This window comes from Rhizobium hidalgonense (assembly GCF_005862185.2).
Classification (GTDB): Bacteria; Pseudomonadota; Alphaproteobacteria; order Rhizobiales; family Rhizobiaceae; genus Rhizobium; species Rhizobium hidalgonense.
Genome location: NZ_CP054027.1, coordinates 3933219 through 4043654, shown reverse-complemented (window position 1 = coordinate 4043654; position 110436 = coordinate 3933219). Strand labels below are relative to the sequence as shown.

Sequence of the window (110436 nt, the reverse complement as noted above, 5' to 3'; positions counted from 1 at the left end):
CCCTGCGCCTTGATCTCTTCCTGGCTCAGCGTCGCGCCGTTCAGGAAGCACTTGGAATAGCACTGGCCGAGCGCGATATGGCAGGAGGCGTTTTCGTCGAACAGCGTGTTGTAGAACAGAATGCCGCTGGCCGAGATCGGCGAGGAATGTGGCACCAGCGCCACTTCGCCGAGCCGGCGCGCGCCCTCGTCGGTATCGAGCACCTTGTTCAACACCTCTTCGCCGCGCGACGCCTTCGCCTCGACGATACGCCCGCCCTCGAAATGCACCTGGATATCGTCGATCAGCGTGCCCTGATGCGAAAGCGGCTTGGTGCTCGACACATGGCCTTCGACGCGCAGCGCATGCGGCGTGGTGAACACTTCCTCGGTCGGGATGTTCGGATTGCAGGTCACGCCATTCTTGGCAGTGGACGCGCCGCCATGCCATTCATGCCCGTCGGCAAGGCCGACCGTCAGATCGGTGCCGGGTCCCCTGAAATGCAGTGCGGCGAAGCGCTCGCCGTTCAGCCAGGCGGAGCGCTTGGCAAGATTGGCATTGTGCTCGGCCCAGGCGGCGATCGGGTCGCTGACATCGACACGCGAGGCGGCAAAGATCGCCTTGGCGAGCTTGGCGATCGCGATCGGCTCGGGGTCGTCGGGGAAAACCACCTTGGCCCAGGACGGATTGGGATAGGAGACGATGTTCCAGTTGATGTCGAAATTCGAGATCTTTTCCAGCGCCGGCTTATAGGCGGCGGAGTTGGCGCGATTGGCACGGCCGACCTTGCCGGCATCCTGCCCGGACAGCAGCAGCGGATTGTCGCCGGCGACCGCCAGACGGGCCGCGCCGTTGGTATAGGCCTTGGCCATGCCCTCATAGAGCCACTCGGAGGCGCGGTCGAAGCTTTCGTCGCTGCCGTGTTGATAGCGCGCCAGCGTCGTTTCTTCGTCGGAATAAAAGGCGGTCACCAGCCCGGCGCCGGCCTGATAAGCGTGTTTGGTGATCAGGCGGACGAGCGGCAACGCCACGACAGGCGCGGTGACCACCAGATCCTGACCCTCCTGCAGTTGCAGCCCGACCTTGATGGCAACTTCGGCAAGCTTGTCCAGCTTGTCGGGATCAATGGTATTCTGGCTCTGGGGCATGAAAGTCATGGTTCAACCTGCCTTCTGTGATCGACGCTAGAGCAATTCCAGGAAAAGTGCGAAGCGGTTTTCTCAGGCAAAGCGCGAAGCGCTTTTGCCGGGAATTGCGTGAATCCAAAAGATTGGAGCGGTTCTGCGCTTCCGTGAAAGCTGAACCGCTCCAGAGGTTGGCAGACTTAGCCCCGTTTGCGGCGAAAATGAAGTGCGCCGCTGCCGAAATTGATGCGGCCGGAAGTCGGTCCGGCCGCGCGGCGGGCCTCAAGCGGCGGCAGACTGCCTGAGCAGGATCGAGCTATGTTTCTCGAGAAACTCCATCAGCCGCTGCGGGTAATCCGCGCCGACGGCGTCCTTGACGCTCGCCCGCTGAGACAGCGCCGTGCGCCAGCGTTTGACCCGCTCGAGCCCGTCGAAAATGCCGCTATCGCTGAGCGTGTCGAAGAGATCGAAATAACGGAAGACCGGCGCGAAGACGGCGTCGACAAGGCTGAAGCTGCTGCCGGCGAAATAGGGTCCATCGGTCAGCGCGCCCTCGATCGTCGTGAATTTGGAAATCAGCGCCTGGCGCTTGGTCTCCAGTTGCACCGCGTCCTGCGCCGTTTCATAACCCCAGAGGTCGGAGAGCACCGACGAGCCGAATTCCATCCAGCCGCGATGACGGGCGCGGGTCAGCGGATCGGCCGGATGCAGGGCGGCGCCCGCTTGCGTCTCTTCCAGATATTCGCAGATGACGCTGCTTTCGAACAGCACGGCCTCGCTGCCATCCGCCTCCTCGATCCGCAGCAGCGGCACCTTGCCGAGTGGCGAGATTTTCAGAAACCAGTCCGGCTTATTGGCAAGATCGATGTTGATGCGCTCGAAGGCCACGCCCTTTTCGAGAAGCGCGATGGCGGCGCGCTGCACATAGGGGCAGAGGTGATGGCTGATGAGGGTAAGCTTGCTCATAGGAAATCTCCCAACATTATATATGCAAATGCATCTAATGTCGCTTGCTGCGGATTTCAAGGTAGATGTAATTGCATTGATGTCGCATAAAACAGTAGAGCCGAGCGAAGCCTCCACCCGCGCCTGGACGAGCATCATCCGCGCCCGCGAGCGTCTGCTCGGGGCGATCGAAGCCGATCTGAAAGCGGCCGGCATGCCGCCGCTTGCCTGGTACGACGTGCTGTGGGAATTGGCGCGCGCGCAAGATGGCAGGCTGCGTCCCTATGAGATCGAAGAGCAGACATTGCTTGCGCAATATAATCTTTCCCGCCTGATCGACCGGCTGGAAAGAGAGGGGCTCGTCCGGCGCGAAGTCTTCGCCAGGGATGGGCGAGGCCGCTGGGTTGTCATCACCGAGCATGGCCGGCAGCTGCGCGAGCGCATGTGGGGCGTCTATGGCAAATCGATCGAGACACATATCGGCTGCAGGCTTGCCGAAAGCGAAGCGAAGATGCTCGCGTGCCTGCTCGACCGTTTTCTCTGATATCAGGCGATCAATGGCGCAGCGATGGCCTTCAGCGTCTTCAACGCATCCTTCGGATCGAGCCGCACCTGCAGCCCGCGCTGTCCGCCATTGATATAGACGAGCGGCTCGGCAAGGGCTGATGCCTCGATCGCCGTCGGCACGCTCTTCTTCTGGCCGAAGGGGCTGATGCCGCCGACATGGTAGCCCGTCAGCCGCTCGGCATCTGCGGGTTTCATCATATTGGCCGACTTGCCGCCAAAGGCGCTCGCAAGCTTCTTCATGCTGACTTCGCGATCCGACGGCACAACGACGCAGACCGGCCCGCCGTCGACTTCGGCCATCAGCGTCTTCAGCACCCGATGCGGGGCCTCGCCAAGCGCTTCCGCCGCCTGCAGCCCGACACGCTCGGCGCCGGGGTCGTATTCATAGGCATGAACGGAGAAGGTGACACCTGACTGCGAAAGAAGCTGTGTGGCGCGGGTGGTTTTGGACATTGCTCAGCCCTTGAACATATCCGCATAAACTTCTGGCCTGAAGCCGATCAGCAGCCTGCCCTTCGTCTCCAGCACCGGCCGCTTGATCATCGACGGCTGGTCGAGCATCAGCGCGATCGCCTTCTCCCGGGTCAGGTTCTCGCGCTCGGCATCGGGCAGTTTGCGGAAGGTCGTGCCGGCACGGTTGAGCACGGTGTCGAGGCCGGCCTGATCGATCCAGCTCTCGAGATGGGCGCGGTCGATGCCCAGAGCCTTGTAATCGTGAAATTCATGGGCGACGCCGTGGTCTTCCAGCCAGTTGCGGGCCTTCTTCATCGTGTCGCAATTCTTGATGCCATAGATGGTGACGGCCATGCCCGATCGATCTCCCTGTGATGGCAGCGAGATAGCATGGGCGAAGGCCGGCGCAAACGCCGTGCAGCCTTTTATCCCCTAGCGCATCGGTACTGGCGCGGCTCAATTCTCCAGCGTGCCGGCCTTGCGCAAGGCGCTACTGGGGCCGTCGCAGGCGATCTTCATCAGGTCACCGCGTCGCCGTACCAGCCGGTCGGACGTTCGGGTCAGGACCAGCCCGTCCTGCGGGGCATGCAAGTCGATGCTACCGCCCGGCTGCCCCGGCCGGCTGACGATCGTCGCCAGAAGTTCCCCTTCGGCGATTCTTTGGCCGATGTTGCGATGGAAGAGCACGGCACCGCCTTCGGGAGCACGAAGAATCTCGACATTGTCGAGCGGCACGGCGGGGCCGGAAAACGCGGCCGGCAGCACCTTCTCCTCGCCGACGATTCCTCGTGCGGCCAGGAAACGCCAGAGCCCATCCGCATCCCGCTTCGCCAGCATCGGATCGACATCGCGCTTGCCACGCAGCTCGACAGTGACGGAAAGCCTGCCCGGCAGCCAGGATCGGCGCTCGCCGGGAACCTCATATTTCCATGCAAAACCGACGGCTTCCTCGAAGGCCGAGCTTTCGCCATCCGAAAGCAGCACGGCCTCCATCTCGAGCGCGGTGGCGAGATCGGCTGCCTCCGGCCAGAAGGCCTCGTCGATATAGGCATATTGCAGGGACTCATCGTCGCAATGCAGGTCGAGGACAAGATCGGCGCCGAGTGCCATATGCAGCAACTGCCGCTTCAGCCTATCGGTAGCCGGGTAATCATCGAGATCGTCCAGCAGCGTGGCGCGATCGGCGACGGAGATCAGCGGAAAATCCCGGTTGAAATTGGTGCGCGAGCCAAGGTCGAAGCGGCCCTGCAGGTCGCCGAAATGCGATTGCGCCGCACCGATCGGATTGGCCTGCGGCACAATGGTGATGTCGCTGGCAATTCCGCCTTCGCTTTCCGCTTGCCGCAGCCTCTCACAGAGGAAATGCAAGGCCACGGTTCCCGGCAACTCGCCGGCATGCAGTGCCGCCTGGATATAGACCTTCGGCGCCTTCGGATCGCGGCCCTGGAAGCGCAGTACCGGCAGCCGCCATTCCGTTCCCGGCGTATCGCCCGGGATGGTGATCTCTGAAACGTCCATGATTTGGTCCCGCTTGCAATCGGATAGATTATCCGAGTTTTATGGACATAAATCCGGCCAGCACAAGGCCGTGATCGGAACAAAAAAAGAACTTGCGCGCAAGAAACGGGTTGAATCAGCGGCCACTCGGTACGATTTTGGTTTCAATCGAAAACGCGGAGGCTATGTCATGGACGAGTCGACAAGGCACCACTATCTCATTTTCGAAACCGCAGGCGGTTTCTGCGGCATCGCCTGGAGCGACGTCGGCATCACCCGTTTCCAGCTGCCGACGAAAACTGCGGAAGCGACCGAACGGCTGCTGTTGCGCCGCCTGCCGGATGCCGAACCCAGTACCCCGACCCCTGATGTGCTGGAGACGGTCGCCGCCGTGAAGCGTTATTTCCTGGGCGAGGAAATCGATTTTTCCGGCGTCGAACTCGATCTTGCCGGCCAGGATGACTTCTTCCGAAATATTTACGCGGCGGCACGACGTGTCGGCTGGGGCCGAACGACCACTTACGGCGCGCTGGCGAAGGAGCTCGGCGCCGGGCCGGAAGCGGCCCGCGACGTCGGCCAGGCGATGGCAAAAAATCCCGTCGCGCTGATCATTCCCTGCCACCGGGTGCTGGCCGCCGGTGGCAAGATCGGCGGCTTCTCCGCGCCCGGCGGCTCGTCATCGAAGACCCGCATGCTGGAGCTCGAAGGTGTCCAACTCGGACCACCGCCGCCAGCCCAGCAATCGCTGGGTTTTTAGGCGGCGAGCCGAACGTCAGCGGCTCAATGAGGGCTGGCTGTCGGGCGGATGATGATCTCGCTGACATCGACGTCATCGGGCTGGCTGATGGCATAGAGGATCGAATTGGCGATGGCCTCCGGGCTGATCGTGACCGCCCTGAACGCCTTCATGGCGTCGCGCGCGGTCGGATCGGTGATCGTCTCGGCCAGTTCCGAGGTCGTGGTGCCAGGAGAAATGACGGTGACGCGGATGCGATCGGTTTCCTGCCGCAGCCCGTCCGAGATCGCCCGGACCGCGTATTTGGTTGCGCAATAGACGGCCGCCGTCGGTGAGACACTGTGGCCGCCGATCGAAGACAGGTTGATGATTTGCCCCGATCCCTGCGCCTTCATGATCGGAAGGGCCGCCGCGATGCCGTAGAGAACGCCCTTGATATTGACGTCGACCATCCGGTCCCACTCCTCGACTTTGAGGGCCTCGAGCGGCGAGAGCGGCATGACGCCGGCATTGTTGACGATGACATCGAGCCGGCCGAATTCGGATCTGGCAAAGCTTGTAAAAGCCTCCACCTCGGAACGATCGGTGACGTCGAGCTTGCGCGGGCGCACCACGCCACCCTTCGCGGCGATTTCATCGGCGAGTTTTCGAGGCGCTCGGTGCGGCGCGCGCCGATGACGATATGGGCGCCTGCGGCAGCAAGGACCTTTGCCGTGGCCTCTCCGATGCCGCTGCTGGCCCCGGTAATGGCAACTACCTTTGCTTTGATATCGGACATTTTAAACTCCATTTGCAGGTTTGAGGATTTCTGGGCGTCCGCTCAGCTCGGGAAGTCGGCGCTGAGCGTCGTTTCCGCCCAGGCATCGAAATTTGCCCGCAGCGCATCGAGCCGGTCGCGGGCGATTTTCAATGCGGGGGCGCCGAGCAGCAGGCGCAGCGGCGGCTCCTCCGCCTCGAACGCCGATATAATTGCCGTTGCGGCGCGCGCCGGGTCACCCGGCTGCTTGCCGGAGGCCGAACGGGTGGTCTGGCGCCGCTTGCCCGATGTGTCGGCATAGTCGTCGATAACAGTCTTGGATTCGACCATCGACCGGCCGGCCCAATCTGTGCGGAAAGCACCGGGTTCGAGGATCGTCACCTCAATGCCGAGCGGCTTGACCTCATGGGACAGCGATTCCGACAGGGCTTCGACCGCGAACTTGGTGGCGTGGTAATAGCCGGTCGCGGCGAAGGCGACGAGCCCGCCAAGCGAAGAGAGGTTGAAGATATGCCCCCGCCGGCGTGAGCGCATGCCGGGCAGAACCCGTTTGGTGACATCGATCAAGCCGAAGACATTGGTCTCGAACTGGGCGCGTATATCGGCATCCTCGCCCTCTTCGATCGCCGAGAGGTAGCCATAGCCGGCATTGTTGACCAGCACGTCGATCGCGCCGAAATGGGTTTCAGCGTCATGCACCGCGCTGGCGACGGAGCGGCTGTCCGTCACATCGAGGGCAAGCGCCAGCGCGCGGTCGCCGTGTTCTGCCGTGAGATCGCTCAAGGCCTCGGGTCTGCGCGCCGTAATGGCGGCGCGCCAGCCGCGGGCGAGAACCGCTTCGGCAAGGGCCCGGCCGAGGCCGGACGATGCGCCTGTTATCAGCCAGATGGGGGTCGTGGAAGACATGATCGTCATCCTTTCCGGCCGCGCGACGCGGCCTCATCCTGTGTGAGTTTGCCTTTGAGACGGCATCACTTGCGGCGAAACACCATGCCGCCGTGATGGAGGGTGTTGCCGTCGACGAAATCGCCGTCGGCGGTGAAGCCGGTGTCGTCCCAATATTCGATGTGGTTTCCGGTGACTTCGTAACGGCCTCGATAGGCGCTTTCCCGGCTGCCGCGGGCTTCGTCGTAACGGCCATTGGGCAGAAGTTCGTGGCGGATCCGGCCGTCATCCGTTACCCACATGCCGATATAAGGATGTTGCTGCATTGTGTTCTCACCTGGCTGTTGACGCATGCGGTTTCGGTCGTTCGAGCCATCTGCTGATGAGGCCGGGATCGCCGCGCCGACCAAGGTGGCCGCGGCGAGAAAATGCAGAACGCCGTTGCTTGAGAAGTTACGCATCGCTTTTCCTTTCGCTTGACCGCGACAGCAAGATAGCGTTTCTAAACGGGGCGATTAAGTTGCCAATCAGCGACGCCTTGGTTAGAATTGCTAACCAATGGTCGATGATCTCGAAGGTATCTCTGTCTTTCTTGCGGTGGCGGAGGCGCGCAATTTCCGCCTTGCCGGCGAGCGGCTCGGTGTCACCCGCTCAGCCGTCAGCCAGGCGCTGCAGCGCCTGGAGGATCGAGTGGGTGTCGCCCTGGTCCAGCGCACAACGCGCAGCGTCAGGCTGACCGAAGCCGGTGAAGTGTTCTTCGAGGCGGTTCGTCCATCGCTACGGCAGGTGAGGGATGCGGTGCAGACGGTGCGGGAGATGCAGGCGCGCCCGAGTGGCTTGCTGAGGATCACCGTTTCCTCGATCGCCGAGAGCTTCCTGTCCGGCACTTTGCTGGCCGGCTTCATGCAGGCCTGCCCTGAAATCAAACTCGATATCACCATCGGCGATGACGAATTCGATATCGTCGAGGCCGGCTTCGATGCGGGCGTCCGACTCGGCGAGCTGATCGAACAGGATATGATCGCGATCTCGGTCTCCGGCCAGCAGCGGCAATGCGCGGCCGCGTCGCCCGGCTACCTCGAGCGCCGTGGCCAACCCCGCCATCCCCGCGACCTTCAGAACCATGCCTGCATCGGCTGGCGGCCGCGCCCCGATACCGCGCCCTATCGCTGGGAATTCACCGAAAACGATCGCGACTTCGACGTCGCGGTTGATCCCGTCGTCACGACCAACGACATGGGAATGATGATCCGCATGGCCTGCGCCGGCGCTGGTATCACCTTCGGGATGGTGGAAACCTTTGAGCCCTATATCGAACGCGGTGAACTCCTGCCGCTGCTGGAAGACTTCTGCCCACCCTTCCCGGGCTTCCATCTCTATTATCCCCGGCGTCAGCGGCAGCCGCTGAAGCTGCGGGCCCTGGTCGATTATATTAGGAGGTCCGGCAGGCTGTAGAGATCGTCCATCTCCGATGCGCAGATTCATAGTGTTAGAGCGCCGCGCGTCCGGAAGAACGCACGGCGCCGTCATTTTTCAGCTGACCTCTTCGCGAGGCGCCGCCCGGTCGAGATTGCCCCTAGCACGGGCATTTGCTATTTCCGGCGCTCATGGCCGCCTGGGTCCATGATCATCCATCCGTTGCGGGAGAACCTATGCTGGACAATGTTTTTCCCGTTCCGACCAGGGCTCTGATCCGCCAGGGTGTGCGCGCCTGTTTTTATCGTCTCGTCAATACCAGCCCCTTGTTGTTCCGGGTGCAATCGGGAACGAAGATCATCATGGCGGATGAGAGGCCTTTGCGCCTCGAAGCCGGCGCGTATGGCCTGCTGCCCGACTATCAGCCATTGACGATGGAGAACATTCCGAAAGCCCCGCGAAACTATCAGACCGTAGCACTCCCTGTTCCCAGACAGTTGTTCGAGGATGCCTATGTCAGCATGGGGTCGATTGCCGTTCCCTCGCGGCCGCTCCCGGCAAGCGCCTCGAGCCTGCCGCAGGAAGCAGCGGAATTGTTTGACTATTGCTGCCAGCCCGGCAATTTGGCGAGGCTTCCCGGCGCCATTGCCAAGGCTCGTTTGGTGGAACTCGTCACCTGGTTTGCGCTCTGCGGTGCGGTGCTGGGTGAGAGCCAGAGTCCTCGGCTTGAGGATCGGCTGAGGCAGTTGATCGAAGGTAATCCGGCCTTTGCTTGGACATTGGCGCACGCGGCGCGTTCCTTCAACATGAGCGAAGCGACGCTGAGGCGCAGGCTCGCCGCGGAAAATACCGGCTTCAGCGAGATCCTGAGCGACACAAGGATGAACAGGGCCTTGGGGCTCATTCATACGACGACGCTTCCGATGGCGCAGGTCGCATTGGAGGTTGGTTACGATTCGCCGTCTCAATTTTCGGCGCGGTTCAAGGAGCGGTTCGGCGTCAATCCACGCCATGTGCGCAACGGCCCCGAGCCTTTTGAGCGGATCGGGGCAGAAGTTGAGCATAGCGGGGCAGATGCGCTCCTTCGATGACGATAGTTTTCCGGCGTCATCAACCGCAGGAAAACCAAATGCGTTTTATCACAACAGCACTTCTCGCCGCGTCCGTCGTCGGCGCCACGGCCGCACAGGCCGAAATGAAACTCACCTCTAAAGATCTGACGTCAGGCAAGGCCATGGCCGACGCGCAGGTCTTCAACGGCTTCGGCTGCTCGGGCAAGAACATCTCGCCGGAACTGGTCTGGTCCGGCGCTCCTGAGGGCACCAAGAGCTTTGCTGTCATGGCTTACGATCCCGATGCCCCGACCGGCTCCGGCTGGTGGCACTGGTCGGTGTTCAATATTCCCGCAGATGCTTCGAAGATCGCCACCGGCGCAAGCGGCGACAAGAAGCTGCCGGCTGGCGCCGTGCAAGGTCACACCGACTTTGGTGCGTCGGGATATGGCGGCGCATGCCCGCCGGCCGGCGATGCGCCGCACCACTACCAGTTCACCGTCTATGCACTTAAGGTCGACAGCCTGCCGCTTCCCGATACCGCGCCGGCCGCCATGGTCGGTTTCTATGTCCGGGCAAATATGCTCGACAAGGCATCCGTCGAGGTCACCTACGGCCGCTGAAGCCGGCTCTGGATCCGCAACACCCTTGCATCACGAAGGCCGGTCGTGGCGACCGAATCTCGGCCGGCCTGCGCGCTGAGACAAGCTCAGGCATTCAAGAGAGCTTCATCCGCCACAGGCGCTGTTTGCGGGGCGGATCCTGTCGTTCGACGACAAGGCGGGCCTGATCTGGGCGCGACTGATGGCGGAAGGGAAAGCGGCGGGCAGGCCGCGCAGCGGGCTCGACATGATCGTCGCCGCCGTCGCTGTTGCGAACGGCTGCGTCGTGGTGTCGGACAACGAGAAGGACTTTGCCGGTCTCCAGATCGTCAACCCGATCGGCGGAGCCGGCTGACGCGGCTGCTGATGTTCGGATGTCGGAACAGGCAGAGCGGCCGGGAAGTGGCGCCGCGCTGCTCGGAGGGCCTTCACAGGTCCTCCGGATCAGGTCGGGATCGGCAGTCTCAGCCCCACTTCATTTCGCCTTTGGCGACCTTCGAGCCGATATCGAGGGCGACGCCCATGCCGAGGCCGGGGAAGCGGGCTTCCATGGCGGCCTTCAGCGCGGCGGCGTCCGGGGCCTTGGCCAGCTCTTCCTCGAAGGCGAGGAGGTAGGCCTTGGTGTGGGCGACGCCGGAAAGGTCGGTCGCCGCTTCGGGCACGAGGTGTCCCGGCACGACGACGGCCGGCTTGCGGGCCGCAATCTTGTCGAGCGTGGCGATCCAGGCGGTGCGCTGCTCTTTGCTCTGCGTGTCGGCTGTCCAGACATGGACGCCGGAGAAGATCATCACACCGCCGAACACGGCCGGCAGCGACGGCACCCAGAGATAGCGGCGGTTGGCGAGGCCGGCTTCGGCTGCGACGATCTCCACCGTCTCACCGTCGACGATCAGGCCCGGGCCGTCGAAGGCTTCCGGAAGGACGATATCGGCGAGCGTCTGCGGGCCGTTTTCCTTGAGTTGCGGTCCCCAGACCGCCAACTTCTTCTCGACATTGCCCTTGATGGCATCAAGCGTATCGGATGCGGCAAGCACCTTGGTGCCTGGGAAGGCTTCGAGAACGGGCTTCAGGCTGAAATAATAATCCGGGTCCGACTGGCTGACATAGATTGCGGTGAGCTTCTTGCCGGTCGCCTTGATGGCGTCCGCGAGCGCCCGCCCGTCGGGATAGCTGAAGCCGCCGTCGATCAGCAAGGCCTCCGACGGACCGCTGACGAGGACCGGCGCGCGGAAGAAACCGTTTGGACCGGCCGGGAAGTGCTTCCAGGACAGCTTGGATCCGGCGGCGTGGCCGAGATCGGCGGGCGCAAAAACGGCGCCGGCGCCAATGGCAAGAGTGGTCTTCATGATCTGTCTCCTCGAAAACATGTGGGACTCCAGGGAATGTGATGTGAGGGATGGTATCCTCGACGCAGCGGCAACCGTCAGGCTGCCCGCATCTCGGCAAGCAGAAGGTCGAAATGGCCGAAAAGGGCATTGCCGCGCAGCAGGCGCCGCCCGGCGCCATCGTCGAGCACGAGGGCCGGCACGCCGTCGACGCCGAAGCGCCGCATATCGGCACGGGCAGCGTCGATCCGCCGATGATAGGCCGCGAGAAGCTCCTCGTCGGGTGAACGGACACGCTGGGCTTGGTATGTGAGGGCGGCTTCGGCAAGCAAGTCGGCGACGATGGCGCGATCAGCGATATCGCGGCCCTCTTCGTAACGGGCGCGCTGCAGCCGCTTCAGGATCTCGATTTCGCGGCCCGGTGCCTCGATGCCGGTCGCGACGATTCCGAGGGTGGCCGGCGCCGAATCGAACAGGGAGCCGGTCGCGCCGAGAACCTGGCTGCGATAGACCTCCGTGAACGGCTGTCCGGTCAGCCGGGCGATGCGCTGGTCGTTTTGCCAGGCATAGGCCGCAAAGCCCGCATCCATCGATCGTGCCCCCGCCCCGGCGAAAAGCCCGGTGGGGGCAAGCTCTACCGTCACGTCCTCGAGCGCCGCCAGGCGCTCGATGGCAGGGCCGGCACCGTAGCACCAACCGCAAAGGGCGTCGAAAAGATAGGTGATCCGCATGTGCGCCTCCGAACTGTCTGGAGGAAGAATAGCCCCATGCCTGATATGGATTAACAGCACTCAGTCTGACATACTGTAAGCTAGAAGCTAACAATGAGACGGTCAGCGCGACCATGGAAGCGATCAATCTCAACCGGCTCGCCTATTTCGCGGCGGTCGTCGGCACCGGGTCCTTCACCAGGGCGGCGGACCGCCTGGGGATCACCAAGACGGTGGTCAGCCAGCAGGTCGCCCGGCTGGAAGCCGAACTCGAAACCAGCCTGCTGATCAGGACGACACGCCGGGTGGAGCCGACGGAGGCGGGCCGCATGCTCTACGCACGCTGCGTCATGATCCTTCGCGAAGCGGAGGATGCCGTCGACGAACTTTCCGAGGCCCGGGCCGAGCCGATGGGCGTGCTGCGCATTGCCGCGCCCAATGACTATGGCGCCTCGATGATCGCGCCGTTGGCGGTGGGTTTTGCCCGGCGCTTTCCCGCCTGCACTGTCGACCTCGTTCTCTCCGACGCGAGGGCCGATCTCGTCGCCGATCATATCGACGTATCGATCCGGGTCGGGTGGCTCGACGATTCCACTCTCCAGGCCAGGCGGATCGGCACGTTCCGCCAGCTTCTCGTCGCCTCGGCAAACCAGTTGGGGACGATCGCCGCCCGGGAACCGGAAGATCTCGCAGCCTTGCCCTTCATCGCCAACGGCGCGCTGCGTGAGCCGCTGCTCTGGCATTTCGCCAGGGGAGATTTCGACCGCCGCGCCGTCCGCATGCGTCAGGCGCTCAGCATCAACACCACGACGGCGGTGCTGGCGGCCACGCTTGCCGGCGGCGGCCTGTCGGTGCTGCCGGATTTCCAAGTCGCTGACCATCTCGGCAGCGGCCGGCTCGTCGAGGTCCTGCCCGAATGGTCTCTGCCATCCGGTGGCATTCACGCCGTCTATCCCGCCGCCCGCTTCCGCCCACCAAAGGTGACGGCCTTCGTTGCGATGCTGGTCGATGAGATTCGGCGTTCGGAAAGGAACCGGTAAGACCGGCAACCGAAGCTTCGCGGCCAAAAGCGCAAGATCGGTCGAGCGCCGCCTTGCCTGAGCGATCTAGTTTGAGCTGCCACGGAGACTAAAGGAATGAGCGCAGCGCTTCGGAACTATCATGAGCGGATGCAGCGGGTGCTGGATCATATCGACCGGCACATCGATGACGATCTCGAACTTGATGGTCTGAGCGGTATCGCGGCTTTCTCGAAGTTTCATTTCCACCGGCAGTTCACGGCGACCTTCGGTCTATCCGTGCATCGCTATGTCAGGCTTGCCCGTTTGAAGCGGGCTTCATACCGGCTGGCCTACAGGGACAACGACCGCGTCACCGATATAGCGATGGATTCCGGCTACACCGCACCGGATGCTTTCGCCCGGGCCTTTCGGCAGAGGTTCGGGCAATCGCCTTCGTCGTTCCGGAAATCTCCCGACTGGGAGCCGTGGCTTGCGGCCTTCGGGCCTCTCGACAACGCCAGGAGCAAGCTGATGCAGAAGATTCTTACCCCCAACGACGTGACGATCCGCAACGTGCCGCCGACGCCGGTGGCGATCATGCAGCATCGGGGCGACCCGGCTATGCTCGGCGCCACCATCCAGCGGTTCATCGCCTGGCGCAAGGCCGCCGGCCTGCACCCCAGGACAAATCCAACCTTCAACGTCTGGCGTTCCGAGCGGCGTCCGGCGTCGCCTGCCGATTATAGCGTCGATCTTTGTGTCGGGACCGACCGGCCGATCGAGGCGAAGGGCGAGGCGATCAAAGCCGGCGAGATTCCCGGCGGGCGCTGCGCGGTGCTGCGCGTCGTCGGCAATACCGACAATCTGGAACCCGCCGCGCTCTATCTCTATCGCGACTGGCTTCCGGCGAGCGGCGAGGAAGCACGCGACTTTCCGATCTATTGCCAGCGGCTGAGCTTCTTCCCGGAAGTGGCGGAGCATGAGGCGGTGGCGGAGCTGTTTCTGCCGCTGAAGTAGCGCTCTCTGACGGCGGCTTGTCCATTCTGATCGCCTAAGCGGACAGGCCGTTGTCTACTCCAGACCGGCCGGGGGCTTGGGTCGTGAAACCATCTCCTCCCAAGGAAGAAGAAAAGCGGCTCTAGCTTTCCAGCGCTTCGATCATCTCCACCCGCGTCGCATGCCGGCCGCCCTCGAACTGGGCGCTCAGAAACGCATGGACGATATCGAGCGCCAGCCCTTGGCCCACCACGCGCACGCCAATCGACAGCATATTGGCGTCGTTGTGCTGGCGGATCATGCGGGCTGAGAAGGTGTCGCTGCAGACCCCGCAGCGGATGCCCTTGACCTTGTTCGCTGCCATCATGATGCCCTGGCCGGTGCCGCACAGGATGATGCCGAACCGGCAATCGCCGGAGGCGACGAGCCGCGCTGCCGCTTCGCCGTGCTTGGGATAGGGTGTGCTCTCCGCCGTCGTCGGCCCGATGTCGACGACGATCCAGCCACGCGCCGCGATATGAGCGGCAATGGCCTGCCGGAGCTCAATGGCGGCGTGGTCGCTGGAGAGGACGATGCGGTCGCTGGCAGTCATGAAGAAGTCGTCCCGTTTCCCGAAGCAATTTTCCGGCTTGGAGGAGGCGGATCAAACTTATCCCTCACTCCCACTCGATCGTGCCGGGCGGCTTGCTCGTCACATCATAAACGACGCGATTGATGCCGCGCACCTCGTTGATGATGCGGGTGGCGGCGCGGCCGAGGAATTCCATGTCGTAGTGATAGAAATCCGCCGTCATACCGTCGACGGATGTGACGGCGCGCAGCGCGCAGACGAATTCATAGGTGCGCCCGTCGCCCATGACGCCGACCGTCTGGACGGGCAGCAGCACGGCGAAGGCCTGCCAGATGGCGTCGTAGAGGCCGGCCTTGCGGATTTCGTCGAGATAGATCGCATCCGCCTCGCGCAGGATCTCCAGCTTTTCGCGGCTGATGCCGCCGGGGCAGCGGATCGCGAGGCCGGGACCGGGGAAGGGATGGCGGCCGATGAAGCTGTCGGGTAGCCCGAGCTCGCGGCCGAGCGCGCGCACCTCGTCCTTGAAGAGTTCGCGCAGCGGCTCGACGAGCTGCATCTTCATGCGCTCCGGCAGGCCGCCGACATTGTGGTGCGACTTGATGGTCACCGACGGGCCGCCGGTGAAGGAAACGCTCTCGATCACGTCGGGATAAAGCGTGCCCTGGCCGAGGAAATCGGCGCCGCCGAGCTTCTTGGCCTCGTCCTCGAAGGTCTCGATGAACAGCCGGCCGATGATCTTACGCTTGGTTTCCGGGTCGGAAACGCCTTCGAGTTCGCCGATGAAACGGTCGGAGGCGTCGACATGCAGCAGATGCAGATTGTAGTGCTCGCGGAACATGGCGACGACGTTGGCCGCCTCGTCCTTGCGCATCAGCCCGTGGTCGACGAGGATGCAGGTCAGCTGGTCGCCGACCGCCTCGTGGATCAAGAGGGCTGCGACCGAACTGTCGACGCCGCCCGAAAGCGCGCAGATGACGCGCTTGTCGCCCACCTGCTTGCGGATCTCATCGACCGCCTTCTGGCGGTAGGCCGACATTGACCAGTCGCCCTTGAGGCCGGCGACGTTGTGAATGAAGTTGCCGATCAGCTTGGCGCCGTCAGGCGTATGCACGACTTCCGGGTGAAACTGCACGCCGTAATATTTGCGCTTCTCGTCGGCGATGAAGGCGTAGGGCGCGTTGGAGGAGGTGGCGACCACCTCGAAACCTTCGGGCAGCGCCGTGACGCGGTCGCCATGGCTCATCCAGACCTGGTGGCGCGAGCCGGAGGACCAGAGGCCCTCGAACAGCTGGCAGTCCTTGTTAACCTCCAGGAAGGCGCGGCCAAATTCGCGGTGATGGCCGCTTTCGACCTTGCCGCCGAGCTGCATGCACATCGTCTGCTGGCCGTAGCAGATGCCGAAGACCGGCAGGCCGCTGTCGAAGATGATATCAGGCGCCCGCGGCGATCCCTCGTCCACCGTCGAAGCCGGGCTGCCGGACAGGATCACGGCTTTCGGCTGCAGGCGCTTGAAGCCCTCTTCGGCCGATTGGAAGGGAACGATTTCGCAATAGACACCGGCCTCGCGCACGCGCCGTGCGATGAGCTGGGTCACCTGGCTGCCGAAATCGACGATGAGAACGGAGTCGGGATGTGCTGTCTGGGTCATGGCGAGGCTTTAATGAAAAGCGCTTCGCCTGGCAATCCGGGAAATCGGCGGCGTCGGTTTTTATTGTTCCGATTGTCCCCGCTTTTGCGGGGTTCAGAACCAGAATACGCCGTCCTCCAGCGCTGTGAACAGGCTGTCGACGCCGTAGGAGAGCTTGCGATCGACGATGTGTAGATATTCGGTCCAGCCGGAAATATGCTGCAGCTCGACTGCGCCGTCGGAAATGCCGCGCAGGCCGATCAGCGGCAGCTTGTAGCCTTGGCATGCGCGCAGCACCGCAAAGGTTTCCATATCGACCATGTCGGCGTCGATGCCGCTATAGGCCGCGCCCGAGATGACGTTGCCGCCTGTCGAAAGGCTGGCTTCCGCAATGCCAGGAATGCGCAGCGGCAGCTCGAGGGTCGCCGGCAGGTCGAGGAAAGGTGTCCTGCCCTTTTCGAAGCCGAGCGGCGAGGCGTCCATATCGCGATAGGAAACCGAGGTCACCTGATAGATCTCGGTCTGCTCGAGTTTCGCCGAGCCGGCCGAGCCGAGGGAAACGACGAGATCGGGCAGATCGTCGGCCGCATCCAGCCGCGCCAGCGTCTTCGTCAGCGCCACCGCTGCCTCGACCGGGCCGACGCCGGTCATCAAGGGCTCGATACGCGAGCGCAGGAAGGGACCATATTCGGCCTCGGCCGCCATGACAAACAGCATGGACTTTCCCGCGACCGATTTCAGTTCGAACTTCATCCCGTAATTCCTTCTCTGCCGCGGATCACCATCATCGTTCCGGTCATGGAGGCAATGAGTTTCGCCGGCCCGTCGCTGATCGCGTAGCCTCGTCCGTCGGCGACGATGATGGTGGAGCCGGGCTTGGTGATTTCGCCGCGAAACAGGAAACGCTCGCCACGCCCCGGCGACATGAGATTGACCTTGAACTCGATCGTCAGGATCGAGGCTTCGGGGTCGATGACGCTGTAGGCGGCAAAGCCGCAGGCCGAATCGAGCGCGGCGGAAATGATGCCCGCATGCAGGATGCCGTGCTGTTGCGTCAGTTTGACGTCGAAGGGAAGCTCGATTTCGACGACCCCGTGCTCGACGCGCGTCAGTTCCGCGCCGATCGTCTCCATCGCCGCCTGCCGCGCAAAGTTGCGGCGGATTCGCGCGCGGAAATCGCCCCTGTCAGTCTCGCTCATGTCTGCCCCTCTTGCAGCGGCGAAAGTGGCATGACGGGCCGCATTCGACAAGCTGCACATTGCCGAAATCGGTCTGGACGGCGATGGAAACATCAAGCCGTGTCGCCAGCGCAACCTTTCGCCGTTTTTGTCATTGCGCATGCCGCCGGCCTTGTGCGAAGGCGATTGCAGCTTCGCGCTCAGCGGATATTCTCTGCGTCAGGTCTCGAAACGACGGAGCGCCGACGCATGACGACGATATCGCAATCGGTGCGAAATTTCGAGAGCTGGCTGGCTGGCGAACTCGGGGCCGATCTCGTCAAAGACGATCTACGCGAGAAGCACGAGAAGATGTGCAGTGACGATTTCGTCTTCCTGCGCGCCACCTATTGGCGCTGGTGCGAAATCATCTTCGATATCTGCCCGGAGCTTGCAACGGCACCCGAGGTCCTGGCGATCGGCGATACGCATCTGGAGAATTTCGGCACTTGGCGCGATGCCGAGGGCAGGCTCGTCTGGGGCGTCAATGATTTCGACGATGCAGCTGTTATGCCCTATGCGCTGGATCTCGTTCGTCTTGCGGCAAGTGCCATCCTGGCGCGGGGCGGCGACGGGCCCTCGGTTCGGATGATCGGCGAGCTGATCCTCGGCGGCTATCGCCGGGGCCTTGAAAATCCGCTGCCCGTCATCCTCGAACGCGATCACAAATGGCTGCGCAAGGCGCTGATGCTGCCGAATTCCGAACGTCGGGAATTCTGGGAGAAATACGAGACGTTGACGCCGGGCAAAAACGAGGCGCCCGCCACCTATACAAAGGCGCTCGCCGATGCACTGCCGCCCAGCTCCGGCCCCTTCGTGGTCAAGCCACGCAGCGGCGGAACCGGCAGCCTCGGCCGGCCGCGTTTCGTCGCCTATGCCGAATGGCAGGGCGGGCCGGTGCTGCGCGAGGCGAAGGCGCTGCTGCCGTCGGCCTGGTCGCTTCGCCACAGGCCGCAGGATGAGGTGATCCACGCGGGCGAGATTGCCGCCGGGCGGATACGCTCGGCCGATCCCCATTATCGTGTCTCCGGCCGTATTCTCGTGCGCCGGCTTTCGCCCAACAGCCGCAAGATCGAGATCGACAAACATCCGGAGGTCCTGCTTTCGCCGACGATGCTCGAGCTGATGGGCTTCGAGATCGCCAATTGCCATTCCGACGATGCGGCGGTCGCAGCAGCGATCCTGCGGGACTTGCAGGCCAAGGGACCGGAATGGCTGCATGAGGCGGCACGGACCGCCGCATTGACCATCAGTGCCGAGCAGAAGGACTACGCGCCCGCCCGCTAGAGCATCGCGGATGCGGCAAACCAACGACTTAAAGCGTGGCAAGCGAATCTGAAAGACCGCGACACGCTTTAAGAGATCCGCACGATGTGCTGATCCCAGGCGACGTCGCTGCGGGTCGACAGGAAATCGCCATCATAGGAGGAGACAGCAAAGCCACTTTTTGCCGGCGCGATGCCGGCCGCGTCCTGAATGGCCGTCTCGGCCAGCACCTTGCCCGTCCTAGCGTCGATGGTCACCGAGGCGCCGCCCTTCGGCGAGGTCACGCCGACGAGACCCTCGCTGCGATTGACGGCGATCGCGCCGACATAATTGGCAAGCCTGCGCGTCGTCTGCTCCGGCAGGTCGATGAAGGAAAGCTCTTCGCCCTTGGCGAAATGGCCGATAAGCGGCGGCAGATCCTTGCGGTGGCCCTCGTACTGGCAGGCGAACCAGATACGGCCCTTGTCGTCGAGATCGACGTGGCGGGTGGAAAGTTCCGCCCATTGCGCCGGCAGTAGATGTTTTTCGATCAGCGCCCCGGACGTTGCGTCGATCAGCACCAGCGACGGCTGCATCTCCCCGAGATTGAGCTTGGTGCGGCCGAAATCCGGATGCGTCTCGATGCCGCCATTGGCGACGATCAGAAGGCGTCCGTCATCGGAAACCGTCATGTCGTGCGGACCGATGCCGTAAGTCTCGAATTCGCCGATGCGGCTGAATCGGTTAGTGGCGTCGTAGAGGCCGATCATGCCGCGATTGCCGTCGAAGTCGTTCTCACTGGCATAGAGCAGCCGGCCATCGGGCGAGAAGGCGCCATGGCCGTAGAAATGCCGGCCCTCGATAGAATTGATGACGATCGGCTCGCGCTTATTGCGGGCATCGAAAATCATCGCATAGGTGCCGGGCCGGCGGGCGAAGGCGACGGTCATGCCGGTGGCGGCGCTGAAGGCCATGCCGTGGGCGCGCGCGGGAAGCGCCACCTGATCGACGACCTCGCCGCGCTCCGTCACGGTCGCGACGGCAAAGGAGCCGTCGGCAGCCCGAATGCCCGATGCATAGACCGCATCGGTCCGCTCCAGCGCCATCAGCGACTTTGGCGTCAAGGCCGCAAGGAAGCCGATCCCGGCCGCCTTGACGAAACTGCGTCGGTCGATTGCGGCACTTCGCATCATCGCTTCAATCTCCATCCGAAAAGGAAAAGCCGGCCGAAAGGCCGATGGCCGCGCCATATTCGTCGCTGATCCTGGTGATCAGGTCGCGGCTCTCGGCAAGCAGCGTATCGAGCTTGGCCTTCTCCGCATCGCTTACGGCAACGTCGATATCGGGATTGAGCTTCGGCACGCTGTCGAGCAGCGATTTGAAGTCCTCGTCGATCGAGGCGGCGACGGCCTGTTTGTCCGGCGGCAGAAGCTCGGCCATGCCGGCCTTCTGCCAGAGCGTGCGCAAGCCGTCGATATTGGCGGCCATCGATTTCCAGGTATTCTTGGAGCGCCAGTAGATCGCCATGCGCGGGCGCGGCGCCGTGTCCTTGCCCTTGTAGAATTGCTCCAGCCGCTGGTCGCGGACATTTTCGGCACCGTGGACGAGAATGCCGAGCAGCGCGGTCACGGCTTCCTTGTTGTCCATGAAATCATTGCTTTGCGGGCCGGGATGTTTCCAGCTCGCCTGCACCCCGTCGGGCTTTTCCCAAGCGGCGACGACTTCGCCGGCCTCGCGCTGGATATTGCCGGCGACGGCGGCGCCGTAAAGGCATCGGAAGCCGCCCTTCTGCCCGACGAGATTTTCGGAGCCATTGCCGTAAAGCACGTATTCCAACGCCGTCAGGCCCTGCAGCGCCACGCTCTTGCCGGCGATCGCATCGACCGCCGCATCCTTCGGATCGGCCTTGGCGATCAGCGCCTGCACCTGCTTCAAGCCGACGCCCTTGCGGTCGGGATAGAACAGGATGTGCTCGAAGAGATTGTCCTGGATGACCGGTCCGGTCTGGACGATCTCGATGATCGACCAGTAGCGGATCGTATCGTCGAAGGCCGATTTCGCCTTTTCGAGCGTCTGCTGGGTGCCGCCGTCGCAGAGATCCTTCATCGCCGTCGTCAGCCGGGCGGCCGATTGCTGCATGTTGCGATAGCCCGGGCGGATCACCTCGTCGACGGCGCGCTGCATGACGGCGGGAACGGCATCCTCGTTCAGCCCTGCCGGAGGAGCGGCGGTCTGGGCGGCCGCTGATGTGGCGAGGCCGATCAGAGTGAGGCAGAGCAGGGGGTGCCAAAGGCGCATCAAAGTGACTCCAGGAATGTAATCAGGGCCGCCCTGTCGTCTTTCGACAGGGAGGAGAAAGCGTTGCGGGCCTTTTCAGCTTCGCCGCCGTGCCAGAGAATCGCCTCGGTGAGATTCCGCGCACGGCCGTCATGCAGGAAAAAGCTGTGTCCGCTGACAGTCCGGGTCAGTCCTATACCCCATAGCGGTGGCGTGCGCCATTCACGTCCGCTTGCAAGGCCGACCTGCTGTCCGTCGGCAAGTCCGTCGCCCATATCGTGCAGAAGAAAGTCGGAATAGGGCCAGATCAGCTGGAAGGATTGGGCCTTGTCGGGCGTATCCCGACGGGTGACGAATTTCGGCAGATGGCAGGAAATGCAGCCGGTTTCGTAGAAAATCCGCTTGCCCTTCAGCGTCTCGGGGAAACTCGCCTTACGACGCGCCGGCACGGCAAGATTTTCGGAGTAAAAGGTCACGAGGTCGAGAATGGGACCCGGCGCTTCTTCCGCGCCCAGCCGTTTCTGGACGCCGGTCGGCATATCGAGGCATTTCTTTTCCGCCTCGGTGCAATCGCCATGTGCATCCGGGTGGTCGGGGGTCGAGATGCCGATATCATTGGCGAAGGCGTCGGCATTCTGGTCGCGCACCGTGGCGTTTTGCGCCTTCCAGCCGAAGCGGCCGAGCGCGATCTTGCCGCTGCGGTGGTCGCTCACGATCGCCGCCTTGGCCGAAATGCCGTCGCCATCGGCATCGTCAGGGTCGGCATGGGCAAGTATATCGGCGTCGGGGATCGCCTCGATCAGTCCGAGGCCGATCATCGCAGGAGCAACACGCGCCGAGATCGTCGTGGCCGGATCGAGCGGCCCATAGGCAAGTTTGGTCGCCGCATAATGCGGGCGGCGCAGCGACACGGCCTCGCCGTCGCCAAGTGTCACCGTCTCCTCGTCATAGCGGATCGTCATACGGCCTTCGGCGGCAAGGCCGGGAACGGCAAGATCCTGCAGCTGATGGCCATAGACTGGATCGGGGAAATTGAGGATATCGGCGCTTGCGATCGCCCTTTCTTCCGCGGCTGTTTTGGCCGCGCGGGAAAGCCGCAGGAACATCGAGACGGCGCTTGGGCCGCCCTCCGGCGGTTTGCCGCGACCGTCATTGACATGACAGCTCATGCAGGAGCGCGCGTTGAACAGCGGCCCGAGCCCATCGGAGGCCTGTGTCGAGGAGGGCGAGGAAACCCAGAGCTTGCGGAACAGTGCGTTGCCGAGCTTGAAATTCTGCTCTTCCTCGAAGGGAATATTGGCCGAAATATGCGAGAAGCTGTCTTCGGTGATCGGATCGATCGAGGTCGTGCCACCGGCCTGCATCGCTTCATATTGTTCGGCCCTGGAAAAATCCGTAGTCGGCCGGGTCACGTCGGCAACGCGTTTGAGATCGGCCTCGGAAAGGTCGGTGCGTTTCGCCGGCAGATCGAAACCGGCGGCGATCGTTGCGGAAAAACCGGCAAGCGTGGCGCAGAACGCTGCGCTGGCGATCAATCGGCGGGCCGGGGCATGCGACATTTCAGGGTCCGGGCCGCTCCACTGAGAGCGGCCCGCCTTTTGCTTATTTGAAGACGGCGTTAGGATTATCCAAGCTGTCGGAACCTTCAAGCTGAACCGTGCCGAAATCGAGTGCGGCAATAACGCGCTGTATCGATTTCGTCTGGTCGATCAGCCCATCGATGGCAGCCTGGACCACGGCGTTGCCTTCTTTGTTGCCCTCGCCGATCATCTGGTCGTACTTCTCGACCGTCTCGCCGCGCTTAGCCATGGCGTTCATCGCATCGAGCGTCTTGTTGAGCTTGCCTTCCATCTCGGCATCGACCGCCTTGTCCTTGGCGGCGACGAGATCGTGCAGCGACGGACCGCTGAGCTTGGTGCCGTCGACGCGGGTATAGTTGCCGGTATAGGCGGCGGCGATGCCGATCGCGTCGTTGAGGTGCGAGTTGTAGGTATTGTCGGAGAAGCAATCATGCTCTTCTTCCGGATCGTGCAGCAGCAGGCCGAGCTTCATGCGCTCGCCGGCAAGCTCGCCGTAGGAAAGCGAACCCATGCCCGTCAGGATCGCGACGAGGCCGGCCCTCGGATCGGCTTCGACGTTCTTCGTCGCAGCCCCGTCAGCCTTCCAGTTGTCGGTCATTTCCTGCAGGTCGGACACCAAGAGGGTCGAGGCGGATTTCAGGTATTCGGCGCGGCGGTCGCAATTGCCGTGCGTGCAGTTCTTCAGGTCGTAGTCGGTGGCCGGACGGTCGCCGGCGCCGGGTCCCGTGCCGTTCAGATCCTGGCCCCAGAGCAGGAATTCGATGGCGTGGTATCCTGTCGCGACATTGGCTTCGATGCCGCCGGCCTCGGCGAGCGTGCCGGAGAGGAATTCCGGCGTCAGCTTGGAGGCATCGACATCCTTGCCGTCGATCTTGATCGTCTTGTTGGCGATGACATTGGCCACATAGAGAGAATTTTCGTCGCTCTCGGTGCCATAGGAGGTATCGACATAGTCGATCAGGCCTTCATCGAGCGGCCATGCGTTGACCTTGCCTTCCCAGTCGTCGACGATCGGATTGCCGAAACGATAGACTTCCGTCTGCTGATAGGGGACGCGCGCCTTGACCCATGCGTCCCGGGCGGCTTTCAGCGTCGCATCGGTCGGCGCCTTGAGAAAGGCGTCGATGGCAGCATCGAGCGCCTTGGCCGTCGTCAGCGAGTCCTCGTATTTCGCATGCGCCACGTCGGCATAGTGTTTCACCACGGCGCTAGCATCGGTCTCGGCCTGCGCGGGAAGGGCGAGCAGAGCGGCGGGGGCAATCGCCAGCACGGCTGCGCGGAATGTGTTGAGCTTCATGATCCTCTCCTGTGACGGATCTTCCGTCTAATCGGGCTCCGTCTCTTCGCGCAAAAGCAAACTTGTGTCAAACACTCTAGTTTGGAATGATTTTAAGATGAGCGCTTGCTGGAAGATCGTCATTTTTGCCGGGCATTTGCTCGAAAAATCGGCTTATCCGCGGCCCTCTTCCTGCATCGGAGTGCGGCTCGGCGGCGCTCAGCCCTTGCGCTGCATACGGCAGAAGAAAAAGCCGTCCGTATCGGTCGAGGCTGGCGTCAGCGTGACCGTCAGACCGTCGGAAGAACGCGGACGCGGCGCGTCCTTTCCGAAGAGGCCGTCCCAGGCGGGCAGGGCGCTGACGATCTGGAAATCAGGATTGTCGGCCGTGAAGCGGCGCACTTGTTCCTCGTTCTCCTGGGGCAATACCGAGCAGGTGACGTAGATCAGTTCGCCGCCTGGCTTGACGAAACTGCTCGCCTGGGCGAGCGCGTCCTGCTGCTGGGTCGTGCGTTCGTCGAGGTTCTTCGCCGTGAGCCGCCATTTTGTATCGGGGCGGCGGCGCCATGTGCCGGTGCCGGTGCAGGGCGCGTCGACCAGCACTTTGTCGCAGCGCCCAGTAAGGCCGGAAAGCCCCCTAGCGTCGTCATGCACCTGGACATTGCGCGTGCCCGCCCGCTTCAGCCGCTCGATGATCGGGGCCAGCCGCTTACGGTCGGCGTCATAGGCGTGAACCTGTCCCTTGTTCTGCATGGCCGCCGCCATGGCGAGCGTCTTGCCGCCGCCACCGGCGCAATAGTCGAGCACCTGTTCGCCGTCTTTGGCGAGCACGAGGTCGGCGACGATCTGCGATCCCTCGTCCTGAACTTCGAACCAGCCCTTCTGGAACGAAAGCTCGGCTGTCACGTTGGGAAGACGCGAGGCGCCTTCGCCGGCGGCAATCCGGATGCCGTAGCGAGCGATCTTCGCAGCCTGCGCGCCCGATCTTTCGAGCGCCTTGACGGCCTTGTCGCGGGAGGATTTCAGGATGTTGGCGCGCAGATCGAGTGTCGGGCGGGCAGCGAGCGCCTGGGCCTCGGCAAGCCAGCCGGCGCTGAAAGCCTGTTCGAAGGAGGATTGGACCCATTCGGGAATATCGCCGCGGATATGCGGCGGCGCATCGTCGAGCGAGCGGCTTTCGAAGGCCGCGACGGCATCGGCCGAAAGCCGTGGCGGCGCGAACTTGTCATCGGCCAGGGCCGCGGCAAGACTATCGGGCGTGAAACCCCATTGGCGGAACATGACGGCATGGGCAATCGCTATGGCACTGTCGTCATCCATCAGCCAGGCATGGGAAAGCCGCATGCGCAGGGCGTCATAGACGATGTTGCCGATGGCGGCGCGATCGCCGGAGCCGGCGAAACGATGCGCAAGGCCCCAGTCCTTTAGCGCGTCGGCGACAGGCCGCTTGCGGGCATCGATGTCCGCGAGCACAGAAATCGCCCCTTCGAGGCGGCCGCCCAGACGCATTCACAAGTCTCCTGTTGCCATGCCTGCTAAGGATCCGTCAGCCGCGACAGTCGCGGAAGGGATTGTTCACAAGTCTCAACCGCGTGGTAACCGCGATTGGCGGCAAGAGCAAGCGCCGCTGACGGTGCAGCCGGTCGCAAGCTATTCGGCTTAGCTGATCACCTGGTAGCAGACCTTCGCCGTGCCGGAGCTCACCATGCCGATATTCTGTGCAGCGGCGCGCGACAGATCCAGCACCCGGCCGCGGATGAACGGACCGCGATCGTTGATGCGAACGACGACGGTGCGGCCATTGTTGCGATTGGTGACCTTGACCTTGGTGCCGAAAGCCAGCGAACGATGTGCAGCAGTCAAGACGGCAGGGTTCATACGTTCCCCGGAAGCAGTTTTGGAGTGGAGTGCGTACCATGAAGCACCGCCACAGCCATTTCCAGCAAAACTCTCCGCCGGAAGCAAGCAAGAGCAGGCTGCAATAGTTGCGGCAGCGATAATAGAACGGCTTATTTTCTTCAAAACAGAGTATCCCTCAACTATTGAACTCAACGCCCTTGCAGGCGGCGGGGCTTAAATCCGCCGAAAAATGGCGAAAAAGTGCCGTATGCGATCACGGAATATTACAGTCTGTAATATTTGCGAGGTCATTGATAAAAGATGAGAATTTGCCGCGTATGGCAGGATGTGGAAAAACCGCAATGAAATCAGCTAAAATTCAAATGATTTTTCCGAGGAAGCCTTAAGCGTCGCGGCCTTCACAAAAATCACGAAATATTTTTTCTGACTTCGCCATATTTCACGCCACATTTGCGCAAATTCAAAGGCCGTTAACCATGATATGCGGCGAGAATTGTTCTGCCAACTGCAGAAAGTAGGAATTTCCTACTCAATTTGGGTGATAACCCGTCACCAGCAGCGGCGGCGGATTTAACCGTGCCAGCGTCCGTCCTGCCACAATTGCGCAAGGGACATCGGGTAGTCAGGGAAGGCGAATTTGAAGCCGGCGGCCCTGAGTTTTGCATTCGAAACCCGCTTGTTCTCGCCGTAAAAGGAGCGCGCCATCGGCGTCAGTTCGGCGGTTTCGAAAGCCTGTTCCGGCGGCGGTTCGACCCCCATCAGCCGTGCCGCCTCGACGATGACATCCTGCGGCGGGCCGGGCCTGTTGTCGGTGACATTATAGATGCCGCAGAGGCCATGCTCCGACAGAAAGCGGGTCGCAGCCCCGATATCCTCGACTCGGATGCGGTTGAACACCTGGTCCTTCTTGATCAGGCGCCGCGCGGTCCCTTTTTGCAGATTGCAGAAGGCGTTGCGCCCTGGCCCGTAGATGCCGGAAAGGCGAAGCACTGCCGCCGGCACTCCACGCTGCCTGCCTATTGCCAGCCAGCCCTCTTCCGCTTCGAGCCGCTCCTTCGAGCGCCCGGAGACGGGCACGCAAGGTGTTTCCTCATCGATCCAGGCGCCCTTGTGATCGCCATAGACGCCGACGGTGGAGAGATAACCGATCCATTCTAGGCTGGATGGCAGGCTTGCGCGGTCTTCGTGCAGCCGCCGCAGCAGCGGGTCGCCTTTTCCAGGCGCGATCGACTGAACGAGGTGGGTGACGCTTCCCAAAGCCCGGCGCAAGTCGTCGCCCAAGGTCTCGCCGTCGAAAAGGAAGGCTTCAACGCCGCTTTGCCGGAGCGCCCCCATCTTGTCGGCCGAGCGCGTGGTGCCGGAAACGCGCACGCCTTCGCCGGCGAAGGCCTTGGCGATCGCCAGGCCGGAAAAACCGCAGCCAAAAATCATCACATGCATCAACCCACTCCCGCCAGCCGCCATTCGTTCAGGACGTCGCCATCGCTCTCACCGGCTCTTTGTGCGGCAAGGGCGGAGAATTCGCCAGCCGCCATGAGCCGCGAAAGCGCCCACACCGCCATCCCCCGCACCACCGGCGAGGTATCGTCCGCGAGAATGCGACATTGGGCGATGAGAGCCGTCTCGCCGGAATTGCCGGCAGCGATCAGCGCATTGCGGACGAAGCGATCGCGCCCGATCCGCTTCACCGGCGAGCCGCTGAAAAAGGCTCGGAAGGCGGCATCGTCAAGCGTCAGCAGAAAGGCGATGGACGGCTCCTTCAGATCGTCCCGCGCCTGCAGCTTCATCTCGGAGGCCGCACTTGCGAATTTGTTCCAGGGACAGGCGGCAAGACAGTCGTCGCAGCCATAGATGCGATTGCCGATCAGTGGCCGTAGCTCAGGGTCGATCGGCCCCTTGTGTTCGATGGTGAGATAGGAGATGCAGCGCCGCGCATCGATCTGATAAGGCGCCGGGAAGGCGGCCGTCGGGCAGGCGTCGAGGCAGGCGCGGCAGGAGCCGCAATGATCGGTCTCCTCAGCGTCGACGGCAAGATCGGCGGTGGTGAAAATCGTACCGAGAAACAGCCAGGAACCGTGGGCGCGGCTGACGAGGTTGGTGTGTTTGCCCTGCCAGCCTAAGCCGGCGGCCGCCGCGAGCGGTTTCTCCATCACTGGCGCCGTATCGACAAAGACTTTCACATCGGCGCCGGCCCGCGCCGCAAAACGCGTGGCGATCTCCTTCAGCCGGCCCTTGATGACGTCGTGATAATCGCGATTGCGGGCATAGACGGAGATCGCCGCTTTCTCCGGCTTGTCGAGGATGCCGCGTGGATCTTCCTCCGGGGTGTAGTTGAGACCGAAGACGACGACGGATTTCACATCGCTCCAGAGGGTGCGCGGATCACCACGCCGGTCGCGCGTCTCCGCCATCCATTCCATCGTCCCGTGGCGTCCGGCATCGATGAACTCGCCGAGACGCTGCTTCGCCTCCGGGATCGCATCCGGACGCGTGATGCGGCAGAGATCGAAGCCCTTGGCGGCAGATTCCGCCCGCACGAACTCGGTCAAATTGTCGCGGCGGCGGCGCTCTTTGTCATCTCTATCGGCTTCGGGCATGGAGAGCCCTCGTCAGAAATCCAGATCGGCATAATGGGACACCGGTGTCAGGCCACGCACCCGCTCGGTCAGCATCGGCCGGAAGGAGGGGCGCGATTTCAGCCGCTGATACCAGTCCTTGACCACGGGCGCATCCGCCCACTCGATCTCGCCGAGATAATCGAGGATCGAAATCGAGGCGGCGGCGGCAAGGTCGGCATAGCTCATCCGCTCGCCCGCCAGCCATTGGCGCGAGCCGGCAAGCCAGGTGAGATAGCGCATATGCTGGCGGATATTCGCGCGGGCCGTGCGCAAAATCTTCGAATCCGGCGCTCCGCCGCCCTGATCGGCGGTCATCTGCAACTTGTAGACACGCTCGCGGGCGAGCGGCTTGGTTACGTCGTTTTCCATCTTCTGCATGAACCATTCACTCAGCCGGCGAATTTCCGCCCGCTGGAAAGGGTCCTCGGCGAGCAGCCGCCGGTCGCGCTTCAACACGCCATGCGTCTCGTCCAGATATTCGGAAATCACGGTGGCGCCGCAGAGCGCCCGCATGCTGTCGTCGACATAGACCGGCAGCGTACCGGCCGGGTTGAGCGCCAGGAAATCCCGGCGCTTTTCCCATGTCTGCTCCTCGATCAGATCCGCCTGATAGCCGTATTCCGCCAGGATCAGCCGGACGAAGCGAGATGCGGATGACATGGGATGATGATAAAGCGTGGGCATCGATACTCGGGCTTTGTGATTGCTGTTACAGGACTGTGTGGCGGCTCGATTATAGCGCCCTAGTCATGACTCATTGGTTGAAGCTATAGGAGCTTGGCCCCGCCAATACAAGCGAATCGGATTTTACGCCATCCGACGATGGCGAACACGGTCTAACGAACGAATGGAAGCGGCGGCCCGATCGGCCCAAGCGCTCAGGCCCGCCCGCATTTTAAACCGGAGACAATGTATGGATTATATCAATGCCGCACTTCTCGGTGTCATCGAGGGGATCACCGAATTTCTGCCGATCTCGAGCACCGGCCACCTGATCATTGCCGAGCAATGGCTCGGCCACCGGTCGGACATGTTCAATATCGTCATCCAGGCCGGCGCCATCCTCGCCGTCACAATCATCTACTGGCGCCGATTGCTGGATCTGGTGCTTGGCTGGCACGAGCCTGCAAATCGCGATTATGCCGCCAAGCTGATCGTCGCCTTTCTCATCACCGCAATCCTCGGGCTCGTCGTCAAGAAGCTCGGCTTTGAGCTGCCGGAGACGGCAACGCCGATCGCCTGGGCGCTGATCATCGGCGGTATCTGGATGATCTTTGCCGAATGGGCTGCGGCGCGCAAAGCCCCCCATAAAGAGATCACCTGGCTCGTCGCCATCCTGGTCGGCATCGCCCAGATCGTTGCCGGCATCTTCCCGGGAACCTCGCGCTCCGGCGCCACGATCTTTGTCGCCATGCTGGCCGGCACCGGCAACCGCGCCGCCGCGACCGAATTCGCCTTTCTCGTCGGCATACCGACAATGTATGCGGCGAGCGGCTATGAATTGCTGAAGACGTTTAAGGATGGCGGAGCGGCAAACGAGGATTGGACCGCACTCGGCATCGCCTTCGTCGTGTCTACGATCGTCGCCTTCATCGCCGTCAAATGGCTGCTCGCCTATATCAGAAGCAACCGCTTTACGCTGTTTGCCGTCTACCGCATCATTCTCGGCGTCCTGCTGCTCGGCATGGCCGCAACCGGCCTGATCGCCTGAGGCATTCCCACTGCATTGCATTCGCGCAGCTCGCGCGGATGCAAATGCTCTGTCGGACTTGGCGAGCAAACGCCCGATTCCCGGCAGCCGCCGATTTTTCAGATAGGCAATATTGAGAAATTAAGCGCCCGCTGTTTTTAAAGCCGGCAAGACCAAGCGTTCATTTGGCCACGTCCTGCTTCAGACGCTCCGCCCGCCGCTTGTCTTTTAAGGCCGGCACTGAAGCCGGCCGCTCGTCAATGGCTGATCGAGGCCGTCGAGCAAGGATCGACGCCGTAGGCCGGCGAGCATCCGCCCTTGACCGCTGCGACCGAACCGGACGCAACGAAGGAGCCTGCAAGGATAACCAGCGCCGCACACGCAAACAGGAGCGCGATTGACTTGCCCATCGAGAAATGCCTTTCACAGTGATTGCCGCACGTGATCCCAAGCGTTGAGTCCGTTGGAAGACGCGCGGGTTTGGTAGTCAGTGGAATGGCAAATAGCAATAAATGTTCCTGCTAAATTTGGCGTTAATTTCACAAATTTTCCGATGCGTCTTTTATGCAACTGCACTTCATGACCGGCACAACAACATTTCAAACTTGCGCCAGCTTTGCTTGAGGCGACAAAGGAAAACGCCGCCCGCGTTATGCGCGAACGGCGTTGTTTCAAAAGTTCAAATTGTTCAGGCGGCCTTGCCGGTGCCCGTGTACTGGCCGTGCGGGCGATAGTGGACGAGATAGGAGCCGAGCACCGATGCCGGCATGGTGGGCGCAATCCCGAGGCCCTTCAGCGTGCGGCCTTCCGCTTCGGCTTCTGCGGAGACGACGTTGTCGCGCTTTAGCAAACGCACCTGGTCGGGGGTGATCGGCGGCGTGATGAAGGGGATCAGCGAGGCGATGCTGCCGATCATCGACGCAATGCCGAAGGGCAGGGAGACCAGCGGGTTCTTGCGGCTCGTCACTTTCAGCATCATCTCGAGACATTCGCGGAAGCTCAGCACCTCGGGCCCGCCAAGCTCGTAGATCTTACCGCCGGCGACCGTACCGTCGACGGCGCGGGCGACGGCCTCGGCGACATCCTCGACATAGACGGGCTGGAATTTCGTCTTGCCGCCGCCGACCAAAGGCAGGACCGGTGACATGCGGGCCATGTCGGCAAACTTGTTGAAGAAGCTATCCTCCGGGCCGAAGACGATCGACGGGCGGAAGATCACCGCATCGGGCTTGACGGAGAGGATTGCTGTTTCGGCACGGCCCTTGGTGCGGCCATAGCCGGAGTCGGAATTGGCATTGGCGCCAATCGCCGAAATATGGGCGAGCGTGGCGCCTGCGCCGCGTGCCGCTTCAGCGACCGCACGTGCGCCGAATTCCTGCACGGCGTCAAAAGTGTTGCGGCCGGTCTCGTGCAGAATGCCGACGCAGTTGACGACGTGGTCGGCACCGTCGACGGCGCGGTCGATCGAGTTGCGATAACGCAGGTTCGCCTGGACGAAAGAGATCTGGCCGACATTGCCGAGCGGCTGCAGAAAGCCGGCGAGATCGGGGCGGCGCACGGCGACGCGGATGCGGTAACCGCGCTTGGCCAGTGCCCGGACCACGTGCCTGCCCACGAAGCCGGATCCTCCGAATACGGTGACGAGCGGCGGCAGGTTGGCAAGGGTCATGGCAGGTTCCTCGAAAGGCTTGGCGGGATGCTGTAACGGTCCCCGTCTTAGCCCAATCGCGGCGCGACGGGAAGGCCTATCGCGCCGTCAGTTTTTTGGCGATGCGAGCAGCTTAGACGCCTTCGACGACGACCATTTCCGCATCCGCCACTTCCTGGCGTATTTTGGCGGCGATCTGGTATTCCGGCGAATTGTAGCAGTCGACCGCATGCTGAATCGAGGGGAACTCGATCACCACGTTGCGGGCTCGCGCCGTGCCCTCGAGTTCGGTGAAAGCGCCGCCGCGTGCAAGGAAATTCGCCCCGTATTTTTCGAAGGCCGGTTTGGCCGCCGCCACATAATCCTTGTAGCGCTCGGCATCGCGAACGTCGACGCGGGCGATCCAGTATCCCTTGGCCATGATCTTCTCCCTTTTGCGTTGGTTTCCGTCAGCGGTTTGCCGGCCAAAGCGCGCCGACCATCTCGTTGAGCACGGCGCGGGCGGCCGCTCGCGGATCGGGCGCCTTGACGATCGGCCGGGCAACGACCAGATGCGTCGCTCCCGCCTTCAGCGCGTCGAAAGGCGTCATCACCCGCTTCTGGTCGCCATGGTCGCTGCCGGTCGGGCGAATGCCGGGGGTGACGATCGCCATATCAGGCCCGACGATTTCGCGCACCTCGGCGGCTTCGGCCGCCGAACAGACGATACCGCCCATGCCGGCGGCGCGCGCCTGTCCGGCGCGGCGCAGCACCAGGCTGTGCGGATCCTGGCTGTAGCCGGCGTCAGCCAGGTCTTCGGCATCCATCGAGGTCAGCACGGTGACGCCGAGCAGGCAGAGGCCGGAGCCGGCCGCCGCCTCGACCGCCGCCTTCATCGCCTTGGGATAGGCATGCAGCGTCAGCATCGACATGCCCATTTTGGCAATGTTTTCGACACCCGAGGCAACGGTGTTGTCGATGTCGAGCAGCTTCATGTCGAGAAAGATCTTCTTGCCGCTGGCGGCAAGGTCACGGGCGAATTCGAGGCCGCCGGCAAAGACCAGCTGATAGCCGATCTTGTAAAAGAGAATGTCGTCACCGAGCGTGGAAACCAGTCTTTCCGCCTCGCCGATCGTTGAAACATCCAGGCCGACGATCAGCCGCTCGCGTGCGTCCATTTCAACTCACCCCCGCCAGTCTTCGATGGGTGTCCAGTCGCATGTCAGGGCCAGATCCGCAAGGCCGAAAGCATAGAGATTGCCGCCGCCGGGCGGCTGGTCACGGTCGCGGCCGATCGGCCTGCCGGCCAGATGGCATTTGAGCAGCGTGCCGACGCCGCCATGGCCGACGAAGGCGATCGGGGCTGTCGCATCATGTGTGGCAAGAACGGTCCTCACCGCGTCGACGATGCGGGCCTGCGCGTCGACGGCGCGCTCCCAGCCTTTGAAGCTCTCTTCCGGGTGGGCGAAGAACCAGTCGGCCGCTTCTTCGAATTGCGGCGGCGGCAGGAAGCCGGTGGCCGAACGGTCGTTCTCGTGCATGCCGTGGACGACCTCGATCGTCACGCCGGACGCTGCCGCCAGAATTTCGGCCGTCTCGATCGCCTTCGTCTCGTCGCTGGAGATGATGCGCCGCAATTGCCTGGCCCAGCCGCTCTCGACCGCCTTGTGCGCCCGCGCCGCGCCAAGATCGGAAAGCCCCCATTTCGGCACGGGCACGTTGGCATCGATCTTGACTTGCGGATGGGTGATGTAGATCCCGAACATCTTAGCCGCGCCGGTAGATCCAGAGCTGCGCCGGTGGAATGTTGCGCATGACGAAATCGAAATGCTGGATGTGGTAGCGGTCGGGATTGGCGGCGATCGGCGAGATCGCGCCGTAGGAGATCTGCACCACCGGCCGGCCGGCCGGCAGGCGGTCGAGCAGGCTTTCGAGCAGCGAGACGCGCATCGCCATCGGGAAATTCAGAAGCGGAATACAGGAGATGACGCAATCGAACGTCCGGTCGCCGAATTCACCCAGCGTGGTCTTCAGATCGAAGGCATCGCCGTTGATAAAGTGGACACCGGGATAGGCGCGAAGCAGATGCTGGTGGAAATCCGTCGAATATTCGATCGCGACCAGATTGTCGGGCTTCACGCCGCGGCCGAGGATCGCCTTGGTGATGGCCCCGGTGCCCGGCCCGAGTTCGAGCACCGGCAGCCCCGAATGCATGTCGATGACGCTTGCCATGCGCTTGGCGGTGATCGAGGAGGTCGGCACAATCGAGCCCACCGTCTTCGGCCCCTGCATCATGCCCCGGAAGAAACGGATTTCCTCATCGAATCTCTTCCCTAGCTGTTCCTTCACCTTGACCCTTAAGCGCATTCTCCACCCATCCGCATGTTGATCGACTGTCTTAATATGCTGCTTGTCGCTGTCGGGACAAGGATTTTCGCAACAAGGACATCGGCGTCAACAACTCATGCGGCTTTCGGCGCGGAACGCGGCATGAGGTCGGCAAGCCTTTGGCTGAGGTGATCGGCGTCGACCGGGGCGCGCAGCTTCTTGTCGGTATTGTCGAAATAGAGATAGACGTCGCGGCCCCTGTCGGCCGCGGCGAGCGGCGCCAGCACCCGCGTCGCATTCTTCGGCTCCCCGCCGGTTGCCCAGGCGCGGATGCGCTCGGCCCATAGGTCGAGTGCCTCGTCCTCATAGCCGCTGACATAGAGTTGTTCGGAACCATGCAGGCGGCAATAGATGAAATCGGCAGTGATATCCATCAGCAATGGCCATTCCACTGTGTCGGCGCAGACGAGAGCGACATTATGTCGCCGGAGCATCTCGACGAAGGCGGGTGAGCCGAAGCTGTCGTGGCGGATTTCGAACGCGTGGCGGATCGGCTGATCGCCGTCGCTTCGAAGCCAGGCCCGGCCTTTGACATGACCGTCATGCCGCTTGGCGAGGGCGGTCGCCGCGTCGCGGTCCTGCGGCAGCAGCGCCAGGAAATTCTCGAAAAGATCGGCATCGAAGGCCATGTTCGGCGGGAATTGCCAGAGGATCGGCCCAAGCTTGGGGCCAAGCCGCAGCAGGCCGGAGGCGAGAAAATTGGCGAGCGCTGTCTCGATCCCGCGCAGCCGCAGCATATGAGTGATGAAGCGCGGTCCCTTGACCGCGAAGACGAAATCGTCGGGCGTTTCGTCGCGCCAGCGGCCGAAGCTTTCGGAACGCTGCAGACTGTAGAAGGTGCCGTTGATCTCGATCGACGGGAAGTGCCGGGCGGCGTAGGAAAGCTCCTGCTTCTGCGGCAGGTCTTCCGGATAGAATTGGCCGCGCCAGGGCGCATAGGTCCAGCCGGATACGCCGATGCGCACCGTTCCCGCCTTTTTCATCATCGGATCCTCCGCTTTTGACAGGAGGAAAAACGGAGGCGGGCGGCCTTCGTTCCCGTCAGACGCGCATCGGCATCAGCACGTAAAGCGCGTCGTCGCCGGCCGTGTCGCGGATCAGCGTCGGCGAGCCGGCATCGGCAAGCAGGAAGATCGCTTCCTCGCCGGAAAGCTGCGCGGTGATATCGAGCAGATATTTGGCATTGAAGCCGATTTCCATCGCATCCGTATCGTAGCCGACGGCGACTTCTTCCGTAGCGCTGCCGGAATCGGGATTGTTGACGGTCAGCATCAGCTGTCCCTCGGACAGCGCCAGCTTCACGGCGCGGCCGCGTTCGGAGGAAATGGTCGAGACGCGGTCGACGGCCTGGGCGAAGCTCGTGCAGTCGACGCGCATTTCCTTGTCGTTGCCGGTGGGGATGACACGCTGGTAATCCGGGAAGGTGCCGTCGATCAGTTTCGAGGTCATGACGATCGAGCCGATGGTCAGGCGGATCTTGGCATCGGAGACCTCGACGGTCACCGTCACCTCCGGATTGTCGACCAGCTTCTGCAACTCGCCGACCGTCTTGCGCGGGATGATGATGCCGGGCATGCCTTCGGAGCCGGAGGGCGCATCGACATCGGCGCGCGCCAGCCGGTGGCCGTCGGTGGCGACCGCCCTCAGCTTCAGGTCGCCCTTGCTCTCGATCGTATGGAAGAAGATGCCGTTGAGATAATACCGCGTCTCCTCAGTCGAGATCGCAAACTGGGTGCGGTCGATCAGCATCTTCAGATCGGTCGCCTTCAGCTTGAAGGAGTGCGTGAAGGTACCGGCTGTCAGATCAGGGAAGTCCGATTCCGGCAGGCACTGCAGCGAGAATTTCGAGCGGCCGGATTGCACGGTCATCGAGCCTCCATCGCTGCTGGTGGCCAGCAGAACTTCCGAGCCGTCGGGAAGCTTGCGCACGATATCGTAGAGAAGGTGGGCCGGAACAGTGGTGGCGCCTGCTTGTTCGACACTTGCCGGCGTTGCCTCGGTGATTTCGAGGTCGAGGTCGGTCGCCTTCATGTCGAGGTTCTGACCGTCGGCCTTGAGCAATACGTTGGACAGGATCGGGATCGTGTTACGACGTTCGACCACGCGGTGCACGTGGTTCAGCGATTTCAACAGGTTTGACCGCTCAATAGTAATACGCATGGAATGCTACCGCTTTCGACCGTGACTGTCCGGGCGCATCGAGCACCCGAGGAATGCTTTCCCGGCCTGAGACCGGGGGAGTGGACGGGCAAAATGGCAGACTTCAGCATCGGATTGCAAGAGGCATGCAGGGCCGATCGCCTGCATTTGCGGTTTTCCAGAGCAATTCTCACAGAAATCCGAACCCTTGCCGAACCCTTGCCGCTCGCCCATAAAGGCGCAATGACGGCGGGACGGAAAGCAAATGGCATGAATGAGGAAACGACAGCGGAGGCTGCCACCCGGCGAAGTTTCCGCCTGCACAATATGGCGGTGCCGGCGCGGCCGCTGGAGCCGGCGCTGTATCTGGTTGCCACGCCGATCGGCAATCTTGGCGATATCACGCTGCGCGCGCTGGAAACCTTGGCCGGCGCCGATGTGCTCGCCTGCGAGGATACGCGCGTCACCCGTGTGCTGCTCGATCGCTACGGCATCCAGAACCGCCCCTTCGCCTATCATGAATATAATGCCGACGAGGCCGGCCCGCGGCTCCTCCAGGCGCTGGAGGCCGGTCGCTCGGTGGCGCTGGTGTCCGATGCCGGCACGCCGCTGGTCTCCGATCCCGGCTATCGGCTGGCGCAGCAGGCGATCGCGGCAGGTTACCGCGTCATTCCCATTCCCGGCGCCTCCGCGCCGCTCGCAGCCCTTGTCGGCTCCGGCCTGCCGAACGATGCCTTTCTTTTCGCCGGCTTTCTGCCGGTCAAGGACAAGGCCCGCCGCGATCGTCTGGGTGAACTTGCCGCAGCTCCCGCGACGCTGATCTTCTTTGAATCGCCGCATCGCATCGGCGGCACGCTTCTGGCTGCCGCCGATGTGCTGGGCAGCGCGCGGCCCGCCTCCGTCTGCCGCGAGCTGACCAAGACCTATGAGGAGTTCCGCCGCGGCACGCTTGGTGAGCTTGCCGCGCATTACGAGCAAGTGAACAACGTCAAGGGCGAGATCGTCCTCGTCGTTGGCCCGCCGGAACCTGTGGAAACGCCTGAAGCCGATGTCGAAGCCGTCCTGGCCGATCTCTCGAAGACCATGCCGACGGCCAAGGCCGCGACCGAAGCCGCCCGCCTCACCGGCCTGCCGCGCAAGGTGCTCTACCAGCGGCTGCTGGAGTTGAAGGGCGCCGATGGCCGATAGCGACCTCACTGCTATGAGAAGGAAGGCGCTGCGCCGCGGCCTGATGTCGGAATATGTCGCTGCCGTCTTTCTGCTGCTGAAGGGGTACCGCATCCTGGCGCTGCGCCACCGCACCCGGCTGGGCGAGATCGATATCATTGCCCGCAAAGGCGATCTCGCCGTCTTCGTCGAGGTCAAAGCCCGCCATGGCGAGGCCGCGGCTGTCGACGCCGTCTCAGCCGCCGCTCAGAAGCGGATAAGGGCGGCAAGCGATCTCTGGCTTGCCCGGCAAGTGGATCAGGCCCGGCTTTCCCAGCGCTACGATATCGTCGCGGTTATGCCCGGCCGGCTGCCGCGGCACTTTCCCGACGCTTTCTGATCCTCTTTCAACCGATCGCCTTCCCAATCGTTAAACTTTTAGTTCCCGTGTGAACCAGCTTCTTACGCCTCTCTGCTACGCCCTCGGTGGGGATAACAATTGGGGATTGTTTCATGGCCTGGAAGATGATGCTTGCAAGTGCGGTCGCCATGGCCGCGCGCACGGTGCCTTATGCCGTGGTGAAGCCGGCCGGGAAATCCTTCGTCGCCCATGCGAGCGATCTCTTGCCGATGAAATCGACGCCGATCAATCCGGACTGGATCGTCAGCGGCAATCCGCAGGCCCGCACCGGCGAACATTCGCGCGGTCATGACGAGGCCTCGCTGACGGCGATCTGGGACTGCACATCAGGTGAATTCCGCTGGTATTTCGGCTGGGACGAGACCGTGATGATCCTCGAAGGCGAGGTCCATATCACCGCTGACGACGGCACTGAACGCACGCTCTGCACCGGCGACGTCGCCTTTTTTGCGGGCGGGACCTGGGCGAGCTGGCGGGTCGACACCTATGTCCGCAAGGTCGCCTTCCTGCGCAAGCCTTTCCCCAAGCCCTTGGCGATCGCCTATCGCCTCCGCAACATGCTGCGCAACGGCGGCAACCAGGGCATCGCCGCCTGAACGGCGCTGCCGGTTATGCGCTAATCCGGCTGGGGCGGGGCGGTCGTCTCCCCCTCTAACACCTCGCAGGCAAACAGGATCGGATTGTCGAGCTCGGGCGCGGTCTGCTTGTTCAACAGAACGGCGACCGCGGCGGCGGCGACGTCTTGGATCGGCTGCTTCACCGTCGTCAGACGCGGCGTCGTCATGCTGGCGAGCGGAATGCCGTCGAAGCCGACGATGGAAAGGGCTGCAGGGATCGGAATTCCCAGATCATGCGCCGCCCGCATGCAGCCGATCGCCTGCTGGTCCGAGCTGGCAAAGATCGCCGTCGGCCGCTCGTTGCGCGCCCGGGCCAGAAGATAATTTCCCGCGGAGCGGCCGCTTTCATAGTCGAAAGCCGCCTCGGCAATCAGCGGCGGTCCGGCCATTTTCGTGCCGCCATCCGCCTGCTCCATGGCGTCGAGATAACCCCTGAGGCGGTCATTGGCGGGGACGGAGTGCCCGGGCCCGGAAATGAAGCCGATGCGGCGATGGCCGAGCTTGAGAAGATGCTCGACACCCAGACGAACGCCAGAGCGGTGATCGGCGGCAATGCCGGAATATCCGGGCATCAGACGGTCGACGACGACGATCGGCAATCCCTTGGGCAGCTTGATCGTGTGGAAATCATTGCTCGGAACGAGAATGATGCCGTCGACCTTCCTGCTCGTCAGCTGCTTGATCCGATCGGCTTCCTTGGCCGCATGATCAAGCGAGGTCATGACGATGATATTATAGCCGTGATTGGCCGCCGCCTGCTCCGCCGATTGCACAAGTTCGGAGAAGAATGGGTTGGTCAGATCCGGAATGACGATGCCGATCAGGCGGCTGACCTTGCTGCGCATGCTTCTTGCCGACGGGTCGGGCAGATAACCCAGGTCCTTGATGATCTCTCCGACCCGCGCCCGCACGTCCTTGGTCACCGAGGGATGATCGTTCAAAACCCTGGAAACGGTGCCGGTGGAAACACCTGCAAGCTTGGCAACGTCCCTGATCCCGACCTTTGACATGACAGAAATAGTTGCCCTTCATCGTTGCTTGCGCAAGACGCCCGCGAGCGTCTGATCCAGTTTCCAGCTAATGGTCTTCAGCTCCCCAGTCAAAGGGTTGCGTCTCGATTTCGACGGTCCAAGCTGCTGAGCGGAACCTATAGAACGAACATGGAAACGGTTCATCACACATATGTCAATATGAATCGAACCAGCCCATAAAGGTGGCTTCTCCGCCTTCCTTCGGCCGCTTGACAATTCCTGAAGGCGTGTTACCCATTTGTCGTTGGAAACGGTTCATTGCCGCGGGCAACTCAGATGGAGCTGAGCCCAGAGCCGTTCGGGAGGAAAAAATGTCCAATTTTAAGCGTGAATCCGTCATGATCAGTGCGCCGCGTCGTGCGGCCTTGAAGCTCGGGCTTGCCGGCACCCTGGTGCTGGCGCTGTCCGGCAGCGTGTCAACAGCCTTTGCTGCCGAAAAGCCGAAAGTCGGCCTGATCATGAAGTCTCTGTCCAATGAGTTCTTCAAGCAGATGAAGGCCGGCGCCGACAAATATGCGGCCGAAAACAAGGACAAGTTCGAGTTCAAGGCCGTCGGCATGAAGGACGAGCGCGATTTTGCCTCGCAGGTCGACGCCGTCGAAAACTTCGTCACTCAGAAATACGATATCATCGTCGTGGCTCCGGCCGATTCCAAGGCGATGGCCACCCCGCTGGCAAAGGCCGTCAAGGCTGGCGTCAAGGTGATCAACATCGACGTGCCGCTCGATGCCGATGCCAAGAAGAAGGCCGGGATCGATCTCGCCTTCTTCGGGCCTGACAACAAGGAAGGGGCAAAGCTTGCGGGCGATGCGCTTGCCAAGGATCTCGGCCCCGGCGCCAAGGTCGTCATCCTCGAGGGCAACCCCGAGGCCGACAATGCCAAGGAGCGCAAGGAAGGCTTCGTGGATTCCGTCAAGACGGGCAAGCTCGAGCTTCTCGACAGCAAGACCGCCCATTGGGAGACTGAAGAAGCCAACACCGTCATGACGAATTTCCTGACGAAATATAAGGATATTCAAGGTGTCATGGCTGCCAACGACTCCATGGCCCTCGGCGTCGTCAAGGCCCTCGATGCCGCCGGCCAGGCCGGTAAGATCAAGGTCGTCGGCTTCGACAATATTCCGCCCGTCCAGCCGCTGATCAAGGACGGCAAGATGCTTGCCACCGTCGAGCAGTATGGTGCGCAAATGGCGGTCATGGGCATCGACTATGGCATGCGCGAACTGGCCGGCGAAAAATTCACTGGCTGGGTCAAGACCGACGTCAAGCTCGTCACCGCGGCCGATCTGAAATAATCGACAGCAAGCAAGGGAGGCGTCGGCCGCGGCCGGCGCCAACCGCTGCAGCATCGATCCTTCCGGGTGAGGCTTAATCTCAAGCCTCCGGGATGCGCGTCGCGCTTTTCCGGCACGTGGAGGACGCTGTAACATTTCGAATTGAAAAGACCATGCATGAGGTCGCCGTGTCAGACACTGCAGATGACGACATCCTGAGGCTGGAGGGGATCGGCAAGCGCTTTCCCGGCGTCGTGGCGCTCAAGGATGTCTCCATACGGATCGGCCGCGGCAAGGGGCACGTTCTCCTTGGTGAAAACGGCGCCGGAAAGTCGACCCTGATCAATCTGCTCGGCGGTGTCTTCAGGCCCGACGACGGCCACGTCCTGTTTGACGGCAAGCCTTATCATCCGTCTTCGCCGCTGGAGGCGTTCAAGGCGGGCATCCGGGTCATTCACCAGGAACTGCACCCGCTTTCCAACCTGACGGTGGCTGAAAACCTGCTGTTTGAGCATCTGCCGCGCCGATACGGCCTGGTGAACTACAAGGCGATGAACGCCAGGGCGGCTGAACTCCTCGAAGAGGTCGGCCTCGACGTGGCGCCGACGACACCGGCAAGCCGCCTCAGCGTCGCGCAGCTGCAGCTGGTCGAGATCGCCAAGGCGCTCTGCTACGAAAGCAAGCTTCTCGTTCTCGACGAACCGACGGCGACCCTGACCTCCAAGGAGGTCGATCGCCTCTTCGAAATTCTGAAGCGCCTGAAGAGCCGCGGCGTCACAACCCTCTACATCTCGCACCGGCTGGAAGAGATCTTCGAGGTCGGCGACGATGTGACGGTGCTGCGCGACGGCCAGCACGTCATCACCCGGCCGCTGGCCGGACTTGGCATCCCCGAGATCGTCGAGCTGATGGTCGGGCGCAAGCTTTCCGATCACGGCATTTTCAAAGGCGACAGCACGCTATCCGGCGAGGCGCTCGGCGTTTCCGGCCTCAAGGTGACACGGCATAGCCCGGAACTCTCCTTCTCCGTAGCAAAGGGCGAAATCGTCGGCATTGCCGGCCTCGTCGGCAGCGGCCGCACCGAGGCGGTTCGCGCCCTGTTCGGCGCCGACCTCAAGGCGGCAGGCGAGATCCGCCTGAACGGCCAGCCGGTCGAGATCAATTCGCCCAAGGATGCGGTTGCGGCCGGGCTGTGCCTGGCAACCGAAGACCGCAAGATGCAGGGCCTGATGCTCGATATGAGCTGTGCCGAAAACGCCACCATCACCGCTCTCGACAAGATCTCCCGCAACGGCTTGATCCTGGGCAAGGTCGAGGATGAGCACGCCCAGCGCCTGGTGCGCGAGCTCAGGATCAAGACCCCGTCCATCCATCAGGCCGTCCGCACGTTTTCCGGCGGCAATCAGCAGAAGGTCGTCATTGCCAAATGGCTGTTCCGCGGCCCCAAGGTGCTGATTTTCGATGAGCCGACCCGCGGGATCGATGTCGGCGCCAAGGCCGAAATCTATGAGCTTCTGTGGAAGTTCGCTGCCGAAGGCAAAGGTGTGCTGGTCGTCTCTTCTGATCTGCCGGAGCTGATGGGTATCTGCCATCGCATCATCGTTTTCTCCGACGGCAAGATATCAGGTGAAATAGCCCGGGAACAATTTGACGAAAGCAGGATCCTTTCGCTCGCCTACAAGGAGTACAGCCGTGTCCGCCAACATTGAAAAACAGACTGAGGCGAAAGAGGTAAGCGTCTGGGACAAGCTTCTCCGGATCTCGATGAAGGAAGCCGGCGTTGCCATTGCCCTCATCCTGATCCTGGCGTTTTTCTCGGCGACGGCGCCCTATTTCGCCACACCGGAAAACTTCCTGAAGATCTTCGTGCAGATCGCCATCAACACCGTGCTGGCCGCCGGCATGACCTTCGTCATCCTCGTCGGCGGCATCGATCTTTCCGTCGGCTCGCTGCTTGCCCTTTGCACGGTCATCGGTGCGACGATCATGATCAATCCGGCGTTTTCGCCATGGCAGGCGATCGTTCTCGCCTGCCTGGCCTCGATGGGCACCGGTGCCGTGCTCGGCGCCGTCAACGGCTGGATCTGCGAGAAGTGGAAGCTGCCGTCCTTCATCGTCACCCTCGGCATGCTGAACGTCGCGAGCGGCCTGGCGCGTGTCGTCAGCGACAATTCGACGATCACAGGCCTGCCGCAGCCCTTCGTCGATTTCGGCAACCTGATCTTCTGGGGCGTCTTTCCGTCGATCTTTCTGATCGCGATCGTCGTCGTGCTGGTCGGCTGGTTCGTGCTGCGCTACACCGTCTTCGGCCGCTTCGTCTTCGCGATCGGCACCAATGAAGAGGCCGTCCGCCTGTCGGGACATCAGCCGAAGCGATACAAGATCGCCGTCTTCACGATTTCCGGGTTGACCGCCGGTATTGCCGCCATGGTCTATCTGCTCCGCCTCAATGTCGGCAGCCCGGTTGCCGGCATCGGCTACGAGCTGAACGCCATCGCCGCCGTCATCATCGGCGGCACCAGCCTCTCGGGCGGCAAGGGCTCGATCATCGGTACGCTGGTCGGTGCATGCATTCTGCAGGTGCTGTCGACCGGATTGCAGCTCCTCGGCGCCGACGACAATATCAAGCCGATCGTTATCGGCGCCGTCATCGTGCTTGCCGTCATTCTCGATAGCTATCGCGGCCGGCTGATGCGCATTCTCGAAACGCGCTGATCAGCCGATGCGAGCATAAACAACGGCCGATCGGAAGCCCCGATTGGCCGTTGCGTTTGATATCCCGCCGACCTACATCTGTCCGGCATTCAGCGAGGGACGGAAATGGCCAAGATCACCAATGTAGCGGTCCAGATGGACCATGTCGCCAGCATCAATATTGCAGGTGATTCCACCTTCGCCATGAGCCTGGAGGCGCAGGCGCGCGGCTACAAGCTGTTCCATTACACGCCCGAGCGCCTGAGCTTCCGTGACGGCAAACTCTTTGCCAGCGTCGAGCCGATGCTGCTGCGCGACGTCAAGGACGATCACTTCGAGCTTGGCGCGCCCGAGCGCGTCGACCTCTCGACCATGGATGTCGTGCTGCTGCGCCAAGATCCGCCCTTCGATATGGCCTATATCACCTCGACGCATTTGCTCGAGCGCATCCATCCGAAGACGCTTGTCGTCAACGATCCGGCCTGGGTGCGCAATTCGCCGGAAAAAATCTTCGTCACCGAATTTGCCGACCTGATGCCGAAGACGCTGATCACCAAGGATGCTGCCGAGATCCGCCGCTTCCGCGACGAGATGGGCGACATCATTCTGAAGCCACTCTACGGCAATGGCGGCGCCGGCGTCTTCCATTCGACCCGCGACGACCGCAACCTCTCCTCGTTGCTGGAAATGTTCGGCCAGCTTTTCCGCGAGCCCTTCATCGCCCAGCAATATCTGCCCGACGTGCGCAAGGGCGACAAACGGATCATCCTGGTCGATGGCGAATTCGCCGGCGCCATCAACCGCGTTCCGGCCGAGCACGACAGCCGCTCCAACATGCATGTCGGCGGCCGCGCCGAGGCGACCGAACTGACGGCGCGCGAACAGGAAATCTGCGCCCGCATCGGCCCGGCGCTGCGGGAGCGTGGCTTCCTGCTCGTCGGCATCGATGTGATCGGCGATTACATGACCGAGATCAACGTCACCTCGCCGACAGGCATCCGCGAGGTCAAAAAGTTCGGCGGCGCTGACATTGCCAGCCTGCTCTGGGATGCGATCGAGCGCAAGCGCGGCTGATCCTGCCGCGTGACCCTACGCGCTGTGACCGGGTACAACCTCGGTCACAGGCGATACGACTACGTTCCTTGATTGTTCTTGTTTTATTCTTGCTTTATTCTTGCTTCCATGCCAGATTGCAACCGCTGGCCCTGACGGGTTGTGGGCGATATAAGAATTCGTGGGCAAGGGGATGGGTCTATGGTCGCGCGTGTCAGTACGGTGGCGTTTCAGGGCATCGAAGGTGTGCCGGTCGAGGTCCAGGTCATGGTCGCTCCCGGCAAGGTCGGCATGCAGATCGTCGGCCTGCCCGATAAGGCGGTGGCCGAAAGCCGCGAGCGCGTGCAGGCGGCCCTTCATGCCTCCGGCTTGGCGCTGCCGGCCAAGCGGGTGACGGTCAACCTGGCGCCCGCCGATCTGCCAAAAGAGGGTTCACATTTCGATCTCCCGATTGCGCTCGCGCTGATGGCCGCCCTTGGCGCCATCCCCGCCGATGCGCTGTCGGATTATGTCGTCGTCGGCGAACTCAACCTCGACGGCACGATCGCTGCCATATCGGGCGCGCTGCCGGCTGCCATCGGCGCCAATGCGCTCGGCAAGGGGTTGATCTGCCCGGCTGAAAGCGGCGCCGAAGCCGCCTGGGCCGGCGCCGAGGTCAATATTCTCGCACCGCGCAGCCTGATTGCCCTTGCCAATCACTTCCGTGGCACCCAGGTGCTCACGCGGCCGGAAGCGTCGATCCGCGCCAATGCCGCCAACCTGCCGGATCTGGCCGAGATCAAGGGCCAGGAAAGCGCCAAGCGGGCGCTCGAAGTGGCGGCCGCCGGCGGCCATAATCTCCTGATGGTCGGGCCTCCCGGCTCCGGCAAGTCGATGCTGGCGTCCCGGCTGCCGTCGATCCTGCCGCCGCTCTCGGCCGCCGAACTGCTTGAGGTGTCGATGGTCCATTCGATCGCCGGTCAGCTCACCGGCGGCAAGCTCTCCGACCGCCGGCCCTTCCGCACTCCGCATCATTCCGCCACCATGGCAGCCCTTGTTGGCGGCGGACTGCGTGCCCGACCGGGCGAGGCCTCGCTTGCCCATCACGGCGTGCTCTTCCTCGACGAGTTTCCCGAGTTCACGCCGCAGGCGCTCGATGCGCTGCGCCAGCCGCTCGAAGGCGGCGAATGCGTCATTGCCCGCGCCAATCACCGCGTCTCCTATCCCGCTAAATTCCAGTTGATCGCGGCGATGAACCCCTGCCGCTGCGGCATGGCCGGTGAACCCGGCCACACCTGCGCCCGCGGTCCGCGCTGCATGAGCGATTACCAGGCCCGCATCTCCGGCCCGCTGATGGACCGCATCGATATCCGCATCGACGTGCCCGCCGTCTCCGCCGCCGATCTGATCCGGCCGATGGCAGCCGAGACCAGCGCCGACGTCGCCCGGCGCGTCGCCCGCGCCCGCGAGATCCAGCAGCAACGCTTCGAGGCCGCCGGCGCCAAGGGCATCGGCACCAACGCCCGCTGCTCCACATCAATGATCGAAAAACTCGCCGAACCCGACGCCGGCGGCCTGCAGCTTCTGCGCGACGCCGCCGAAAAAATGAAATTCTCCGCCCGCGGCTACCACCGCGTCCTCAAGGTCGCCCGCACCTTGGCCGATCTCGACGGCAAGCCGACGGTGGGTCGTCTTCACCTCGCTGAGGCGATTTCTTACAGGATCGCCGGCGAAAGGCTGACGGCAGCGGCATAACGGCAAGGGCAAGCGCCGACTTGAATCTGATTGCGCCCCTTGGAAATCCCTCCGATTCAAGACAAAATCATCCGGCTCTAGCTTTTTCGGGGGACTCTGATGGAAAACCACGAGCCGTTCTTGCGCGAGGCGATTGCGCTCTCGAAATCCGCCATGGAACGCGGCGACGAACCGTTTGGCTCGGTGCTGGTGAGGGAAGACGAAGTCATCCTGCGCGCTGAAAACAGCGTTTTCACCGGCCACGATATGACCAACCACGCCGAGATGAATCTGGTTAAACTGGCGGCGCAGCACTACGACACTGCTTTTCTCGCCGACTGTACGCTCTACACCAGCACGGAGCCGTGCGCGATGTGCTCCGGGGCGATTTACTGGTCGGGCATCGGGCGTATGGTGTTTGCCTGCTCCGAAACGCGGCTTGGCGAGATCGCCGGGATCGGGTTGAACGTGCCGAGCCGGGCGGTTTTGCAAACCGGTGCACGCGTCGTCACAGTGGTTGGCCCGACGAACCTCGAAGACGAAGCCGCCGAAATACATCAGGAATTCTGGCCGAAGCATCTGGGCAAGGCTTGAGCCTCGCCTCAGGACCTTATTGATTAAGGAAGGGCAGGTGTGATGCGTGCGCCCGGACAGTGTGCCGGGCAACTCGCTCTTCGCTTGCCGTCATCCTCGGCTTGTGCCGAGGATCTGCTGCGTATGATCGTGACCGGCGCAGATGCTCTGGACAAGCTCGAGCATGACGAAAGAGGAGTTGGCCAAAGCTTGAGGCGAGCGCCGAAGCGCCCCGACACTTCCCCAAATATGAATGACCGGGAACGCCTCGGCCAGCTTTACCTCAGCTCCCCAACCCCTCAAACAGCGCCGTCGACAGATAACGCTCCGCAAAGGACGGGATGATGATGACGATGTTCTTGCCGGCATTCTCCGGACGGCTGCCGACCTTGATGGCGGCGGTCAGCGCAGCACCCGAGGAGATACCGACCGGCACGCCTTCGAGCCTGGCGACCAGGCGCGCCTGTTCGAAAGCCTCGTCATTGGTGACGGTGACGACCTCGTCGTAGATTCCGGTGTCGAGGATTTTGGGCGCGAAGCCGGCGCCGATGCCCTGGATTTTGTGCGGGCCGGGATTGCCGCCGGAGAGGATCGGTGAATCGGCCGGTTCGACGGCGATGATCTGGATCTCGGGTTTGCGGCTTTTCAGCACCTGGCCGACGCCGGTGATCGTGCCGCCGGTGCCGATGCCGGAGACGACGATATCGACGGTGCCGTCGGTATCGTTCCAGATTTCCTCGGCCGTCGTCTTGCGGTGGATTTCGGGATTGGCCGGGTTTTCGAACTGCTGCGGAATGATGGCGTCGGGAAGCGATTCTGCCAGTTCCTCGGCCTTGGCGATGGCGCCCTTCATGCCTTTCGGCCCCTCGGTCAGCACCAGTTCGGCGCCGAGCAGCGCCAGCATCTTGCGGCGCTCGACCGACATGGTTTCCGGCATGGTGAGGATCAGCCGATAGCCCTTGGCGGCGGCGGCAAAGGCGAGCGCGATGCCGGTGTTGCCGGAAGTCGGCTCGATCAGCACGGTTTTCCCGGGGGTGATTTTGCCCTGGGCTTCCAGGCTTTCGATCATCGCCACGCCGATGCGGTCTTTGACCGAGGCGATCGGGTTGAAGAATTCGAGCTTGCCGATCAGGTTGGCGACGACGCCCTTTTCCCGCGCCAGCTTGTCAAAGCGCACGAGCGGCGTGTTGCCGATGGTCTCGGTGATCGAGGAATAGATTCGGCCGCGGCCGGGCTTGTGCGACATGAGTGCCTCCCTTTGAAATCCTGTTCGTAAAATCGAGGAGGAGAATAGGGTCAAAGGCCTGAAGAGGCTAGACCGCGTTCACGCCGGCGGGGCGGGGTGCGGAGAAAAAAACCTTTGGAAACCGGTTCTTGCCGGATGTTTATTTCAGGCCGCCCGCGTGGCGATGAAGGCGGCCGTGCCGGCGAGAATGCCGGCCGCCAACCGGTTCAGCACCTGTAAGGCGCGGGGCTTTTTCAGCATTGTCCGGGCCCGCGAGGCAAGCAGCATATAGGGCACCAGTACCACGATCAGCACCACGAAGGTAACGGCGAGCAGCATCGCATAGTCGCCGAGGCCGATATTGCCGATATCGATCAGCGTCGGCGCCAGCGCGACATAAAACAGCATCGTCTTTGGATTGCCGAGCGTCACCAGCAGGCCGGAGAGGAAGGATAGGCCGATATTGCTGGATTTCTTCGCCGCAATATCCTGCGGCAGCAGGCCCGCCGTCCAGAGTTTCCAGGCGATATAGCCGAGATAAAGCGCGCCCGCGATCTTGATGACGATGAAGACTTCGGTGAAGGTCTGCGCCACGAAGGCAAGGCCGAGGATGACAGCGGTGAGATAGGTCATGTCGCCGAGCACCAGGCCGAGACCCATGAAGAAGGTCTCGCGGAAATTCGAGCCGAGCGCGCGTGCGACGATCGCGGTAATCCCGGGTCCTGGAATGGCGGCTGCGATGAATAGCGCTCCGGCATAGGCGATCAGGGCTGTAAGGCTCATCTGTCATATCCACTGGATTGCGTGACCTCTCTATAGGTCCGGGTTGCGGCCTCATCAATGCACGGCACTGATCGGTCCATCACCAGAAGGAATAGGTCTGCGGCACCATGATCCACTTGGAAAGCGATCCACCCTTGCTAGTTTTCCCTCTGCACGTGCGCCATCAGCATTCATTGCATGTTTGAGGACACGAGGCGCTGGCAAGATTTTCATCACCAAGGAGAGAATGGATGTCCCCCACCTCAGCCGAAACCCGCAGGCTCTCGCCGCTCAAGACGCCTTCCAGCCTGCCGAGCAACGCCGTCACCGATATTTCGGCCGCACTCACCGCCCTGCTTGCCGATGTCTTCACGCTTTATCTGAAAACCAAGAACTTCCATTGGCACATGTCCGGCCCGCATTTCCGCGATTACCACCTGCTGCTCGACGAGCAGGCAGAGCAGATCTTCGCCATGACCGACGATATTGCCGAGCGCGCCCGCAAGATCGGCGGCGTGACCTTGCGCTCCATCGGCCAGATCGCCCGCCAGCAGCGCATCGCCGACAATGATGCGGATTTCGTCACCGCCGAGGACATGCTGTCGGAACTTCGCGAGGATAATGGTCAACTCGTTTCGCTGCTGCGCGAAGTGCACGATCTCTGCGACGAGCACAATGATGTCGCCACCGCCAGCCTGATCGAGAACTGGATCGACGAGTCCGAGCGCCGCACCTGGTTCCTGTTCGAAACGACCCGGTCCCAGAAATAATACTGGCAGCCGGGCGTAGCGTCATATGTAGGGCACGCCCGGCTCTCAACTCTCCAGCGCTCTCGGCCGCAGCCATCTCGGGTTCCAGCCAAGGTTCATGCCGGCGGCGGCAATGAGGATGATGGCCGCGCCCGCGATCTGCATCGGCTGCAGCGCGTGGCCGAAGGCGAGCCGGTCGACGAGGATCGCGGCGATCGGATAGAGGAAGGAGAGGGCGCCTGTCAGATGTGTCGGCAGCCTCTGGATGGCACCGTAGAGAAGCACATACATCAGCCCGGTATGGACGACGCCGACGGTAACGAGGATCGCCCATGTTCCCACATCCGCGGGCGGATGGGAAAGATCGGTCATCGGCGCCAGCATCAGCATGCCGGTTGCGACCTGGATCAGTGCGATCAGATGCGGCGGCGTGCCTTTCAGCCATTTTGCGGCAAGCGCTGCCAGCGCATAGAAGAAGGCCGCGCCCAGCGCCATCAGGATGCCGAGGCCGTAGTCACCGGTTGCCCCACCGGTCTGGGGTTTCGCCTGGACGATCGCCATCATGCCGGCGAAAGAGAGCGCCAGCCAGAACAGCTTGGTGGCGGTGATCTTTTCGCCGAGAAACAGTGCGCCGAGCATCAGCAGCATGAAGGGTTGGGTGTTATAAACAGTCGTGGCGATCGAGATCGTCGCATGCGAATAGGAGGCAAACAGCAGCAGCCAGTTCAATACGATGGCGACGCCGCCGAAGACGGCAATGCCGAAGGCGCGCAGCGTGAGGATGCCGGGCCGCAGCAGCCCGAGAGCGCCGCAGATGACCAGCAGAGTCAGCGCGCCGAACAGGCAGCGCCAGAAGACGACACCGCTGACCGGCTGGCCCGACATGACCACGAACCAGCCGATCGTCCCCGAGATCAGCATCGCTGCCGTCATTTCCGCCGTGCCTCTTTTGATGTCGCCGCTCATGATCGCCTCCGTTTTCAATTGGATCAGAATATTGCGGCGGTGAACGATTTTATATAATCATAAGAAGGAATATGATCTAAATAGCCTATTCATATTAGGGGAGAATGCCGATTATGCCTAATGATGCGCAATCGCTCGACGAAACAGATCAGGCCATTCTGGAAGCACTGGCCGGCAACGCCCGCATCTCGCTGAAGGAGCTGGCGCAGCAGGTGGGGCTTTCCTCGCCAAGTGCCGCCGAGCGCCTGCGGCGGCTCGAGGAGCGCGGCGTCATCAAGGCTTTCACCATCGATCTCGACCCTGCCGCTGTCGGTTATCCCCTGCAGGCGATCGTCCGTGTGCGACCATTGCCGGGACAGCTGCACATCGTCGAGCGGCTGATCCAGGAAATCCCCGAAATCGTCGAATGCGACAAGGTGACCGGCGAGGATTGTTTTATCGCCCGCCTGGTCATCCGCTCGATGGCGGAACTCGACGGTCTCCTCGACAGGGTTGCAGAACGGGCGGAAACCAACACCGCGATGATCAAAGCCTCGCCCGTCAAACGCCGCCTGCCGCCGCTGACACGTAAAAAGTAGAATCGGCGAAAGTGCCCTTAGAGCATTTTCGGTTTTCTTCGAATCCCTAAAATGCTCCGTCTCTTGTTTTCACGCCATTCCGAACGCAAAACCGCTATGCACTTTTGCTGGAATTGCTCTAGAAATCCGCCATAGGCGACAGCATCGCCGGAAATTGCGGAGCCTCACTGCCGAGCCCGCGCAGCATCAGCACCGTGCCGCTCTCCATCGGCTGCGGCGCGCCCACCCAGTCGAGCTTGTCGGGACGGAAAAGCACTTCGACAGTGCCGGGCGCGATCTTCAGCCCGCCGAGGATCGCTGCAAGCGAGGGCATCTCGGCCGCCACGACATCGAGAAGACTGAAGCGACCCGCCTCATCCATCTTCCAGGCGATCACCGCTCGCATGTCTTCCATGAAGCTGACGCGGACATCGGGATCGAGCCGCGTGTTGATGAGAAACATCGCTGCGTTCGCCGCGACCGAGAGCGACGTCGAAACCGGGCTTCGTGCCTTCAGCAGCAATTGCAACAGGGCAAGATCATCCGCATTGGTCGGCGCAAGCAACCGGGCAGGTCCGGCGAAAGCCGACAGCTCGGGTGCCGCTCCCTCATATCGATGCTGCGCTATCGCGCGAAAACCGTAGGCTTCGTAGAGCGACGGCTTGTCGGTATAGAGGATGACGGCTTCAAAACCCTGCCGCTCGCACCAGTCGAGCGCCTTCACCGTCAGGTTGCGGTAGAGCCCGCGCCGCCGCCATGGCGGCCGCACCGCGCCCGATTGCAGCCCGGCGGCGTGGACGATCCTGCCGTTGAGGACGAAGGGCAGCGCAAAGGCCGTGATATTGGCGGCCAACTCGCCTTCGACATCAAACCAACCGAAGGGCATGCTGGTGGCATCCGGTCCGCCAAGCTGCTGCAGCGGGCCGATATCGATGCCGAAAATATCCTTGAGCAGACAGACCAATGCCGCCCAGCCAGCGGGGTCGTCGAAGTAATCCTGCCGAAAGGTCAGGTCGGCGCTGTTGACGCCCTTCGGCATCATACCCCGGTGGAGCCGAAGCCGCCGGCGCCGCGTGTCGTCTCGCTTGCGGCGGCACTTTCGGCCACCCGCACTTGGGTTACCGGCGCGATCACCATCTGGGCGATGCGCATGCCGCGCTCGATGACGAAGGGTTCGTCGCCGAGATTGACGAGCAGCACCTTCACCTCGCCGCGATAATCGCTGTCGACGGTGCCTGGTGTATTCAGGCAGGTAATGCCGTTTTTGAAGGCCAGGCCGGAGCGCGGCCGCACCTGGCCTTCGAAACCCTCGGGGATTTCGAAGATGAAGCCGGTCGGCACCAGCGCCCGTCGGCCGGGCGAAAGCATCAGCGGCGTGGCCCCGTCGACGGCGGCGCGCAGGTCCATGCCGGCCGCCCCCTTGCTTTCATAGGCAGGCAGGTCAAGGCCCTCGCCATTGGTCAGGCGGATGAGGTTCAGCGTCGGACGCGTGTCGTGATGAATGGTCATGGGTCATTACTTTGCGCGCGGGAGAGCAAGGTCAATTGCAAAGCCGGGCTTTAGTCGCTAGTTAAGCGGCAATTCCACAGGATTCATAGTATGGCCGAAAGTCTCGCCGAGGCGGTCTCCCGCCGCCGCACATTCGCTATTATCGCCCACCCGGACGCGGGCAAGACGACGCTCACGGAAAAGCTGCTGCTGTTCGGCGGTGCCATTCAGCTTGCCGGCGAAGTCAAGGCGAAGAAGGATCGCATGCAGACGCGCTCCGACTGGATGAAGATCGAGCGCGAGCGCGGCATCTCCGTCGTCACCTCGGTGATGACCTTCGAATATAACGACAATGTCTTCAACATCCTCGACACACCAGGTCACGAGGATTTCGCCGACGACACCTATCGCACGCTGACGGCCGTCGACGCCGCCGTCATGGTCATCGATGCCGCCAAGGGCATCGAGCCGCGCACGCTGAAACTCTTCGAAGTCTGCCGCATGCGCGATATCCCGATCATCACCTTCATCAACAAGATGGATAGGGAAAGCCGCGATCCCTTCGAGATCCTCGATGAGGTGGAAGAGAAGCTGGCGCTGGACACCGCGCCGATTACCTGGCCGATCGGCCGCTCGAAGACCTTCTGCGGTTCCTATAATATCGCCGCCAACACGGTGCGTGGCTCGGATACCGAAATCGAGGGAACGCCTGTCAACGGCCCGCAGAGCGTTGCCGGCCGGCTGCCGGAAAACGAACGCCAGGTCTTCGTCGAGGAGACCGAGCTGGCGATCGAGGCCTGCCGCCCCTTCGACCGCCAGGCCTTCCTGGAAGGCCATATGACGCCTGTCTTCTTCGGTTCGGCGCTGCGCAATTTCGGCGTTCGCGACCTCATCAACGCACTCGGCGATTTTGCCCCGCCGCCGCGTGACCAGGTTGCCGATACCAGGACCGTGCACGCGACCGACGACAAGATGACGGCCTTCGTCTTCAAGATCCAGGCCAACATGGATCCCAACCACCGCGACCGCATCGCCTTTGCCCGCATCTGCTCCGGCAAGCTCGAGCGCGGCATGAAGGCAAGACTTGCCCGCACCGGCAAACAGCTCGGTCTGACGGCGCCGCAATTTTTCTTCGCCTCGCAGCGCCAGCTCGCCGACACCGCCTATGCCGGCGACGTCGTCGGCATTCCCAATCACGGGACGCTCCGCATCGGCGATACGCTGACAGAGGGCGAATCGCTGGTCTTCCAAGGTGTGCCGAACTTCTCGCCGGAGATCCTGCGCCGCGTGCGTCTGGAAGATGCGATGAAGGCGAAGAAGCTCAAGGAAGCGCTGCAGCAGATGGCCGAGGAAGGCGTCGTCCAGCTGTTTTCGCCGGAAGACGGCTCACCGGCGATCGTCGGCGTCGTCGGCGCCCTGCAGCTCGACGTCCTGAAGGAGCGGCTGATGGCCGAATACGGCCTGCCGGTCTCCTTCGAAATGTCGCGCTTCTCCGTCTGCCGCTGGATCTCGGCCGATCAGCCGGCCGACCTGGAAAAATTCCTCACCGTCAAACGGGGCGACATCGCCCGCGATCTCGACGGCGATCCGGTCTTCCTCGCTCAGGACGGGTTCTCGCTGCGTTACGAGTCCGAGCGCCATCCGGCAATCAAGATGGTCGCCGTCAAGGAATATCACGCCGCCAAGGCGGCGTGATCGCCAAAGCAATCCCGGGAAAAGTGTGAAGCGGCGCTAGCCGCCGAGCCGTTCCGCCAGGAAATCGACGACGGCGCGCACTGCCGGCAGCTGGCCGCGCCGGTGCGGCATCAGGATCGTCGTGTCGATGCCGCCTGCCGTCCATTCCGGCAGCACCCGCACCAGTCGCCCCTCTGCCAGCGCCTTGTGGCAGACGGATGTTGGCAGGCAGGTGATGCCGAGCCCCGACATGGCCATTTCCATCAAGACATAAGGCTCATCCGCGGCCATGACGGAATGCAGGGTGACGAGAACCTCGTCGCCACCCGAATGGAGCTGCCACTGGTCTTCCGTCAGGCTGGTCATGATCGTCGCATGCTGTGCCAGCTCCTCCGGCCGGCGCGGTTCGCCATGGGCACTCACATAATCCGGAGAGGCGAGGATGAAGAAGGGATGGCTGGCGAGCTTCCGCTGCACCAGCGCCGAATCCGGCAGCGGCGTCCGGTGGCTGCGCAGTGCGATATCGAAACCTTCCTGCACGATATCGACGAAACGGTCGGTCACGTGCACGCAGAGCCGGAGCTTCGGATAGCGCACAGCCAGCGCCGGCAGATGTTCCGTCAGGGTAAACTGCGCCGTCGGCACCGAGGCGGTGAGGCGAACGCTGCCGGCGGGTTCAGCCAGATGCCGCCGCACGATGCCTTCGGCCATTTCTGCCTCGATGATCGAGGCCTGGGCATGCTGAAAGAATTCCCGGCCGAGCTCGGTCAGCGCGAAGCTTCGCGACGTGCGCTGGATCAGCCGGACGCCGAGCCGTGCCTCCAGCTCGGCAACCCGCTTGCTCACCGTCGATTTCGGCATGCCGAGATGTCTGGCGGCGGCGGTAAAACTGCCGCTGTCGACGGCCTGCACGAAAAGATGGAGGTCGTTGAGGTTGAAAAGCGCCATCGCCAGCTTCCAGATTTGTGGACATTGCGACGCATTTATAGCGTCTACCGCAGGATCGTCCACATCCTCACATTGATCACGTCCAAACGGGTTCAATTCTGAAAGGAACGATTGATGTCACCCATATTGTTTTACGGCGTGCCGGAGGGTTGCTCCTTCGGCTCGATCGTCGCGCTGGAATGGTCCGGTCTGCCGTATCGGCTTTGCCGTGTCGAGATGCCGGAAATGGTCTCCAGCGATGACTACCTCAGGATCAACCCGGTCGGCGAAACACCATCGCTGCTGCTTGACGATGGCAGGGTCATCAGCGAAAGCATGGCGATCCTCCAGCATATCGGCGCCCGCACGATCGGCAGCGGCCGGGGTTTTGTGCAAGGATCGGAGGATTTCGATCGTCTGAACCAGATGCTCGCCTTTCTCAACACGACTTTCTTCAAGGCCTTCGGGCCGCTCTGGTATGCGTTCGAACATGCGCTGGAGCCGCATAAAAAGCAGGCCCTCACGGCCTATGGCATCGCGGCAGTCGAAAAGGCGCATCATACGCTGGAACGTCTGCTCGATAGCCGCGAATGGCTTGTCGGCAACGGCCCGAGCCTGGCCGAGGCCTATTTCGTCGGGATTGCTCGCTGGAACGATTTTCACAAGGTCGTCGACCGAAGCCAATTTCCCAGTCTGCACCGCCTCTATGAGCGGATGCAGCAGCAGCCGGCCGTGCGTTTTGCGTATGCGATCGAGCACCGGCAGGAGGCAAAAAGCAGCGGCGGTTTCCGCGGCGAGGTCGATCTGGCCGAGGCAATCGGCCTGTTGAAACAAGCGGCCTGATCGCCGCAGCCGTCGCACCTTCGCGGTGCGGCGGCGGACCTGCCGTCCGCCGGCGGCGATGATTTCGATCTCGACGAGCCAGTCGCGAGGAGATGCACTCGGTTGCCGGTGATGCCAGCCCGTCCTAGTCCTAGCCATCGAACCGCGGCAGCGGCTCGATATTATCCACCCAGGGCAAAGCCGACCGGCACCATATCTGTTTCTTCGGTGCCAGGTCCCGCCGCTGGTCGATGCCGCCGAGACGGATGCCGATCGCGCCGCCGTCGCCGTTGGTGCGGTAGAGCGGCGACCCGCAATTCGCACAGAAGAATTGCCGGCTGAGGCCGCCACTATCGCCATATTTCGTGTAGCCGCGTGGCTCGCCTGATAGGAGTGTGAAGCTTCCGGGCTGCGACGGTGCGGTGATGCGGTAAGCCGCGCCCGTCAGCCGCTGGCAATCGGTGCAATGGCAGATCGACACCCGCTCGGGATCGATTTCGGCCTGGTAGCGGATCGCTCCGCAATGGCATCCCCCGGTGATATGCATCGGCAATCCTCAATCCGCCGGCGGAGCGGCCGGGCGTGTGGCATAGAAGGCCTTGGCATCCGCCGTGAAGGCGGTCCGCTGATCGGCATTCGTATAGAACATATGGCCGCCGCGATAAAGTTTCAGCCCGACCCGGCCGCGGGCGAGCGACGGCGGCAGGTGGTCCACCACGTAGCGGCTGACCCCGTACGGCGTCACCAGGTCGCTGTAGCCATGGGCGATCAGCAGATGGAAGGCCGTGTTCGAGGCAAGCAACTGCCTGACGTCGTCGGTGGCGCTGGCTTGCAAGCGCGATCCGCCGCCGCGTCCGCCGCCCCATTCCCAGCGCCGGCTGATATCGCTGTCGAGCAGCGAATAGGTCATCTCGGTCTTGAAGCCCAGTTCGTTGCGGGCATAGTCGGCAAAGGCGCCGCCATAGGCGCGGACGAAGCCGTCGAGGATGGCGTCGTCGCCGCGATCGTAATCCGATTCCGGATAGGGGTCGGGAGTGGCAAAGGCGGCGTCGTAGGGGCTCGTCACCGCGCCGCTTCCGGCGTCGGAATGTTTGACGAAGGAATTGCCGAGGAAGCCGCGATTGCGCGTGACGATATCCTCGGGAATTCCGGTAAGTTTCGCGATCCTGCCATAGAAAGCGGCGGCATCGGCACCCGTCGGCGGCGGTCCGGCGAGCGTCGTCAGATAGTTCCCGAGCGCGAAGGCTTCGGCTTCGCGCTGCTTGCCTTCGTCAAAGGCATTGTGCCGGTCGAGTTCGGCCGCAGCCAGCGACGGCAGCTCCAGCGCGGCGCCGAATGGGAACTGATCGGCGTTGAACATCAGCTGGCCCTCGAGCAGGGGCGAAAGCATCACCGCGCCGGCAACGATGATGCCCTGGCTTTCCTGCAGCGCTGAGGCGACCTTGGCGGCGCGGAAGCCGCCATAACTCTCGCCGAGCAGATATTTCGGCGAATTCGAGCGGTTGGCATGCGCGACATAAAGGGCGATCGCCTTGGCGATGCTCTGCGCGTCCGAGTTGACGTTGTAATAGTTCGAGGCGTCGTCGGCCTTCACCGTCCGGCTCCAGCCGGTGCCGATCGGATCGATCAGTACCAGATCGGTGAGATCCAGCCAGCTTTGCGGGTTGTCGACCAGTTTCGCATGGGCGCCGTCGCGTGCCTGAGGGCCGAAATCGAGCACCTTAGGCCCGACCAGCCCGAGATGCAGGAAGGCGGAAGCCGCACCTGGCCCGCCGTTGAAGGCGAAGGTCAAAGGCCGGTCCGGCCCTGAGTCCTTCGCAACGTAAGCGGTGTAGAAGATCGCGCCGGTCTGCGCTCCGTCCTGGCCGAAGAGATCGAGCGTGCCGGCGGTGGCGGTATAGGCGATTTTCCGGCCGCCGATCGTCAACTCGTGCTCGGTGATGGAATCGGCCGGCAGCAGCTTCAGCACGCCGTCGCGCGCACTGCTCTCGACATTTGCCTTGGAGTGAGCGTTTTCCTGCGCAGGGGAGAGGGCAGGGACCAGGGACGCCGCGAGCGCTGCAAGCAGAAACAGTGGATGTAAACGCAAGATTTCTCCTCCGGCGGTGCGGGATATCAGCTTGAAATAGCGTAGCATCCGCGATCGGCGACGGGCATCAAGAGATGGTGATGGGCCAGTGAAGGAAATAAGCGAGCGGATTGAAGGGGCGACTCATGGCGCCTTCTCAGCATACACATTGATCTCCACCGCCCGGCCGGCCTTCCAGCCGTTGATTGCGGCGCCGAGCCCGAGCGCGACGAAGAGGAGCGCGCACCAGGAAAAGCTTCCCGTCCAGCCGCGAATGAGGCCGACGATCAGCGGCCCGATGGCGGCAAGCAGGTAACCGACGCATTGCGCCATGCCGGACAGATGGGCGGCGACATCGGGATCGCGTGAGCGCAGCACGATCGTCGTCATCGCCGCGGCGATCAAGCCGCCCTGGCCGATGCCCTGCAGTAGGGCCCACAGCCAGACCGTCGACAGCGGCGCAAACAGCAGGCCGAGCAGCGCGATGACGGCGACGCCGCAGAGGCTGGCATTGATCAGCCGCTGATCTTTCCCGCGTACGGCGATATGCGGCACGATGAGGCAGGATGCCGCCTGCACCATCACCGAGAGCGAAACGATCGCCCCGGCGGTGACGCCATCGAGGCCGCGTTCGCGCAGGATCGGAACCAGCCAGCCGAAGACGCAATAGGCAAGCGCCGATTGAAGTCCCATGAACAGCGTCACCTGCCAGGCAAGCCGGTCGCGCCACAGGCCTTTGACGTGAAAGCCGTTTCGCCTGGCCTGACCGCCGGTCCGCAGAACCTGCGGCAGCCAGATCAGACCGACGACGAGCGCCGGCAGCGCCCAGACGGCGAGCGCGCCTTCGAGAGAGCCGCCGAGCGCGTGCTCGATCGGCAGCGTCAGACCGGCGGCACTTGCCGCACCGGCGCAGAGCGCCATCGTGTAGAAGCCGGTCATCAACGCCGCGCGCCCGGCGAAATCACGCTTCACCAACCCCGGCAGCAGCACGTTGCCGACGGCGATGCAGGCGCCGGCAAGCGCCGTGCCGATGAAGAGCAGCGGCACGGAGGAAAAGCCGCGCAACGCGGTGCCGAGCGCCAGCAGCAGGACAACGCCGAGCAGCGTGCGTTCGGTGCCGATGCGCTGGGCAAGGCGCGGCGCAAGCGGCGAAAAGGCCCCGAGGCAGACGACCGGCAGCGTCGTCAGCAAGCTGGCGCCGAGCGTGGTGAGGCCGAGTTCGGCGCGGATCTCCGGCAGCAGCGCCGAGGCGCTTGAAAAGACCGGTCGAAGGTTGAAGGCGATCAGCACCAGGCTGGCGCCGAGCAGAAAACGATCTGCGGCACCCCGCACCGGTGTTGCCTGCAGCGGCGGCAGGCTGCCGGCCTCGGCGTCTACAAGCAGGTCGTCGGCGGCGTCGAGCGCATTGATATCGGTGGAGGGCATGGTCATGACAGGATCATCCGGTCGAGGGCGGCGAGAACCGGCGCCATGAAGCGCCGCACCGCCGCATCCGCCTGGTCGGGATCACCGGTCTCGATGGCGTCGACGATATCGGCATGCGCCTGCATATCCGGTTCGGGAATATCCTTGCCGAGCGTCGCCGCGATGGTATCGGCGATCGAAGCGGAGAAGAAATCGTAGATCTCGATCATCGCCCGGTTGCCGGAAGCGGCGATGATGGCCTTGTGGAAGGCGAGGTCGCGTTCGATGAAGGCGGCCTGGTTGCCGCCGTCGTAACTGCCGCGTTCGCCAAGCAGCCGGCGAAGCCCGGCGACCGTCGCTGGCGTCTTGCGGGCTGCCGTCAGCCGGGCCGCCTCGACGTCGAGCGCCAGGCGCGCTTCGAACTGGTCGCGCAGGCTGGCCCGTCGCGCCATGGTCAAAGGCCGGCCGGCATCGCGAGTCGAACGCACATAGGTTCCAGACCCCTGGCGTGTTTCGAGATAACCTTGGGATACCAGAACCCGCACTGCCTCGCGCACCGTGCCGCGGCTGACGGCGAGCATCGCCGACAGCGAGGCTTCGTTCGGCAATTTCTCGCCGACAGCCCAGCGTTTGCCGAGAATGTCGCTGCGGATTGCCTCGATCGCCTCATCGGCGAGATTGGTCTTGCTGAGGGCGCGCATCCATTACTCATAAAGTCATCAGATGACTTTATGAGTAATGGGATTTTGCTCTTCCGTCAACGCGTTCACATCAAGGCAATAAAAAAGGGCCGCCTCGGCGACCCTTTCCATGAGTTTGGCCTCAAACTGGCCTGGACTGTCTATGCAGCCCTAGGGAAGGCGGGGATTACAGCGAGGGCTGCCTCGCTTTCTTCACCTCTCCCATGCCCGTTACGAGGTCCGAAATCTCATTAGACATTGGATCACCTTCCTTTCGTTCTGTTGCTGATAGCCCAAAGGTAGGCCGATTCGTTCGAGATGCAAGAAGAAATCCTCGCAGAGCCTCGCCTCGGCCCAGATCAACTGTTCACAAGAGAAGACAGGCTTTCGCCGAATTTGAACATAGCAAGGGTCATGAAACCGTCATCTTGCGCTTGCAAACCGGCGGCGCGTTAAGCTGTTATTAGCCTCAGCGTTCGACAATTTAGAGCATGCCCGCCGATGCGGCGGCGGGTTCCGGAGCAAGAAAGCCATGTGTCGCTGGGCAGCCTATCGCGGAGACCCTCTCTATCTCGAGGAGCTGGTATCCTCGCCCGCCCATTCGCTGATCGAGCAATCCCACTGCGCCACCCGCGCCAAGACGGCGACCAACGGCGATGGCTTCGGCATCGCCTGGTATGGCGACAGGCCCGAGCCCGGCCGCTACCGCGATATTCTGCCGGCATGGTCGGATTGCAATCTGAAGAGCCTGGCGCGGCAGATCCGCTCGCCGCTCTTCCTCGCCCACGTCCGCGCTGCCACCGGCGGCGGCACGCGCCGCGACAATTGCCATCCCTTCACCCACGGCATCTGGTCCTTCATGCATAACGGCCAGGTCTCCGGCTTCGAGCGTCTGCGCCGGCCGATGGAGGCGATGCTTGACGACGAGCTGTTCAATGCCCGCGGCGGCACCACCGATTCCGAGCTGATGTTCCTGCTGGCGCTGCAATTCGGCCTGCGTGAGGCGCCGATCGCCGCCATGGCCGAAATGGTCGGTGTCGTCGAGGACCTCGCCGAAAACCTCATTGGATCCATCCTGCTGCGCTTTACCGCCGCCTTCTCCGACGGCAACGCGCTTTATGCGATCCGCTATGCCACGGATCGCAAGGCCCCGACGCTCTATGCCTCTCCGGTGGGTGCGGGCTATTGCCTCGTCTCCGAGCCGTTGAACGATGATGGCGATGCCTGGGCGGAAATTCCGAATGGCAGCGCCGTCACCATCGGCAAAAATGGTTTCGACGTCGCCGACTTCCGGCCCGAAAAGCGAAGCGGCGCCAAGCCGCAGCGCGTGGCGATCTCGGCCTGAAACGCTCTGACGTCAGCGCAGCCGTTCGGCGATCAGCGCCGCCAGCCTTTCGGCAACCTCTTCCTTGGCGAGGTCAGGCCATTGCTCAACGCCGTCGCGGCGAATGAGTTTGACGCTGTTGCGGCCGCCGCCCATGATGCCGGTCGCAGGCGAAACGTCGTTGGCGACGATCAGGTCGGCGCCTTTTCTTTCAAGCTTCGCCTTCGCATTGCTTTCCACATCCTGCGTCTCGGCGGCAAAGCCGATCACCAGCTTCGGCCGCATCGTGTGATGTCCCAGAGTTTTCAGAATGTCCGGGTTCTCGGTCAGCGCCAGCGTCGGAATGGATTCGCCCGGATGTTTCTTCAGCTTCTGGTCGGCGGCCGAGGCGACGCGCCAGTCCGCCACCGCCGCGACCATCACGGCGACATCGACCGGCAGCGCCGAAAGCACGGCATCACGCATTTCCTCCGCCCGCTCGACATGCACGACGTTGACGCCGACCGGATCGGCGATCGTCACCGGCCCCGACACCAGCGTCACCTCGGCCCCGAGCTTGGCAAGCGCTGCGGCGATCGCATGGCCCTGGCGGCCGGAGGAGCGGTTGGCAATGTAGCGCACCGGATCGATCGGCTCATGGGTCGGCCCCGAGGTGACGATCGCCTTGCGTCCCTTCAGTGGTTTAATTCCGTCGTCGAGCAGGATTTCGGCGGCCGCGACGATCTCCAGCGGCTCCGCCATCCGGCCGAGCCCGGCCTCTTGGCTCTCTGCCATCTCGCCGGCCATCGGCCCAACGAAACGCACGCCGTCGGCTCTCAGCGTCGCCGCATTGCGCCGCGTCGCCGGGTGCGCCCACATTCTGGGGTTCATCGCCGGGGCGGCCAGCACCGGCCTCTCCGTCGCCAGCAGCACCGTCGAGGCGAGATCGTCGGCAAGCCCGTTCGCCATCTTCGCCATCAGGTCGGCCGTGGCAGGGGCGATGATCACGAGGTCGCAGTCGCGCGCCAGCCTGATATGGCCGACATCCTGTTCGTCGTGGCGCGAAAACAGATCGACGAAGACATGGTCTGCCGCCAGCGCACCGACGGCAAGCGACGTGACGAACTCCTGCGCGCCTTTGGTCATCACGGGGCGCACGCTGGCGCCACGCTCGCGCAGCCGGCGGATCAGATCCAGGCTCTTATAGGCGGCGATGCCGCCGGAGATGATGAGGAGGATGCGTTTTCCGCTGAGAGCCATGGCTTTCTTCCCGTCGCCTTGGTGACCGGCCCCGACCCTAAGCCTTTGGCGGAGAACATGCAATCGCCGAGAGAAAGGCATCGGATCTGCTCGGACCGGCGTCCGCTTGCGTCGAAAGAAAGATGCCGCGCCGCCCATATCCCTTTCATCGTCTCATCCGCAGAAAGGCTGATGTCTGTCTCAGTTGGTGCAACGTGTTACCCTCCCCCTTGGGGGAGGGGTTGGGTAGGGGCTTTTTCGGGGTCGATGGCGGTCCTCGCCGTCTCAACTGCGGGTGATCGAAACGCCGCCGTCGACCAGCGAAGCCGTGCCGGTGACGAAACTTGCATCGTCGGAGGCGAGGTAGAGAACTGAGCGGGCGATTTCTTCCGGTGTCGCGACGCGCTTCAAGGCATGCATAGCGGTGACGGCGGCCTGTTTCTCCGTCGTATCGTTCACATCGCGGTACATGTCGGTATCGACGGCGCCCGGCAGGATCGCATTGACGCGCACGCCCTGTGGCCCGAATTCGGCGGCCAGCGCCTGCGTCAGGCCGATCAGGCCGGATTTGCTGGCGGCATAGGCGGCAATACCGGGAAAGGCGAAGCTGTAGCCGACGAAGGTCGAGGTGAAGATCACCGAGCCGCCGCCCTTTTCCGCCATCGCGCCGATCTGATGTTTGGCAGCCAGGAAGGATGCGGTGAGATTGACGGCCAGCGCCTCGCTGAAGCCTGCTTCCGAGACGCCTGTGCTCGGACCGGCTTCGCCGATGATACCGGCATTGTTGAAGGCGATATCGAGCTTGCCGTAGTTGGTGACGGCGGCCGCCACCAGCGCCTTGTGATAGTCTTCCGAGCGGACGTCGCCGGCAACCGCAATGGCGTCGCCGCCTTCTGCCTTGATCTCGGCGACGAGGCTGTCGAGTTCGCGCTCGCGGCGAGCGCCGACGACGACCTTCGCACCTTCGGCGGCAAAGAGTTTTGCCGTGACGCGGCCGATGCCGGAGCTTGCGCCGGTGACGATCGCGACCTTGTTGTTCAAGCGGTTCATGCTTCCATCTCCTGTGTTTGCGATAAGGCGGCCCTTGCCGTCCCTTTCGTTGAATGGAAGATGGCATTTTCCCTTCGTTCGGATTAGTCTCCAGATGATGGAACTCGAATTCGGAAAATCCGAACGATGATCAAGGTCGAAGGCATTGCGGCTTTCGTCGCCGTGGTCGAGGCAGGCTCGATCAGCGAGGCCGCCCGGCGGCTGCGGCTCTCCAAATCCGTCGTCAGCGAAAGGCTGGCGGAACTGGAGAAGTCACTCGGCGGCATCCTGCTGCACCGGACGACGCGCAAGCTCACCTTGACGGAGGATGGTGGGGCCTTTCTGGAGCGCGCCGGGCGCATCGTCCGGGAGATCGACGAGGCCACGGCCGCGATGGCCGAGCGGCGCGGCACGCTGTCGGGACCGATCCGTATCGCCGCGCCCGTCACCTTCGGCCGCATGCATCTTGGACCGGCGCTCTATCCCTTCCTAGCCGAACATCCCGATATCGAACTGACGCTCGATATCGACGACCGGCGTGTCGATGCCGCCTCGGACGGCTATGACGCCGTCATTCGCAATGGACCGATCGCCGACAGCCGGCTGGTCGCCTGGAAGCTTGCGCCGAGTCGCCGTCTTCTCTGTGCGTCGCCGGATTATCTCGCGCGCTGGGGGATTCCGTCGTCGCTTGCCGACCTGAACAGCCATCGCGGTATCTTCTACACCAATCGCGGCGTCGCCGACTGGCGCTTCCAGACGCCGGAGGGCGCGGTCGTCGTCCGCGCGAAACTGGCGCTCGGCATGAACAACGGCGATATGCTGCGCGACGCTGCGATTGCCGGCCTCGGCATCGCGCTGCTGCCGGCCTTCATTGCCGGCCCGGCCATCCGCGAGGGCCGGCTTGCCGAAATCGACGTCGGTCGCCGGCCGGAAGCCGAATTCATCTACATGGCCCATCCCGAGGGGCGAAATCCCTCCGCCAAGCTGCGAGCCATCGCCGATCACCTGAAGAAGAGTTTTGGCGATCCGCCCTATTGGGATCCGGCGGGCTGACCCATGACCTCAGAAGACAGGGATGAAGTGCTACCGGCAGCACATGCCGTGAAGACTTCCGTGCAGGCCGCGATGCCAGGACAAAAATACTACTTGACGCGCGGCACCGGCGCCTATCGCCGCGCCAGCCTGGCGCTATTTCTCTCCGGTTTCTCCACCTTCTCGCTGCTCTATTGCGTCCAGCCGCTGCTGCCGATCTTCGCGCAGGAATTCTCCGTCAGCCCGGCCGAAAGCTCGTTGTCCCTGTCGCTCTCCACCGGCTTCCTCGCGCTTGCCATTGTCTGCGCCGCCGCCGTCTCGGAAGGTCTCGGCCGGCGCAGCCTGATGTCGATCTCGCTGGTCGGCGCGGCGCTCCTGACGATCGCCACGGCTTTTGCCCCGAACTGGCACCTGCTGCTTTTCATCCGTGCCCTGCAGGGCCTCGTTCTCGGCGGCGTGCCGGCCGTAGCCATGGCCTATCTAGCCGAGGAAATCGATCCGCGCGGCCTCGGCGCCAGCATGGGCCTCTATGTCGGCGGCACGGCCTTCGGCGGCATGTCCGGCCGGGTGCTCACCGGCATCTTCGCCGAGTATTTCGGCTGGCGGCCAGCGCTCTACCTCATCGGCGCCATCGGCCTAGCCGCCGCGATCGGCTTCATCGCCCTGCTGCCGCCGTCAAAGAATTTCGTCCGCCGGCCGGGCTTCGATCCCAGCTTTCATGCAAAAGCCTGGCTCAGCCATCTCGCCAATCCGGCGTTGCCTTTGCTTTTCGCCATCGCCTTCCTGGCCATGGGCTCCTTCGTGACAATCTACAATTATGCCGGTTTCCGCCTGGTGGCGCCACCCTATGGCCTCAACCAGACCCAACTCGGCCTGATCTTCACCGTCTATCTCTTCGGCATCGGCGCCTCCTCGATCGGCGGTTTCATCGGAGACCGCATCGGGCATTTTCGCGTGCTTCTCTTCGGCCTGGCGCTGACCGCCGGCGGCAGCGCGCTGACACTCTCTACCTCGCTGCCATCCATCATCCTAGGCATTATCGTGCTGACGACCGGCTTCTTCATGAGCCATTCCATCGCCAGCGGCCTTGTCGGCAGACTGGCGCTCGGCACCAAGGGGCACGCCTCGTCGCTCTATATGCTGGCCTATTATGTCGGCTCCAGCCTCATGGGCTCGGCCGGCGGCTGGTTCTTTGCCGCCGAAGGCTGGGCCGCCGTCGTCATTTTCACGATTGCCATGCTGGCGCTGGCCCTTATCTCAGCCTGTGTCGCTCAACAGCTGACCAGGAGATAGGCATGATCCGCATCGACCGTCTCGACCACCTCGTGCTCAGAAGATCTTTGCTGTTTCCATGTCATGGCCCCGATGAGATATGACAATGATTGCAGCAATTCGCGATCCAGTTCAACCGAGCCTTATATAGGGCACGTCCTTCTTCGCGACCTCGTCCAGCGCCTCCTCGTAGCCCGCATCGGCGTAGCGCATGACGCCAAGCGCCGTGTCGTTGGTTAGCGCGCGATCCAGCCGCTCGTCGGCGGCATCGGTGCCGTCAGCGATGACGGTGACGCCGCAGCTGGTCATGTAGCCGGCATAGCCGCCGCCGCCGGAATGGATGACGACGAGGTCGGCCATCGACGAGCAGAGCATCATCGCGTCGATCAGCGGCCAGTCGGCGATCGCATCCGAGCCGTCCTTCATACGCTCGGTCATGATGTTGGGATGCGCCATGGCGCCGGCATCGAGATGGTCGCGGGAGAAGGCGACCGGGCCTTTAAGTTCGCCGCCTGCGACCAGCGCGTTGACGCGCCGGGCGAGCATCGTGCGTTCGCCGTGGCCGAGCCAGGCAATGCGGGCCGGCAGCCCCTCAAAGGGCACATGCTGGCGCGCCAGCCGGATCCAGTTGGTGATGATCTTGTTGTCGGGGAATAGTTCCAGCAGCAGATCGTCGATCCGGGCGATATCGCTCTCCTCGCCCGACAGCGCCATCCAGCGGAACGGGCCGATCGCCCGGGCAAACAGCGGCCTGAGATAGGCTTCGGTGAAGATCGGAATATCGAAGGCATTGGCGACACCGCCCTCTTTCGCCTGGGTGCGAATGAGGTTGCCGTTGTCGAAGACTTCAGACCCCTTCTTCTGGAAGGCGAGCATCGCGCTGACATGCTCGACGATGGAGGCGCGGCTGGCCGCCATCAATTGCCCCTGGCCATCGTCGCGCAGCCCCTTGACCTGATCGAGGCTCATGCCCTTCGGCACGTAACCGTAGACGAGGTCGTGCGCCGAGGTCTGGTCGGTGACGATGTCGGGCACGATGCCGCGCCGGGCGATTTCCGGATAGACCTCGGCCGCATTGCCGACGAGCCCGACGGAGAGCGCCCGCTTGTCCTTCACCGCCGCATCGATCATCTGAAGGGCGGTATCGAGATCGGGTGCGATCTTCTGGAGATAGCCGATCTGCTGGCGCTTGCGGGCACGCTCCGGGTCGATGTCGACGCAGAGGATCGCCGCACCGGCCATGCGGCCGGCGAGCGGCTGCGCCCCGCCCATGCCGCCGAGGCCGGCAGTCAGCACGAAGCGGCCGGCGAGATCGCCGCCAAAGCGACGCTCGGCAATGCGCATGAAGATCTCGTAAGTTCCCTGGATGACGCCTTGGCTGCCGATATATTGCCAGGCGCCGGCCGTCAGCCCACCCCAGCAGATCAGTCCCTTGCGCTGCAGTTCGTAGAACACCTCGGCCTTTGCCCATTGCCCGACGATGTTGCAGTTCGCCATGATGACCCGCGGCGCCTTGGCATGCGTCCGCACCAGCCCGATCGGCTTGCCGGACTGGATGAGCAGCGTCTGATCCTCGTCCATCTCGGTCAGCGCCTTGACGATGCCTTTATGCGCCGCCCAATTGCGGGCAGCCTTGCCGAGTGCGGCATAAACGACCAGGTTTTCCGGATCCTCGCCGACAGCAAGCACGTTTTCAAGCAGCCGCAGCAGCGCCTCCTGCCGCCAGCCCTTGGCGCGCAGCTCCGGCCCGCCGGGAATCGGAAATTTCGGATGACGTGGATTGGCCTTCGGCATCGTTGGTTCCTCGCTTGGTTCTCTGCTTTTTCCCTTCTCCCCGCTGGGGTAGAGAGAATGGCGTCACTTGTCCGGCAGCGATTCCACATAGGCAAGCGCAGCATCGAGCAGACGCCGTCTCAGCGCATCGTCACCGTAAACCTCGGCATTGGCGCGCACCCAGCCGTGCATGACCCGCTCGCCCATCAGCATCTGGATTACGCCGGGCAGCGCCAGTGCCCAGCCGTCATTGCCCTTGCCGAGACGGACCAGCAGGCTGTCACTGCGGGCGCCGCAGAGAAGGTTGCCGTTCAGCAGGAAGGCCCAGCCACCGAACATGGATTTTTCGGCTAGGCCCGGCCGATCGCCGAGTTCCTCGCGCAGCAGTTCTTCCAGTCCCCGATCGCGCGCCACGGCTCAGGCCCTCGCCGCCAACGCATAGCGGGCGATCTCGATCCCCATCGCCTTCTCGACGACGGGATAGACGCTCGGATCGAGCACGCTTGCCGAGAGCGGAATGATCTCCATCGGCACGTGCAGGATGAAGACCGGCATGCCCTCGCGCAGCTGGCCGACGCTGAGCGGCTCGCCCTCCGTCGACAGCGTGGTGATGACGGCGGGGAAGGTGGCAAGCCGCCCGCCATCGGCATCGTCGACCGCCATATATTCGTTCATCACATGCAGCGTCACCGATTTCTCGCCCGTGCCAACGCGGATCGTGCCGATGTCGAAGGCCTCCTTGGTGTAGACGACCTCTTTGCGGGTGATGGCGCCCTCGGCGAGGATATGTCCGCCGGTCGTCTTGCAGATCGCGTCGATAACGGCAGATCCGCCGCGTTTCTCCGCCGCGATGATCGCTTCGCCGAGCGCAAGCGCCATCGAGATGCCGCCGAGCGCCGCATGGCTGCGAACGTAGGACGCCCGAAGCGGATTGCGGCAGCTGGCGATGAAGCCGCCGGATTGATCGGCGGCGGCGCGCAGCACCGGCGAGATCTTCGCCGTCGCCCCTTTCACCACCAGCTCGATATAGCGGTTCTCCGCCCGGTTGCCGCCGACTGCGGTCTGGATCATCGGCTCGGGCGATCCGGCCATGCCGATCGAGCCCATATCGCCTGTTGGATGGGCGCGGATATCGCCGACCGCGTCGACCACCTTGGTGCCGAGGATAGCCGACGGCAGCCAGCCGTTCAGCGTCGAGGATTTGCCGTTCTGGCCGATGATCAGCCCGGAGAGTTTCTCGCCCAGCGCCTCCTGTAAGAGCTGCACTGCCTTCACATAATCGATGCCCTGCATTTCCCAGGGGGTGGTCGAGGCTGGCGCGCCGATCGCCGCTGCCGTGGCGATCCAGTCCTCGTCCTGCAGCTCGTCGATCGAGACCAGCTCCGGCTTGCCGACATTGACGGCGGCATAACCGAGCATGCGGCCATGATCGGCCCAGCCGCCGCCGCCGGCGGCATAGACGGAGCCGCCCTTGACGGCGGCTTCCACATCCTTCTCAACCAGTATGCGCCCCATTGGCCGTCTCCTCGTTCAAAGCCTTATCCATCTCGCGCACTGCTTGGAAAAGCACGGCGGCGCCGAGCGCAATATCGTCATTCTCGGCCCATTCGTCGGCGGAATGGCTGCGGCCTTCCCGGCAGGGCACGAAGATCATCGCCGCCGGCGCCACCTTGGCGATCCAGGCCGTATCGTGTCCTGCACCGGAGGCCATGCGCCGATGTTTTGCGCCGGCGCGTTCGCAGGCAGCCTCCAGCGTCGAGAGCAGGCCGGCATCGCCGGGTGTCGGCTGATTGTCGGAAACCCGGTTCGGTGTCCCGATGGTCACGCCGTAGGCTGTTGCCAGCTTTTCGACATGGCCGTCGAGCCAGCGGCAGAAGGCGTCCATGTCGGCGCGGATTTCGGCGCGGCCGTCGATCAGCAGCACCACTTTCGACGGCACGACATTGGCGGCATTCGGCTCGATCCGGAATTCGCCGACCGTCGCGGCGAAATGGCCTGGCGTCCTGGCAAGCTCGGCGGCGGCATTGCGGATGTCGAGCACCAGCTGCGAGGCCGCCACCAGGGCATCCGCCCGCCGGTCCATCGGCGTCGTGCCGGCGTGGTCGGCGCGCCCCTCGACGGTGATCTCGATCCGGGTGATGCCCGAGATCGCGGTGACGATGCCGATATCCTCCCTTCCGGCTTCGAGCACCGGGCCCTGCTCGATATGCAGCTCGAGAAAGCCTGCTATATCCGGCCGCTTCTGCTGCACCAGCACTCCTGGCCTGCCACCCACCTCGGCGATGCCTTCGGCAAGGTCGCGCCCATCGCTGACCCGGGAAAGCCAGGCCTCCGGCAATTGCCCGGTCATGCCGCGGCTGCCGATGCAGGAGACGCCGAAAATGCTGACCTCCTCGGCAAGGAAATCGACGATTTCGAGATCGTGGTCAAGTTCGATAGCCTGGTCGGCGAGCGCGCGCGCCACCTCCAGCGCCGAGATCACCCCGGCAATGCCGTCGAAGCGGCCGCCGTCCGGGACCGTGTCGGAATGCGAGCCGAGCATGATCGTGCCGAGCCAGGGTTTGCGACCGGTGCGCCGGCCGATCAGATTGCCGGCGGCATCGATCCGGGTTTCCAGCCCCGCCGCCTTCATCCGCGCCTCGATATAGGCCCGGCCGTCGAGGAAGAGCGGCGAAAAAGCCCGCCGCGTCCAGGGATGCCCCGGCTCGGTGATTGCGGCGAGCGCCTCGATATCCCCGGCGATCCGTTCGGCATTGACGGGCAGATTACGGTTCATGCACCGCCTCCCGCGATGACCTGGCGTGGCAGCGGCCGGATGAATTGCCCGGTGCCAGGCTCGGCCAGCACCTTTCCGCCTTCGGCGATCTTTTCGCCGCGAAGATAGGCGGCGGCAACGGTCCAGGGCAGGCGAATGCCGTTGTAAGGGCTCCAGCCGACGATGTTGTTGCCGCTTGCCGACGCGTCATAGACGCTCTCCGTCGGTTCGAGCACGGTGATATCGGCATCCTTGCCCGGCGTCAGCGCCCCCTTGATATGGTCGAGCCGGAAATGCCTGGCCGGATTTTCCGCCATCAGCCGGACTGCCCAGGTCAAGGGAATGCCACGTTCGATCGCGCCTTTGACGAAGAGCGGCACCAGCACCTCGAGGCCGGGAACGCCGGAGGCGTTGGCAAGCATATCAGGGTTGGTCTTGCGGTTTTCCGACCAGCTGACGTGATCGGTCGAGACCAGCCAGACATCGCCGTCGGCCACCTTCCGCCAGAGCTTCTCCACCTCGGCGCGCGGCCGCAGCGGCGGATTGATCTTCGCCTTGCCGCCGAGGCGCTTCACGTCGTTTTCCTCGTCAAGCGTCAGGTAGTGGATGCAGCATTCGACGGTCGCCGCAAAGCCGTCGCGGCGATAGGCGCGGGCGATGTCATAACCGCGCCCGAGCGAGCAGTGCACCACATGGGCCGGGCAGCCGGTGTTCGCACCCGCTTCGAAGATCGTGTGCATCGCCAGCAGTTCGGTAATCGCAGGCCGCGACAGGCCATGCGCCCGCCAGTCGGTGATACCGCTCGCCTTCACCTGCTCCATATAGCTGCGCACCGCCTCGTCATCTTCATTGTGCACACCGGCCGTCAGCCCGGTCGGAGCGATTGCCGCAAAGCAGGCGTCGAGCAGGGCGGGCGGAATGCGCGGAAAACGCTTGGGGTCGGTGCCGAAGGTCGAGAATTTGAAGGCCGCAACACCGGCCTCGACCATCTCGGCTATTCGCGCCGGGCCTTCTTCCGGATCGATGGTGCCGTAAAGTGCGAAATCGACGCGCGCCTGCCTGCCGGCATGCTCGATCTTGCGTTTGACCGCCGCCGCCGAACAGACGAGATCGCCCTCGTCATAAGGCATGTCGACGATTGTTGTCACGCCGCCGGCGGCTGCCGATCGCGTCGACCAGATGAAGTCCTCCTGGTTCTTCTGGGACAGCGAATGCACCTGCGCGTCGATCGCGCCGGGCATGATCAACGCTTTGCCGAGCAGATGGCGTTCAAGCGCCGCAGGCGGCACGCCGAGGCCGACCTCGGCAATCTTACCGTCGTGCACGGCGACATAACCCGCTTCGAGAATGCGGTCCGGCAGCACCACCGTGCCCTGCAGAACGAGATCGAAATCCATGCTGATTCCCTTCCTAAGCTGAAATCAGAGGCTCCTGGCGGGTCAGCCGTTCCTCGATGCGATCCAGCGAGCCGAGCGCGAAGAAATCGTCGAAGGACGCGATCGGAACCTGCTCGGTCAGCTTCGAGAGGAAGTCGTCCGAGCCGAGCTCTTCCTCGATCGCCTCCACCTCCGCCGAAAGCGGCCGGTCAACGATATAGAAATCTGCATGTTTGCGCACCACCTCGTAGAGCATGGCGGCCACACCCTTCGGTTCGTCACCGAGGATGTCGATCGCCTGGGCCGACAGCAGCGCTTCGAGCGCTGCCAGGCGCTTCAGCGCCTGCATCTGCCGCTCGAAGCGCTCGATCACCAGCGGCAGGAAGGCCGCCTCATCCTCCAGCCCGGCCGCCACCACCAGCGACTGCGCCGAAACCGGGTTGGACATCGACAGCACGCGCGAAAAAATCTCGCCGGCAAGCTTGATGATCGGCCCGAAGCCAGTGGCGATCCGTCCCGGCGGCACGAGATTGACCGGCAGGTCGCGCCGTTGGCCGTTGCCGAGGATGACGCAGCGGTTGAAAGCGTTGCGCGCCGCATGCGCCATGCAGAGTGCTGCCGATTCGAGCAGGATCGTCACATCGAGCGGCAGCGAGCCACCCGAGGTCATCACCCGGCCCTCGACCACGACGGGATTGTCGTCCGAGCGCCCGGTGGCGGCAAGGATTTTATGGCCTGTCGACAGCAGGTTTTCGATCACCGCGCCGAACACCTGGGCGATCATCCGCAGGCTGAGCGGATCCTGCACATGGGTCGCGACCGGCCAGTTCCAGTCGTCAGAGGCGTTGCAGAGCCAGGCGCCGATCAGCGCCTCGCGCGCCGTGCCGACATGGCGCACGGCCTTCCAGGGATCGCGGGAGGCGCCGAGCGCGCCGGCAGCCATCATCGCCGTCGCCAGCAGGATGCGGATCGAGGCCGCCGCATTGCGCGTCGTCTCCGCCGCCGCCGCAAAGCTCACCGCATTGATGCTGAGCGAGGCGAGGCTGTCGCGCGGCGCCATCCGCACCGGCTGCAGGCCCGCCGCCCGGAAAGCCTCTGCCGCCTGCATCCGCTGGCCGCGATAGACCGCTTCGCCGACGCCGGTCAGCACCGCGCCGATCTGCCCCATCAGCCCGATATCGGCGCAGCCGATCGAGCCGGTGCGGCGCACGACCGGGATGAGATCGGCTTCGAGCATGGTGATATAGGCCTGGATCAGCTCCGGCGTGCAGCCGACCTGGCCGGTCAGCGCCGTGTTGACGCGGATCGCCATGGCATTGCGCACGACGTTGCAGGAAAACGGCGTGCCGGTGCCGAAATGATGGGCGCGCACCAAGCCGAGATTGAACGTGTCGAGCTCGTCGGCCGACCACTCGACATCCTTCATCGCGCCGACGCCCGTCGTCGAGCCATAGACCGGCATGCCGGAGGCAATCGCATCCTCGACGATCTCGCGGGCGATCGCGATGCGGGCCATGCCGGTCGCCGAAGCCGAAATCGTCGCCTTGCCTGCACCGATCGCCGCCATCTCGGCAAAACCGAGCGGTCGTCCGGAAAGTTCGATGCCAGGGCGTTCGTGCTGCATGTGCCGTATCTCCTAAACTGCGAGACTAAGCGAGCCCTCCCTAAGATGGGATATCCTAAATGCCGAACACAGCATGTTATCGAAAGGCAGTCAGCTCAGCATCCAGGCAATATAGAGAAGCGTCAATGCGATGATCCACAGCGCAATCCTGGCCGAACGGTTATGCCGCGCCTCGGCCTTGCCGATCGCTTCGGCGGTCTCAGCGTCGAAACGTAAGCCGTGTTCGCTCATATGCAGGAGCTGATGGTGGAATTTTTCGGTCTTTGCTGCAATTTCCGGCACGGCTTCGGCGAGCTTTACCGCCGCCTTCAGCCCGTCCTTGAGATCGGTGGCGATCCGCTTCGGGCCGAGATTGGTTCGGATCCAGTCCCCGACGACGGGCTCGGAGGCCTTCCACATGTTGAAGCGCGGATTGAGCATGCGCGACACGCCCTCGACCACGACCATGGTCTTCTGCAGCATCACCAGTTCCGGCCGCGTCGCCATGTCGAAGAGTTCGGTCACTTCGAACAGCAGCGTCAAGAGCTTGCCCATCGAGATCGTCTCGGCCGGCTGTCCGTGGATCGGCTCGCCGATCGCCCGGATCGCCTGGGCAAAACTCTCGACATTGTGGTGTCCCGGCACATAACCCGCCTCGAAATGCACCTCGGCAACGCGGATATAATCGCGGGTGATGAAGCCATAGAGAATTTCGGCGAGGAACCGCCGTTCCTTTTTGCCGAGCCGCCCGACAATGCCCATGTCGACGGCGACGATCATGCCGTCCGCATCCACGAAGAGGTTGCCGGGATGCATGTCGGCATGGAAGAAACCGTCGCGCAGCGTATGGCGCAGGAACGACTGGATCAGTGTATCGGCAAGCAGGTTGAGATCGTGGCCGGCTGCCCGCAGGCCCTCGACATCGGACATCCTCGTGCCGTCGATCCACTCCATGGTGATGACGTCGCGGCCGGTGCGCTCCCAGTCGACCTTCGGCACGCGGAAACCGGGATCCCTCTCGGTATTTTCGGCGATTTCGGAAAGTGCTGCCGCCTCCAGGCGAAGATCCATCTCCACTTTCGTCGTCTGTTCCAGCGTCTTCGTCACCTCGACCGGCCGCAGCCGCCGGCTGGAGGCCAGGAAACGCTCCTGCATATAGGCGACGAGATACATCGCTTCGATGTCATGGGCAAAGCGCTGGCGCACGCCCGGCCGCACGATCTTGACGGCGACCTTCTTGCGGCCTGCTGATGTCTCGACCTCGGCCGGATGCACTTGGGCGATCGATGCGGCGGCGATCGGATCGCCGAAGCTCGCATAGAGCTCGCCGATCGGCCGTCCGAGCGAGCCTTCGATATTGGCCTTGGCGGCAGCCGAGGGAAAGAAGGCCATCCGGTCCTGAAGCTGCGACAGGTCGTTGGCGAATTCGACGCCGACGACATCCGGCCTCGTCGCCAGGAACTGCCCGATCTTCACATAAGAAGGGCCGAGCCGCTCGACGGCCTGCGCCAATCGGTCGCTGCGCTTCTGATGCCGCGCCTTGCTCCGCTCGAATATCGTAATGAAGGATTTGGCAAGCGCGATCGGCGCCGGCAGGCCTTCGGAAGGAAGCGCCGACACGACGCCCTCACGCACGAGCACCCAGCCGACGCGCCAGAGGCGGAAATAGGCTCCGAAAGTGCTCATGCGGCAGTGCCCCGCCGAGGGAGGTCCGTGTTTCTTTTCTTCATTCCCTCAGAGCTTCCAGCCGGAATGCAGCGCGGCAATGCCGCCGGTATAATTGGTGTAGGTGACGCGGGAAAAGCCGGCCTGGCGGATCATCGCCGCGAAATTCTCCTGGTTGGGGAATTTGCGGATCGATTCGACCAGATACTGGTAGGGTTCGGCATCGCCGGTGATTGCCTTGCCGAATTGCGGAATGGCATTGAACGACCAGGCGTCATAGATCTTGTCGAGAAGCGGCATGTCGACTTCGGAAAATTCCAGGACCAGCAGCCGACCGCCGCGCTTCAGCACGCGATAAGCCTCCGACAGCGCCGCATCGATCCGGGGCACGTTGCGTATGCCGAAGGCGATCGTATAGGCGTCGAAGCTGGCCGCCTCGAAAGGCAGTTCCTCGGCATTCGCCTCGACGAAGGTGAGATTGCCGGAAAGCTTCTTCTTTTCGGCCCGTTCGGCGCCGACGCCGAGCATCGAGCCGTTGATATCGAGCACGGTCGCATGCGCCTGCCGGCCGGAAGCCTCGACGATGCGGAAGGCGATGTCGCCAGTGCCGCCGGCAACGTCGAGCACCTTGTAACCCGGCTCCTTGCGCGGGTTGAGCGCCGAGATCATCGCATCCTTCCAGGCGCGGTGCATGCCCATCGACATGACGTCGTTCATGATGTCGTAGCGCTCGGCGACCTTGTGGAACACCTGGTTCACCAGGCCCTGTTTGTCGCCGCCCGGCACCTCGCGGAAGCCGTAGGAGGTCTCCATGCCGCCATCGGCGGAGGTGCGGCTTTCTGACATCAGGCTGCTCCATTCCTTGAAGATCGCTGCGGCGGCCATAGCGAAAGACCGCGCGCGACGTTATCACTGGGCCGCGCTCTCCGCGGCACTCTGGCGCTATAGCGCACATCGTCGTCGGTTGAAACACGTTAGATATAGATGGGTTAAGATGCCGGAATTGCCAGAAGTCGAAACGGTCAAACGCGGCCTGGCGCCGGCGATGGAGGGGGCTCGCATCGCAAGGCTGGAGCTGCGCCGCGGCGATCTGCGCTTCCCCTTTCCCGACGCTTTCGCCGACAGGGTTTCCGGCCGCACCATCGTCGGGCTCGGTCGTCGCGCCAAATATCTGCTGGTCGATCTCGACGACGGCAATACGCTGATTTCCCACCTCGGCATGTCCGGTTCTTTCCGTGTCGAGGAGGGTGGCGCCTCGGCCACGCCTGGCGAATTCCACCATGCCCGCGCAAAGGACGAGAAGCACGATCACGTCGTCTTTCATCTCGAAGGTTCAGGCGGCCCGCGCCGCGTCGTCTATAATGATCCGCGCCGTTTCGGCTTCATGGATATGGTGGGGCGTGCCGAGCTCGCTGGCCATCCCTTCTTCCGCGATCTCGGCCCGGAGCCGACCGGAAACGAGCTTGGCGCCGCCTATCTGGCCGAACGCTTCCGCGACAAGGCGCAGCCGCTGAAAAGCGCGCTGCTCGACCAGAAGAACATTGCCGGTCTCGGCAATATCTATGTCTGCGAGGCGCTGTGGCGCTCGCATCTTTCGCCGATCCGGGCCGCCGGCACGCTGGTGACACCAGGCGGGCGGCCGAAGGCACAGCTTAGCCTGCTCGTCGCCGCAATCCGCAACGTCATCGCCGATGCAATCGCCGCCGGCGGGTCGTCGCTGCGCGACCATATCCAGACCGACGGATCGCTCGGCTATTTCCAGCATTCCTTCTCCGTCTATGATCGCGAAGGTCAGGCTTGCCGCACGCCCGGCTGCAGCGGTACGGTCGCCCGTATCGTCCAGGCGGGCCGCTCCACTTTTTACTGCGCCACCTGCCAGAAATGAGAGAGAACCGGGAGAACAGCATGGCCTATGAGACCGTGATCGTCGAAACCCGAGGCAATGTCGGCCTCATCACGCTGAACCGCCCGCAGGCGCTGAACGCGCTGAATTCTACCGTCCTCAAGGAATTGAAGCAGGCCTATGCCGCCTTTCACACCGACGAGGCGGTCGGCGCCATCGTGCTGACCGGGTCCGAACGCGCCTTTGCCGCCGGTGCCGATATCAAGGAGATGCAGCCGCTTGCATTCGCCGATATCTATAAGAGTGATTTCATCAGCGGCTGGGACGAGGTTGCCAAGGCCCGCAAGCCGGTGATCGCCGCCGTCAGCGGCTTTGCGCTCGGCGGTGGCTGCGAACTCGCGATGATGTGCGATTTCATCATCGCCTCGGAGACGGCGAAGTTCGGCCAGCCGGAAATCACCCTCGGCGTCATTCCCGGCATGGGCGGCTCGCAGCGGCTGACGCGCGCCGTCGGCAAGGCAAAGGCGATGGATCTGATCCTGACCGGCCGGATGATGGATGCGGCGGAGGCCGAACGCTCGGGACTCGTTTCGCGTGTTGTGGCGCCCGATCGTCTGCTCGACGAGGCTTTTGCCGCGGCCGAAAAGATTGCCTCGCTGTCTCAGCCCTCGGTCCTGATGGCCAAGGAGGCGGTCAACCGCGCCTTCGAGACGACGCTGGAGGAGGGCTTGCGTTTCGAACGCCGGCTGTTTCACAGCCTCTTTGCCACGGACGACCAGAAAGAAGGCATGGCGGCCTTTGTCGAGAAGCGCAAACCGGCTTTTAGGCACCGCTGAATGCTTTTCGGCGGTTCCCGCGGCAAAGCTTGAAAATCCGCGTTGACGTGGGCCGGCTTTAGAGTTATATGCCCGCCCACGGTTCGGAAAGCCGGTTTGGTTTTCCGCGATTGCTCCCGCATTGCTGGATTTTGTGGCCGCAGGGCCCGCGGTAATGGCGGAGTTTGTTCGAATTCTTGAGAGAGGCATCCATGGCCAATACAACTTCGGCGAAAAAAGCGACCCGCAAGATCGCCCGCCGTACCGACGTCAATAAGGCTCGTCGCTCGCGCGTTCGTACTTTCGTTCGCCAGGTCGAAGAGGCTATCGCATCCGGCGACGCCGCCAAGGCGAAGGAAGCTTTCCTGGCGGCTCAGCCCGAGCTTGCCCGCGCCGCCAGCAAGGGCGTGCTGCACGCCAACACGGCATCGCGCAAGGTCTCGCGTCTCGCCGCTCGTGTGAAGGCTCTTTCGGTCACCGCGACCGCGTAATCTTCCGTTAACGCCTTCATCTTTATGATTAGCCCGGTAATTTTACCGGGCTTTTTCGATTCCGCCGATCAGCTCCTGTATGGTTAATCTCACGACTGTTTCGTGTCAGCACCATGACAGGAAAAAACTTTTAAAAACAAAGACTTGCGCAAGGATGCTTCGACGCTACGCGACTCTGCCCCACGCTTGCGGAACCAGGGGGGAGTCAAGCAGATTTTTATTTTTTTTCTTTCCATGCGTGTCAAAATAGCCCGAACGGGGAATCTCCTTGATTCAAAAGCGATTCTTTTTTGACGCTGGTGTGACGCCCGAAAAGGGCCGGCGGAGTCAATGCCCGCTTCTTAATTTTGCGTAAAATTCATCGTTGATATTGCCTTTTGATCCTGCCTAAATGGCCTCCAACAAAGGGCGCGGACATCACCTGCAGAGGCTCGGTCTTAACTGCCACGTCGGCAGGGCGATAAGTTTGTGCCATTTGTTACGGGGCCTTGCGCTTCCGTTTTTTCAAGCACTCGACGGATTTGGGCCGTAACGTGGCTGTTACGGGCAGGGATGTTTTGTGCCTTCAGCGGCCACACGTTTAAGGCGAGGTCGTCGGAGAAGGTTAAAGTGATATTGCGTTCGGGCTGTCGGCCGAAAACGAGGATCGACCGCCAGCCTGGCACGGAAAGCCGATGAAGGTTGCCGCATGACTGCGGTCCCTGCAACGGAATTCTGTGCCGGTCCCTTCGGGGGCAGTGTTTGAGTGAACCGGCAGGCAAGCGGCTTCATGAGGATGCCGTCAGCTCGCCAAAGCGGGGAATAATCGGGCGGCTATTTTAGCGGAAGCCGCCCGGTGGAATTGAAAGGCGGCATTATGCAGATGAATACGATGACGGCGGGCGGGCTCGACAATGGGGAAGTGGCGCCGCAGACGTTTGGCTCCATTCGCCTTGAAGTGGGAGAAGCAAAGGCGGAAATGCAGCACAGCATCTTGTTTGAGCGCGTCAGCGCGCGCTTGAAGGCGCAGGTCGGCCCTGACGTCTATGCCAGCTGGTTCGCCAGGCTGAAGCTTCATTCGGTATCGAAGAGCGTGGTTCGCCTGTCGGTTCCCACCACCTTTCTGAAATCCTGGATCAATAATCGTTATCTCGATCTCATTACCGGTCTGTTCCAGGCCGAGGATCCGGAAATTCTAAAGATCGAAGTCCTGGTGCGCACGGCGACACGCAGCGGCACGAAGACGCTCGATGAGGCGGTCCAGCCCGAGCCGGTCGTTGCCCCCCAGTCGCGCCGCCCCGCAAGCGCCCAGCCGGCCGGCCAGGCCGTCCAGCAGGCGGTTTCCTCCGTTGCTGCGGCAAGGCCCGCAAGCTTTGGCTCGCCGCTCTTCGGCTCGCCGCTCGATAGCCGCTTCACCTTCGACACCTTCGTCGAAGGCAGCTCGAACCGCGTCGCGCTTGCAGCGGCGAAGACGATCGCCGAAGCCGGTTCCGGCGCCGTGCGCTTCAATCCGCTGTTCATCCATTCGACGGTCGGCCTCGGCAAGACCCATCTGCTGCAGGCAATCGCCAATGCGGCGGTGCAGAATCCGCGGGCACTGCGCGTCGTCTATTTGACGGCCGAATATTTCATGTGGCGCTTCGCCACCGCGATCCGCGACAATGACGCGCTAACGCTGAAGGATTCGCTGCGCAACATCGATCTCCTGATCATCGATGACATGCAGTTCCTCCAGGGCAAGATGATCCAGCATGAATTCTGCCATCTGCTCAACATGCTGCTCGACAGCGCCAAGCAGGTCGTCGTCGCCGCCGACCGCGCCCCTTGGGAGCTGGAATCGCTCGATCCCCGTGTGCGTTCGCGCCTGCAGGGCGGTGTCGCGATCGAATTCGACGCGCCGGATTACGAGATGCGCCTGGAGATCCTCAGGCGTCGCCTTGCGGCAGCCCGGCTCGAAGATCCGTCGCTGGAAATTCCGGCCGAGCTGCTCCAGCATGTCGCCCGCAACGTCACGGCCAGCGGCCGCGAACTCGAAGGCGCTTTCAACCAGCTGGTCTTCCGGCGCTCCTTCGAGCCGAACCTGTCGATCGAGCGCGTCGATGAACTGCTTGCTCATCTCGTCGGCTCCGGCGAACCCCGCCGCGTGCGCATCGAGGACATCCAGCGCATCGTCGCCAGGCACTACAACGTCTCGCGCCAGGAACTGGTTTCGAACCGCCGCACCCGCGTCATCGTCAAGCCGCGCCAGATCGCCATGTATCTGTCGAAGACGCTGACGCCGCGCTCCTTCCCCGAGATCGGCCGCCGTTTCGGCGGGCGCGATCACACGACCGTGCTGCATGCCGTGCGCAAGATCGAAGAGCTGATTTCCGGCGACACCAAGCTGTCGCACGAAGTCGAGCTGCTGAAGCGGCTGATCAACGAATAGAATTCAAAGTGTTCCAGTGTCGTTTGCGCGTCTGGAAAGACGCGTGGCGTTGCAGACATTCGATGGCCGGAAGCGATTCCGGCCGTTTTCTTTTATAAGCTTTTTATTCTATACCTCCGGCCATCCAATGCCGGTCGCCCGGAAGGGCGCAGCGGTTTTGGAATGTGACATAAGACGAAGAAGCGCCGAAAAGGGCGCAATGGGAGGAATGATGAGTTTCAGAAAGATCGCCGTTCTCGGCCTCGGCAAGGTTGGACGGCTGGCGGCAACGCTATTGCATGAAGGTGGCTTCGAGGTCATCGGCGTCGATGCGCAACTGCCGCTGGGCGACGTTCCGTTCAAGTGCCGCACCGGCGATATCTCCGATCCTGCGGTGATCCGCGAGTTGCTCTCCAATGTCGAGGCAGTGCTCTCCTGCCTGCCTTATCATCTGAACATCGAATTGGCGCGCGCCGCCCATCTCGCCGGCATTCATTATTTCGATCTGACCGAAGACGTTCCCACAACGAATTTCATTATCGAATTGTCGAAGACTGCCCGCGGCCTGATGGCGCCGCAATGCGGCCTGGCCCCGGGTTTCGTCGGCATCGTCGGCGCCAGCCTAGCCGACGGCTTCGAGCGCTGCCGTTCGATCCGCATGCGCGTCGGTGCCCTGCCGCAGCATCCGACGGGATTGCTCGGTTATGCCTTCAACTGGTCGCCCGAAGGCGTCGTCAACGAATATCTGAACGATTGCGAGGTCATCGAGGGCGGGATGCGCAAGCTCGTCTCGCCGATGGAATGGCACGAAACCGTCTATGTCGGCGGCGTCAAGCTCGAAGCCTTCACGACCTCGGGCGGCCTTGGCACCATGTGCGACACCATGCTCGGCAAGATCGACAATCTCGACTACAAGACCATGCGTTATCCCGGCCACATGGAGCTGATGAACTTCTTCTTCCATGAGCTTCTGATGCGCGACAAGCGCAAGCTGGCCGGCGAAATCCTGACCAACGCCAAGCCGCCGGTTGAAGACGACGTCGTCTATGTGCATGTCGCAGCCGAAGGCACGGAGAACGGCAGCCTGCGCCGCAAGGAGTTCGTGCGCGCCTATTATCCGATCGAGATTGCCGGCGCGCGCCGCACGGCAATCGCCTGGACGACGTCGGCCTCCGTCGTTGCCGTGATCGAAATGGTCCGCGACGGCCTGCTGCCGGCGACCGGCTTCCTGCACCAGGAGCATATTCCGCTGGAGATGTTCCTGAAGACGCCGACCGGCAGCCTGTTCAAGGCGGGCGCCACCAGCCACGGCTGAAAACGCCTGTCGATGCGGCGGCGATGTCGATGCCGCCGCACTCGAAACCAATGGTCCCATGGACCTCAGCAGGCGAGATCGGCGACAACGGAATCGAGGATCAGCATGCCCGAGGGTGTGCAGCGCAGGCGTGAATTGCCGATCCGCTCGATGAATTTGTGTTCGAGCAGAAACTCTTCGCGTTTCGGGTCGAGGTCGCGGCCGGAAAGCTGCTGCCAGCGGGCAAGATCGACGCCTTCCCGCAGCCGCAGTCCCATCAGCAGCAATTCGTCGGACTGTTCCTCGTAGCCGAGCCGTTCCTCGTCGAGAATGCCATGGCCGTCGCGCTCGACCATCTCGAGCCAGGCTTCCGGCTTGCGCTCGGTCGCCGTCGCGATTTTTTCGGGGCCGCGCGTCAGCCTTCCATGCGCGCCCGGGCCGATACCGGCATAATCGCCGTAACGCCAGTAGGTCAGGTTATGCCGGCTTTCGGCGCCCGGCCGGGCGTGGTTGGAGACCTCGTAGGCCGGCATGCCCTCGCGTGCGGTGATCTCCTGCGTCGCCTCGTAGAGCACGGCCGATTGCTCGCCATCCGGCACCACCAGCTTGCCCGATTTATGCAGGCCGTAAAAGGGCGTGCCTTCCTCGATGGTCAGCTGGTAGAGGGAGAGGTGGTCGACCGCATAGGAGATCGCCTCCTTGAGTTCCTTTTCCCACTGTTCGACCGTCTGCTCCGGTCGGGCATAGATCAGGTCGAAGGACATGCGCGGAAAAATGTCACGCGCCAGCCGGATCGCCTTCAGCGCATCGGCGACGTCATGCAGCCGGCCGAGGAATTTCAGATCCCGATCGTTCAACGCCTGCACGCCGAGCGAGACGCGGTTGACGCCGGCCGCCCGGTAGCCGCGGAAGCGGTCGGCCTCGACGCTCGAAGGGTTCGCCTCCATGGTGATCTCGATGCCGGCAGGCACATGCCAGTGCCGGGCAATGCCGTCGAGAATGGCCGAGACCGTTTCCGGTTTCATCAGCGAGGGCGTGCCGCCGCCGAGGAAGACGCTGGTGACCGTCTTCGGGCCGCTGATGGCCCGGACCGCCGCCATCTCCTTCAGGAAAGCGGCCGCAAAGCGCTCCTGATCGACCGGCTGATGACGCACATGGCTGTTGAAATCGCAATAGGGACACTTCGCCGCGCAGAAGGGCCAATGCACATAGACGCCGAAGCCGGGCTCGCCGGTATCGGGCAGAAGTGCGGCGTCGCGCGAAAGGCTTGGCGTGTCGAAATTGTCCACGAACCGACCTTATGCCTCCAGGCAGGTTTCGACAAAGAGTTTGAAGGCACGGGCCCGGTGCGACAGCGCCTGCGGCTTGCCGATCGCCCAGCCGTGTTTTTCCTCGCCGCTCATCTCGCCGAAGGTGACGCCATATCCCTCGGGCTGGAAGACCGGATCGTAGCCGAAGCCCTGCGTGCCGCGCGGCGGCCAGACGACATTGCCCTCTACCTCCCCGCGGAAGAGCTCCGTGTGACCGTCCGGCCAGGCAAGGCAGAGCACGCTGACGAAACGCGCGGTGCGCTGTTCCGGCTTGGTCGCGCCGGCATCCTGCAGCGCCTTTTCCACCTTCGCCATCGCCATGTCGAAATCGCGCGTGCCGTTGGATGTCTCCGCCCAATTGGCGGTATAGACGCCGGGATCACCGCCGAGCGCGTCGACCACCAGGCCGGAATCGTCCGAAAGCGCCGGCATGCCGGCAGCATTGGCCGAGGCGACCGCCTTGATCGTCGCATTCTCCTCGAAGCTCGTGCCGGTTTCGTCAGGTTCGACGAAATTCAGCTCGGCCGCCGATTTGGCGGTGAAGCCGAGCGGGCCGATCAGTTCCTGGATCTCGCGGATCTTGCCGGCATTGTGGCTGGCGACGACGATGGTCTTCGTTTCGAGCTTGCGCATTCAGATATCCTGTTCGATGCCCCAGATTTTAGCCTCCGCGCATTCCAGGCTGTTGCCGGCGGGATCGCGGAAATAGATCGAGCGGCCGCCATTCGGCCAATGCACTTCCGATTCGATCGCAACGGCCGCCGCCCTCAGCCGCTCGGCCATGGCATCGATATTGCGGCCTGAGACCCTGAAGCAGGCATGGCCATTTCCGCTCGTGCCGTGCGGCGGCACCTGCAGCGCGTCGGGCGCGGGCGGCTTCACCGTTTCCTCGGGATTGAAAATCAGGAGAACGCCGGGGCCGCAGCGGAAGAAGACATGCCGGTTGGCAGCGCGGGTAATCTTTTCAAGCCCGAGAACGTTCTCGTAGAACGCCTCGGCCTCATCGAGATCCCGCGCATAGAGCGCCGTTTCCAGCATGCCTTCCAGCATGGAGTTCATCCCGCAATCGCCTGTTTCTGCAGGGCGACGAGCTCGCCGATGCCGTTCTTGGCAAGACCCATCAGCGAGGTGAATTCCTCTTCGGAAAACGGCGTACCTTCGGCCGTCCCCTGGATTTCGACGATCCCGCCGGCGCCGGTCATCACGAAGTTGGCGTCGGTCTCGGCCGAAGAATCCTCGAGGTAATCGAGGTCGATCACCGGCTGGCTGGCGAAAACGCCGCAGGAGATGGCGGCGACATGATCCTTCAGGACCCGGTCGACCTTGATCATGTTGCGGCTTTCCATCCATTTCAGGCAGTCGTAAAGCGCGATCCAGCCGCCGGTGATCGAGGCTGTCCGGGTGCCGCCATCCGCCTGGATGACGTCACAATCGAGAGTGATCTGCCGCTCGCCGAGCGCCTGCAGATCGACGACGGCGCGCAGCGACCGGCCGATCAGCCGCTGGATTTCCTGGGTGCGGCCACCCTGCCTGCCGGCGGCCGCCTCGCGTTTCATGCGCTCGCCGGTCGCCCGCGGCAGCATGCCGTATTCGGCCGTGACCCAGCCCTTGCCGGTATTGCGCAGCCATGGCGGCGTTTTTTCTTCGAGACTCGCAGTGCAAAGCACATGCGTATCGCCAAACTTCACCAGGCAGGAGCCTTCCGCATGCTTGGAAAAATTGCGCTCGAACGAAACCTTGCGCATCTGGTCGATTTTTCTGCCTGAAGGCCGCATTCTTATCTCCTGGGGTTTGTTGACCGCTTCTACGATTGGCGGCGCTCATTTGCAAATTCCCTTTTGCCACGGGTGCAAGTTTGACTTAACTTTGGGCAGTATCATCAGCGCGGGTTCGAGAGGTTCATGGGCATCAGGTCGACATCGGTTTCGGATGCCGTTGCTGCGCTCGACGAGCGCTCCAGGGAAATTTTTCGCCGCATCGTCGAAGGCTATCTGGAGAGCGGCGAGCCGCTCGGTTCGCGCAATCTGTCCCGCCTGCTGCCGATGTCGCTGTCGCCGGCCTCGGTGCGCAACGTCATGAGCGATCTCGAAGATCTCGGCCTGATCTATTCGCCGCATATTAGCGCCGGCCGGCTGCCCACCCAGATCGGCCTGCGATTCTTCGTCGATGCCTTCATGCAGGTCGGCGACCTCTCGGCCGAGGACCGCGCCAGCATCGACCGTCAGGTGCGGGCCGAAAGCGGCGGCAATCCGGTGGAATCGATGATGAACGAGGCGAGCCGCATGCTGTCGGGCATTTCGCGCGGCGCCGGCCTGGTCATCACCTCGAAAAGCGATCCGGTGCTCAAACATGTCGAGTTCATCCGGCTGGAACCGACAAAGGCGCTGGCCGTGCTCGTCGGGGATCACGATCAGGTGGAGAACCGCATCATCGAGCTGCCGGCGGGCGTCACCTCCTCGCAGCTGGCGGAGGCGGCGAATTTTCTCAATGCCCACATGTCCGGCCAGACCCTGCCGGAGCTGCGCAAACAATTAAGCCAGCTGAAGGATAACGTCCGGCACGAACTCGATGCCCTGTCGCGGGATCTCGTCGAGCGCGGCATCGCCGTCTGGGCCGGCAGCCCGGACGAGGGCAAGCCGGCGCAGCTGATCATCCGCGGCCGCGCCAACCTGCTCGAAGGTCTCGCCGGCGCCGAGGATCTCGACCGGCTCCGCCTGCTGTTCGACGATCTCGAAAAGAAGGACAGCCTGATCGAGATCCTCAATCTCGCCGAAACCGGTTCGGGCGTGCGCATCTTCATCGGCTCGGAAAACAAGCTGTTCTCGCTCTCCGGCTCGTCGCTCATCGTCGCGCCCTATCGTGACGATGACGATCGCATCGTCGGCGCCGTCGGCGTCATTGGCCCGACGCGGCTCAATTATTCCCGCATCGTGCCGATGGTGGACTATACCGCCCAGCTCGTTTCCCGGCTTTCGCGCAATCCGCTTTGACAGTTTGACGAAGACGGCGGAATTTTCGCTTCTTTGTCACGCAGACTTGATTTTTTTCGGTCAAACCTCGATATCGGGCGCATCTGAAGACACCAACCGGAGACCGTCATGACCGATGACACGACGAAAAACGGACCTGACGCAACTGCGGCCGATGCCGCAGCCGACGCTGCCGCCTACGTCGAGAACGATATTGCGCAGGAAGAGGCCTCGCAGCCGGACCCGCTCGAGCTTCTGAAAGCCGAAAACGGCGAGCTGCGCGACCGCTATCTGCGCCTAGCCGCCGAGATGGACAATCTGCGCCGGCGCACCGAGCGCGAGGTGAAGGATGCCAAGTCCTATTCCGTCGCCGGTTTTGCGCGTGACATGCTCGCCGTCTCGGACAATCTGCGCCGGGCGCTGGATGCGATCCCTCCGGAGGCCAAGGATGCGGCCGATGCCGGCCTGACCACCCTGATCGAGGGTGTCGAGATGACCGAGCGCGCCATGCTGTCGGCGCTCGAGCGCCACGGCGTTCGCAAGCTTGAGCCGATCGGCCAGAAGTTCGACCCGAATTTCCATCAGGCGATGTTCGAGGTGCCGAACCCCGAGGTGCCGAACAACACGGTCGTCCAGGTCGTACAGGCAGGTTTTTCCATCGGCGAGCGCGTGCTGCGCCCGGCCATGGTCGGCGTCGCCAAGGGCGGCCCGAAGGCGGCCGAAGCCGAAACCAATTCCGTCTTTGACGAGAAGGACGCCTGAGACCATTTCCCTTTGTTGAAGGACGCCGAAATCAGATGCGGGCGAAACGTTCGATCAAAAGATCGAAGAAGCCGTCCGCATCGACATGGCGCATGACTTTTGCATTGCGCTTGCGCTCGGTGACGTACCACCAGTCGACGACCGTCATGCCGGCGGTGAGTTCGGAGCCGACCTCGATCTCGACATTGCAGTCCCGGCCATTGAAAAGCTCCGGCTTCAGCAGGTAGGCGATCACGGTCGGGTCATGCAACGGCCCGCCGTCCGAGCCGTATTTCTCGATATCGAAGCGCTCGAAGAATTCCAGCATCTCGACCATCGCCTTAACAGGCGCCGTACCGATCTCGGCCATGCGCTTTACCCGGTCTTTGCGGGTCAGCAATTGGTGCGTCACATCAAGCGGCATCATCACGATCGGCACGCCTGAGCGGAAGACGATATCGGCGGCCTCGGGATCGACATAAATATTGAATTCGGCCGCTGGCGTGATGTTGCCGCCCTCGAAGAAGCCACCGCCCATCATCACCAATTCGCGGATGCGCGGGGCAATGTCGGGGGCCTTTTGCAAGGCCATGCCGATATTGGTGAGCGGTCCGAGCGTGCAGAGCGTCACCGTGCCCTCAGGCTCGCGGCGCAGCGTCTCGATGATGAAGTCGACGGAATGGCCGGGCTGCAGCGCCATCGTCGGTTCGGCGAGGTCAGGACCGTCGAGACCGGTCTTGCCGTGCACATGTTCGGCGGTCACCAGCTTGCGGGCGATCGGCCTGTCTGCGCCGGCGAAAACCTTGGTCTCGGGCCGGCCGCAGAGCTCGCAGACGATGCGCGCATTGCGACTGGTAAGCGAAAGCGGCACGTTGCCGGCAACCGTGGTGATCCCCAGCACCTCAAGCTCGTCGGGGCTGCCGAACGCCAGCATGATGGCGGCCGCGTCGTCCTGGCCGGGATCCGTGTCGATGATGATCTTTCTCACGCTTGTCATTCGATCGTCCCATCCCTCGCTATGCCGGTTGTCTCGGCATGCAGCATTTATTCATTTCCCGTCACAAATCAGCACATTTCGCGCCGGCACGTTTTGATGCGAGGCAGCCAGCTCTTTGTCAAGCAAGGACGCCAGCGGCCATCTTAAAATCGAGAAGGCTGAAATCGATCAGGCGGCGCCAACCGGCCGCCTGTGCCTTGCAGCGCCGGGTTGCTGTCCCCATATTAGCGGCATCCGGATGCTGCGCTTAAGGTCCGGGATGGTCGCTTGCATCAAGGACTTGAAAAAAGATGAGCCGCATTACCCCTTTCGCCAGCCCGCTGCTTCTGGGCTTCGATGCCATGGAAAAGACACTGGAGCGCATTTCCAAGGCGAGCGACGGATATCCCCCCTATAATATCGAACGCATCGGCGCCGATAGCGGCGCGCCGGAACGTCTGCGCATCACGCTGGCTGTGGCCGGTTTCGGCGAGGAGGAACTCGATGTTTCCATCGAGGAGAACCAGCTTCTGATTCGCGGCCGTCAGGTGGAACAGGGGGAACGGGACTATCTCTATCGCGGCATCGCCGCCCGCCAGTTCCAGCGCACCTTCGTTCTTGCCGACGGCATGCAGGTGTTGGGAGCCGGTCTGAAGAACGGTCTGCTCTCCGTCGATCTAATTCGTCCGGAACCCGCGCGCATGGTCAAGAAAATTAACATTTCGGTTTCACAGTAGCACAACGGTTTGTCGAACCGTTGGTCCCTTCTTCCGGAGGAACAGGAATGTTGATGAAAGAAGCCACGTCTCACTTGACCAAATCCGAGCTTGCCCACATCGGCAGCGGCGAGGTCGCCTATATCAGAAAGATGCGCACCGAAGAGGTCGCCAAGTGTTTTCCAGAGGCGCCGGATATCGATCCGAACGTCGATCTCTGGGCACTCTTCGGCGCCGACGGCACGCCGATCCTCTTGACGGACAACCGCTCCAGCACCTTCTTCAAGGCTGCCGAGGACGAACTGAAGACGGTCAGTCTGCACTGACCGTTCAATAGTGCCTGTCGCGTTTCACCGCTCTTGCGGTGCGTGGTCGTTGTAGCCGATTAGCGGTGCTCGCGACGGATGTCGCGACATATCGCCTTACAGGACTATGAAAAACGAAATGCCATCAGGCATTTGCAGCGATGCTGCTTCGGGATAAACTGATCGTCGTTAGTGCCGCACGGCACGGCTTCACGATCGTCCTTCAACAGCTTCCAGCGCCGGATTCAGATCTTCCGGAACGTCAGGTAGGCTGACGACCGGCCCTCACGCCGGGCCTTGGCCTCGTAACGCGTGCTCGGCCAGCCCTCGTAAGGCGTCAGCCAGTCCGCTGCATTATCGGCCATCCAGTCGAAGCCGCTATGGTCGCCGCATTTGAGCAGCGTCCAGTTGACATAGGTGTCGATGTCGGAGGCGAAGCAGAACAGGCCGCCGGGCTTCAGCACGCGATGAAAGCGGTCGAGATTGGTCTTCGAAACGAAGCGGCGTTTCCAGTGCTTCCGCTTCGGCCAGGGGTCGGGATAGAGCAGGTCGATCTGATCGAGCGAAGCGTCCGGCAGCCAGTCGAGCAGTTGCGTCGCGTCGTCGTTATAGACGCGGATATTGCGTGCTCCGGTCTCACCGATGCGAGACAGCAGTTTCTGCATGGAATTGACGAAGGGCTCGACGCCGATGAAGCCGATGGAGGGTTTCTCCAGGGCGCGGTGGATCAGGTGTTCGCCGCCGCCGAAACCGATTTCCAGCCGCAATTTTTCGACCGGAGCCGGGAAGAGGGATGTCAGCGGCTCCGGTGGAGCCGCCGAGAGATCGATAAGGAATCCCGGCAGCAGGCTGTTCAGCGTTTCGGCTTGCTGTTCGCGCAGGGCCTTGCCCTTGCGGCGACCGAAGAAGGCTTCCGTCGCCCGGCCGCGGCGTTCCATATCAGTCATGCTTTATCTCAGGCCTTCACGCTTTCCTTGAGCGCCTTCACCAGATCGGTGCGCTCCCAGGAGAACGAGCCGTCGCGGCCGGCTTTGCGGCCGAAATGGCCATAAGCGGAGGTCTTCGCATAGATCGGCTTGTTGAGGTCGAGATGGCGGCGGATGCCGGTCGGCGACAGGTCCATGTTCTTGCGGATCGCCGCCTCGATCTGATCTTCGCTGACCTTGCCGGTGCCGTGCAGGTCGACATAGATCGACAGCGGCTGGGCAACGCCGATCGCGTAAGAAATCTGGATCGTGCAGCGGTCGGCAAGGCCGGCAGCAACGACATTCTTGGCGAGGTAGCGGGCGGCATAGGCGGCCGAACGGTCGACCTTCGTCGTGTCCTTGCCGGAGAATGCGCCGCCGCCATGCGGAGCGGCACCGCCGTAGGTGTCGACGATGATCTTGCGGCCGGTGAGGCCTGCATCGCCGTCCGGTCCGCCGATGACGAACTTGCCGGTCGGGTTGATGTACCACTTGCAATCGTCAGCGATCTTCAGTTCGCCGAGCGCTTCTCTTATATAGGGCTCGACGACGGCGCGGACCTTCGTCGAATCCCAGCTCTCGTCGAGATGCTGGGTCGAAAGCACGATCGAAGTTGCTTCCGACGGCTTGCCGTCGACGTAACGCACCGTCACCTGGCTCTTGGCGTCGGGACCGAGCTTGGCGACTTCGCCGTCGCCCTTCTTGCGGGCAACCGCGAGCAGCTGCAGGATCTTGTGGGAATAATAGATCGGAGCCGGCATCAGGTCTGGCGTTTCCTTGCAAGCGTAACCGAACATGATGCCCTGGTCGCCGGCGCCTTCGTCACCCTGCTGGTCGGCGGCGCTGTCGACGCCCTGGGCGATGTCGGCCGACTGCGAGTGCAGGAGCACGTCGATCTTGGCCTTCTTCCAGTGGAAGCCGTCCTGCTCGTAGCCGATATCCTTGATGGCGCGGCGGGCGGCGGCCTTGAACTTCGACGGATTGATGACGTCCTTGCCGTCCTTGTCCTTCTTCATCAGGCTCGGCGGCAGGCGGACTTCGCCGGCGATGACGACGCGGTTGGTGGTCGCCAGTGTTTCGCAGGCAATGCGCACGCCCCACGGATTGACGCCGGTCTTGGCCGCTTCGCGGTAGACCAGATCGACGATCTCGTCGGAGATGCGGTCACAGACTTTGTCCGGATGACCTTCGGCAACAGATTCGCTGGTAAAGAGATAATTCGCGCGCATTCCGGGATTCCCCTCAAAGAACAAAAGCTAGCTAGTAGGTACTCAGTTCGCGGCTCGATGACAAGCGCAGAAGGACATAAATATATCTTTATATCTGCGTCAAAGTGACAAATTTTGCCCCAAAAACGCAAAAAAGCGGCCTTTCGACCGCCTTTCGGATTTTGCGAGGGAGGTGGTTCAGTCGGCGTCGGCTTCAGCAGCCAAAGCCTTGACCAACTCCACGACCTTGCGGCGAACCTTCGGATCGGAAATCTTCACGAAGGCGCGGTTGAGCTGCAGGCCTTCGGAAGAGGAGAGGAAATCGACGACGTAATTTGAGCTCGAAGCTTCGGCCATGCCGCCGCCGGCACCGGAATGTTCGCCGGGCGCGTCCTCGAAGAAAAAGGAAACCGGAACATTGAGGATGTTCGAGATATTCTGCAGACGGCTTGCGCCGACGCGGTTGGTGCCCTTTTCGTATTTCTGGATCTGCTGGAAGGTGATGCCGAGGCTTTCGCCGAGTTTTTCCTGGCTCATGCCCAGCATTGTTCGGCGAAGGCGAATGCGGCTGCCAACGTGAATGTCGATCGGGTTAGGCTTCTTTTTGTTTTCAATCATGGTCGTGCCCTAGCTAAGAATTTCAACCTGTTTAACCGGCATGCCCTGATCCATCCCAAACGCCACGTTGCAAGCGATGTGAACCCACCTTTGAACAGACATTCGAAACGCCGATTGTCATCACTATGCAATTTTAGGGGTTTTTGGTCAATTCAACCCAGAAATAAAACCTCTACGAGAAACCAGCGCAATCAAAATGAGCAGCGCCTCGGTCAACCAGAAGTATGTTTGCCGGGGGAATGTTGTTCCACCCTTTACGCCGAGCCTATCAAGAGTTGCATCAATAAAGCCGGTTTGTTCGAGATCAAGGCCGGCAATAATTTCCCCCTGTGTATTCACAATTGCTGAAATACCGCTATTGGCGTCGCGAATCAGCGGCAGGCCGGTCTCGACGGCCCGCACCCGCGCCTGCTGGAAGTGCTGATAGGGGCCGGGGGTCGCACCGAACCAGGCATCGTTGGTGATATTGAGGATCGCATTGGCGTCTTTGATGTCGCCGGTCATTTCATCGGGGAAAATGATCTCGTAGCAGATCAGCGGATAGAGATTGAGCCCGCCTGGCAGCGCCAGCAGGTGCCGGCTCGCCGCTGCCGAAAACCCTCCCGGCATCTCGACGACGTTCTGGATGCCGAATTCGGTAAGCAGGTCTTCGAAGGGCAGGTACTCGCCGAACGGCACCAGATGCACCTTGTCGGAGGCGGCGATGATCTGGCCGCGGCCGTCGATCACGTAGATGGAATTATAGTAGCGCGTCGGCGTGCCCGGTCCCATCTCCTCGGCGCGCACCGCACCGGCGATCAGGATCTGGTTGTCGTCGAGCGTATCGGCGATCCGTGTCAGCGCATCCTGGTTGTCGGTCAGGATGAAGGGGATCGCGGTTTCCGGCCAGACGATGATGTCTGGCTTGCGCCCGCCATTTTTCGGTGCTTCGGCCGACAGCTTCAGATGCGTCTCGAAGATCGCATTGCGGTCGGCGTCGTTGTCCATCTTCGCCGCCTGATCGATATCAGGCTGCACCAGCCGCACGACCGGCTGCTTGTCCTGCGGCAAGGCTTCCGGCCGCGGCGCGAGATGGAGGACATAGGCGCCATAACTGAGATGGGCGGCAAACAGCAGAACGGCAAGCGCGATGCCCGCCAGCGCGCCTTGCCGTGTGCCGAGAAGGGCCGGCGCAGAAAAGACGAAGACGGCAAGCGCCGTCACTCCCATCGCCCCGATCACATGCGCCGACTGCATCATCAGCGGAACCGGCATCATGCCGTAACCGATGGCGTTCCAGGGAAAGCCGGTCAGGATCACGCTTCGAAGCCATTCCATCAGCCCGAAGCCGGCCGCCAGTGCGGCGATCCGTCCCATGCCGTCGGACCAGAAGATGCGGGCAAGGGCGGCCGCCAGCCCGTAGAAAATCGCCAGACCGGCCGGCAGGCCGAGAATGGCGAGCGGCAGCGCCCAGGCAAAATCCTCCTGATCGACCAGCAGCGCATGGCCGAGCCACCAGAGACCGGCGACGAAATAGCCGAAGCCGAACAGCCAGCCGGTGGCAAAGGCCGGCCACAGCCTGCCGACCACGCCGCTGTCAGGCGAAGCCGCCGCCCCGTCGATCAGCCAGACGAGCAGCGGGAAGGAGACGAACATTGCCGCGAAGAAGCCGAAGGGCGGCAGCGCCAGCACGGCGAATGCCCCGGCGGCGATAGCCAGCAGCGACCGTTTCAAACCCCAGACGAGGATAACCCTGTCCGCAAGCCGCTCCATGCGCACTCCCATCAAACCGCGAATCAACCCATTCGCAGTCTTTCAAAAAAGCGGCTCTTTGTCCTGTCAGTTGGCGGTCGATTCCGCCGGCCGGTCGTCGCCGGCGTCGGAGCCGGGAGGAATGTCACCATCCACCTTGGCGCGGCGGCGGATCGCATGGCGCTTGCGGGTAATGCGCAGCCGCTTGATGCGGCGCGGATCGGCGTCGAGAATGTGGAATTCGAAGCCCGGCAACGCTTGGACGACTTCGCCGCGCACCGGGATGCGGCCGAGCGCGGAGAAGATCAGGCCGCCCAGCGTATCGACCTCGTCGACCTGCTCGCTGATGTCGAAATCCGGCCCGATCGCTGCGGCGATCTCTTCCAGTTCGACGCGGGCATCGGCGATGAAGACGTCTTCGGCGACCCGCTTGAACATCACCTCTTCGTCGTCATGTTCGTCGTCGATGTCGCCGACCACCATTTCGACGATGTCCTCGTGCGAGGCGAGGCCGTCAGTGCCGCCATATTCGTCGATGACCAGCGCCATCTGCGTGCGGTTCACCTGCATGCGGCGCAACAAGTCGGAGGCCAGCATCGACGGCGGTACGAACAGGATCTTGCGGATGATGCCGGCTTCCGTCAGCGTCTTCTGCAAGTCGACGCGGGCGAGATCCAAATTCGGCTTGGCCGAACGCGTGGTCTTCTGGATGTTTTCGGGCGCAACCTCGATCGCCGGCAGCGCCGGCACGGCAACGGCCGGTTTCGTCGGGCCGCGGCGTTTGTTGCGCGCCTGCTTGGCGACATAGGAGAGCAGGTCGCGGATATGCACCATGCCGCGCGGATCGTCGAGCGTATCGGCATAGACGGGCATGCGCGAGCGGCCGGATTCCTCAAACAGGATCATCAGCTCGCCGATGGTGATGTTCTGGTCGACCGCCTCGATATCGGCGCGCGGCACCATCACGTCAGCGACGCGCACCTCGCGAAAGCGCAGGATGTTGTGCAGCATTGCCCTTTCGTCGGGCGAAAAGGCGTCGTCGCCGGCCGCATCGGTCATCAGCGCGTCGGCAAGATCTTCGCGCAGCCGCGAGCCTTGCTGCGGGCGAAGGATGCGCGCGGCGCGCGACCAGAAGGATTGAGATCGGCCGGATGGCCGACTACTACTGCCCGCCTCGTCCGAAGAGGAGGATAGCTCGGAGTCCTTGGCGTCTGCCGCCGGCTTCGTCGTAAAGTCGCTCATGGTTCCATTTTAAGGTCTTGACCCTCGTAGGGATCAGATAGGCCGAGCTGCGCCAAAATGCGAGTCTCCAGCCCCTCCATAATTTCGGCTTCGGCACTATTCATATGGTCGTAGCCGAGAAGATGCAAGAAACCGTGCACCAGAAGATGGGTCAGGTGGTCGTCGAAACTCTTTTCGAGCTCGACGGTTTCCCGTTCCACCGTCTCCCGCGCGATGATGATGTCGCCGAGCATCGGACCAGGCATCTTGCCGGGCCGAACCGGAAAGGCCGGAAAGGAGAGCACGTTGGTCGCCTTGTCCTTGCCGCGCCATTCGGCGTTGATGTCCTGAATCGAGGCGTCGTCGGTGAAGACAAGCGAAACCTCCGGCGGCATGGTCGGGAAGGGCTGTTTCTCGCTGTCGCGAAGATAGATGACGGCCGCGCCGAGCACGCGTTCGCAAAAGGACAGCAGCGTCTCTTCGCCCGGCCAGCCGATGTCGTCGACGCTGATCTGGATATCGAGTTCTGCCATCAGTCCTGCCGGCGGACTTCTTCGGCTTCGGCGGCATAGGTGGAATCATAGGCCCTGACGATGCGCCCGACCAGCGGATGGCGGACGACGTCGGTATCCTTGAAGCGCACGATCGAGATGCCCTCGACGCCGTTCAGAAGCTGCAACGCCTCGACGAGGCCGGATTTGACGCCGCGCGGCAGGTCGATCTGGCTCGGGTCGCCGGTGACGATCATCCGGGCATTCTCGCCGAGACGCGTCAGGAACATCTTCATCTGCATCGATGTGGTGTTCTGCGCTTCGTCGAGGATGATCGCGGCATTGGCAAGCGTGCGGCCGCGCATGAAAGCGAGCGGCGCGATTTCGATGACGCCGGCGGTGATCGCCCGGTCGACCTTGTCGGCCGGGATCATGTCATAGAGCGCGTCATAGAGCGGGCGAAGATAGGGATCGACCTTTTCCTTCATGTCGCCGGGCAAGAAGCCGAGGCGCTCGCCGGCTTCGACGGCCGGGCGCGACAGGATGATCTTTTCGACCGCGCCGCGCTCCAGCAGCTGGGCGGCATGGGCGACGGCGAGATAGGTCTTGCCGGTGCCGGCCGGCCCGACGCCGAAGACCAGCTCGGCGCGTTCCAGCGCCCGGATATAGGCGTCCTGCGTCGGCGTGCGGGCGATGATCGTCTTCTTGCGGGTGGAAACCTGCGCCATCGTCAGCTTGGCCTTGCGCTCCATTGTGGGAAGGCTGAGCTGATCGTCGGCGGCGACCGCCATGCGGATTGCGCCCTCGACGTCGGATCGTTCCACGCTGCCGCCTTTCTGAAGCTTCTCATAGAGATAATCGAGCGTGCGCCGCGCCTGGTTGGTGGTCACGACATCGCCTGATATGACGACGGAATTACCGCGAGCCCGCGCATCGATGTTGAGCCGTTCCTCGAGCAGCTTGAGGTTCTGGTCGAATTGACCGAAGAGCTCGCTGGCGAAGCGGTTGTTCTCGAACGTCAGGACGAAGTGATTGGAGTCGCTCGGCGTGCGGGGGTGGCGCGGTGAAGAAGAAACCAATTCTTGTCCGTTCAAGCGGTCGGGCTCCTTGGGTTAAACCGCAGCCTCTGCGTGTTCGGCAAACAGGCTGTTGTTTCCGGTTCCTGTGATTCGCACTTTAATAATGTCACCGATTTGCGATGCTTTTGCATCAACATTCACAGATTGAAGCCAGGGAGAACGGCCGATCAGCTGTTCCGGCATGCGACCGGGCTTTTCCAGCAACAGGTCGATCTCTTTGCCGATGCAGGATTCGGCAAATTCCTGCTGCTGCTTCAGGAGAAGCGCTTGCAGGCGTTCCAGCCGTTCTGCCTTGATCTGTTCCGGCACCTGGTCCTTCAGTTCCGCGCCGGGCGTGCCCGGCCGTGTCGAGTATTTGAATGAAAAGGCCTGCGCATAACGGACCTCCTCCACAAGCCTGAGTGTATCCTCAAAATCGGCGTCTGTCTCCCCCGGAAAGCCGGTAATGAAATCGCCCGACAGCGCGATATCGGGCCGCACCGTGCGGATGCGTTCGATCAGGCTGAGATATTCGGCCGCCGTGTGGCGCCGGTTCATCGCTTTGAGGATGCGGTCGGAGCCCGATTGCACCGGCAGATGGAGATAGGGCATCAGCGCCCGCAGATCGCGATGGGCGTCGATCAGCCGGTCGTCCATGTCACGGGGATGGCTGGTGGTGTAGCGCAATCGCGCAAGGCCGGGGATTTCGGCAAGCCGATAGAGCAGGTCGCCGAGGCTCCATGCCTCGCCCTGCGGCCCGGCGCCGTGCCAGGCATTGACGTTCTGCCCGAGCAGGGTGATCTCGCGCACACCACCTTCGACGAGCTTTTCGGCCTCCTCGACGATCTGAGAGACCGGCCGCGACACTTCCGAGCCGCGTGTATAAGGCACGACGCAGAAGGTGCAGAACTTGTCGCAGCCCTCCTGCACCGTCAGGAAGGCGGTGACGCCGCGGGCGCGGATCTTTTTGCTTTCGGCGATCGGCAGATGCTCGAACTTGTCCTCGATGGCATATTCCGTATCGACGACCCGCTGGCCCTCCTTCGCCCGGCGCAGCGCCTCCGGCAGGCGGTGATAGGTCTGCGGGCCGATGACGACGTCGACGGCGGGCGCGCGGCGCAGGATCTCCTCGCCTTCGGCCTGGGCGACGCAGCCGGCAACGCCGATCATCATCTTCCGTCCGTCCGCCGCCTTCCTCTTTTTCATGTCGCGCAGCCGTCCGAGGGCCGAATAGACTTTCTCGGCTGCCTTCTCACGGATATGACAGGTGTTGAGCAGAACGAGGTCCGCCTCTTCCATGTCTTCGGTCGGTTCGTAACCGTCGCGGGCGAGCGCGTCGCTCATACGCGTGGAATCATAGACGTTCATCTGGCAGCCATAGGTCTTGATGAAGACCTTGCGGCTGTTGGAGCCATCTCGGAGTATCTGTTCCGGAGCCGGGAGAAGGGCGCTGTCCTGTGTCATGGCGCGCTGTTTAGTGGTTTTTGCCGTCCGAGAAAAGGGACTCTCGGTTTAAAGCGCGTCGCGATCTTTCAGATCCGCTCCTTGCGCTTTAAGTCTTTATTTTACACATGTCTTTCCTGCAAAACCGCGGCACACTTTTGTGCGACATGCTCTAGGAGCTGTGGACACTTATCTGAGCCATAGGATTGTTGCGGCCAGAGCGATCATGGCTTTGTAGTTTCGAACGGTTTTCTCATATCGTGTGGCGATGCGTCGAAACTGCTTGAGCTTCGAGAAGCAGCACTCGACGAGGTAACGCTGAGCATAGAGTTCCTTGTCGAGCGGATACTTCTTGGCACGCGAGGGGTTGTTCAGGATGACCGCTTGCGCGCCCTTGTCGGCAATGAGTTTGCGTAGCCGGTCGCTGTCATAGGCCGTATCAGCCATGACGACCTCGGCCGGCAGGTCTTCGATCAGGAGATCGGCTTGCGGTGCATCGCCTTTCTGACCGGCGGTCAGGATGAAACGAACGGGACATCCAAGGCCACGCACGGCCATATGGATTTTGGTGCTCAAGCCGCCGCGCGAGCGGGCAAGGGCCTGATCTTCAGCCCCTTTTTTGCCCCGGAGGCGTGCTGGTGGGCGCGAATAATAGTGCTGTCGACGATCAGGTATTCGAAGTCGGTATCCTCCGACATCGCCTCAAAGACACGCCACCAGACACCCTTCTGGCTCCAGCGACTGAAGCGGCGAAACACGCTGTTCCAATCACCGAACACCTCCGGCAGATCGCGCCAGGGCGAACCAGTCCGCACGATCCACAAGACGGCTTCCACAAACATGCGATTGTCACGTCCAGACGAACCGCGCGTGCGATCGTCGCCAATGATATGACGAGACATCCGCTTCCACTGGTCATTCGAAGAATTAGACGATCTAAAACACCCATGACTGCCTCCAAAAGACAGTCTTGAATCTGATTTGCTCAGCTTTGGGAATCCCAAGAGTCCACGTCTCCTAGACGACATTTCGCCCGCGCAGGCTTGTATTGAGCAGGCTGCGGATGCGGGTGGCGATCGCAGCGCTCACCTCCTTGCGATTGGTGTCGGCGCGATATTCCACCGCCTCGCCGAAGGAGACCTCGGCGTCGATCGCGCCGCAGCGCACGATGTCGAGGAGGTGCGGCAACAGCTCGATATCGCCCGGCCAGGCAGCGAGCGGCCGGTGAAAGCGCCCCATGGCGATGCCGTGCACCCTGGTATAGGCAACCGCCACCGGCTGCACCACGACGGTTCCGGTCGGCGAAGCGGGCACGGCCATGGCGGCGGCACCGAACAGCGAAGACTTGACCTCCAGCAGCCGGTTGCCATCCGAGGTTGTGCCCTCAGGAAAGAGCACGACGATTTCGCCGTCGGCCATGCGCCCGGCGATCTCGTTAGCCTGGTGACCGGTCCGGCGCCTCTCCTCGCGCACGACGAAGACGCTCTTCTGCAGCTTGGCGAGCGTGCCGAAGATCGGCCAGTCGGCCACCTCGATCTTGGCGATGAAGGCCACATCGGCAACGGACGACATCACCATGATATCCATCCAGGAGGAATGGTTCGAGCAGAGCATCAGCGGCCGGCGCTCTTCCAGCCGGCCGCTGACACGGACTCGGATGCCGAGACAATAGCAGACGATACGGTGCCAGACGCGTGGCAGCCGGCGGCGCAGCCGCCAGTCGAAACGCAGCGCCAGCAGTTGCAGCGGCACGAGCACGATGCTGACGGCCAGGATGACGACCGCAGCACAGGCAATGCGCAGCCAGGCGATCAAATGCTGCTCTCCCGGGCTGCCATTGCTTCAGCGATCGTCCTTCTTCAACGGAACGCCGTAAAGCTCCAGCCGGTGGTCGACCAGCTGGAAGCCATGCTCGCGGGCGATGCGCTCCTGCAGCGCCTCGATCTCCGGCGAGCGGAATTCGATGACGGTGCCGGTCTTCAGGTCGATCAGGTGGTCGTGATGCTCTTCCGGCACCGTCTCGTAACGCGAGCGCCCGTCGCGGAAGTCGTGGCGGGCGATGATGCCGGCATCTTCGAACAATTTCACGGTGCGATAGACCGTCGAGATCGAGATCTTCGCATCGACCTTCACCGAGCGGCGGTAGAGTTCTTCGACATCGGGATGGTCTTCGGAATCTTCGAGGATGCGCGCGATCACGCGGCGCTGCTCGGTCATGCGCATGCCGCGTTCGGTGCAAAGCTCCTCAAGGGTCTTGGCTGCGTCCGTCATGGCCCGCCTTTAAAAATATATTCATATTGCGCCAATGCCGGACGGCTTGGGCGCCGGCCAGCATGTCATCTCTCTGTCAGGGAACTAGCGAAGAACGCGCTTCATGACAAGCGCCGTGGAGAGGGCGCCGTTTTCCTGCTTGTAATAACCCTTGCGTTCCCCGACCTTTTCGAAGCCGAGCTTGCGATAGAGGCCAAGCGCTGCCGTATTGCCGTCGTCGACTTCGAGAAACATGCTCTCGCCGCCGCGTGCGCGGGCTTCCCGCATCGCCGCCTGCATCAGCCGCCAGCCAAGCCCGGCGCGGGCGACCTTCGCCTGCACGGCGATCGTCAGGATTTCCGCCTCGCCGGCGAGATGGCGGGCAAGGATAAAGCCGGGAAGCGGCTTTTTCAGGATGGCGTTGGTCTGGCGCGCCACGAAGCCGAACACGGTGTCCTGCATCAGCAGCCCGTGAAATTCACCATCGCCCCAGGGCCGGGCAAAACGCTCGCCATGCAGGACCGCGACATCGCGGCAGTCCTCACGCTCCATGGCGATGATCTCGAATTCCGGCTTCAGCGTCAGATAGGCTTCCAGCATCGTCATACTCGTCGGGCAATCGCATACCCGGCCTGCGGCTTGGCGTCGGGTCCGCGCAGATAAAGGGGCTTCGGCTTTCCGGCATCGAGGGAGGCGGCAGCACCGATGCGCGCCACCACAGAGATCGGGAATGTGTTGGTGTGATCGCCGCCGGCGTCCGGCTTCAGCAGCGCAGTCGCCGAACCGGCGATTTCGCCGTCGAAGCCTTCGGCAAAAGCCTGTGCTTGCGCAACGCTTAACGCCCGCGGCGTGTCGAGGGGCGAACCGTCCGATGAAAAGGACTGGAGGTAGATTTCGTCCCGCTTGGCGTCCATCGCCGCCAGCACGGCGCGATGCGGCGTCTTTTCGCGCTGGGCTGATGCCATGACCTCGAGCGTGGTGACGCCGACGGCGGGCACATTGAGGGAAAGCGCAAAACCGCGGGCTGCGGCAACGCCGACGCGGATACCGGTAAACGAGCCAGGGCCGATGGTGACAGCAATCCGGTCAATATCGGAAAGCTCCATATCAGCCTGATCGAGCGCGCGATCGACGATACCGATCAGATGTTCAGCATGCCCCTTGCCGATCATGTCCGATGCCTCCCCCAGCACCGTATTCCTGCCGCTGTCGTAAACGGCGGCAGCGCAGTCTACACCTGCCGTGTCGAGCGCCAGAACAATCATGCCATCAATTTCCGAAAAATCTATTGTCGCCTGATCATAAATTCGTCTTGCCGAACAAGAGATGAACGGCCCGACGAACGCCAGAATTTTAAGCGGCAATCACTTCCTGCACTTCCGGAACGAAATGCCGCAGCAGGTTCTGAACGCCATGCTTCAGCGTTGCCGTCGAAGACGGGCAGCCGGCGCAGGAACCCTTCATGTTCAGATAGACCTTGCCGTCCTTGAAGCCGCGGAAGGTAATATCGCCGCCGTCCTGTGCAACGGCGGGGCGCACGCGGGTCTCCAGAAGTTCCTTGATGGTCAGCACGATCGATTCGTCGCCTTCGTCAAAAAACTCGTCGCCGGCGTCGAGGTCTTCGGAGAGGATGGAAGCATCGCCCATGACAGGCTTGCCCGACATGAAATGCTCCATGATCGAGCCTAATATAGCCGGCTTAAGATGCTGCCATTCGGCATCGTCCTTGGAGACGGAAATGAAATCATAGCCGAAATAGACGCCGGTAACACCGGGGATTTCGAACAGTCGGGCCGCGAGCGGCGAAGCTTCGGCCTCCTCAGCGCTGCGGAACTCGGCCGTGCCGTTTTCCATCACCACCTTGCCCGGCAGGAACTTCTGCGTGGCGGGGTTCGGCGTGGCTTCGGTCTGAATGAACATCTGGTTCTCCATGCGGCCGGCCCATAGCACAGCCGTCTTTAGAATTCTTCAAAAGAAGATAAGCCCATTGCTGGCGGCATTCAAGAGATTTTTACTCAAGAAATTATCAGCAGAGGGCGTCGATTTCCTCGTTGGTCAGCGTATCCGGCAGCACGGTGACCGGGATCGGAAACGCTGCTGCGCGGCCGGCGATCGACGAGACCAGCGGTCCCGGACCTTCCTTTGCCGAACCGGCGGCCAGAACGAGGATCGCCACATCGCGGTCATCCTCGATCACGGCGTTGATCTGTTCGGCCGCACCACCTTCGCGGATAACAACCTCCGGCTCGATGCCGATCGTCTCGCGCACGATCTGGGCGATCTTGGCGACGACCGCCTCGGCCTCCTCACGCGCCTCGGCCCGCATGATCGCCTCGACTCCGAGCCATTGCTGGAAATCCCCATCGGGGATGACGTAGAGCAGCACCAGCCCGCCATTGGAATTCTTCGCGCGCCGGCCGGCATAATGAACGGCGCGTTGGCATTCGGGTGTACCGTCGATCACCGCCATGAACTTGCGGCGATGACCTTCGAGCCGTGAGAGTCGCTTCGATACCATGGCGCGGACTCTGACACCCGAAGCGGAAAATTTGCAAGCCCAGTTTTTCCTCTTCAGCCCCGGCGGGGGAGAAGAAGAGATCTAGCTCAGTAGACGAAGCCGATGACGTCGCGCACTTGGCTCATCGTCACCTCGGCGCGGGCTCTGGCGCGTTCGCCGCCCTTGCGCAGGATGGCGTCGATATGGCTGGTATCGTCCATCAGCCGGCGCATCTCGCCGGTGATCGGCGCCAGCACGTGGATGGCGAGGTCGACCAGCGCCGGCTTGAAGACGGAGAATTGCTGGCCGCCGAATTCAGCCAGCACCTCGGCCTTCGATTTGTCGGAAAGGGCCGCATAGATCGCCACCAGATTGTCGGCTTCCGGCCGGCCCTGCAGCCCGTCGATCTCGCTCGGCAAGCCGTCCGGATCGGTCTTGGCCTTGCGGATCTTCTTCGAGATCGCCTCCTCGTCGTCCATCAGATTGATGCGCGAGAGGTCCGAAGGGTCGGATTTCGACATTTTCTTGGTGCCGTCGCGCAGCGACATGACGCGCGGCGCCGGCCCGCCGATCAGCGGCTCGACCATCGGGAAATAGGCATGCACCGGCTCGTTGCCGACGGTGATGTCGACGCCGTAATCGGTCTTGGCGATATGCTCGGCATAATCGAGGTTGAACTTCATCGCGATGTCGCGGGCAAGTTCTAGATGCTGCTTCTGGTCCTCGCCGACCGGCACATGGGTGGCGCGATAGACGAGAATGTCGGCGGCCATCAGGCTCGGATAGGCGTAGAGGCCGAGCGAGGCCTGCTCGCGGTCCTTGCCGGCCTTGTCCTTGAACTGCGTCATGCGGTTCATCCAGCCGATGCGAGCGACGCAGTTGAAGATCCAGGCGAGTTCGGCATGCTGCGGCACGGCCGACTGGTTGAAGACGATATGTTTTTCCGGATCGATGCCGGCGGCGATGAAGGCGGCGGCGATCGAGCGCGTCTGGCCCGGCATGTCCTCATGTACGAGCTGGGCGGTCAGCGCATGCATGTCGACGACGCAGTAGATGCAGTCATTGCCTTCCTGCAGCGCCACGAAGCGGCGGATCGCGCCGAGATAATTGCCGAGATGCAGATTGCCGGTCGGCTGCACGCCGGAGAATACGAGTTTCTTGAATTCGCTCATGTCGTCCTCAATAGGCTGGTGGAGGGCCTACAGCGCCGCGCGTCTTTTCAGACGCGCAAAGGACGCTGTAACACTTCGATCTGCTGCATAATTCCTAAATCGATTCCGGTTTAGGAATTATGCAGCGGGCTTGTTTCGCCTGTGTTCCTAACGCCGCGGCTTATGCACGTCCAACCGGTCGCAATCAAGAGGTTGCGGCTGGGGCATGCTGGATCAGATCGAAGCTGTTGCCGTAGGGATCGGCAAAGACCGCGACCGCGCCGTAAACCTCGTGCCTGGGCTCTTCGAGAAAGCGCACGCCGGCGGCGAGCATCGCGGCATGATCGCGGGCAAAATCATCGGTCTTCAGAAAGAAGCCGACACGGCCGCCCGTCTGATTGCCGATTGCCGCCCGCTGCGTCGCGTTTGCCGCCTGCGCCAGCAGAAAAGCGGCGCCATCTCCGCCTCTGGGCTTCACCACCACCCAGCGCTTGCCCTCCCGCTGCAGTTCGTCCTGCAGGCAATCGAAACCGAGGGCGTCGCAATAGAAAACCTTGGCCCGGTCGTAGTCGTCGACGACGAGGGTGACGAGGAAAAGCGACTGGATTGTCATGGCATATCTCCTGACTGAGATGTTTATTCCCATTTGGATCGGCGTTATCCGTTATTTTAAGCCAAAGTGATCAAGCCGTTTACTCACAATTGAGTATAAAATTTCACAGAAAAGCTTTTATTGAACTGAAAATCCTTAACTGCGCGGGGGCGGCAATGACCGACCCGTCAACCGCCAGGAGGACCCATGCAAAACGCCAGTTTGCTCGCCATGGCAGGCCTTTTCGCCCTACAGTCCGCAACCAGCGCCGTCGGTCAAGACAGCAAAAGACCGGCCGTTGACCTGCCGAAACATGAAGCGCGCCTCGCCTACACGGTCCAGACCGTCAGCGTTCGCGCCGGCTGTTTCCCCGAGCGTCTTCGAGCGGTCCTGTCGCATATCGCCGCCAAAACCGGACGCCGGCCGATGATCACGTCGGGCCTCCGGCCACATCCCCGCCGTCATGGTTCCCTGCATGGAAAATGCCTCGCCGCCGATATCAGGATGCCGGGCCTGTCGGAACGCACCATCATCGCCGCCGCCAAAACCGCGCCCGGCATTGGCGGCATCGGCACCTATTGCAACGGTATCGTCCATGTCGATGTCGGGCCGCAGCGGCGATGGGTGGATTGTTAGAGCGATTTTGAAAGTGCTGCTCGGGCCCGTGTCTCGACCTCATCCTTCCGTCTTCACCGGCTTGCGGTTCAGATTACGCCGGATCATGCCGAGATCCGCCCCGCCGATGAGGAAGGCGGCGGCGAAATAGACCAGCATGGAGATCGCGATCAGCAGGCCCAGCGTGCCGATCTTGGTCAGAAGCGGCGCGCCGGAGGCAAGCCAGGGGGCAAAATACTGCTTGAGGAAGACGATGGCAGCACCCATGACCGCGGCAGCGACGATCAACAGGACGGTGCGTTTTGCCAGTGCCCATTCCCATGCCAGATGGCCGCGGCGCAACAGCGTGGTGAACAGCAGCACGGTGCTGATCCAGCCGGCCGTGGCTTCGGCAACGGCAATACCGGGCGCGCCCATATAGGGAAAGAGGGTGAGCGCGGTGGCGCAGTTGGTCGCCACCGCGATCGCCGAAAAGCGCATAGGCGTCTTGGTGTCCTCGCGCGCATAAAAGCCCGGCTGCAGCGCCTTGATCAGCACGAAGGCCGGTAGGCCGATGCCGTAAATAGCCAGGATCGCGCCGACGACGGCGGTGTTTTCCTGATGGAAGGCGCCGCGCTCGTAGAGCACGCGGATAATCTCGTCCGACAGGATCCAGAGCGCGAAGGCGGCGGGGATGGTCAGGAACAGCACGAATTCGATCGAGCGGTTCTGCAGGTTCCCGGCCTCGCGCAGGTGGCCGCCCTTCAGCGCCCGGGCAAGTTCCGGCAGCAGCACCACGCCGACGGCGACGCCGACGACGCCGAGCGGCAGCTGGTAGATCCGGTCGGCATATTGCAGCGCTGCGATCGCGCCGTCGCGGGAGGAGGCGATCGCCTGGCCGATCAGCTGGTTGATCTGGGTGATGCCGCCGGTCACCGCAGCCGGCACCGCCAGGATCAGCAGCCGCTTGACGTTCGGGGTCATCTTCGGGAAGCGGAAACCGATGCTCATGCCGGCCGCAAGCACGCCGATATAGACAACGGCGAGCTGCAGGACGCCGGCGGCAAGGACGCCAAAGGAGAGATACCAGGCCGTCGCCAGTGGATCGGCGCCGGTATAGAGCGCATAAAACAGCGCTCCGATCATCACCACGTTGAGGAAAACCGGCGCGATCGCGGCGGCGAAGAAATGATGCAGCGAATTCAGCATGCCGCTCATCATCGCCGTCAGCGACATGCACATCAGATAGGGAAACATCACTGCCGCCATGCGAATGGTGATCGAGAATTTTTCCGGATCGTCGGCAAAGCCCGGCGCGATGACGAAGCGCACCAAAAGCGGCATGGTAAGCTCCATCACGATGGTGATGAGAAGCAGCACCGAAAACAGCACGCCGAAGACTTCCTCCGAAAAGCGCTTGGCGCCATCGGTGCCGTTCGCCTCGATCTCCTTGGCAAAAAGCGGCACGAAGGCGGCGTTGAAGGCGCCTTCGGCAAACAGCCGGCGGAAGAGGTTCGGGAAGCGGAAGGCGGCGTAGAAGACGTCGGCCATCGGCCCGGTGCCCAGCGCCGCCGCCATCAGGGTTTCGCGGGCGAAGCCGAAGATGCGGCTGCCGAGGGTGGCACCGCCGACGGTGGCAAATTTCTTGACGAGGCTCATGCTTGGGGACTCATGCGGAGGAATCGGCTTTTTTTTCGGCGGAAGGCGATGTCCGGGCAGTGGCGGCCGGCGCGATGATGCCGGAGGGCATGCGCTCGCGCAGTTCGTCCTCCTCCTCGGCCATGACGGCCTTCATCCGGGCGGTGATGTTGGCGCGCTTGCTGTCGCCCGAGATCTTCTGTCCGACAAGGTCGGTGACGTAGAAAGTGTCGATCACCTTCTCGCCGAAGGTGGTGATGCGGGCCGACTGGATGTCGAGCGACAGATCGGAGAGCACGGCGGTGATCTCCGACAGCAATCCCGGCCGGTCGAGGCATTCGACCTCGATGACCGTGAACTTGTTCGACAGGCTGTTGGTGATGTTGACCGACGGCGGAATGACGAATGCCTTGTTCTTCCTGCGATTGCGCGCGCGCGTGGCGATGACCTCGGGCAGCCGTTTGCGGCCGGACAGCACGTCCTCGATCATCCGCCCGATCGTCGCGGCCCGGCGCAGCTCGTCGGCATCGTCGGTAAATTCGCGGCTGACATGGATCGTGTCGAGCGCCCGGCCGTCCGACGTCGTGAAGATCTGCGCGTCGACAATGTTCGCGCCGGCCGCCGCACAGGCGCCGGCGATGACGGCGAGCAGGCGCGGATGGTCGGGCGACAGCACGGTGATCTCGGTGATCGCGTGGAAACTGTCGGTGCGCACGGTGGTGGCGAGCGCCTGGCCTGATTTGTCGGCCTGGCGGATGAAATGGGCGTGGCGGACCTGGTCTTCCAGCGGCACCGAGAGCAGATAGGGCTGGTAGTGCAGCTTGGTATAGGTATTGCGGTCCTTCTGGCTCCAGTCGGCAAGGGCGGCATGCAGCGCCTCGGCGGCGGCATTTGCCCGCTCCTTGCGGGAAACCTCGGAAAAACCGCCGGCGAGCAGCAGCTCGGTTTCGTAATAGAGCGTGCGCAGCAACTGGCCTTTCCAGCCGTTCCAGACGCCCGGACCGACGGCGCGGATATCGCAGATCGTCAGGATCAGCAGCATCTTCAGCCGGTCGAGCGATTGCACGCGGTCGGCGAAATCGGTGATCGTCTTGCGGTCGGTCAGATCGCGGGTCTGCGCCACCATCGACATCGTCAGATGTTCCTCGATCAGCCAGACGACGATCTCAGTCTGCTTCTGCGAGAGGCCGAAGCGGGCGCAGAGCTTGCGGGCGACGCGGGCGCCGGCGATCGAATGATCCTCCTGCCGGCCCTTGGCGATGTCGTGCAGGAGAACGGCGACATAAAGGGCCTCGCGGTCCTCGATGTTGGGCATCAGCTTGTTGGCGAGCGGATGCAGATCCTCGGCGCGCGCCTTGTCGATCTCGGAGAGAACATCGACGGTGCGGATCAGATGTTCGTCGACCGTATAGTGGTGATACATGTTGAATTGCATCATCGCGACGATCTTGCCGAATTCGGGAATGAAGCGGCCGAGCACGCCGGCCTCGTTCATCCGGCGCAGGATGAGGGCCGGATCGCGCTTCGACGTCAGGATCGACATGAACAGGCGGTTCGCCTCGTCGTTTTCCCTGAGCTTGTTGTCGATTAGGGCGAGTGAGCGGGTGACGCGTTTCAGCGCGTCCGGATGGAATTCCAGCCCGTTGATATCGGCGACGTGGAAGAGCCTGAGGATGCTGACCGGATCGCGCTTGAACACTTCGGGATCGGCAAGCGCGATGCGGCCGCGGTCCTCGACGAATTCGACGCTGCCGGCGATCTTGCGGTTGCGATGGGTGAAGCGGCTGATGACGCCGGTAAGGCCGGGGATCGACTTCGCCTGCTCGTCTTCAAGCGCGGCGCAGAGGATGCGGGTGAGGTCGCCGACATCCTTGGCGACGAGGAAATAGTGCTTCATGAAGCGCTCGACGGCCGAAAGGCCCGGGCGGGTGTGATAGCCGAAGGCTTCGGCGATCTCGCGCTGGATGTCGAAGGACAGGCGCTCCTCGGCCTTGCCGGTCAGGAAGTGCATATGGCAGCGCACCGCCCAGAGAAAATCGTCAGCTTTCTCGAGCAGACGGTATTCGTGCTTTGACAAGACGCCGAGCTTGACCAGCTCGGCTTGGTCGCGCACGTGATAATAATATTTCGAGATCCAGAACAGCGTGTGCAGGTCGCGAAGCCCGCCCTTGCCTTCCTTGACGTTCGGTTCGACGAGATAGCGCGTGTCGCCTGCCTTGCGGTGGCGCTCGTCGCGCTCGGCAAGCTTGGCGGCGATGAATTCAGGGCCGGTGCCGGTGACGATTTCCTTGTCGAAGCGAGTCTCGAGCTCGGTTTCCAGCCGCTGCAGGCCGCAGATGTAGCGCATCTCCAGGATAGCGGTGCGGATCGTCATATCGGACTTGGAAAGCGCGATGCATTCTTCCACCGTGCGGGTGGCGTGGCCGACCTTGAAGCCCATGTCCCAAAGCACGTAGAGCATGAACTCGACCGCCTTGTGCGTCTCTTCCGCCGGCCGCGGCGGGAAGAGAAACAACAGGTCGATATCGGAGCCTGGCGCCAGCGTGTCGCGGCCATAGCCGCCGACGGCGGTAACGGCAAACTTGTCTTTCTGCTGCGGAAAGATATGGGCGGTGGCGAAATTGTAGAGGACGGTGATGATCTGGTCCTGCAGCCAGGAAATCCGGCAGGCGCAATTCAGCCCGCCGCCGTCGGCCATCAGTGCGGCCCGCGCCTGCTGCCGGCCCTCCGTGCTGGCTTTTTTCAGGGTCGCCAGCAGATCGGCGCGCAGCACGTCCGGCCGGTTGCGGTTGGCCTCGGCAACGGCGTCGCACTGCTTCTGCAACAGCTCGACGTCGAGGATGTGGGAAAAATCGAGATCGCGCATCGCTGTCGCCGGGGCGGTTTCCTGTTCATGCCGGGCGGCCTGATCCGGGCCAGCCTCGTATTTCGTCCGCATGCGCTATAACCCCTTTATCAGGCGATTGACACGGGCTCTCATACTGCAAGAACCTTTAAATTTGGCGAAATGGTGTTGGTAAGCCGCGCAGGACAGCTTTCCCGCGAAGCTCAGCCGGCGGCCCGCGCATTCAGCAAATACAGCACCTGCCGCGTCTCGCTCATGATCTCCTCAAGCGACTGCCTGTCGCACTCGCGATAGCCCGCCTTGGCGATCGACGTCCCGAGCTCTGAGATCATCGCGCAGCAGCGGGTAATTTTCAGCATGCCGATCGGCGAGGTCCAGCCGCGCGCATGGCGGTCCCCGTCGGCGCGCCGCATCGTGTCGAGCATGGAGCAGATGAGCGAGAGGCGCTCCGTTTCGCGGATCAGCTTTTCCATGAACATCGCGTGCGTGCCCTATTTCAGCTTCTTCTTGAGGTCGTAAAGCGCGTCCATTGCCTCGCGCGGCGTCATGTCGTCAAGGCTCATCCCCTTTAGCGCCTCCTCGACCTTGGAGGGTCCCCGGGCGGTGTCCTCGCGGCGCACCGCCACCTGGAAGAGCGGCAGGTCGTCGATCAGCTGGCTCGCCGGGTTCTTGCGGTCGGCATCTTCGAGGCGGGTAAGCACGTCGCGAGCCCGCGTCACCACCGAAGCCGGAAGTCCGGCAAGCCTAGCGACCTGGATGCCGTAGGAGCGGTCGGCCGCACCCGGCCCGACCTCATGCAGGAAAATGACGTCGCCGTCCCATTCCTTGACGCGCATCGTGGCGTTCGATAGCCGGCCAAGCTTTTCCGAAAGCACCGTCAGCTCATGGAAATGCGTGGCGAAGAGGCCGCGGCAGCGGTTGGCCTCGTGCAGGTGCTCGACGGAGGCCCAGGCGATCGACAGGCCGTCGAAGGTGGCGGTGCCTCGGCCGATCTCGTCGAGGATGACGAGCGAGCGGTCGCTCGCCTGGTTGAGGATCGCCGCGGTTTCGACCATTTCGACCATGAAGGTGGAGCGCCCGCGCGCCAGGTCGTCGGAGGCGCCTACACGCGAGAAAAGCCGGTCGACGATGCCGATATGGGCTGAGGTCGCCGGCACGAAGGAGCCCATCTGCGCCAGGATCGATATCAGTGCGTTCTGCCGCAGGAAGGTCGACTTGCCGCCCATGTTCGGGCCGG

General features: G+C 62.6%; 111 protein-coding genes and 3 pseudogenes (2 of these 114 running past the window's edge). 36 read left to right on the top strand and 78 right to left on the bottom strand.

All coding sequences use genetic code 11. From position 1 onward, the window contains the following. Positions 1–1136 carry the 5' portion of an aminopeptidase gene (locus FFM81_RS19690; protein ID WP_138385381.1) on the bottom strand. The gene continues 118 nt to the left of window position 1, outside the view, so only the first 1136 of its 1254 coding nucleotides appear in the window; its start codon is at positions 1134–1136; its stop codon lies beyond the left edge, outside the window. A gap of 249 nt (positions 1137–1385) precedes the next feature. Then, positions 1386–2069: a glutathione S-transferase family protein gene (locus FFM81_RS19685; protein WP_003570959.1), complete on the bottom strand. Its 684-nt coding sequence runs from the start codon at positions 2067–2069 to the stop codon at positions 1386–1388. 79 nt (positions 2070–2148) lie between these two features. On the opposite strand from FFM81_RS19685, the gene FFM81_RS19680 reads away from it, so the two are divergent. Further along, positions 2149–2592: a MarR family winged helix-turn-helix transcriptional regulator gene (locus tag FFM81_RS19680; RefSeq protein ID WP_037092517.1), complete on the top strand. Its 444-nt coding sequence runs from the start codon at positions 2149–2151 to the stop codon at positions 2590–2592. A 2-nt stretch (positions 2593–2594) separates the two neighbouring features. On the opposite strand, the gene ybaK is transcribed toward FFM81_RS19680, so the two are convergent. The 3 genes from ybaK to FFM81_RS19665 form a co-directional block, all read right to left on the bottom strand. Next, the gene (ybaK, locus tag FFM81_RS19675) at positions 2595–3068 is read right to left on the bottom strand and encodes a Cys-tRNA(Pro) deacylase (RefSeq protein WP_003570955.1); all 474 of its coding nucleotides are present in this window, start codon (positions 3066–3068) and stop codon (positions 2595–2597) included. 3 nt (positions 3069–3071) lie between these two features. Continuing rightward, positions 3072–3422: an ArsC family reductase gene (locus FFM81_RS19670; RefSeq protein ID WP_097533732.1), complete on the bottom strand. Its 351-nt coding sequence runs from the start codon at positions 3420–3422 to the stop codon at positions 3072–3074. A gap of 102 nt (positions 3423–3524) precedes the next feature. Next, positions 3525–4586, bottom strand: coding sequence for a succinylglutamate desuccinylase/aspartoacylase family protein (locus FFM81_RS19665; protein WP_003570949.1), 1062 nt, complete (start codon positions 4584–4586; stop codon positions 3525–3527). Positions 4587–4755: 169 nt separating this feature from the next. On the opposite strand from FFM81_RS19665, the gene FFM81_RS19660 reads away from it, so the two are divergent. Then, on the top strand, positions 4756–5322 hold the full coding sequence (locus FFM81_RS19660) for a methylated-DNA--[protein]-cysteine S-methyltransferase (protein WP_003570947.1): 567 nt from the start codon (positions 4756–4758) through the stop codon (positions 5320–5322). A gap of 23 nt (positions 5323–5345) precedes the next feature. Here FFM81_RS19660 and FFM81_RS19655 read toward each other — a convergent pair. The 3 genes and pseudogenes from FFM81_RS19655 to FFM81_RS19645 all read right to left on the bottom strand — a co-directional run bounded on the left by FFM81_RS19655 (position 5346) and on the right by FFM81_RS19645 (position 7404). Beyond that, positions 5346–6079: pseudogene (locus tag FFM81_RS19655) on the bottom strand (SDR family oxidoreductase). Between the two features lie 42 nt (positions 6080–6121). After that, positions 6122–6973: an oxidoreductase gene (locus tag FFM81_RS19650; protein ID WP_173883803.1), complete on the bottom strand. Its 852-nt coding sequence runs from the start codon at positions 6971–6973 to the stop codon at positions 6122–6124. Positions 6974–7029: 56 nt separating this feature from the next. Continuing rightward, positions 7030–7404 carry an Atu4866 domain-containing protein gene (locus FFM81_RS19645; RefSeq protein WP_003570941.1) on the bottom strand — a complete coding sequence of 125 codons (375 nt, stop codon included), beginning with the start codon at positions 7402–7404 and terminating at the stop codon, positions 7030–7032. 97 nt (positions 7405–7501) lie between these two features. Here FFM81_RS19645 and FFM81_RS19640 point away from each other — a divergent pair, with 97 nt between their 5' ends. From FFM81_RS19640 to FFM81_RS19625, 4 genes and pseudogenes are all read left to right on the top strand, one after another. Then, positions 7502–8398, top strand: a complete 897-nt coding sequence (locus FFM81_RS19640) for a LysR family transcriptional regulator (RefSeq protein ID WP_003570940.1) — start codon at positions 7502–7504, stop codon at positions 8396–8398. Between the two features lie 197 nt (positions 8399–8595). Next, positions 8596–9450, top strand: coding sequence for an AraC family transcriptional regulator (locus FFM81_RS19635; RefSeq protein WP_003570939.1), 855 nt, complete (start codon positions 8596–8598; stop codon positions 9448–9450). A gap of 38 nt (positions 9451–9488) precedes the next feature. Continuing rightward, on the top strand, positions 9489–10034 hold the full coding sequence (locus FFM81_RS19630) for a YbhB/YbcL family Raf kinase inhibitor-like protein (protein ID WP_025417559.1): 546 nt from the start codon (positions 9489–9491) through the stop codon (positions 10032–10034). Between the two features lie 112 nt (positions 10035–10146). Then, positions 10147–10368 (top strand): annotated as a pseudogene (locus tag FFM81_RS19625) (PIN domain-containing protein); the annotation flags it as partial. Between the two features lie 109 nt (positions 10369–10477). Here the strand turns inward: FFM81_RS19625 and FFM81_RS19620 are convergent. Together FFM81_RS19620 and FFM81_RS19615 are read right to left on the bottom strand one after the other, a co-directional pair. Further along, a complete protein-coding gene (locus tag FFM81_RS19620) occupies positions 10478–11380 on the bottom strand; it encodes an MBL fold metallo-hydrolase (RefSeq protein ID WP_025417560.1) in 903 nt (300 codons plus the stop codon). Between the two features lie 56 nt (positions 11381–11436). After that, the gene (locus FFM81_RS19615) at positions 11437–12069 is read right to left on the bottom strand and encodes a DsbA family protein (protein ID WP_138385383.1); all 633 of its coding nucleotides are present in this window, start codon (positions 12067–12069) and stop codon (positions 11437–11439) included. Positions 12070–12182: 113 nt separating this feature from the next. Here FFM81_RS19615 and FFM81_RS19610 point away from each other — a divergent pair, with 113 nt between their 5' ends. Beyond that, positions 12183–13088 (top strand): LysR family transcriptional regulator, encoded by a 906-nt coding sequence (locus FFM81_RS19610; protein ID WP_025417562.1) that lies wholly within the window; start codon positions 12183–12185, stop codon positions 13086–13088. A 96-nt stretch (positions 13089–13184) separates the two neighbouring features. Beyond that, complete coding sequence (locus FFM81_RS19605; protein WP_138385384.1) at positions 13185–14066, top strand: AraC family transcriptional regulator; 882 nt, start codon at positions 13185–13187, stop codon at positions 14064–14066. A 121-nt stretch (positions 14067–14187) separates the two neighbouring features. On the opposite strand, the gene rpiB is transcribed toward FFM81_RS19605, so the two are convergent. From rpiB to FFM81_RS19585, 4 genes are all read right to left on the bottom strand, one after another. Further along, complete coding sequence (gene rpiB / locus FFM81_RS19600) at positions 14188–14637, bottom strand: ribose 5-phosphate isomerase B (protein WP_138385385.1); 450 nt, start codon at positions 14635–14637, stop codon at positions 14188–14190. 64 nt (positions 14638–14701) lie between these two features. Beyond that, positions 14702–16264 carry a glutamine-hydrolyzing GMP synthase gene (guaA, locus tag FFM81_RS19595; RefSeq protein WP_003570932.1) on the bottom strand — a complete coding sequence of 521 codons (1563 nt, stop codon included), beginning with the start codon at positions 16262–16264 and terminating at the stop codon, positions 14702–14704. A gap of 93 nt (positions 16265–16357) precedes the next feature. Next, entirely contained in the window at positions 16358–16996 is a 639-nt protein-coding gene (locus FFM81_RS19590; RefSeq protein ID WP_003570930.1) for a 5'-methylthioadenosine/S-adenosylhomocysteine nucleosidase, read from the bottom strand. Next, the gene (locus FFM81_RS19585) at positions 16993–17442 is read right to left on the bottom strand and encodes a PaaI family thioesterase (protein WP_003570928.1); all 450 of its coding nucleotides are present in this window, start codon (positions 17440–17442) and stop codon (positions 16993–16995) included. The genes FFM81_RS19590 and FFM81_RS19585 overlap by 4 nt, the downstream gene beginning before the upstream one ends. 228 nt (positions 17443–17670) lie before the next feature. Here FFM81_RS19585 and FFM81_RS19580 point away from each other — a divergent pair, with 228 nt between their 5' ends. Further along, a complete protein-coding gene (locus tag FFM81_RS19580; RefSeq protein ID WP_138385386.1) occupies positions 17671–18747 on the top strand; it encodes a DUF2252 family protein in 1077 nt (358 codons plus the stop codon). Between the two features lie 68 nt (positions 18748–18815). Here FFM81_RS19580 and FFM81_RS19575 read toward each other — a convergent pair whose 3' ends face one another. The 9 genes from FFM81_RS19575 to FFM81_RS19535 form a co-directional block, all read right to left on the bottom strand. Then, positions 18816–19898: a DUF1513 domain-containing protein gene (locus FFM81_RS19575; protein ID WP_138385387.1), complete on the bottom strand. Its 1083-nt coding sequence runs from the start codon at positions 19896–19898 to the stop codon at positions 18816–18818. A gap of 4 nt (positions 19899–19902) precedes the next feature. Further along, positions 19903–21003, bottom strand: coding sequence for an imelysin family protein (locus FFM81_RS19570; RefSeq protein WP_025417567.1), 1101 nt, complete (start codon positions 21001–21003; stop codon positions 19903–19905). Then, the gene (locus FFM81_RS19565; protein WP_003570922.1) at positions 21003–22541 is read right to left on the bottom strand and encodes a di-heme oxidoreductase family protein; all 1539 of its coding nucleotides are present in this window, start codon (positions 22539–22541) and stop codon (positions 21003–21005) included. Before FFM81_RS19565 ends, FFM81_RS19570 begins: the two co-directional genes overlap by 1 nt. A gap of 43 nt (positions 22542–22584) precedes the next feature. Continuing rightward, entirely contained in the window at positions 22585–23859 is a 1275-nt protein-coding gene (locus FFM81_RS19560) for an imelysin family protein (protein ID WP_138385388.1), read from the bottom strand. A gap of 198 nt (positions 23860–24057) precedes the next feature. Next, on the bottom strand, positions 24058–25347 hold the full coding sequence (locus tag FFM81_RS19555; RefSeq protein ID WP_138385389.1) for an RsmB/NOP family class I SAM-dependent RNA methyltransferase: 1290 nt from the start codon (positions 25345–25347) through the stop codon (positions 24058–24060). 150 nt (positions 25348–25497) lie between these two features. Beyond that, positions 25498–25860, bottom strand: coding sequence for a septal ring lytic transglycosylase RlpA family protein (locus FFM81_RS19550; RefSeq protein ID WP_003570918.1), 363 nt, complete (start codon positions 25858–25860; stop codon positions 25498–25500). A gap of 408 nt (positions 25861–26268) precedes the next feature. Then, complete coding sequence (locus tag FFM81_RS19545) at positions 26269–27138, bottom strand: SDR family oxidoreductase (protein ID WP_138385390.1); 870 nt, start codon at positions 27136–27138, stop codon at positions 26269–26271. Beyond that, the gene (gene queG, locus FFM81_RS19540) at positions 27138–28295 is read right to left on the bottom strand and encodes a tRNA epoxyqueuosine(34) reductase QueG (protein ID WP_003570915.1); all 1158 of its coding nucleotides are present in this window, start codon (positions 28293–28295) and stop codon (positions 27138–27140) included. Before queG ends, FFM81_RS19545 begins: the two co-directional genes overlap by 1 nt. Positions 28296–28307: 12 nt before the next feature. Continuing rightward, positions 28308–29000 (bottom strand): glutathione S-transferase family protein, encoded by a 693-nt coding sequence (locus FFM81_RS19535; RefSeq protein ID WP_003570914.1) that lies wholly within the window; start codon positions 28998–29000, stop codon positions 28308–28310. Positions 29001–29229: 229 nt separating this feature from the next. Here FFM81_RS19535 and FFM81_RS19530 point away from each other — a divergent pair, with 229 nt between their 5' ends. Beyond that, positions 29230–30027 (top strand): undecaprenyl-diphosphate phosphatase, encoded by a 798-nt coding sequence (locus FFM81_RS19530; protein ID WP_003570912.1) that lies wholly within the window; start codon positions 29230–29232, stop codon positions 30025–30027. A gap of 236 nt (positions 30028–30263) precedes the next feature. Here the strand turns inward: FFM81_RS19530 and FFM81_RS19525 are convergent, their stop codons facing one another. The 8 genes from FFM81_RS19525 to dnaN form a co-directional block, all read right to left on the bottom strand. Then, complete coding sequence (locus FFM81_RS19525; protein ID WP_003570911.1) at positions 30264–30416, bottom strand: hypothetical protein; 153 nt, start codon at positions 30414–30416, stop codon at positions 30264–30266. A gap of 278 nt (positions 30417–30694) precedes the next feature. Continuing rightward, complete coding sequence (locus FFM81_RS19520; protein ID WP_003570910.1) at positions 30695–31675, bottom strand: complex I NDUFA9 subunit family protein; 981 nt, start codon at positions 31673–31675, stop codon at positions 30695–30697. 112 nt (positions 31676–31787) lie between these two features. Continuing rightward, positions 31788–32075, bottom strand: a complete 288-nt coding sequence (locus FFM81_RS19515; RefSeq protein ID WP_025417573.1) for a DUF1330 domain-containing protein — start codon at positions 32073–32075, stop codon at positions 31788–31790. 28 nt (positions 32076–32103) lie between these two features. Continuing rightward, a complete protein-coding gene (pyrF, locus tag FFM81_RS19510) occupies positions 32104–32811 on the bottom strand; it encodes an orotidine-5'-phosphate decarboxylase (protein WP_025417574.1) in 708 nt (235 codons plus the stop codon). Between the two features lie 6 nt (positions 32812–32817). Next, positions 32818–33399 (bottom strand): histidine phosphatase family protein, encoded by a 582-nt coding sequence (locus FFM81_RS19505; RefSeq protein WP_003570905.1) that lies wholly within the window; start codon positions 33397–33399, stop codon positions 32818–32820. Position 33400: 1 nt separating this feature from the next. After that, on the bottom strand, positions 33401–34000 hold the full coding sequence (gene pmtA / locus FFM81_RS19500) for a phospholipid N-methyltransferase PmtA (RefSeq protein WP_003570903.1): 600 nt from the start codon (positions 33998–34000) through the stop codon (positions 33401–33403). A 95-nt stretch (positions 34001–34095) separates the two neighbouring features. Next, entirely contained in the window at positions 34096–35007 is a 912-nt protein-coding gene (locus FFM81_RS19495) for a DUF72 domain-containing protein (protein ID WP_003570901.1), read from the bottom strand. A gap of 55 nt (positions 35008–35062) precedes the next feature. Further along, positions 35063–36181 carry a DNA polymerase III subunit beta gene (gene dnaN, locus FFM81_RS19490; RefSeq protein WP_003570899.1) on the bottom strand — a complete coding sequence of 373 codons (1119 nt, stop codon included), beginning with the start codon at positions 36179–36181 and terminating at the stop codon, positions 35063–35065. Between the two features lie 249 nt (positions 36182–36430). Here dnaN and rsmI point away from each other — a divergent pair, with 249 nt between their 5' ends. The 3 genes from rsmI to FFM81_RS19475 all read left to right on the top strand — a co-directional run bounded on the left by rsmI (position 36431) and on the right by FFM81_RS19475 (position 38323). After that, on the top strand, positions 36431–37348 hold the full coding sequence (rsmI, locus tag FFM81_RS19485) for a 16S rRNA (cytidine(1402)-2'-O)-methyltransferase (protein ID WP_037092374.1): 918 nt from the start codon (positions 36431–36433) through the stop codon (positions 37346–37348). Then, complete coding sequence (locus FFM81_RS19480) at positions 37338–37706, top strand: YraN family protein (RefSeq protein WP_003570895.1); 369 nt, start codon at positions 37338–37340, stop codon at positions 37704–37706. The genes rsmI and FFM81_RS19480 overlap by 11 nt, the downstream gene beginning before the upstream one ends. A gap of 113 nt (positions 37707–37819) precedes the next feature. Further along, entirely contained in the window at positions 37820–38323 is a 504-nt protein-coding gene (locus FFM81_RS19475) for a cupin domain-containing protein (RefSeq protein ID WP_003570894.1), read from the top strand. A gap of 20 nt (positions 38324–38343) precedes the next feature. Here the strand turns inward: FFM81_RS19475 and FFM81_RS19470 are convergent, their stop codons facing one another. Further along, complete coding sequence (locus tag FFM81_RS19470; protein WP_003570892.1) at positions 38344–39354, bottom strand: LacI family DNA-binding transcriptional regulator; 1011 nt, start codon at positions 39352–39354, stop codon at positions 38344–38346. Between the two features lie 332 nt (positions 39355–39686). On the opposite strand from FFM81_RS19470, the gene FFM81_RS19465 reads away from it, so the two are divergent. The 6 genes from FFM81_RS19465 (at position 39687) to FFM81_RS19440 (ending at position 46703) form a co-directional block, all read left to right on the top strand. Next, positions 39687–40670 (top strand): sugar ABC transporter substrate-binding protein, encoded by a 984-nt coding sequence (locus FFM81_RS19465; protein WP_003570889.1) that lies wholly within the window; start codon positions 39687–39689, stop codon positions 40668–40670. A 152-nt stretch (positions 40671–40822) separates the two neighbouring features. After that, a complete protein-coding gene (locus FFM81_RS19460) occupies positions 40823–42358 on the top strand; it encodes a sugar ABC transporter ATP-binding protein (protein ID WP_138385391.1) in 1536 nt (511 codons plus the stop codon). Then, positions 42342–43364, top strand: a complete 1023-nt coding sequence (locus tag FFM81_RS19455) for an ABC transporter permease (RefSeq protein WP_138385392.1) — start codon at positions 42342–42344, stop codon at positions 43362–43364. The genes FFM81_RS19460 and FFM81_RS19455 overlap by 17 nt, the downstream gene beginning before the upstream one ends. A 105-nt stretch (positions 43365–43469) precedes the next feature. Further along, on the top strand, positions 43470–44417 hold the full coding sequence (gene gshB, locus FFM81_RS19450) for a glutathione synthase (RefSeq protein WP_003570884.1): 948 nt from the start codon (positions 43470–43472) through the stop codon (positions 44415–44417). Between the two features lie 180 nt (positions 44418–44597). Then, a complete protein-coding gene (locus FFM81_RS19445; protein WP_097533709.1) occupies positions 44598–46130 on the top strand; it encodes a YifB family Mg chelatase-like AAA ATPase in 1533 nt (510 codons plus the stop codon). A 99-nt stretch (positions 46131–46229) separates the two neighbouring features. Further along, positions 46230–46703 carry a nucleoside deaminase gene (locus FFM81_RS19440; protein ID WP_003570881.1) on the top strand — a complete coding sequence of 158 codons (474 nt, stop codon included), beginning with the start codon at positions 46230–46232 and terminating at the stop codon, positions 46701–46703. 262 nt (positions 46704–46965) lie between these two features. Here FFM81_RS19440 and cysK read toward each other — a convergent pair whose 3' ends face one another. Continuing rightward, positions 46966–47928 carry a cysteine synthase A gene (gene cysK, locus FFM81_RS19435; RefSeq protein WP_003570880.1) on the bottom strand — a complete coding sequence of 321 codons (963 nt, stop codon included), beginning with the start codon at positions 47926–47928 and terminating at the stop codon, positions 46966–46968. Between the two features lie 144 nt (positions 47929–48072). Continuing rightward, the gene (locus FFM81_RS19430) at positions 48073–48690 is read right to left on the bottom strand and encodes a LysE family translocator (RefSeq protein ID WP_138385393.1); all 618 of its coding nucleotides are present in this window, start codon (positions 48688–48690) and stop codon (positions 48073–48075) included. A 230-nt stretch (positions 48691–48920) separates the two neighbouring features. Here FFM81_RS19430 and FFM81_RS19425 point away from each other — a divergent pair, with 230 nt between their 5' ends. Next, on the top strand, positions 48921–49439 hold the full coding sequence (locus tag FFM81_RS19425; protein WP_138385394.1) for a Dps family protein: 519 nt from the start codon (positions 48921–48923) through the stop codon (positions 49437–49439). 45 nt (positions 49440–49484) lie between these two features. Here FFM81_RS19425 and FFM81_RS19420 read toward each other — a convergent pair whose 3' ends face one another. Beyond that, positions 49485–50384 (bottom strand): DMT family transporter, encoded by a 900-nt coding sequence (locus FFM81_RS19420; protein ID WP_138385395.1) that lies wholly within the window; start codon positions 50382–50384, stop codon positions 49485–49487. Positions 50385–50497: 113 nt separating this feature from the next. On the opposite strand from FFM81_RS19420, the gene FFM81_RS19415 reads away from it, so the two are divergent. Further along, complete coding sequence (locus FFM81_RS19415) at positions 50498–50962, top strand: Lrp/AsnC family transcriptional regulator (RefSeq protein WP_138385396.1); 465 nt, start codon at positions 50498–50500, stop codon at positions 50960–50962. Positions 50963–51080: 118 nt separating this feature from the next. Here the strand turns inward: FFM81_RS19415 and FFM81_RS19410 are convergent, their stop codons facing one another. Both FFM81_RS19410 and dut read right to left on the bottom strand, forming a co-directional pair. After that, positions 51081–51980, bottom strand: coding sequence for a GNAT family N-acetyltransferase (locus FFM81_RS19410; protein WP_037092513.1), 900 nt, complete (start codon positions 51978–51980; stop codon positions 51081–51083). Then, entirely contained in the window at positions 51980–52450 is a 471-nt protein-coding gene (dut, locus tag FFM81_RS19405; RefSeq protein ID WP_003570870.1) for a dUTP diphosphatase, read from the bottom strand. The genes FFM81_RS19410 and dut overlap by 1 nt, the downstream gene beginning before the upstream one ends. A 90-nt stretch (positions 52451–52540) precedes the next feature. On the opposite strand from dut, the gene FFM81_RS19400 reads away from it, so the two are divergent. Then, positions 52541–54124, top strand: coding sequence for a peptide chain release factor 3 (locus tag FFM81_RS19400; protein WP_138385397.1), 1584 nt, complete (start codon positions 52541–52543; stop codon positions 54122–54124). A gap of 36 nt (positions 54125–54160) precedes the next feature. Here the strand turns inward: FFM81_RS19400 and FFM81_RS19395 are convergent, their stop codons facing one another. Next, positions 54161–55051: a LysR substrate-binding domain-containing protein gene (locus FFM81_RS19395; RefSeq protein ID WP_003570867.1), complete on the bottom strand. Its 891-nt coding sequence runs from the start codon at positions 55049–55051 to the stop codon at positions 54161–54163. 114 nt (positions 55052–55165) lie between these two features. Between FFM81_RS19395 and FFM81_RS19390 the strand changes: the two genes are divergently transcribed. Next, positions 55166–55873 carry a glutathione S-transferase family protein gene (locus FFM81_RS19390; RefSeq protein ID WP_138385398.1) on the top strand — a complete coding sequence of 236 codons (708 nt, stop codon included), beginning with the start codon at positions 55166–55168 and terminating at the stop codon, positions 55871–55873. Positions 55874–56003: 130 nt separating this feature from the next. Here FFM81_RS19390 and FFM81_RS19385 read toward each other — a convergent pair whose 3' ends face one another. The 4 genes from FFM81_RS19385 to FFM81_RS19370 all read right to left on the bottom strand — a co-directional run bounded on the left by FFM81_RS19385 (position 56004) and on the right by FFM81_RS19370 (position 60025). Next, positions 56004–56399: a GFA family protein gene (locus FFM81_RS19385; RefSeq protein WP_138385399.1), complete on the bottom strand. Its 396-nt coding sequence runs from the start codon at positions 56397–56399 to the stop codon at positions 56004–56006. Between the two features lie 9 nt (positions 56400–56408). Then, positions 56409–57941, bottom strand: coding sequence for a S10 family peptidase (locus FFM81_RS19380; protein ID WP_138385400.1), 1533 nt, complete (start codon positions 57939–57941; stop codon positions 56409–56411). Positions 57942–58064: 123 nt separating this feature from the next. Continuing rightward, on the bottom strand, positions 58065–59351 hold the full coding sequence (locus FFM81_RS19375) for a CynX/NimT family MFS transporter (protein ID WP_003570861.1): 1287 nt from the start codon (positions 59349–59351) through the stop codon (positions 58065–58067). Then, positions 59348–60025, bottom strand: coding sequence for a FadR/GntR family transcriptional regulator (locus FFM81_RS19370; RefSeq protein WP_003570860.1), 678 nt, complete (start codon positions 60023–60025; stop codon positions 59348–59350). The genes FFM81_RS19375 and FFM81_RS19370 overlap by 4 nt, the downstream gene beginning before the upstream one ends. A 511-nt stretch (positions 60026–60536) precedes the next feature. Between FFM81_RS19370 and FFM81_RS19365 the strand changes: the two genes are divergently transcribed. After that, positions 60537–61349: a class II glutamine amidotransferase gene (locus FFM81_RS19365; protein WP_128398211.1), complete on the top strand. Its 813-nt coding sequence runs from the start codon at positions 60537–60539 to the stop codon at positions 61347–61349. Positions 61350–61361: 12 nt separating this feature from the next. Here FFM81_RS19365 and coaBC read toward each other — a convergent pair whose 3' ends face one another. Both coaBC and FFM81_RS19355 read right to left on the bottom strand, forming a co-directional pair. After that, the gene (coaBC, locus tag FFM81_RS19360) at positions 61362–62567 is read right to left on the bottom strand and encodes a bifunctional phosphopantothenoylcysteine decarboxylase/phosphopantothenate--cysteine ligase CoaBC (protein ID WP_128398212.1); all 1206 of its coding nucleotides are present in this window, start codon (positions 62565–62567) and stop codon (positions 61362–61364) included. A gap of 264 nt (positions 62568–62831) precedes the next feature. Continuing rightward, complete coding sequence (locus FFM81_RS19355; RefSeq protein ID WP_025417608.1) at positions 62832–63596, bottom strand: SDR family oxidoreductase; 765 nt, start codon at positions 63594–63596, stop codon at positions 62832–62834. A gap of 126 nt (positions 63597–63722) precedes the next feature. Between FFM81_RS19355 and FFM81_RS19350 the strand changes: the two genes are divergently transcribed. Beyond that, complete coding sequence (locus FFM81_RS19350; protein ID WP_025417609.1) at positions 63723–64628, top strand: LysR family transcriptional regulator; 906 nt, start codon at positions 63723–63725, stop codon at positions 64626–64628. Between the two features lie 3 nt (positions 64629–64631). Next, positions 64632–65900 (top strand): MFS transporter, encoded by a 1269-nt coding sequence (locus tag FFM81_RS19345; protein WP_138385401.1) that lies wholly within the window; start codon positions 64632–64634, stop codon positions 65898–65900. A 111-nt stretch (positions 65901–66011) separates the two neighbouring features. On the opposite strand, the gene FFM81_RS19340 is transcribed toward FFM81_RS19345, so the two are convergent. From FFM81_RS19340 to ubiE, 8 genes are all read right to left on the bottom strand, one after another. Next, positions 66012–67673, bottom strand: coding sequence for a thiourocanate hydratase (locus FFM81_RS19340; RefSeq protein WP_138385402.1), 1662 nt, complete (start codon positions 67671–67673; stop codon positions 66012–66014). Between the two features lie 63 nt (positions 67674–67736). Next, positions 67737–68066, bottom strand: coding sequence for a TfoX/Sxy family protein (locus FFM81_RS19335; RefSeq protein WP_003570850.1), 330 nt, complete (start codon positions 68064–68066; stop codon positions 67737–67739). Between the two features lie 3 nt (positions 68067–68069). Further along, entirely contained in the window at positions 68070–69167 is a 1098-nt protein-coding gene (locus FFM81_RS19330; RefSeq protein ID WP_003570849.1) for a thiohydantoin desulfurase, read from the bottom strand. Continuing rightward, positions 69148–70428 carry a Zn-dependent hydrolase gene (locus FFM81_RS19325; RefSeq protein WP_003570848.1) on the bottom strand — a complete coding sequence of 427 codons (1281 nt, stop codon included), beginning with the start codon at positions 70426–70428 and terminating at the stop codon, positions 69148–69150. The genes FFM81_RS19330 and FFM81_RS19325 overlap by 20 nt, the downstream gene beginning before the upstream one ends. Continuing rightward, on the bottom strand, positions 70425–71804 hold the full coding sequence (locus tag FFM81_RS19320; RefSeq protein WP_138385403.1) for a dihydroorotase: 1380 nt from the start codon (positions 71802–71804) through the stop codon (positions 70425–70427). Before FFM81_RS19320 ends, FFM81_RS19325 begins: the two co-directional genes overlap by 4 nt. 13 nt (positions 71805–71817) lie before the next feature. After that, positions 71818–73407, bottom strand: a complete 1590-nt coding sequence (locus FFM81_RS19315; protein ID WP_003570844.1) for an aromatic amino acid lyase — start codon at positions 73405–73407, stop codon at positions 71818–71820. A gap of 90 nt (positions 73408–73497) precedes the next feature. After that, on the bottom strand, positions 73498–75072 hold the full coding sequence (ubiB, locus tag FFM81_RS19310; RefSeq protein WP_025417614.1) for a 2-polyprenylphenol 6-hydroxylase: 1575 nt from the start codon (positions 75070–75072) through the stop codon (positions 73498–73500). A 48-nt stretch (positions 75073–75120) separates the two neighbouring features. Next, entirely contained in the window at positions 75121–75897 is a 777-nt protein-coding gene (gene ubiE, locus FFM81_RS19305) for a bifunctional demethylmenaquinone methyltransferase/2-methoxy-6-polyprenyl-1,4-benzoquinol methylase UbiE (RefSeq protein WP_138385404.1), read from the bottom strand. Positions 75898–76045: 148 nt separating this feature from the next. Between ubiE and mutM the strand changes: the two genes are divergently transcribed. The 5 genes from mutM to FFM81_RS19280 all read left to right on the top strand — a co-directional run bounded on the left by mutM (position 76046) and on the right by FFM81_RS19280 (position 81901). After that, positions 76046–76936 carry a bifunctional DNA-formamidopyrimidine glycosylase/DNA-(apurinic or apyrimidinic site) lyase gene (gene mutM, locus FFM81_RS19300; RefSeq protein ID WP_003570839.1) on the top strand — a complete coding sequence of 297 codons (891 nt, stop codon included), beginning with the start codon at positions 76046–76048 and terminating at the stop codon, positions 76934–76936. A 20-nt stretch (positions 76937–76956) separates the two neighbouring features. Continuing rightward, the gene (locus FFM81_RS19295) at positions 76957–77730 is read left to right on the top strand and encodes an enoyl-CoA hydratase (RefSeq protein WP_003570837.1); all 774 of its coding nucleotides are present in this window, start codon (positions 76957–76959) and stop codon (positions 77728–77730) included. 191 nt (positions 77731–77921) lie between these two features. After that, positions 77922–78200 carry a 30S ribosomal protein S20 gene (gene rpsT, locus FFM81_RS19290; RefSeq protein WP_003570835.1) on the top strand — a complete coding sequence of 93 codons (279 nt, stop codon included), beginning with the start codon at positions 77922–77924 and terminating at the stop codon, positions 78198–78200. A gap of 856 nt (positions 78201–79056) precedes the next feature. Next, positions 79057–80607 carry a chromosomal replication initiator protein DnaA gene (gene dnaA, locus FFM81_RS19285; protein ID WP_003570833.1) on the top strand — a complete coding sequence of 517 codons (1551 nt, stop codon included), beginning with the start codon at positions 79057–79059 and terminating at the stop codon, positions 80605–80607. 211 nt (positions 80608–80818) lie between these two features. After that, positions 80819–81901: a saccharopine dehydrogenase family protein gene (locus FFM81_RS19280; protein ID WP_003570832.1), complete on the top strand. Its 1083-nt coding sequence runs from the start codon at positions 80819–80821 to the stop codon at positions 81899–81901. Positions 81902–81966: 65 nt separating this feature from the next. Here the strand turns inward: FFM81_RS19280 and hemW are convergent, their stop codons facing one another. From hemW to rph, 4 genes are read right to left on the bottom strand one after another with little or no spacing between them, the layout of a single operon-like run. After that, complete coding sequence (hemW, locus tag FFM81_RS19275; protein ID WP_003570831.1) at positions 81967–83169, bottom strand: radical SAM family heme chaperone HemW; 1203 nt, start codon at positions 83167–83169, stop codon at positions 81967–81969. Positions 83170–83178: 9 nt separating this feature from the next. Further along, positions 83179–83823: an RdgB/HAM1 family non-canonical purine NTP pyrophosphatase gene (rdgB, locus tag FFM81_RS19270; protein WP_003570830.1), complete on the bottom strand. Its 645-nt coding sequence runs from the start codon at positions 83821–83823 to the stop codon at positions 83179–83181. After that, positions 83824–84249 carry a VOC family protein gene (locus FFM81_RS19265; protein WP_097533681.1) on the bottom strand — a complete coding sequence of 142 codons (426 nt, stop codon included), beginning with the start codon at positions 84247–84249 and terminating at the stop codon, positions 83824–83826. After that, the gene (gene rph, locus FFM81_RS19260; RefSeq protein ID WP_025415198.1) at positions 84246–84965 is read right to left on the bottom strand and encodes a ribonuclease PH; all 720 of its coding nucleotides are present in this window, start codon (positions 84963–84965) and stop codon (positions 84246–84248) included. The genes FFM81_RS19265 and rph overlap by 4 nt, the downstream gene beginning before the upstream one ends. A gap of 126 nt (positions 84966–85091) precedes the next feature. On the opposite strand from rph, the gene hrcA reads away from it, so the two are divergent. Together hrcA and grpE are read left to right on the top strand one after the other, a co-directional pair. Further along, the gene (gene hrcA, locus FFM81_RS19255) at positions 85092–86180 is read left to right on the top strand and encodes a heat-inducible transcriptional repressor HrcA (RefSeq protein ID WP_003570826.1); all 1089 of its coding nucleotides are present in this window, start codon (positions 85092–85094) and stop codon (positions 86178–86180) included. Positions 86181–86288: 108 nt separating this feature from the next. Further along, complete coding sequence (gene grpE / locus FFM81_RS19250) at positions 86289–86921, top strand: nucleotide exchange factor GrpE (RefSeq protein ID WP_003570825.1); 633 nt, start codon at positions 86289–86291, stop codon at positions 86919–86921. Positions 86922–86952: 31 nt separating this feature from the next. Here the strand turns inward: grpE and FFM81_RS19245 are convergent, their stop codons facing one another. Further along, complete coding sequence (locus tag FFM81_RS19245) at positions 86953–87897, bottom strand: nucleoside hydrolase (protein ID WP_003570824.1); 945 nt, start codon at positions 87895–87897, stop codon at positions 86953–86955. A gap of 290 nt (positions 87898–88187) precedes the next feature. On the opposite strand from FFM81_RS19245, the gene FFM81_RS19240 reads away from it, so the two are divergent. Both FFM81_RS19240 and FFM81_RS19235 read left to right on the top strand, forming a co-directional pair. Beyond that, positions 88188–88613 (top strand): Hsp20 family protein, encoded by a 426-nt coding sequence (locus FFM81_RS19240; RefSeq protein WP_003570823.1) that lies wholly within the window; start codon positions 88188–88190, stop codon positions 88611–88613. 47 nt (positions 88614–88660) lie between these two features. Continuing rightward, entirely contained in the window at positions 88661–88918 is a 258-nt protein-coding gene (locus FFM81_RS19235; RefSeq protein ID WP_003570822.1) for a BQ00720 family protein, read from the top strand. A gap of 224 nt (positions 88919–89142) precedes the next feature. On the opposite strand, the gene trmB is transcribed toward FFM81_RS19235, so the two are convergent. The 17 genes and pseudogenes from trmB to FFM81_RS19150 all read right to left on the bottom strand — a co-directional run bounded on the left by trmB (position 89143) and on the right by FFM81_RS19150 (position 104143). Further along, positions 89143–89844 carry a tRNA (guanine(46)-N(7))-methyltransferase TrmB gene (gene trmB / locus FFM81_RS19230; RefSeq protein ID WP_138385405.1) on the bottom strand — a complete coding sequence of 234 codons (702 nt, stop codon included), beginning with the start codon at positions 89842–89844 and terminating at the stop codon, positions 89143–89145. An 8-nt stretch (positions 89845–89852) separates the two neighbouring features. Continuing rightward, complete coding sequence (gene metK, locus FFM81_RS19225; protein WP_003570820.1) at positions 89853–91091, bottom strand: methionine adenosyltransferase; 1239 nt, start codon at positions 91089–91091, stop codon at positions 89853–89855. A gap of 177 nt (positions 91092–91268) precedes the next feature. Beyond that, entirely contained in the window at positions 91269–91688 is a 420-nt protein-coding gene (locus FFM81_RS19220) for a helix-turn-helix domain-containing protein (protein WP_003570819.1), read from the bottom strand. Between the two features lie 147 nt (positions 91689–91835). Next, positions 91836–93440: an apolipoprotein N-acyltransferase gene (gene lnt, locus FFM81_RS19215; RefSeq protein ID WP_138385406.1), complete on the bottom strand. Its 1605-nt coding sequence runs from the start codon at positions 93438–93440 to the stop codon at positions 91836–91838. 66 nt (positions 93441–93506) lie between these two features. Beyond that, a complete protein-coding gene (locus FFM81_RS19210; protein WP_003570816.1) occupies positions 93507–94661 on the bottom strand; it encodes a hemolysin family protein in 1155 nt (384 codons plus the stop codon). Further along, positions 94658–95173 (bottom strand): rRNA maturation RNase YbeY, encoded by a 516-nt coding sequence (ybeY, locus tag FFM81_RS19205; RefSeq protein WP_003570815.1) that lies wholly within the window; start codon positions 95171–95173, stop codon positions 94658–94660. Before ybeY ends, FFM81_RS19210 begins: the two co-directional genes overlap by 4 nt. Next, positions 95173–96225, bottom strand: coding sequence for a PhoH family protein (locus tag FFM81_RS19200; protein WP_003570814.1), 1053 nt, complete (start codon positions 96223–96225; stop codon positions 95173–95175). Before FFM81_RS19200 ends, ybeY begins: the two co-directional genes overlap by 1 nt. Positions 96226–96243: 18 nt before the next feature. Then, positions 96244–97653 carry a tRNA (N6-isopentenyl adenosine(37)-C2)-methylthiotransferase MiaB gene (gene miaB, locus FFM81_RS19195; protein WP_138385407.1) on the bottom strand — a complete coding sequence of 470 codons (1410 nt, stop codon included), beginning with the start codon at positions 97651–97653 and terminating at the stop codon, positions 96244–96246. Positions 97654–97821: 168 nt separating this feature from the next. Continuing rightward, positions 97822–98581, bottom strand: a pseudogene (locus tag FFM81_RS19190) (IS5 family transposase). Between the two features lie 68 nt (positions 98582–98649). Further along, positions 98650–99447 carry a lyso-ornithine lipid O-acyltransferase gene (gene olsA / locus FFM81_RS19185; RefSeq protein WP_003570812.1) on the bottom strand — a complete coding sequence of 266 codons (798 nt, stop codon included), beginning with the start codon at positions 99445–99447 and terminating at the stop codon, positions 98650–98652. Between the two features lie 27 nt (positions 99448–99474). Next, on the bottom strand, positions 99475–99903 hold the full coding sequence (locus FFM81_RS19180) for a Fur family transcriptional regulator (RefSeq protein ID WP_003570811.1): 429 nt from the start codon (positions 99901–99903) through the stop codon (positions 99475–99477). Between the two features lie 84 nt (positions 99904–99987). Beyond that, on the bottom strand, positions 99988–100488 hold the full coding sequence (locus tag FFM81_RS19175) for a GNAT family N-acetyltransferase (protein ID WP_173883802.1): 501 nt from the start codon (positions 100486–100488) through the stop codon (positions 99988–99990). Next, positions 100485–101147, bottom strand: coding sequence for a tRNA (adenosine(37)-N6)-threonylcarbamoyltransferase complex dimerization subunit type 1 TsaB (gene tsaB / locus FFM81_RS19170; protein WP_138385409.1), 663 nt, complete (start codon positions 101145–101147; stop codon positions 100485–100487). Before tsaB ends, FFM81_RS19175 begins: the two co-directional genes overlap by 4 nt. Positions 101148–101235: 88 nt before the next feature. Further along, entirely contained in the window at positions 101236–101802 is a 567-nt protein-coding gene (locus FFM81_RS19165; protein ID WP_003570808.1) for a NifU family protein, read from the bottom strand. A gap of 106 nt (positions 101803–101908) precedes the next feature. Beyond that, positions 101909–102400 (bottom strand): universal stress protein, encoded by a 492-nt coding sequence (locus tag FFM81_RS19160; RefSeq protein ID WP_003570807.1) that lies wholly within the window; start codon positions 102398–102400, stop codon positions 101909–101911. Between the two features lie 86 nt (positions 102401–102486). After that, positions 102487–103551: a tryptophan--tRNA ligase gene (gene trpS / locus FFM81_RS19155; RefSeq protein ID WP_003570806.1), complete on the bottom strand. Its 1065-nt coding sequence runs from the start codon at positions 103549–103551 to the stop codon at positions 102487–102489. 184 nt (positions 103552–103735) lie between these two features. Further along, positions 103736–104143, bottom strand: a complete 408-nt coding sequence (locus FFM81_RS19150) for a VOC family protein (protein ID WP_138385410.1) — start codon at positions 104141–104143, stop codon at positions 103736–103738. 186 nt (positions 104144–104329) lie between these two features. On the opposite strand from FFM81_RS19150, the gene FFM81_RS19145 reads away from it, so the two are divergent. Beyond that, positions 104330–104758 (top strand): YcbK family protein, encoded by a 429-nt coding sequence (locus FFM81_RS19145; RefSeq protein ID WP_003570803.1) that lies wholly within the window; start codon positions 104330–104332, stop codon positions 104756–104758. A 39-nt stretch (positions 104759–104797) separates the two neighbouring features. Here the strand turns inward: FFM81_RS19145 and murJ are convergent, their stop codons facing one another. The 4 genes from murJ to mutS all read right to left on the bottom strand — a co-directional run. After that, the gene (gene murJ, locus FFM81_RS19140; RefSeq protein WP_003570801.1) at positions 104798–106375 is read right to left on the bottom strand and encodes a murein biosynthesis integral membrane protein MurJ; all 1578 of its coding nucleotides are present in this window, start codon (positions 106373–106375) and stop codon (positions 104798–104800) included. Positions 106376–106385: 10 nt separating this feature from the next. Next, a complete protein-coding gene (locus FFM81_RS19135; protein WP_025415204.1) occupies positions 106386–109292 on the bottom strand; it encodes a [protein-PII] uridylyltransferase in 2907 nt (968 codons plus the stop codon). 110 nt (positions 109293–109402) lie between these two features. Next, positions 109403–109678, bottom strand: a complete 276-nt coding sequence (locus FFM81_RS19130) for a hypothetical protein (RefSeq protein WP_025415205.1) — start codon at positions 109676–109678, stop codon at positions 109403–109405. 12 nt (positions 109679–109690) lie between these two features. Next, positions 109691–110436 carry the end of a DNA mismatch repair protein MutS gene (mutS, locus tag FFM81_RS19125; RefSeq protein WP_138385411.1) on the bottom strand. 1981 nt of this gene lie beyond the right edge of the window, so only the last 746 of its 2727 coding nucleotides appear in the window; its start codon lies beyond the right edge, outside the window; its stop codon occupies positions 109691–109693.

Bases quoted from the DNA above. Each gene is read 5' to 3' on its own strand.
- FFM81_RS19685 (WP_003570959.1), bottom strand. From the start codon at position 2,069: ATGAGCAAGCTTACCCTCATCAGCCATCACCTCTGCCCCTATGTGCAG.
- FFM81_RS19680 (WP_037092517.1), top strand. From the start codon at position 2,149: ATGTCGCATAAAACAGTAGAGCCGAGCGAAGCCTCCACCCGCGCCTGG.
- ybaK (WP_003570955.1), bottom strand. From the start codon at position 3,068: ATGTCCAAAACCACCCGCGCCACACAGCTTCTTTCGCAGTCAGGTGTC.
- FFM81_RS19670 (WP_097533732.1), bottom strand. From the start codon at position 3,422: ATGGCCGTCACCATCTATGGCATCAAGAATTGCGACACGATGAAGAAG.
- FFM81_RS19665 (WP_003570949.1), bottom strand. From the start codon at position 4,586: ATGGACGTTTCAGAGATCACCATCCCGGGCGATACGCCGGGAACGGAA.
- FFM81_RS19660 (WP_003570947.1), top strand. From the start codon at position 4,756: ATGGACGAGTCGACAAGGCACCACTATCTCATTTTCGAAACCGCAGGC.
- FFM81_RS19650 (WP_173883803.1), bottom strand. From the start codon at position 6,973: ATGACGATCATGTCTTCCACGACCCCCATCTGGCTGATAACAGGCGCA.
- FFM81_RS19645 (WP_003570941.1), bottom strand. From the start codon at position 7,404: ATGCGTAACTTCTCAAGCAACGGCGTTCTGCATTTTCTCGCCGCGGCC.
- FFM81_RS19640 (WP_003570940.1), top strand. From the start codon at position 7,502: ATGGTCGATGATCTCGAAGGTATCTCTGTCTTTCTTGCGGTGGCGGAG.
- FFM81_RS19635 (WP_003570939.1), top strand. From the start codon at position 8,596: ATGCTGGACAATGTTTTTCCCGTTCCGACCAGGGCTCTGATCCGCCAG.
- FFM81_RS19630 (WP_025417559.1), top strand. From the start codon at position 9,489: ATGCGTTTTATCACAACAGCACTTCTCGCCGCGTCCGTCGTCGGCGCC.
- FFM81_RS19620 (WP_025417560.1), bottom strand. From the start codon at position 11,380: ATGTTTTCGAGGAGACAGATCATGAAGACCACTCTTGCCATTGGCGCC.
- FFM81_RS19615 (WP_138385383.1), bottom strand. From the start codon at position 12,069: ATGCGGATCACCTATCTTTTCGACGCCCTTTGCGGTTGGTGCTACGGT.
- FFM81_RS19610 (WP_025417562.1), top strand. From the start codon at position 12,183: ATGGAAGCGATCAATCTCAACCGGCTCGCCTATTTCGCGGCGGTCGTC.
- FFM81_RS19605 (WP_138385384.1), top strand. From the start codon at position 13,185: ATGAGCGCAGCGCTTCGGAACTATCATGAGCGGATGCAGCGGGTGCTG.
- rpiB (WP_138385385.1), bottom strand. From the start codon at position 14,637: ATGACTGCCAGCGACCGCATCGTCCTCTCCAGCGACCACGCCGCCATT.
- guaA (WP_003570932.1), bottom strand. From the start codon at position 16,264: ATGACCCAGACAGCACATCCCGACTCCGTTCTCATCGTCGATTTCGGC.
- FFM81_RS19590 (WP_003570930.1), bottom strand. From the start codon at position 16,996: ATGAAGTTCGAACTGAAATCGGTCGCGGGAAAGTCCATGCTGTTTGTC.
- FFM81_RS19585 (WP_003570928.1), bottom strand. From the start codon at position 17,442: ATGAGCGAGACTGACAGGGGCGATTTCCGCGCGCGAATCCGCCGCAAC.
- FFM81_RS19580 (WP_138385386.1), top strand. From the start codon at position 17,671: ATGACGACGATATCGCAATCGGTGCGAAATTTCGAGAGCTGGCTGGCT.
- FFM81_RS19575 (WP_138385387.1), bottom strand. From the start codon at position 19,898: ATGATGCGAAGTGCCGCAATCGACCGACGCAGTTTCGTCAAGGCGGCC.
- FFM81_RS19570 (WP_025417567.1), bottom strand. From the start codon at position 21,003: ATGCGCCTTTGGCACCCCCTGCTCTGCCTCACTCTGATCGGCCTCGCC.
- FFM81_RS19565 (WP_003570922.1), bottom strand. From the start codon at position 22,541: ATGTCGCATGCCCCGGCCCGCCGATTGATCGCCAGCGCAGCGTTCTGC.
- FFM81_RS19560 (WP_138385388.1), bottom strand. From the start codon at position 23,859: ATGAAGCTCAACACATTCCGCGCAGCCGTGCTGGCGATTGCCCCCGCC.
- FFM81_RS19555 (WP_138385389.1), bottom strand. From the start codon at position 25,347: ATGCGTCTGGGCGGCCGCCTCGAAGGGGCGATTTCTGTGCTCGCGGAC.
- FFM81_RS19545 (WP_138385390.1), bottom strand. From the start codon at position 27,138: ATGCATGTGATGATTTTTGGCTGCGGTTTTTCCGGCCTGGCGATCGCC.
- queG (WP_003570915.1), bottom strand. From the start codon at position 28,295: ATGCCCGAAGCCGATAGAGATGACAAAGAGCGCCGCCGCCGCGACAAT.
- FFM81_RS19535 (WP_003570914.1), bottom strand. From the start codon at position 29,000: ATGCCCACGCTTTATCATCATCCCATGTCATCCGCATCTCGCTTCGTC.
- FFM81_RS19530 (WP_003570912.1), top strand. From the start codon at position 29,230: ATGGATTATATCAATGCCGCACTTCTCGGTGTCATCGAGGGGATCACC.
- FFM81_RS19525 (WP_003570911.1), bottom strand. From the start codon at position 30,416: ATGGGCAAGTCAATCGCGCTCCTGTTTGCGTGTGCGGCGCTGGTTATC.
- FFM81_RS19520 (WP_003570910.1), bottom strand. From the start codon at position 31,675: ATGACCCTTGCCAACCTGCCGCCGCTCGTCACCGTATTCGGAGGATCC.
- FFM81_RS19515 (WP_025417573.1), bottom strand. From the start codon at position 32,075: ATGGCCAAGGGATACTGGATCGCCCGCGTCGACGTTCGCGATGCCGAG.
- pyrF (WP_025417574.1), bottom strand. From the start codon at position 32,811: ATGGACGCACGCGAGCGGCTGATCGTCGGCCTGGATGTTTCAACGATC.
- FFM81_RS19505 (WP_003570905.1), bottom strand. From the start codon at position 33,399: ATGTTCGGGATCTACATCACCCATCCGCAAGTCAAGATCGATGCCAAC.
- pmtA (WP_003570903.1), bottom strand. From the start codon at position 34,000: ATGCGCTTAAGGGTCAAGGTGAAGGAACAGCTAGGGAAGAGATTCGAT.
- FFM81_RS19495 (WP_003570901.1), bottom strand. From the start codon at position 35,007: ATGATGAAAAAGGCGGGAACGGTGCGCATCGGCGTATCCGGCTGGACC.
- dnaN (WP_003570899.1), bottom strand. From the start codon at position 36,181: ATGCGTATTACTATTGAGCGGTCAAACCTGTTGAAATCGCTGAACCAC.
- rsmI (WP_037092374.1), top strand. From the start codon at position 36,431: ATGAATGAGGAAACGACAGCGGAGGCTGCCACCCGGCGAAGTTTCCGC.
- FFM81_RS19480 (WP_003570895.1), top strand. From the start codon at position 37,338: ATGGCCGATAGCGACCTCACTGCTATGAGAAGGAAGGCGCTGCGCCGC.
- FFM81_RS19475 (WP_003570894.1), top strand. From the start codon at position 37,820: ATGGCCTGGAAGATGATGCTTGCAAGTGCGGTCGCCATGGCCGCGCGC.
- FFM81_RS19470 (WP_003570892.1), bottom strand. From the start codon at position 39,354: ATGTCAAAGGTCGGGATCAGGGACGTTGCCAAGCTTGCAGGTGTTTCC.
- FFM81_RS19465 (WP_003570889.1), top strand. From the start codon at position 39,687: ATGTCCAATTTTAAGCGTGAATCCGTCATGATCAGTGCGCCGCGTCGT.
- FFM81_RS19460 (WP_138385391.1), top strand. From the start codon at position 40,823: ATGCATGAGGTCGCCGTGTCAGACACTGCAGATGACGACATCCTGAGG.
- gshB (WP_003570884.1), top strand. From the start codon at position 43,470: ATGGCCAAGATCACCAATGTAGCGGTCCAGATGGACCATGTCGCCAGC.
- FFM81_RS19445 (WP_097533709.1), top strand. From the start codon at position 44,598: ATGGTCGCGCGTGTCAGTACGGTGGCGTTTCAGGGCATCGAAGGTGTG.
- FFM81_RS19440 (WP_003570881.1), top strand. From the start codon at position 46,230: ATGGAAAACCACGAGCCGTTCTTGCGCGAGGCGATTGCGCTCTCGAAA.
- cysK (WP_003570880.1), bottom strand. From the start codon at position 47,928: ATGTCGCACAAGCCCGGCCGCGGCCGAATCTATTCCTCGATCACCGAG.
- FFM81_RS19430 (WP_138385393.1), bottom strand. From the start codon at position 48,690: ATGAGCCTTACAGCCCTGATCGCCTATGCCGGAGCGCTATTCATCGCA.
- FFM81_RS19425 (WP_138385394.1), top strand. From the start codon at position 48,921: ATGTCCCCCACCTCAGCCGAAACCCGCAGGCTCTCGCCGCTCAAGACG.
- FFM81_RS19420 (WP_138385395.1), bottom strand. From the start codon at position 50,384: ATGAGCGGCGACATCAAAAGAGGCACGGCGGAAATGACGGCAGCGATG.
- FFM81_RS19415 (WP_138385396.1), top strand. From the start codon at position 50,498: ATGCCTAATGATGCGCAATCGCTCGACGAAACAGATCAGGCCATTCTG.
- FFM81_RS19410 (WP_037092513.1), bottom strand. From the start codon at position 51,980: ATGCCGAAGGGCGTCAACAGCGCCGACCTGACCTTTCGGCAGGATTAC.
- dut (WP_003570870.1), bottom strand. From the start codon at position 52,450: ATGACCATTCATCACGACACGCGTCCGACGCTGAACCTCATCCGCCTG.
- FFM81_RS19400 (WP_138385397.1), top strand. From the start codon at position 52,541: ATGGCCGAAAGTCTCGCCGAGGCGGTCTCCCGCCGCCGCACATTCGCT.
- FFM81_RS19395 (WP_003570867.1), bottom strand. From the start codon at position 55,051: ATGGCGCTTTTCAACCTCAACGACCTCCATCTTTTCGTGCAGGCCGTC.
- FFM81_RS19390 (WP_138385398.1), top strand. From the start codon at position 55,166: ATGTCACCCATATTGTTTTACGGCGTGCCGGAGGGTTGCTCCTTCGGC.
- FFM81_RS19385 (WP_138385399.1), bottom strand. From the start codon at position 56,399: ATGCATATCACCGGGGGATGCCATTGCGGAGCGATCCGCTACCAGGCC.
- FFM81_RS19375 (WP_003570861.1), bottom strand. From the start codon at position 59,351: ATGACCATGCCCTCCACCGATATCAATGCGCTCGACGCCGCCGACGAC.
- FFM81_RS19370 (WP_003570860.1), bottom strand. From the start codon at position 60,025: ATGCGCGCCCTCAGCAAGACCAATCTCGCCGATGAGGCGATCGAGGCA.
- FFM81_RS19365 (WP_128398211.1), top strand. From the start codon at position 60,537: ATGTGTCGCTGGGCAGCCTATCGCGGAGACCCTCTCTATCTCGAGGAG.
- coaBC (WP_128398212.1), bottom strand. From the start codon at position 62,567: ATGGCTCTCAGCGGAAAACGCATCCTCCTCATCATCTCCGGCGGCATC.
- FFM81_RS19355 (WP_025417608.1), bottom strand. From the start codon at position 63,596: ATGAACCGCTTGAACAACAAGGTCGCGATCGTCACCGGCGCAAGCTCC.
- FFM81_RS19350 (WP_025417609.1), top strand. From the start codon at position 63,723: ATGATCAAGGTCGAAGGCATTGCGGCTTTCGTCGCCGTGGTCGAGGCA.
- FFM81_RS19345 (WP_138385401.1), top strand. From the start codon at position 64,632: ATGACCTCAGAAGACAGGGATGAAGTGCTACCGGCAGCACATGCCGTG.
- FFM81_RS19340 (WP_138385402.1), bottom strand. From the start codon at position 67,673: ATGCCGAAGGCCAATCCACGTCATCCGAAATTTCCGATTCCCGGCGGG.
- FFM81_RS19330 (WP_003570849.1), bottom strand. From the start codon at position 69,167: ATGGGGCGCATACTGGTTGAGAAGGATGTGGAAGCCGCCGTCAAGGGC.
- FFM81_RS19325 (WP_003570848.1), bottom strand. From the start codon at position 70,428: ATGAACCGTAATCTGCCCGTCAATGCCGAACGGATCGCCGGGGATATC.
- FFM81_RS19320 (WP_138385403.1), bottom strand. From the start codon at position 71,804: ATGGATTTCGATCTCGTTCTGCAGGGCACGGTGGTGCTGCCGGACCGC.
- FFM81_RS19315 (WP_003570844.1), bottom strand. From the start codon at position 73,407: ATGCAGCACGAACGCCCTGGCATCGAACTTTCCGGACGACCGCTCGGT.
- ubiB (WP_025417614.1), bottom strand. From the start codon at position 75,072: ATGAGCACTTTCGGAGCCTATTTCCGCCTCTGGCGCGTCGGCTGGGTG.
- ubiE (WP_138385404.1), bottom strand. From the start codon at position 75,897: ATGTCAGAAAGCCGCACCTCCGCCGATGGCGGCATGGAGACCTCCTAC.
- mutM (WP_003570839.1), top strand. From the start codon at position 76,046: ATGCCGGAATTGCCAGAAGTCGAAACGGTCAAACGCGGCCTGGCGCCG.
- FFM81_RS19295 (WP_003570837.1), top strand. From the start codon at position 76,957: ATGGCCTATGAGACCGTGATCGTCGAAACCCGAGGCAATGTCGGCCTC.
- rpsT (WP_003570835.1), top strand. From the start codon at position 77,922: ATGGCCAATACAACTTCGGCGAAAAAAGCGACCCGCAAGATCGCCCGC.
- dnaA (WP_003570833.1), top strand. From the start codon at position 79,057: ATGCAGATGAATACGATGACGGCGGGCGGGCTCGACAATGGGGAAGTG.
- FFM81_RS19280 (WP_003570832.1), top strand. From the start codon at position 80,819: ATGAGTTTCAGAAAGATCGCCGTTCTCGGCCTCGGCAAGGTTGGACGG.
- rdgB (WP_003570830.1), bottom strand. From the start codon at position 83,823: ATGCGCAAGCTCGAAACGAAGACCATCGTCGTCGCCAGCCACAATGCC.
- FFM81_RS19265 (WP_097533681.1), bottom strand. From the start codon at position 84,249: ATGAACTCCATGCTGGAAGGCATGCTGGAAACGGCGCTCTATGCGCGG.
- rph (WP_025415198.1), bottom strand. From the start codon at position 84,965: ATGCGGCCTTCAGGCAGAAAAATCGACCAGATGCGCAAGGTTTCGTTC.
- hrcA (WP_003570826.1), top strand. From the start codon at position 85,092: ATGGGCATCAGGTCGACATCGGTTTCGGATGCCGTTGCTGCGCTCGAC.
- grpE (WP_003570825.1), top strand. From the start codon at position 86,289: ATGACCGATGACACGACGAAAAACGGACCTGACGCAACTGCGGCCGAT.
- FFM81_RS19245 (WP_003570824.1), bottom strand. From the start codon at position 87,897: ATGACAAGCGTGAGAAAGATCATCATCGACACGGATCCCGGCCAGGAC.
- FFM81_RS19240 (WP_003570823.1), top strand. From the start codon at position 88,188: ATGAGCCGCATTACCCCTTTCGCCAGCCCGCTGCTTCTGGGCTTCGAT.
- FFM81_RS19235 (WP_003570822.1), top strand. From the start codon at position 88,661: ATGTTGATGAAAGAAGCCACGTCTCACTTGACCAAATCCGAGCTTGCC.
- trmB (WP_138385405.1), bottom strand. From the start codon at position 89,844: ATGACTGATATGGAACGCCGCGGCCGGGCGACGGAAGCCTTCTTCGGT.
- metK (WP_003570820.1), bottom strand. From the start codon at position 91,091: ATGCGCGCGAATTATCTCTTTACCAGCGAATCTGTTGCCGAAGGTCAT.
- FFM81_RS19220 (WP_003570819.1), bottom strand. From the start codon at position 91,688: ATGATTGAAAACAAAAAGAAGCCTAACCCGATCGACATTCACGTTGGC.
- lnt (WP_138385406.1), bottom strand. From the start codon at position 93,440: ATGGAGCGGCTTGCGGACAGGGTTATCCTCGTCTGGGGTTTGAAACGG.
- FFM81_RS19210 (WP_003570816.1), bottom strand. From the start codon at position 94,661: ATGAGCGACTTTACGACGAAGCCGGCGGCAGACGCCAAGGACTCCGAG.
- ybeY (WP_003570815.1), bottom strand. From the start codon at position 95,173: ATGGCAGAACTCGATATCCAGATCAGCGTCGACGACATCGGCTGGCCG.
- miaB (WP_138385407.1), bottom strand. From the start codon at position 97,653: ATGACACAGGACAGCGCCCTTCTCCCGGCTCCGGAACAGATACTCCGA.
- FFM81_RS19180 (WP_003570811.1), bottom strand. From the start codon at position 99,903: ATGACGGACGCAGCCAAGACCCTTGAGGAGCTTTGCACCGAACGCGGC.
- FFM81_RS19175 (WP_173883802.1), bottom strand. From the start codon at position 100,488: ATGACGATGCTGGAAGCCTATCTGACGCTGAAGCCGGAATTCGAGATC.
- tsaB (WP_138385409.1), bottom strand. From the start codon at position 101,147: ATGATTGTTCTGGCGCTCGACACGGCAGGTGTAGACTGCGCTGCCGCC.
- FFM81_RS19165 (WP_003570808.1), bottom strand. From the start codon at position 101,802: ATGTTCATTCAGACCGAAGCCACGCCGAACCCCGCCACGCAGAAGTTC.
- FFM81_RS19160 (WP_003570807.1), bottom strand. From the start codon at position 102,400: ATGGTATCGAAGCGACTCTCACGGCTCGAAGGTCATCGCCGCAAGTTC.
- trpS (WP_003570806.1), bottom strand. From the start codon at position 103,551: ATGAGCGAATTCAAGAAACTCGTATTCTCCGGCGTGCAGCCGACCGGC.
- FFM81_RS19150 (WP_138385410.1), bottom strand. From the start codon at position 104,143: ATGACAATCCAGTCGCTTTTCCTCGTCACCCTCGTCGTCGACGACTAC.
- FFM81_RS19145 (WP_003570803.1), top strand. From the start codon at position 104,330: ATGCAAAACGCCAGTTTGCTCGCCATGGCAGGCCTTTTCGCCCTACAG.
- murJ (WP_003570801.1), bottom strand. From the start codon at position 106,375: ATGAGCCTCGTCAAGAAATTTGCCACCGTCGGCGGTGCCACCCTCGGC.
- FFM81_RS19135 (WP_025415204.1), bottom strand. From the start codon at position 109,292: ATGCGGACGAAATACGAGGCTGGCCCGGATCAGGCCGCCCGGCATGAA.
- FFM81_RS19130 (WP_025415205.1), bottom strand. From the start codon at position 109,678: ATGTTCATGGAAAAGCTGATCCGCGAAACGGAGCGCCTCTCGCTCATC.